This is a genomic window from Spirillospora sp. NPDC048819 (assembly GCF_040650055.1).
GTDB lineage: Bacteria > Actinomycetota > Actinomycetes > Streptosporangiales > Streptosporangiaceae > Spirillospora.
In genome coordinates, this window is record NZ_JBEZGN010000001.1 from 452,131 (window position 1) to 566,063 (window position 113,933).

At 72.1% G+C, this 113,933-nt stretch carries 99 protein-coding genes and 4 pseudogenes (2 of these 103 only partly in view); 40 read left to right on the forward strand and 63 right to left on the reverse strand.

Going from position 1 to position 113,933, the window contains the following annotated elements:
- The 5 genes in view from AB0C35_RS02195 to AB0C35_RS02215 are tightly spaced (at most 49 nt apart) and all read left to right on the forward strand, a layout consistent with a single transcriptional unit that may run on beyond the window.
- Positions 1-605, forward strand: the 3' portion of a protein-coding gene (locus tag AB0C35_RS02195) for an alpha/beta fold hydrolase (RefSeq protein WP_358449503.1). Its footprint begins 268 nt before the window's first position; only the last 605 of its 873 coding nucleotides appear in the window; its start codon lies beyond the left edge, outside the window; the stop codon is at positions 603-605.
- Positions 602-1,378 carry an SDR family oxidoreductase gene (locus AB0C35_RS02200; protein WP_358449505.1) on the forward strand — a complete coding sequence of 259 codons (777 nt, stop codon included), beginning with the start codon at positions 602-604 and terminating at the stop codon, positions 1,376-1,378. Before AB0C35_RS02195 ends, AB0C35_RS02200 begins: the two co-directional genes overlap by 4 nt.
- The gene (locus AB0C35_RS02205) at positions 1,371-3,038 is read left to right on the forward strand and encodes a thiamine pyrophosphate-binding protein (protein ID WP_358449507.1); all 1,668 of its coding nucleotides are present in this window, start codon (positions 1,371-1,373) and stop codon (positions 3,036-3,038) included. The genes AB0C35_RS02200 and AB0C35_RS02205 overlap by 8 nt, the downstream gene beginning before the upstream one ends.
- Before the next feature lie 49 nt (positions 3,039-3,087).
- Entirely contained in the window at positions 3,088-4,584 is a 1,497-nt protein-coding gene (locus tag AB0C35_RS02210) for a 4-hydroxyphenylacetate 3-hydroxylase N-terminal domain-containing protein (RefSeq protein ID WP_358449509.1), read from the forward strand.
- Positions 4,572-5,714: a flavin reductase gene (locus tag AB0C35_RS02215; protein WP_358449511.1), complete on the forward strand. Its 1,143-nt coding sequence runs from the start codon at positions 4,572-4,574 to the stop codon at positions 5,712-5,714. The genes AB0C35_RS02210 and AB0C35_RS02215 overlap by 13 nt, the downstream gene beginning before the upstream one ends.
- Positions 5,715-5,781: 67 nt before the next feature.
- Here AB0C35_RS02215 and AB0C35_RS02220 read toward each other — a convergent pair whose 3' ends face one another.
- From AB0C35_RS02220 to AB0C35_RS02265, 10 genes are all read right to left on the reverse strand, one after another.
- Positions 5,782-6,558 carry an enoyl-CoA hydratase-related protein gene (locus tag AB0C35_RS02220; RefSeq protein ID WP_358449513.1) on the reverse strand — a complete coding sequence of 259 codons (777 nt, stop codon included), beginning with the start codon at positions 6,556-6,558 and terminating at the stop codon, positions 5,782-5,784.
- A gap of 14 nt (positions 6,559-6,572) precedes the next feature.
- Positions 6,573-7,913, reverse strand: a complete 1,341-nt coding sequence (locus AB0C35_RS02225; protein WP_358449515.1) for an MFS transporter — start codon at positions 7,911-7,913, stop codon at positions 6,573-6,575.
- A gap of 10 nt (positions 7,914-7,923) precedes the next feature.
- Positions 7,924-8,556 carry an HAD family phosphatase gene (locus tag AB0C35_RS02230; RefSeq protein ID WP_358449517.1) on the reverse strand — a complete coding sequence of 211 codons (633 nt, stop codon included), beginning with the start codon at positions 8,554-8,556 and terminating at the stop codon, positions 7,924-7,926.
- Between the two features lie 2 nt (positions 8,557-8,558).
- A complete protein-coding gene (locus AB0C35_RS02235) occupies positions 8,559-9,758 on the reverse strand; it encodes an acetyl-CoA C-acyltransferase (RefSeq protein WP_358449519.1) in 1,200 nt (399 codons plus the stop codon).
- Between the two features lie 28 nt (positions 9,759-9,786).
- Positions 9,787-10,821 carry a phosphotransferase family protein gene (locus tag AB0C35_RS02240; protein ID WP_358449521.1) on the reverse strand — a complete coding sequence of 345 codons (1,035 nt, stop codon included), beginning with the start codon at positions 10,819-10,821 and terminating at the stop codon, positions 9,787-9,789.
- 61 nt (positions 10,822-10,882) lie between these two features.
- A complete protein-coding gene (locus tag AB0C35_RS02245; protein WP_358449523.1) occupies positions 10,883-12,160 on the reverse strand; it encodes an acyl-CoA dehydrogenase family protein in 1,278 nt (425 codons plus the stop codon).
- A gap of 169 nt (positions 12,161-12,329) precedes the next feature.
- On the reverse strand, positions 12,330-13,343 hold the full coding sequence (locus AB0C35_RS02250; protein ID WP_358449525.1) for a hypothetical protein: 1,014 nt from the start codon (positions 13,341-13,343) through the stop codon (positions 12,330-12,332).
- The gene (locus AB0C35_RS02255; RefSeq protein WP_358449526.1) at positions 13,340-14,590 is read right to left on the reverse strand and encodes an MFS transporter; all 1,251 of its coding nucleotides are present in this window, start codon (positions 14,588-14,590) and stop codon (positions 13,340-13,342) included. Before AB0C35_RS02255 ends, AB0C35_RS02250 begins: the two co-directional genes overlap by 4 nt.
- A 9-nt stretch (positions 14,591-14,599) precedes the next feature.
- On the reverse strand, positions 14,600-15,463 hold the full coding sequence (locus AB0C35_RS02260; RefSeq protein ID WP_358449528.1) for an alkaline phosphatase family protein: 864 nt from the start codon (positions 15,461-15,463) through the stop codon (positions 14,600-14,602).
- A gap of 15 nt (positions 15,464-15,478) precedes the next feature.
- Positions 15,479-16,660 (reverse strand): lipase family protein, encoded by a 1,182-nt coding sequence (locus AB0C35_RS02265; protein WP_358449530.1) that lies wholly within the window; start codon positions 16,658-16,660, stop codon positions 15,479-15,481.
- Positions 16,661-16,913: 253 nt separating this feature from the next.
- Between AB0C35_RS02265 and AB0C35_RS02270 the strand changes: the two genes are divergently transcribed.
- Positions 16,914-17,492 (forward strand): TetR/AcrR family transcriptional regulator, encoded by a 579-nt coding sequence (locus AB0C35_RS02270; protein WP_358449532.1) that lies wholly within the window; start codon positions 16,914-16,916, stop codon positions 17,490-17,492.
- Between the two features lie 18 nt (positions 17,493-17,510).
- On the opposite strand, the gene AB0C35_RS02275 is transcribed toward AB0C35_RS02270, so the two are convergent.
- Positions 17,511-18,083 carry a TetR/AcrR family transcriptional regulator gene (locus AB0C35_RS02275; RefSeq protein ID WP_358449534.1) on the reverse strand — a complete coding sequence of 191 codons (573 nt, stop codon included), beginning with the start codon at positions 18,081-18,083 and terminating at the stop codon, positions 17,511-17,513.
- 289 nt (positions 18,084-18,372) lie between these two features.
- Between AB0C35_RS02275 and AB0C35_RS02280 the strand changes: the two genes are divergently transcribed.
- Positions 18,373-21,003 (forward strand): LuxR C-terminal-related transcriptional regulator, encoded by a 2,631-nt coding sequence (locus tag AB0C35_RS02280; RefSeq protein WP_358449536.1) that lies wholly within the window; start codon positions 18,373-18,375, stop codon positions 21,001-21,003.
- Here the strand turns inward: AB0C35_RS02280 and AB0C35_RS02285 are convergent.
- The 20 genes from AB0C35_RS02285 to AB0C35_RS02380 all read right to left on the reverse strand — a co-directional run bounded on the left by AB0C35_RS02285 (position 20,990) and on the right by AB0C35_RS02380 (position 43,455).
- The gene (locus AB0C35_RS02285) at positions 20,990-23,173 is read right to left on the reverse strand and encodes a peptidase domain-containing ABC transporter (protein WP_358449538.1); all 2,184 of its coding nucleotides are present in this window, start codon (positions 23,171-23,173) and stop codon (positions 20,990-20,992) included. The two genes, AB0C35_RS02280 and AB0C35_RS02285, sit on opposite strands and share 14 nt — an antisense overlap.
- Positions 23,158-24,231 carry a TIGR04500 family putative peptide maturation system protein gene (locus AB0C35_RS02290; protein WP_358449540.1) on the reverse strand — a complete coding sequence of 358 codons (1,074 nt, stop codon included), beginning with the start codon at positions 24,229-24,231 and terminating at the stop codon, positions 23,158-23,160. The genes AB0C35_RS02285 and AB0C35_RS02290 overlap by 16 nt, the downstream gene beginning before the upstream one ends.
- A complete protein-coding gene (locus tag AB0C35_RS02295) occupies positions 24,228-25,232 on the reverse strand; it encodes an MvdC/MvdD family ATP grasp protein (RefSeq protein ID WP_358449541.1) in 1,005 nt (334 codons plus the stop codon). Before AB0C35_RS02295 ends, AB0C35_RS02290 begins: the two co-directional genes overlap by 4 nt.
- An 87-nt stretch (positions 25,233-25,319) precedes the next feature.
- Positions 25,320-25,499 carry a hypothetical protein gene (locus AB0C35_RS02300; protein WP_358449543.1) on the reverse strand — a complete coding sequence of 60 codons (180 nt, stop codon included), beginning with the start codon at positions 25,497-25,499 and terminating at the stop codon, positions 25,320-25,322.
- Positions 25,500-25,693: 194 nt separating this feature from the next.
- Entirely contained in the window at positions 25,694-26,128 is a 435-nt protein-coding gene (locus AB0C35_RS02305; RefSeq protein ID WP_358449545.1) for a carboxymuconolactone decarboxylase family protein, read from the reverse strand.
- Positions 26,125-26,937, reverse strand: a complete 813-nt coding sequence (locus tag AB0C35_RS02310; protein WP_358449547.1) for a methyltransferase domain-containing protein — start codon at positions 26,935-26,937, stop codon at positions 26,125-26,127. The genes AB0C35_RS02305 and AB0C35_RS02310 overlap by 4 nt, the downstream gene beginning before the upstream one ends.
- The gene (locus AB0C35_RS02315) at positions 26,934-28,595 is read right to left on the reverse strand and encodes a class I adenylate-forming enzyme family protein (RefSeq protein WP_358449549.1); all 1,662 of its coding nucleotides are present in this window, start codon (positions 28,593-28,595) and stop codon (positions 26,934-26,936) included. The genes AB0C35_RS02310 and AB0C35_RS02315 overlap by 4 nt, the downstream gene beginning before the upstream one ends.
- Positions 28,596-28,604: 9 nt before the next feature.
- Entirely contained in the window at positions 28,605-30,389 is a 1,785-nt protein-coding gene (locus AB0C35_RS02320; protein WP_358449551.1) for a CoA transferase, read from the reverse strand.
- The gene (locus AB0C35_RS02325; protein ID WP_358449553.1) at positions 30,380-31,984 is read right to left on the reverse strand and encodes a class I adenylate-forming enzyme family protein; all 1,605 of its coding nucleotides are present in this window, start codon (positions 31,982-31,984) and stop codon (positions 30,380-30,382) included. Before AB0C35_RS02325 ends, AB0C35_RS02320 begins: the two co-directional genes overlap by 10 nt.
- A gap of 14 nt (positions 31,985-31,998) precedes the next feature.
- A complete protein-coding gene (locus AB0C35_RS02330) occupies positions 31,999-33,429 on the reverse strand; it encodes an NAD(P)/FAD-dependent oxidoreductase (protein WP_358449555.1) in 1,431 nt (476 codons plus the stop codon).
- Entirely contained in the window at positions 33,426-34,382 is a 957-nt protein-coding gene (locus AB0C35_RS02335) for a UbiA family prenyltransferase (RefSeq protein WP_358449557.1), read from the reverse strand. The genes AB0C35_RS02330 and AB0C35_RS02335 overlap by 4 nt, the downstream gene beginning before the upstream one ends.
- Positions 34,379-35,533, reverse strand: coding sequence for a DegT/DnrJ/EryC1/StrS family aminotransferase (locus AB0C35_RS02340; RefSeq protein WP_358449558.1), 1,155 nt, complete (start codon positions 35,531-35,533; stop codon positions 34,379-34,381). Before AB0C35_RS02340 ends, AB0C35_RS02335 begins: the two co-directional genes overlap by 4 nt.
- Entirely contained in the window at positions 35,530-36,723 is a 1,194-nt protein-coding gene (locus AB0C35_RS02345) for a DegT/DnrJ/EryC1/StrS family aminotransferase (RefSeq protein ID WP_358449559.1), read from the reverse strand. The genes AB0C35_RS02340 and AB0C35_RS02345 overlap by 4 nt, the downstream gene beginning before the upstream one ends.
- A gap of 112 nt (positions 36,724-36,835) precedes the next feature.
- Entirely contained in the window at positions 36,836-37,363 is a 528-nt protein-coding gene (locus tag AB0C35_RS02350) for an EF-hand domain-containing protein (RefSeq protein WP_358449560.1), read from the reverse strand.
- A gap of 245 nt (positions 37,364-37,608) precedes the next feature.
- Positions 37,609-38,025, reverse strand: coding sequence for a hypothetical protein (locus AB0C35_RS02355; RefSeq protein WP_358449561.1), 417 nt, complete (start codon positions 38,023-38,025; stop codon positions 37,609-37,611).
- Positions 38,022-38,972: a Gfo/Idh/MocA family oxidoreductase gene (locus AB0C35_RS02360; RefSeq protein WP_358449562.1), complete on the reverse strand. Its 951-nt coding sequence runs from the start codon at positions 38,970-38,972 to the stop codon at positions 38,022-38,024. Before AB0C35_RS02360 ends, AB0C35_RS02355 begins: the two co-directional genes overlap by 4 nt.
- Positions 38,969-40,126 (reverse strand): Ldh family oxidoreductase, encoded by a 1,158-nt coding sequence (locus AB0C35_RS02365; protein ID WP_358449563.1) that lies wholly within the window; start codon positions 40,124-40,126, stop codon positions 38,969-38,971. The genes AB0C35_RS02360 and AB0C35_RS02365 overlap by 4 nt, the downstream gene beginning before the upstream one ends.
- Positions 40,123-41,589, reverse strand: a complete 1,467-nt coding sequence (locus AB0C35_RS02370) for a M20/M25/M40 family metallo-hydrolase (protein WP_358449564.1) — start codon at positions 41,587-41,589, stop codon at positions 40,123-40,125. Before AB0C35_RS02370 ends, AB0C35_RS02365 begins: the two co-directional genes overlap by 4 nt.
- On the reverse strand, positions 41,586-42,461 hold the full coding sequence (locus AB0C35_RS02375) for a TIM barrel protein (protein WP_358449566.1): 876 nt from the start codon (positions 42,459-42,461) through the stop codon (positions 41,586-41,588). Before AB0C35_RS02375 ends, AB0C35_RS02370 begins: the two co-directional genes overlap by 4 nt.
- The gene (locus AB0C35_RS02380; RefSeq protein ID WP_358449568.1) at positions 42,448-43,455 is read right to left on the reverse strand and encodes an oxidoreductase; all 1,008 of its coding nucleotides are present in this window, start codon (positions 43,453-43,455) and stop codon (positions 42,448-42,450) included. Before AB0C35_RS02380 ends, AB0C35_RS02375 begins: the two co-directional genes overlap by 14 nt.
- 304 nt (positions 43,456-43,759) lie before the next feature.
- Here AB0C35_RS02380 and AB0C35_RS02385 point away from each other — a divergent pair, with 304 nt between their 5' ends.
- The 9 genes and pseudogenes from AB0C35_RS02385 to AB0C35_RS02425 all read left to right on the forward strand — a co-directional run bounded on the left by AB0C35_RS02385 (position 43,760) and on the right by AB0C35_RS02425 (position 50,731).
- Complete coding sequence (locus AB0C35_RS02385; RefSeq protein WP_358449570.1) at positions 43,760-44,128, forward strand: hypothetical protein; 369 nt, start codon at positions 43,760-43,762, stop codon at positions 44,126-44,128.
- Positions 44,129-44,793: 665 nt separating this feature from the next.
- Positions 44,794-46,008, forward strand: coding sequence for a prolyl oligopeptidase family serine peptidase (locus AB0C35_RS02390; protein WP_358449572.1), 1,215 nt, complete (start codon positions 44,794-44,796; stop codon positions 46,006-46,008).
- A 201-nt stretch (positions 46,009-46,209) separates the two neighbouring features.
- A complete protein-coding gene (locus AB0C35_RS02395) occupies positions 46,210-46,695 on the forward strand; it encodes a PH domain-containing protein (protein WP_358449574.1) in 486 nt (161 codons plus the stop codon).
- 114 nt (positions 46,696-46,809) lie between these two features.
- Complete coding sequence (locus tag AB0C35_RS02400; protein ID WP_358449576.1) at positions 46,810-47,373, forward strand: TetR/AcrR family transcriptional regulator; 564 nt, start codon at positions 46,810-46,812, stop codon at positions 47,371-47,373.
- 384 nt (positions 47,374-47,757) lie between these two features.
- Positions 47,758-47,866, forward strand: a pseudogene (locus tag AB0C35_RS02405) (FAD-dependent monooxygenase); the annotation flags it as partial.
- 57 nt (positions 47,867-47,923) lie between these two features.
- A pseudogene (locus AB0C35_RS02410) lies at positions 47,924-48,571 on the forward strand (FAD-dependent monooxygenase); the annotation flags it as partial.
- Positions 48,572-48,741: 170 nt separating this feature from the next.
- Positions 48,742-48,921: pseudogene (locus AB0C35_RS02415) on the forward strand (monooxygenase); the annotation flags it as partial.
- A 54-nt stretch (positions 48,922-48,975) separates the two neighbouring features.
- Positions 48,976-49,608 carry an LmbU family transcriptional regulator gene (locus tag AB0C35_RS02420; protein ID WP_358449578.1) on the forward strand — a complete coding sequence of 211 codons (633 nt, stop codon included), beginning with the start codon at positions 48,976-48,978 and terminating at the stop codon, positions 49,606-49,608.
- Entirely contained in the window at positions 49,601-50,731 is a 1,131-nt protein-coding gene (locus AB0C35_RS02425) for an FAD-dependent monooxygenase (protein WP_358449580.1), read from the forward strand. The genes AB0C35_RS02420 and AB0C35_RS02425 overlap by 8 nt, the downstream gene beginning before the upstream one ends.
- 138 nt (positions 50,732-50,869) lie before the next feature.
- Here the strand turns inward: AB0C35_RS02425 and AB0C35_RS02430 are convergent, their stop codons facing one another.
- The 7 genes from AB0C35_RS02430 to AB0C35_RS02460 form a co-directional block, all read right to left on the reverse strand.
- Positions 50,870-51,361: a hypothetical protein gene (locus tag AB0C35_RS02430; protein ID WP_358449582.1), complete on the reverse strand. Its 492-nt coding sequence runs from the start codon at positions 51,359-51,361 to the stop codon at positions 50,870-50,872.
- 214 nt (positions 51,362-51,575) lie between these two features.
- Positions 51,576-52,370, reverse strand: a complete 795-nt coding sequence (locus AB0C35_RS02435; RefSeq protein ID WP_358449584.1) for an enoyl-CoA hydratase/isomerase family protein — start codon at positions 52,368-52,370, stop codon at positions 51,576-51,578.
- 61 nt (positions 52,371-52,431) lie between these two features.
- Positions 52,432-54,099, reverse strand: coding sequence for a CocE/NonD family hydrolase (locus AB0C35_RS02440; protein ID WP_358449586.1), 1,668 nt, complete (start codon positions 54,097-54,099; stop codon positions 52,432-52,434).
- Positions 54,099-54,881: an SDR family oxidoreductase gene (locus AB0C35_RS02445; RefSeq protein ID WP_358449588.1), complete on the reverse strand. Its 783-nt coding sequence runs from the start codon at positions 54,879-54,881 to the stop codon at positions 54,099-54,101. The genes AB0C35_RS02440 and AB0C35_RS02445 overlap by 1 nt, the downstream gene beginning before the upstream one ends.
- Positions 54,882-54,891: 10 nt before the next feature.
- Positions 54,892-55,719 carry an enoyl-CoA hydratase-related protein gene (locus AB0C35_RS02450; protein WP_358449590.1) on the reverse strand — a complete coding sequence of 276 codons (828 nt, stop codon included), beginning with the start codon at positions 55,717-55,719 and terminating at the stop codon, positions 54,892-54,894.
- Positions 55,716-56,459: an SDR family NAD(P)-dependent oxidoreductase gene (locus tag AB0C35_RS02455; RefSeq protein ID WP_358449592.1), complete on the reverse strand. Its 744-nt coding sequence runs from the start codon at positions 56,457-56,459 to the stop codon at positions 55,716-55,718. The genes AB0C35_RS02450 and AB0C35_RS02455 overlap by 4 nt, the downstream gene beginning before the upstream one ends.
- Positions 56,456-57,424 carry an amidohydrolase family protein gene (locus AB0C35_RS02460; protein ID WP_358449594.1) on the reverse strand — a complete coding sequence of 323 codons (969 nt, stop codon included), beginning with the start codon at positions 57,422-57,424 and terminating at the stop codon, positions 56,456-56,458. The genes AB0C35_RS02455 and AB0C35_RS02460 overlap by 4 nt, the downstream gene beginning before the upstream one ends.
- An 87-nt stretch (positions 57,425-57,511) precedes the next feature.
- Here AB0C35_RS02460 and AB0C35_RS02465 point away from each other — a divergent pair, with 87 nt between their 5' ends.
- Positions 57,512-58,165, forward strand: a complete 654-nt coding sequence (locus AB0C35_RS02465; RefSeq protein ID WP_358449595.1) for a TetR/AcrR family transcriptional regulator — start codon at positions 57,512-57,514, stop codon at positions 58,163-58,165.
- Between the two features lie 166 nt (positions 58,166-58,331).
- On the opposite strand, the gene AB0C35_RS02470 is transcribed toward AB0C35_RS02465, so the two are convergent.
- Genes AB0C35_RS02470 through AB0C35_RS02490 form a run of 5 tightly spaced genes read right to left on the reverse strand, consistent with a single transcriptional unit; the run spans position 58,332 to position 64,675 of the window.
- A complete protein-coding gene (locus tag AB0C35_RS02470) occupies positions 58,332-60,008 on the reverse strand; it encodes an AMP-binding protein (RefSeq protein WP_358449597.1) in 1,677 nt (558 codons plus the stop codon).
- 1 nt (position 60,009) lies between these two features.
- Positions 60,010-60,768, reverse strand: a complete 759-nt coding sequence (locus AB0C35_RS02475; protein ID WP_358449599.1) for an ABC transporter ATP-binding protein — start codon at positions 60,766-60,768, stop codon at positions 60,010-60,012.
- Complete coding sequence (locus AB0C35_RS02480) at positions 60,765-62,561, reverse strand: branched-chain amino acid ABC transporter ATP-binding protein/permease (protein ID WP_358449601.1); 1,797 nt, start codon at positions 62,559-62,561, stop codon at positions 60,765-60,767. The genes AB0C35_RS02475 and AB0C35_RS02480 overlap by 4 nt, the downstream gene beginning before the upstream one ends.
- A complete protein-coding gene (locus AB0C35_RS02485) occupies positions 62,554-63,429 on the reverse strand; it encodes a branched-chain amino acid ABC transporter permease (protein ID WP_358449603.1) in 876 nt (291 codons plus the stop codon). Before AB0C35_RS02485 ends, AB0C35_RS02480 begins: the two co-directional genes overlap by 8 nt.
- Positions 63,430-63,436: 7 nt before the next feature.
- Positions 63,437-64,675: an ABC transporter substrate-binding protein gene (locus AB0C35_RS02490; protein ID WP_358449605.1), complete on the reverse strand. Its 1,239-nt coding sequence runs from the start codon at positions 64,673-64,675 to the stop codon at positions 63,437-63,439.
- Positions 64,676-64,975: 300 nt separating this feature from the next.
- Here AB0C35_RS02490 and AB0C35_RS02495 point away from each other — a divergent pair, with 300 nt between their 5' ends.
- From AB0C35_RS02495 to rph, 5 genes and pseudogenes are all read left to right on the forward strand, one after another.
- Entirely contained in the window at positions 64,976-65,821 is an 846-nt protein-coding gene (locus AB0C35_RS02495; protein WP_358449855.1) for an aldehyde dehydrogenase family protein, read from the forward strand.
- A pseudogene (locus tag AB0C35_RS02500) lies at positions 65,704-66,000 on the forward strand (aldehyde dehydrogenase family protein); the annotation flags it as partial. The gene AB0C35_RS02495 and the pseudogene AB0C35_RS02500, both read left to right, overlap by 118 nt.
- 55 nt (positions 66,001-66,055) lie before the next feature.
- Positions 66,056-67,003, forward strand: a complete 948-nt coding sequence (locus AB0C35_RS02505) for an aldehyde dehydrogenase family protein (protein WP_358449857.1) — start codon at positions 66,056-66,058, stop codon at positions 67,001-67,003.
- A 310-nt stretch (positions 67,004-67,313) separates the two neighbouring features.
- Positions 67,314-67,817, forward strand: coding sequence for a DUF1269 domain-containing protein (locus tag AB0C35_RS02510; RefSeq protein ID WP_358449607.1), 504 nt, complete (start codon positions 67,314-67,316; stop codon positions 67,815-67,817).
- 225 nt (positions 67,818-68,042) lie between these two features.
- A complete protein-coding gene (gene rph, locus AB0C35_RS02515) occupies positions 68,043-70,640 on the forward strand; it encodes a rifamycin-inactivating phosphotransferase (RefSeq protein ID WP_358449859.1) in 2,598 nt (865 codons plus the stop codon).
- 38 nt (positions 70,641-70,678) lie between these two features.
- Here rph and AB0C35_RS02520 read toward each other — a convergent pair whose 3' ends face one another.
- The 7 genes from AB0C35_RS02520 to AB0C35_RS02550 all read right to left on the reverse strand — a co-directional run bounded on the left by AB0C35_RS02520 (position 70,679) and on the right by AB0C35_RS02550 (position 79,150).
- Positions 70,679-71,416 carry a VOC family protein gene (locus AB0C35_RS02520; RefSeq protein WP_358449609.1) on the reverse strand — a complete coding sequence of 246 codons (738 nt, stop codon included), beginning with the start codon at positions 71,414-71,416 and terminating at the stop codon, positions 70,679-70,681.
- Between the two features lie 39 nt (positions 71,417-71,455).
- The gene (locus AB0C35_RS02525; protein ID WP_358449611.1) at positions 71,456-73,156 is read right to left on the reverse strand and encodes an ABC transporter ATP-binding protein; all 1,701 of its coding nucleotides are present in this window, start codon (positions 73,154-73,156) and stop codon (positions 71,456-71,458) included.
- Positions 73,143-74,975 (reverse strand): ABC transporter ATP-binding protein, encoded by a 1,833-nt coding sequence (locus AB0C35_RS02530; RefSeq protein WP_358449613.1) that lies wholly within the window; start codon positions 74,973-74,975, stop codon positions 73,143-73,145. Before AB0C35_RS02530 ends, AB0C35_RS02525 begins: the two co-directional genes overlap by 14 nt.
- Before the next feature lie 5 nt (positions 74,976-74,980).
- Complete coding sequence (locus AB0C35_RS02535) at positions 74,981-76,030, reverse strand: iron-siderophore ABC transporter substrate-binding protein (protein WP_358449615.1); 1,050 nt, start codon at positions 76,028-76,030, stop codon at positions 74,981-74,983.
- A gap of 119 nt (positions 76,031-76,149) precedes the next feature.
- Positions 76,150-76,968 (reverse strand): ABC transporter ATP-binding protein, encoded by an 819-nt coding sequence (locus tag AB0C35_RS02540; RefSeq protein ID WP_358449861.1) that lies wholly within the window; start codon positions 76,966-76,968, stop codon positions 76,150-76,152.
- A 47-nt stretch (positions 76,969-77,015) separates the two neighbouring features.
- Positions 77,016-78,086, reverse strand: a complete 1,071-nt coding sequence (locus AB0C35_RS02545; protein ID WP_358449616.1) for an iron ABC transporter permease — start codon at positions 78,084-78,086, stop codon at positions 77,016-77,018.
- On the reverse strand, positions 78,083-79,150 hold the full coding sequence (locus AB0C35_RS02550) for an iron ABC transporter permease (protein WP_358449618.1): 1,068 nt from the start codon (positions 79,148-79,150) through the stop codon (positions 78,083-78,085). The genes AB0C35_RS02545 and AB0C35_RS02550 overlap by 4 nt, the downstream gene beginning before the upstream one ends.
- Before the next feature lie 271 nt (positions 79,151-79,421).
- Between AB0C35_RS02550 and AB0C35_RS02555 the strand changes: the two genes are divergently transcribed.
- Entirely contained in the window at positions 79,422-80,318 is an 897-nt protein-coding gene (locus AB0C35_RS02555; protein ID WP_358449619.1) for an alpha/beta fold hydrolase, read from the forward strand.
- A gap of 66 nt (positions 80,319-80,384) precedes the next feature.
- Here the strand turns inward: AB0C35_RS02555 and AB0C35_RS02560 are convergent, their stop codons facing one another.
- From AB0C35_RS02560 to AB0C35_RS02590, 7 genes are all read right to left on the reverse strand, one after another.
- Positions 80,385-80,729, reverse strand: a complete 345-nt coding sequence (locus tag AB0C35_RS02560) for a phosphomannose isomerase type II C-terminal cupin domain (protein WP_358449621.1) — start codon at positions 80,727-80,729, stop codon at positions 80,385-80,387.
- Positions 80,730-80,749: 20 nt separating this feature from the next.
- Positions 80,750-81,835, reverse strand: a complete 1,086-nt coding sequence (locus AB0C35_RS02565; protein ID WP_358449623.1) for a glycosyl hydrolase — start codon at positions 81,833-81,835, stop codon at positions 80,750-80,752.
- A gap of 13 nt (positions 81,836-81,848) precedes the next feature.
- Positions 81,849-82,781 carry an ROK family protein gene (locus AB0C35_RS02570; RefSeq protein ID WP_358449625.1) on the reverse strand — a complete coding sequence of 311 codons (933 nt, stop codon included), beginning with the start codon at positions 82,779-82,781 and terminating at the stop codon, positions 81,849-81,851.
- The gene (locus AB0C35_RS02575; RefSeq protein WP_358449863.1) at positions 82,778-85,273 is read right to left on the reverse strand and encodes a glycoside hydrolase family 2 protein; all 2,496 of its coding nucleotides are present in this window, start codon (positions 85,271-85,273) and stop codon (positions 82,778-82,780) included. The genes AB0C35_RS02570 and AB0C35_RS02575 overlap by 4 nt, the downstream gene beginning before the upstream one ends.
- 89 nt (positions 85,274-85,362) lie before the next feature.
- On the reverse strand, positions 85,363-86,223 hold the full coding sequence (locus AB0C35_RS02580; RefSeq protein ID WP_358449627.1) for a carbohydrate ABC transporter permease: 861 nt from the start codon (positions 86,221-86,223) through the stop codon (positions 85,363-85,365).
- Positions 86,220-87,167, reverse strand: coding sequence for a sugar ABC transporter permease (locus tag AB0C35_RS02585; RefSeq protein WP_358449629.1), 948 nt, complete (start codon positions 87,165-87,167; stop codon positions 86,220-86,222). Before AB0C35_RS02585 ends, AB0C35_RS02580 begins: the two co-directional genes overlap by 4 nt.
- A gap of 109 nt (positions 87,168-87,276) precedes the next feature.
- Positions 87,277-88,590 (reverse strand): ABC transporter substrate-binding protein, encoded by a 1,314-nt coding sequence (locus AB0C35_RS02590; protein WP_358449631.1) that lies wholly within the window; start codon positions 88,588-88,590, stop codon positions 87,277-87,279.
- Between the two features lie 602 nt (positions 88,591-89,192).
- On the opposite strand from AB0C35_RS02590, the gene AB0C35_RS02595 reads away from it, so the two are divergent.
- A complete protein-coding gene (locus AB0C35_RS02595) occupies positions 89,193-90,236 on the forward strand; it encodes a LacI family DNA-binding transcriptional regulator (RefSeq protein WP_358449865.1) in 1,044 nt (347 codons plus the stop codon).
- Between the two features lie 80 nt (positions 90,237-90,316).
- Here the strand turns inward: AB0C35_RS02595 and AB0C35_RS02600 are convergent, their stop codons facing one another.
- Positions 90,317-91,711 (reverse strand): glycoside hydrolase family 16 protein, encoded by a 1,395-nt coding sequence (locus tag AB0C35_RS02600; protein ID WP_358449633.1) that lies wholly within the window; start codon positions 91,709-91,711, stop codon positions 90,317-90,319.
- Between the two features lie 248 nt (positions 91,712-91,959).
- On the opposite strand from AB0C35_RS02600, the gene AB0C35_RS02605 reads away from it, so the two are divergent.
- Positions 91,960-92,952, forward strand: a complete 993-nt coding sequence (locus tag AB0C35_RS02605) for a LacI family DNA-binding transcriptional regulator (RefSeq protein WP_358449635.1) — start codon at positions 91,960-91,962, stop codon at positions 92,950-92,952.
- 57 nt (positions 92,953-93,009) lie between these two features.
- On the opposite strand, the gene AB0C35_RS02610 is transcribed toward AB0C35_RS02605, so the two are convergent.
- From AB0C35_RS02610 to AB0C35_RS02620, 3 genes are all read right to left on the reverse strand, one after another.
- The gene (locus tag AB0C35_RS02610) at positions 93,010-93,783 is read right to left on the reverse strand and encodes an SDR family oxidoreductase (protein WP_358449637.1); all 774 of its coding nucleotides are present in this window, start codon (positions 93,781-93,783) and stop codon (positions 93,010-93,012) included.
- A 149-nt stretch (positions 93,784-93,932) separates the two neighbouring features.
- A complete protein-coding gene (locus AB0C35_RS02615; protein WP_358449639.1) occupies positions 93,933-95,102 on the reverse strand; it encodes a hypothetical protein in 1,170 nt (389 codons plus the stop codon).
- A gap of 147 nt (positions 95,103-95,249) precedes the next feature.
- Positions 95,250-96,740 carry an aldehyde dehydrogenase family protein gene (locus AB0C35_RS02620; RefSeq protein WP_358449641.1) on the reverse strand — a complete coding sequence of 497 codons (1,491 nt, stop codon included), beginning with the start codon at positions 96,738-96,740 and terminating at the stop codon, positions 95,250-95,252.
- A 114-nt stretch (positions 96,741-96,854) separates the two neighbouring features.
- On the opposite strand from AB0C35_RS02620, the gene AB0C35_RS02625 reads away from it, so the two are divergent.
- The 12 genes from AB0C35_RS02625 (at position 96,855) to AB0C35_RS02680 (ending at position 108,624) form a co-directional block, all read left to right on the forward strand.
- Positions 96,855-97,688, forward strand: coding sequence for an IclR family transcriptional regulator (locus AB0C35_RS02625; RefSeq protein ID WP_358449643.1), 834 nt, complete (start codon positions 96,855-96,857; stop codon positions 97,686-97,688).
- A gap of 120 nt (positions 97,689-97,808) precedes the next feature.
- Positions 97,809-99,104, forward strand: coding sequence for an ABC transporter substrate-binding protein (locus AB0C35_RS02630; RefSeq protein ID WP_358449645.1), 1,296 nt, complete (start codon positions 97,809-97,811; stop codon positions 99,102-99,104).
- Between the two features lie 29 nt (positions 99,105-99,133).
- Positions 99,134-99,925 carry an ABC transporter ATP-binding protein gene (locus AB0C35_RS02635; protein ID WP_358449647.1) on the forward strand — a complete coding sequence of 264 codons (792 nt, stop codon included), beginning with the start codon at positions 99,134-99,136 and terminating at the stop codon, positions 99,923-99,925.
- Entirely contained in the window at positions 99,922-100,728 is an 807-nt protein-coding gene (locus AB0C35_RS02640; protein WP_358449649.1) for an ABC transporter ATP-binding protein, read from the forward strand. The genes AB0C35_RS02635 and AB0C35_RS02640 overlap by 4 nt, the downstream gene beginning before the upstream one ends.
- A 1-nt stretch (position 100,729) precedes the next feature.
- Positions 100,730-101,596: a branched-chain amino acid ABC transporter permease gene (locus AB0C35_RS02645; protein ID WP_358449651.1), complete on the forward strand. Its 867-nt coding sequence runs from the start codon at positions 100,730-100,732 to the stop codon at positions 101,594-101,596.
- Positions 101,593-102,624 carry a branched-chain amino acid ABC transporter permease gene (locus AB0C35_RS02650; protein ID WP_358449653.1) on the forward strand — a complete coding sequence of 344 codons (1,032 nt, stop codon included), beginning with the start codon at positions 101,593-101,595 and terminating at the stop codon, positions 102,622-102,624. The genes AB0C35_RS02645 and AB0C35_RS02650 overlap by 4 nt, the downstream gene beginning before the upstream one ends.
- The gene (locus AB0C35_RS02655) at positions 102,611-103,963 is read left to right on the forward strand and encodes an amidase (protein ID WP_358449655.1); all 1,353 of its coding nucleotides are present in this window, start codon (positions 102,611-102,613) and stop codon (positions 103,961-103,963) included. Before AB0C35_RS02650 ends, AB0C35_RS02655 begins: the two co-directional genes overlap by 14 nt.
- Entirely contained in the window at positions 103,960-105,075 is a 1,116-nt protein-coding gene (locus AB0C35_RS02660; protein ID WP_358449657.1) for an NAD(P)-dependent alcohol dehydrogenase, read from the forward strand. Before AB0C35_RS02655 ends, AB0C35_RS02660 begins: the two co-directional genes overlap by 4 nt.
- A gap of 62 nt (positions 105,076-105,137) precedes the next feature.
- Positions 105,138-106,565: a benzaldehyde dehydrogenase gene (locus AB0C35_RS02665; protein WP_358449867.1), complete on the forward strand. Its 1,428-nt coding sequence runs from the start codon at positions 105,138-105,140 to the stop codon at positions 106,563-106,565.
- Positions 106,566-106,684: 119 nt separating this feature from the next.
- Positions 106,685-106,948 carry a hypothetical protein gene (locus AB0C35_RS02670; protein ID WP_358449659.1) on the forward strand — a complete coding sequence of 88 codons (264 nt, stop codon included), beginning with the start codon at positions 106,685-106,687 and terminating at the stop codon, positions 106,946-106,948.
- Positions 106,949-106,953: 5 nt separating this feature from the next.
- Positions 106,954-107,190 carry a hypothetical protein gene (locus AB0C35_RS02675; RefSeq protein ID WP_358449661.1) on the forward strand — a complete coding sequence of 79 codons (237 nt, stop codon included), beginning with the start codon at positions 106,954-106,956 and terminating at the stop codon, positions 107,188-107,190.
- A gap of 192 nt (positions 107,191-107,382) precedes the next feature.
- Entirely contained in the window at positions 107,383-108,624 is a 1,242-nt protein-coding gene (locus tag AB0C35_RS02680; protein WP_358449663.1) for a hypothetical protein, read from the forward strand.
- Between the two features lie 170 nt (positions 108,625-108,794).
- Here the strand turns inward: AB0C35_RS02680 and AB0C35_RS02685 are convergent, their stop codons facing one another.
- The gene (locus tag AB0C35_RS02685; protein ID WP_358449665.1) at positions 108,795-110,129 is read right to left on the reverse strand and encodes a cytochrome P450; all 1,335 of its coding nucleotides are present in this window, start codon (positions 110,127-110,129) and stop codon (positions 108,795-108,797) included.
- Positions 110,130-110,249: 120 nt separating this feature from the next.
- Here AB0C35_RS02685 and AB0C35_RS02690 point away from each other — a divergent pair, with 120 nt between their 5' ends.
- The gene (locus AB0C35_RS02690; protein WP_358449667.1) at positions 110,250-110,903 is read left to right on the forward strand and encodes a TetR/AcrR family transcriptional regulator; all 654 of its coding nucleotides are present in this window, start codon (positions 110,250-110,252) and stop codon (positions 110,901-110,903) included.
- Between the two features lie 36 nt (positions 110,904-110,939).
- Here AB0C35_RS02690 and AB0C35_RS02695 read toward each other — a convergent pair whose 3' ends face one another.
- Positions 110,940-111,437, reverse strand: a complete 498-nt coding sequence (locus AB0C35_RS02695; RefSeq protein WP_358449669.1) for a sigma-70 family RNA polymerase sigma factor — start codon at positions 111,435-111,437, stop codon at positions 110,940-110,942.
- Between the two features lie 121 nt (positions 111,438-111,558).
- Here AB0C35_RS02695 and AB0C35_RS02700 point away from each other — a divergent pair, with 121 nt between their 5' ends.
- Together AB0C35_RS02700 and AB0C35_RS02705 are read left to right on the forward strand one after the other, a co-directional pair.
- Positions 111,559-112,851: a deoxyribodipyrimidine photo-lyase gene (locus AB0C35_RS02700; RefSeq protein ID WP_358449671.1), complete on the forward strand. Its 1,293-nt coding sequence runs from the start codon at positions 111,559-111,561 to the stop codon at positions 112,849-112,851.
- Between the two features lie 291 nt (positions 112,852-113,142).
- Positions 113,143-113,933: the 5' portion of an SDR family oxidoreductase gene (locus AB0C35_RS02705; protein WP_358449673.1), read on the forward strand. 718 nt of this gene lie beyond the right edge of the window; 791 of the gene's 1,509 nt are visible here — the first part of the coding sequence; it begins with the start codon at positions 113,143-113,145; its stop codon lies beyond the right edge, outside the window.

The following is a 113,933-nucleotide window of genomic DNA, read 5'->3' on the forward strand; positions in this document are numbered from 1 at the left end:
CGCACGTCGTGGGCGTGTCGTGGGGCGGCGTGATCGCCACCCGGCTGGCGCTGCGCCGCCCGGACGCGGTGCGTTCCCTCGTCCTGGCCGGGTCCACCCGCGGCTCCGGCCGTACCCCCGAAGGCGCCGCCGCGATGCGCGCCCGCGCCGGCGAACTCGCGCGGCTGGGCCCGGGACGGTTCGCGCGGCTGCGGGCACCCCGGCTGCTGTCGGACGGCGCGCCCGCCGCCGCCGCCGAAACCGTCCGGGACGTCATGGCCGGGGCGATCCGGCTGCCCGGTTACGCCGAGGCGGCGACCGCCATGGCCGAGACCGACCACACGGCGGACCTGCCGGGGCTGCGCGTCCCCACCCTCGTGCTGGTCGGCGAGCACGACAGGGTCACCGGGGTGGAGGAGTCGGAACGGATGCACCGGCTCATCCCGGGCAGCCGGTTCGCCGTCCTTCCCGGCGCCGGCCATCTGTGCAACCAGGAACGGCCGGAACTCTTCACGTCCCTGGTGGGCGGCTTCCTCGCCGAGCTGGACGGGCGGAGGCCGGACGGTCCGGGCGCAGCCGACGAACCCGGCGGGGGCGCCGGAACCGTGGAAAAGGAGAAGTCATGAACCTTGGCCTGAGCGGCCGGGTCTACCTGGTCACCGGAGCCGGCTCGGGCATCGGGCTGGCCACGGCGCGGCTGCTGCTGGACGAGGGCTGCGCGGTGGCCGCCTGCGCCCGGGACGGCGCCCGGCTCGCCCGCGCGCTCGGCCCGGACGGCGACCGGCTGCTGACCACGGCCGCCGACGTGCGCGACGCCGCGGCCGTCGGGCGGCTGGTGGACGCGGCGGAGCGGCGCTTCGGCCGGCTGGACGGCGTCGTCAACAACGCCGGCGGGTCGCTGATGGCGGCCTGGGACCGCACGACCCGGACGCAGTGGAGCGGCGAGTTCGAACTCAAGGTCTTCTCGGTGCTCAACACGGTCGAGGCGGCGCTGCCGCTGCTGCGCGCCTCGGACGCCGCCGCGATCGTCAACGTCAACGCGATCCTCGCCCGGCAGCCGGAGCCGCCGCTGGCCGCCACCTCGGCCGCGCGGGCGGCCCTGCTCAACCTCACCCGCACGCTGGCGTCCGAGTTGGGCCCGGACGGCGTGCGGGTCAACTCGGTGTGCCTGGGCCTCATCGACACCGGTCAGTGGCGGCGCAGATACGAGGAGTCCGGCGGCGGGATCGGGTACGAGCGGTGGAGCGCCGAGCTGGCCGCCGACCGCGGGGTCCCGCTGGGCCGCCTCGGCACGGCCGACGAGGTCGCCTTCCCGATCGTGACGCTCCTGTCTCCACGGGCCGGCTACACGACCGGCGCCACCCTCGACATCGGAGGCGGGGTGGGCCGCTATGCCTGAGCCCTCCCCGTCCGGCGGGGCCCACCCCGCCAACGGCGGCGACCTGCTGGTCGCCGTGCTGCGTGAGCACGGCGTCGAGGTGGTCTTCGGCGTGCTGAGCGTGCACAACATGCCGCTGGTGGAGGCCGTCGACCGGGAGTTGCGGTTCGTGCCGGTCCGGCACGAGGCCGCGGCGGTGAACGCGGCCGACGCCCACGCCAGGGCGGGCGGCGGCCTCGGCGTCGCGCTGACCAGCACCGGGACCGGGGCGGGCAACGCCGCCGGATCGCTCATCGAGGCGCAGTCGGGCGGCGCGGCCGTCCTCCATGTGACCGGGCAGATCGACTCGCGGCACCTCGGTCTCGGCCGCGGCGTGATCCACGAGACCAGGGATCAGGCCGGAATGCTCCGCGCGGTGTCGAAGCACGCGGCCACCGTGCTGCCCGGCGCCGACGCCGGGGCGATTCTCAGGCACGCCGCGGCCCGTGCCCTGTCCGTGCCCTGCGGCCCGGCCAGCGTCGAATGGCCGATCGACCTGCAGTACGCCGCCCACCCCCTCGACGGGCCGGTCTGCCCGCCCGTGCCGCCGCCACCCGCCGACCCCGGGCAGGTGGCCGCCGCGGCGCACCTGCTCGCGGCGGCGCGCCGCCCGGTGATCTGGGCGGGCGGAGGAGCCCGCGGAGCGCGCACCGAACTGCGGGCGCTCGCCGAGCGGCTCGGCGCCCCGGTGCTGACCAGCAACGCGGGCCGCGGAACGATCCCCGAGGACCATCCGCAGGTGGTGGGCAACTTCGCGGCGGGACCGGCCGGCCGGGAGTTGCTCGGCCGAGCCGACCTGCTGCTCAGCGTCGGCACCCACTTCCGCTCCAACGAGACGGCCGACCACACGATCCCGGTGCCGTCCCGGCACGTGCAGATCGACGTGGACGGGCGAGCGATCGGCCGGGTGTTCCCGGCCACGGCCGGCGTGGCCGGCGACGCGGCCGAGGTCCTCGCCGCACTCCTGGACTCCCTGGACCGGACCGGCGAGGCCGCAGCGGACTCCGGATGGCGGGACGCGGGGATCGACGCCCGGCGGCGCGCCCGCGCCGGGCTGCGCGCCGCGATCGGCCCGTACGCCGTGATCTGCGACGCCATCCGGGCGCGGCTCGACCGCCGGTCCGTCGTCGCCCGCGACGTGACCATCCCGTCCAGCCAGTGGGGCAACCGGCTGCTGGAGATCTACGACCCCGCGACGAACGTCTTCCCGCTGGGCGGCGGGATCGGCCAGGGGCTCGCGATGGGCATCGGCGCCGCGCTCGCGACGCCGGACGTCCCCGCGCTGATCATCGCCGGGGACGGCGGACTGGCCGTCCACCTGGGAGAACTCGGGACGCTCGCCCAGGAGCGGCCATGGGCGGTGCTCGTGGTGTTCAACGACGGCGGCTACGGCGTGCTGCGCAACATGCAGGACGCCGGCGGCGCCCCCCGATCCGGCGTCGACCTGGTCGCCCCGGACTTCGCCGCGCTGGCCGCCGCCTACGACCTGCCGTTCCGGCGGGTCACCCGCGCCGCGGAGTTCCCGGCCGCGTTGGACGAGAGCCTCGCCGGAGGCGGACCCGCCGTCGTCGAGGTCGACGTGCGGGCGATCGGACCGGCCCCCGTCCCGTTCACCCCTCCGGTCACCGCGCCCGGCCGCTGACCGCCAACCCGAACCGTCGGCTGCCGCCGACCCGACCATGGAGGACCCCATGACAGAGACCGACGAACTCTTGGACGCGGAGAGCTACCTGGAGAGCCTGCGGGACGGCCGCTCCGTCTACATCGACGGAGAGAAGGTCAAGGACGTCACCGAGCATCCCGCGTTCCGCAACAGCGCACGCTCGGTGGCCCGGTTGTACGACGCGCTGCACGACCCCGCGCTGCGGGACGTCCTCACCTTCGTCGACGACCAGGGCATCAGGACGCACCGGTTCTTCGCGCCGTCCCGCACCGCAGGCGAGTTGCTGGCGGCACGCGACGCGATCGCCGCCTGGTCGCGTCTGACGTACGGCTTCATGGGCCGGACACCGGACTACAAGGCCGCGTTCATGGCGAGCCTGTCCAGCCACCCGGAACTGTACGACCCCTACGCGGAGAACGCCCGCGCCTGGTACCGCCGCTACGCGTCGCTCGGGCTGTTCCTCAACCACGTGCTGGTGAACCCCCCGGTGGACCGGAGCAGGCCCGTCCACGAGGTCGGCGACGTGTACGTGCACGTCGTCCGGGACAACGACCGGGGAATCGTGGTGAGCGGCGCCAAGATGCTGGCCACCGGCTCCGCCCTCACGCACGCCACGTTCGTCGCCCAGAACAGCGCGGTCAGCCTGGAGGCCGGCAAGGCCGAGGACTTCGCACTGGCGTTCATCGCCCCGATGGACACCCCCGGCTGCACGCTGCTCAGCCGCACGTCCTACGAGGCCCGCGCCACGAGCCCCTACGACCACCCGCTGTCCTCTCGGTTCGACGAGAACGACGCGGTTCTGGTCTTCGAGGACGCGCTGATCCCGTGGGAGAACGTGCTCATCTACCGGGACGTCGACAAGGCCAACGCCTTCTTCCCGCGCTCCGGCTTCGTCAACCGCTCCCACCTTCAGGCGGGAACCCGTTTCGCGGTCAAGCTCGACCTCATGGCGGGCCTCCTGGCGCGCGCGTCACGCGCGAACGGCACCGACGGCTTCCGCGGGGTGCAGGCGGCCGTCGGCGAGGTCATCACGCTGCGCAACACCGCCTGGGCGCTGACGACCGTCATGGCGATGGACCCCGTGAAGGGGCCCGGCGACACCGTCCTGCCGAACATCGAGCACGCCGGGGCGCTGCGGATGTTCACCTCGCAGGCGTGGGACCGGATCCACGAGCTGTTCGAGTCGAACCTCGGGGGCGCGCCGCTGGTCGTCCCCTCCAGCAGCGCCGACCTGCGCAACCCGGACCTCCGGCCGCTGATCGACAAGTTCTACCGGGGCTCGGACTCGTCGGCCGAACAGCGGATCAAGCTGTTCAAGCTGGTGTGGGACGCGATCGGCACCGAGTTCGGCGGCCGCCACGAACTGTACGAGCGGGTCTACTCCGGCAACGCCGACCAGGTCCGGATCGACGCGCTCAACGCGGCCCGGCGCGGCGGCCTCGCCGACGAGCTGGACGCCTTCGCCGGCGAGTGCCTCGCCGACTACGACCTCAACGGATGGAGCCGCGGGCCGTGGATCGCCTGACCGAGGCCGAGCCGCTCGACCAGGCCCTCTACCGCCACGTCATCGGCCATTTCATGAGCGGCGTCGCAGTGATCACCACCAGGGACGGCGGCGTCGACCACGGCATGACGGCCAGCGCCGTCTCGTCCCTGTCGCTCGACCCGCCGATGCTGCTGATCTGCGCGCACACCAAGGCGCCCACGCACACGGCCGTCCACCGCTCCGGCGCGTTCGCCGTCAACGTGCTCGACGAGGACCAGGGCCACCTGGCCGCCCAGTTCGCGGGGCCGCGCGCCGACAAGTTCTCCGGCGTGGCCTGCCGGCGGGGCGTCCGCGACGTCCCGGTACTGGCCGACGCGCTGGCCGCCCTGGAGTGCGAGGTGATCGAGGACGTGGTCGGCGGCACGCACCGCGTCTTCCTGGCCCGGGTCGTCGGAGCCCGGGCCCGCGAGGGCGTCCCGCTGGCCTACTTCCGCGGCCGGTTCGGCCGCTTCGAACTCGCCCAGGACATCACCGCGTACGAGCGGCTGCGAGAGCTGGTGGTCAACCGCGCCCTGCCACTCGACGGCGCCCTCGACGTCGACGACCTCGCCCGCCGCCTGCACACCCCGCCGTCGGCCGTCTACTACGCGATGACCCGGCTGATCGGCGAGGGCCTCGTCGGCCGGGATCCCGAACGCGGCTACGTACTCGTCCCGCTGGACGCCCGCGCCTCCGACGAGGCCTTCGACGGGCGCCTGGCGATCGAGCTCGGCGTCGCGGCCGCCCTGCCCGGCCGCCTCGACGCGGCCATCGTCCGGCGGTGGCGGGAGATCGCGCGTTCCGCCGAGTCGTACGTCGAGGGCGGCCGGATCGCCGACGTCAACGGCTACCTCGCCGCGATCGAGGAGTTCCACGAGTACCTCATCGGCCTGGCCGGCAACCCGACGCTCACTGACATCTACCGCAAACTCAACACATCCGGCTTCATGGCCGCCGCGCTCCGTGGCCGCAACGCCCCCGGTGTCCACGCCCTGGCGGACCACTACCAGATCATCGACGCCTTCGCGGCGGGCGACGCCGCCGAGGTGGCCCGTCTGCTGACCGTCCACAACGCACACACCAAGCAGTCCCAGCGCGAAGGCATCCACCACGCCGGCGGCCGCCTCTGAAGCGATGACAGGCGGCCGCGGCCAGGGGTGTGCACCCAGACGGCCTCGGCGATGGTCGGCATCCTTCCTACCTGGGGTCGAGTGGTGGGAAGGCAGGCGGCCGGCCCTCCAGGTGGCTCTTCACGCCTTCGGCCGCGTCGGGGCGGCGGAAGGAGTCGAGCATCAGCCGGTCGGCGACGGCGACGGCGGCTTCGAAGGTGCGGTCCAGGTCCTGGTGGACCTGCTCCTTGATGACCCGCATCGAGGCCGGTGAGCAGTGGGCGGCCAGTTCGGTCGCATATTCCACGGCGGCGTCCAGGACCGGTTCGGCGACGAAGTCGACCAAGCCGAGGTCGCGGGCCTCGTGCCCCTCGACGACACGGCCCGACAGCAGCAGATCCAGTGCGCGGCTGGGGCCGATCAGACGGGGCAGCAGCCAGGAGATCCCGTACTCGGCGATCAGCCCGCGTCGCGCGAACGCGGTGATCAGCTTGGCGGCCGGGGCGGCGAACCGGATGTCGCAGTAGAGCGCCTCGACCAGGCCGAGTCCCGCGGCGGCGCCGTTGATCGCGGCGATCAGCGGTTTGCGGACGGTCAGCGGGAACGTCCTGGGCCGGGACGGGGTGCGGGGCCGCAGGTCGCCGGTGGTGCTCGCCTCCTCCAGGTCGCTCATGTCGGCGCCGGCGCAGAATCCCCGGCCTGCGCCGGTGACGACGATGGCGCGGACGCCGGGGTCGTCCTCGGCCTCGTCGAGGAGGGCGAAGTACGCGTTCTCGAGGTCGTCGTTCCAGGCGTTGAGGCGGTCGGGGCGGTTCAGGGTGAGCACGAGCACGGGGCCGCGGTGCTCGGCCAGGACGAGGGTCATGGTGGTGCCTTTCGTCAGGAGGTCCGTGCGCCGAGGCTCCGGCTCAGGCCGGTGTCGGTGTCGGCGCGGACGGCCGCGGGGTTCGTCTCCGGCAGCACCCACGCGCAGGCGAGGGTGATCAGTCCGGTGCAGGCGAGGAACGTCGAGACCAGGAACGTGGATCCGGTCTCCTTGAGGATGGCGGCCATGAGGAACGGGGTGCCGCCGCTCACGGTGATCGACGCGAACTGGTAGGCCAGGGACGCGCCGGAGAGGCGGACGTTCGGTTCGAACAGCTCCCCGATGTAGGCGGCGAGGGGGCCGTAGGTCAGCGACTGGCCGATCCCGCCGACGGCGATGGCGGCGGCGATGAGCGCGATGGAGCCGGTGTCGACGAGCCAGAAGTACGGGAACGCCCAGATCGCGATCAGTGCGGCGCCAGCGAGGATCATCGGCCGGCGCCCGATGCGGTCGGAGATCCAGCCGGACCACAGCACCAGGACGGCGCCCAGGAGCGTGATCGGCATCGAGACGGACAGGACGGCGTCGCGGCTCACGTCCAGTTCGGTGGTCGCATAGCCGACCACGCCGGCGAGACTGACGTAGAAGAGGGCGTTGGTGCCCGCCAGCAGGCCGGAGGCGAGCAGGATCGTGCGCCAGTGTCCCCTGATCGCCTCCTTCACCGGGGCCTTGACGACCCGCCGGTGCCGGCCGACGGACTCGGCGGCCAGCGCGCGGAACTCCGGCGTGTCCTCGATCTTGCTCTGGATGTAGAGCGCGACGGGGAACATCAGGGCACTGACGAGGAACGGGACGCGCCACCCCCAGTCGATGAACGCCTGCTCGGACGTGACTCGCGACGCGACCAGGAAGGCGGTGCTGCCGAGGAAGACGCCGAAGGAGACGCCCATCTGGCCGAAGGTTCCGGCGAGCCCCTTGCGTTCGGGGGACGCGGACTCGGTGAGCAGCAGGACGACGCCGCCCCACTGCGCACCGCAGGCGAGCCCTTGGACGAAGCGGAGGACGACCAGCAGGATCGGGGCGAGAACGCCGATCGTTCCGGCGCCGGGCAGGCAGCCGATCAGAAAGGTGCCGAGTCCCATCATCACCAGGGACGCGACCACGATCATCTTGCGGCCGTGCCGGTCGCCGAAGTGGCCGGCGATCACGCCGCCGACCGGCCGGGCGACGAACCCGGCCCAGAACGTGCTGAACGACAGCAGGATGCCCGTGGCCGCGGACGAGTCGGGGAAGAACACCTCGGGGAAGACCAGGGCGGCGGCCGTCCCGTAGAGGAAGAAGTCGTACCACTCGATCGAGCTGCCGATCAGCCCCGCGGACAGCAGTCTGCCCTGCCCGCGTCGGTGGGGTCTCATGCGCTGCTCCCTACTGCAGTTTCAGCCCGAGGAGGGTCTCGAGGCGGTGGACGGTCGCGGCGGGATCGCGGTGCAGGATTCCGCCTATCCGCAGGCGCGCGGCGCCGCGGAGGTTCTGTTCGAGGTCGTCGACCATCACGCAGTCGCGGGGGGCGACGCCGAGCCGCTCGCACGCGATCGCGTAGATGCGGCGGCCGGGTTTGCGGGTGCCGACCTCGCTCGAGATGACGGCGGCGTCGGCGAGGTCGGCGAGGTCGACGTCGCGGTAGCAGTCGTCGCCGAGGGCGTTGGAGACGATCGCGACCGGGACTCCGTGCTCGCGCACGCGGCGCAGGGCTTGGAGCATCGTCTCGTCGAGGTGGAGGCCGGTCTGGATCTGGGCGACGAGCCCGCGCGGGACGTCCGGAACGCCGTGCGCGCGCAGCCGCGCCGCGAAGCCCTTCTCGAACTCGGCCTCCGAAAGCCGCCCGCACTCGTGCTCGACGAGGAGTTCCCCTGACGCGTCGTCCGTGCGCAGCAGCCGCTCGACGAGCAGCGGGTCGCCGCACAGCAGGGTGGACGCGGAGCGGAACGCCATGAAGACGTCGCTGGTCAGGACGCCGCCGAAGTCGGTGAGCACCGCACGCGGAGGGTCTGCGGGCACGGTCACACCACCTCGAACAGGCCGGCCGCGCCCATGCCGCCGCCGACGCACATGGTGATCACGACGTGCCGGACGCCGCGGCGCCGGCCTTCGATCAGCGCGTGGGAGACCAGCCGCGCGCCGGTCATCCCGTACGGGTGGCCGACGGAGATGCCGCCGCCGTCGACGTTGCAGATTTCGGGGTCGATGCCCAGTTCGTCCCGGCAGTGGACGGCCTGGGAGGCGAACGCCTCGTTCAGTTCCCAGAGGCCGATGTCGTCGACGGTCAGCCCGTGCTCCTTGAGGAGCCGGGGGACGGCGAGGACGGGTCCGATGCCCATCTCGTCCGGTTCGCATCCCGCGACGGCGATGCCCCGGTAGACGCCGAGCGGTTCGAGTCCGCGGCGTTCGGCCGCGCCCGCCTCCATGAGCACCGAGGCGGACGCGCCGTCGGACAGCTGGGAGGAGTTGCCCGCCGTGACGGTCGCGTGCGCGGTGACCCGGCCGTCCTGCAGTACCGTCCGCAACCCCGCCAGCCCTTCCCGGGTGGTGGACGGGCGGTTCCCCTCGTCCCGGGAGAGGATCACCTCCTCTTCGTGCTCCTCGCCCGTCTCCTTGTCGACGACCTTGCGGACGGTGGCGAGCGGGACGATCTCGTCGTCGAACCGTCCGGCGTTCTGCGCCTCGGCCGTGCGGTGCTGCGAGAGGAGGGCGAACTCGTCCTGGCGGTCGCGGTCGACGCCGTAGCGTTCGGCGACGATCTCGGCGGTCTCCAGCATCGGCATGTAGATCGACGGTTTGTGCGCCATCAGCCAGGGGTCGGCGGCGCGGTGCATGTTGAGGTGGTCGTTCTGCACCAGGGAGATCGACTCGACGCCGCCCGCCACCGCCACCCGCATTCCGTCCTGCGTGATCTGCTTGGCCGCGGTCGCGATCGCCATCAGGCCGGACGAGCACTGCCGGTCGATCGTCATGCCGGGCACCGTCTCCGGCAGCCCGGCGCGGATGGCTGCCTGGCGTGCGATGTTGCCGCCGGAGCTGCCCTGCTGCAGCGCGCAGCCGAGGACGAGGTCCTCGATCTCGCCGCCGTCGACACCCGCCCGGTCGACCGCGTGCGAGATCGCGTGGGCGGCGAGGTGCTGCGCCTGGGTGTCGTTGAACGCGCCCCGGTAGGCCCGGCCGATCGGGGTGCGGGCGGTCGACACGATCACCGCTTGCTTCATGGGGGTTTCCTTCTCGTTCGGGGGTCGGTCAGCTGGTCGGGACGCCGGCCGCGTCGGCGATGGCGGTGGCCTCGGCCACCAGCGCGTCGATCTGCCGGACGGTCGGGACGCCGGCGGCGGCCCGGTTGCGCGGGTCGTCCAGGGCCCGGCGCAGGACGCCCTCGGCGATGACCGCGAGCTTCCAGAGCGCCAGCGCGTGCCAGAAGGGCAGCGGGCCGGGGTCCCGGCCGGTCGCCTCGAGGTAGGCGGCGGCCATCTCCGCCTGGGTGGGAAAGCCGGGCAGGGCGGTCGCGGAACGCTCGACGCCCAGGGCGCCCGCCGACTCCGGCCAGTACGCCAGCAGGCTCCCGAGGTCGGCCAGGGGGTCGCCGAGCGTGCACAGTTCCCAGTCGAGGACCGCGAAGATCCGGCCGTCGTCGGGGGAGGCGATCACGTTGCCCAGGTGGAAGTCGCCGTGGACGAGCGTCGTCTCCCGCTGGACGGGCACGGCCGCGAGGAGTCGTTCGGTCAGGTCCACCAGCGCGGGGAGGTCCCGGGTCCTGGACTTCTCCCATTGGACGAACCAGCGGTTGAGCTGGCGTTCCGCGTAGGAGCCGTGGCGGGCGAGGTCCGTCAGGCCCGTCTCGTCCAGGTCGACGGCGTGGATCTTCGCGAGGGTCCCGGCCATGGCCAGCCCGACGGCACGGCGCCGGTCCGGCGGGAGGCTCTCGGCGACGATCGGACGGTCGATGACCAGCCCGTCGACGAACTCCATCAGCACCAGCGGCGCGTCCCCGCCGGTCCGCACCCCGTGCACGCGGGGAGCGGGCACCGGGGTGCGCTCCAGCGCCGACAGGATCCGCGCCTCGCGCGCCACGTCGTGAGCCGAGGCGAGCAGCCGGCCGAGCGGCGGACGGCGCAGCACCCAGGACCGTCCGTCCCGGTCGCCGACGTGGAAGGTCAGGTTCGACTGGCCGATCCCGAGCCGCCGCAGCCGCAGCGGCCCGGAGAACTCGATGCCGAGCGAGGCCATCCACGCCGCCAGTTCGACGGGGTCGGCTCCGAGGAAGGTCACGTCACCCATCGGCCGCCGCCCCGGGATCCGCCCGTCATGAGGGCAGTGCGTCCGTCCCTTTCGAACCCGTTCACGAACCGCTCCGCGCGGTGGCCTGACCGTTCGCGGGCACGGGTACGGACGCGGGTGCGGGTACGGACGTCCGGTGCTTGCGCAGTTCCCATTGCGCGATGGCGCGTTTGTGGACCTCGTCGGGGCCGTCGGCCAGCCGCAGCGTGCGGAGCTGCGCCCAGGCGTTGGCCAGCGGGAAGTCGTCGGTGACACCGCCCCCGCCGTGGATCTGGATCGCGCGGTCGACGACCTGCAGCGCCATCGCCGGCGCCGCGACCTTGATCGCGGCGATCTCGGTCCGCGCCTCCTTGTTGCCGGCGGTGTCCATCATCCAGGCGGCCTTCAGGGTCAGCAGCCGGGTCTTCTCGATCTCGATCCGCGCCTCGGCGATCCAGTCCTGGACGTTGGCGCGCTCGCTGACCGGCCGCCCGAACGTGACGCGGGAGTCGGCGCGGCGGCAGAGCAGTTCGAGGGCGCGCTCGGCCACCCCGATCGCGCGCATGCAGTGGTGGATGCGGCCGGGGCCGAGCCGGGCCTGGCTGATCGCGAAACCCTCGCCCTCGCCCTTGAGGACGTCGCGGGCCGGGACGCGCACGTCCTCGAACAGGATCTCGGCGTGGCCCTCCCGGTCGGAGTAGCCGAACACCGGGAGGTTCCGGACGATGGTGACGCCGGGCGCGTCGATCGGGACGACCATCATCGACTGCTGCCGGTGCGGTGGGGCGTCCGGGGCGGTCTTGCCCATCACGATGAGCACCTTGCAGTTCCTGTGCATCGCGTTGGAGGCGAACCACTTGCGCCCGTTGAGGACGTACTCGTCGCCGTCCCGCTCCATGCGCAGCCCGATGTTCGTGGCGTCCGAGCTGGCGGCCCCGGGCTCGGTCATGGCGAACGCCGAGCGGATCTTCCCGTCCAGCAGGGGCTTGAGGTACTTCTCCTTGTGCTCATCGGTGCCGAAGAGGGTGAGCACCTCCATGTTCCCCGTGTCGGGGGCCGAGCAGTTGCAGGCCTCCGGGGCGAGGTGGCCGCTGCGCCCCAGGATCTCCGCCAGGGGCGCGTACTCCAGGTTCGTCAGCCCGGGAGCCCACTCGGGGTGCGGGTGGAAGAGATTCCACAGCCCTCTGCGACGCGCCTCCGCCTTCAGGTCCTCGATGACCTGCGGATGGTGGTGGGGGTCGCCGGACTCGCGCATCTGGCGCTCGTACACCGCCTCCGCCGGGTAGACGTGCTCGTCCATGAACTCCAGCAGGTCGGCCTGGTATCGCTTGGCGCGGTCGGAGACGAGAAGCAGATCCACGTGCGGGTCCTTCCGGGGGTTCAACATTATTGAACTTGAATCCGGGTTCAAGAAATACTCGAATCCGCCGTCGAGTTCAAGTTCTGGAGGTCAGCGCGTCAACGCCTTCGGCGACGCGACGGGCGACCGCCACCGCGCCCGGCCGGACCGATGTCCTGCCGGGGCCGGTTCAGCGGAGCACCGCGGGGTTCGTGGCGGCCCGCATGACCAGCGCGGGAGAGCCCGAGCCGTCCGCCGGGACCTCCCACAGGTCGGCCTCGTACTCGGCGGGCACCTCGTAGAGGAGCGTGTCGCCGTCCAGCCAGGCGACCTGGGTGTCCAGGGGGCGGGTCTCGGCGGTCGCGGTCTCCTTCATGGTGCGCAGGTCCAGCACGTGCAGCCGCCACGGCAGCGACGACGCGTCGCCCTGGACGCGATGCTTGAACGCCACCCGGGTGCCGTCCGGTGAGACCGACGGGCACTCCGCGTTGTCGGTCAGCGTCCACACGGTTCTGGAGGAGACGCTCCCCCGCACGAGGTAGGTCTTCCCTCTGGTCGCCATCGTGGCGTAGAAGAGGTCGTCGTCCGCGAAGGTCACACCCCAGAAGTTGACGTCCACCGACCGGTATCTGCGGCCGTCCTTGATGACGGTGTAGTCCTCGAGACTTTCGTGCAGCGTCCAGGTGCGGCTGTCGAGGATCGAGGTCCGGGTGGAGAAGTTCGTCCCGGCGTAGGAGTCGCCGCTGACGAAGACCGTCCAGGCGGCCATCCGCCCGCTGGGCGAGACCCTCGTGCGGCTGGGGCCGCCGCCCGCGGGATACCGGCGCAGTTCCCGCAGCCGGGAGTCGACGATGACCACCGAGAACCTGTTGACCAGGCCGCGGTCCGCCTGCACGCACACCCCCGTCCCGCCGGCGGCGTGGAACGTGTAGCAGGTCGGCCCGCCCGCCGTCCGGACGCCGCGCGACGCTCCCAGCGGGACGGAGGCGAGCCGGTCCCGCAGGGGCCCCCAGGCCATGTTGCGGAACAGGAGCCGCCCCGGCGCGTCGAGGGTGAGGCCTCCCTCCCGGACGACGGGCCCGCCGGGCCGGGGCTCGTCGCGCACGTCGGTGCGGGACGCCGCGTACACCGTGTAGGCGACGGCGAGCACCGCCAGCGCGACGAGCGCGACGATCAGGACGCGTATCCGGGCAGCCGTGCTCATTCGGGTGCCTCCTCGGTCACGGGATGCAGGACGAGTGCGACGGCGACCGAGACCACCAGCGCGATCGTGGCCGCCCAGACGGCGGGGCCCGCGCCCCAGACCGTCCAGGCCGCGCCGAACAGGACCGAGGACACGAGCCGCGCTGCGGCCTGGGCGGTCTGCACCAGCGCGAGTCCCCCGGCGCGCAGCTCGGCGGGCAGCAGCGGCCCGGCGGCGGCCATCAGGACACCGTCGGTCGCGGCGTAGAACGCGCCGTGCAGGACGAGGACCCCGCAGATGGCGGCCGGGCCGCCGCCGTCCCACAGCAGCAGCGCCGGGTAGGCGGCCAGCAGAGCGCCGTGCCCGGCGACGAAGACGGGCCAGCGCCCGACCCGGTCGGCGAGCAGGCCCAGCGGCATCGCCAGCACCAGGAACCCGGCCGCCGTGCCCAGTGGCAGCAGCGGGAACCACTGCGGAGTCACGCCGAACCGGTCCTGGACGAGCAGGAACACGAACGCGTCCCCGATGGTGACCGCGCCGAGCAGTGCGGCGCACCCGCAGATCCGCCGCATCGCCCGCATCCGCAGCAGTCCCAGCGCACGGCGCAGCGAGGGCGGCGGCGCGCCCGTCTCGCCGGCCGGTGCAGGCCGCCGCACGAAGAGCACGAGCACCAGCACCCCCGCCGCCGCGACACAGCCGCTCACGACGAACACCGCGTCGTAGGCGTCCGCGGCCGTCCACAGCAGCCCGAACGCCACGAGCGGGCCGAGCAGCGCACCGACGGTGTCCATGGCGCGGTGCACTCCGAATGCCCGGCCCTGCTCGTCCGGCCCGCTGGACAGCGAGATCAGCGCGTCGCGCGGTGCTGTGCGCAGCCCCTTGCCGATCCGGTCGGCGGCCAGCACGGCGGCGAGGCCGGGCACGGTCGCGGCCGGCAGCAGCGCGGGTTTGCACGCGGCCGACAGTCCGTATCCGAGCCCGGCGACCAGCTTGTGCCGTCCCCGGCGGTCGGCGAGGTGGCCGCCGGCCAGCCGCACCAGCACGGTCACGCCCCCGTACAGCCCGTCCAGCAGGCCGAAGGCCAGCGGGCTGAGACCGAGCTGGACCACCACGTAGATCGGCAGCACGGCGGTCACCATTTCCGCGGAGACATCGGTGAGCAGGCTGACCGATCCGAGCGCGATGACGGTGGCGGGCACCGACCCGCGGCCGGAGCCCTTGCGGACCCCGGCCGCGGCATCGGCCGCCCGAGCGGTCGACAGATACACCGTGTCCCGCTAGCTCGCGAACGGCTCGGTGATCGGCGCCGCGAAGTACGTCCCGCCGTCGTGCGGGAGTCCGTACATGTCCTCCAGGGTCCGCAGCATGTTGTAGTGGTTGAGCCTCTGGAACAGGTTTCCGTACCTGCCCGGCTTCACGTGGGCCCCGTAGAGGATGGTCTCGATGTTGTTGACGGGGTTGAAGACCTGCGATTCGTCCCAGGTGACGATCAGCAGGCTGTTGTTGGACTTGGCCCACTCGGCATAGCCGCTCAGCTTGTTACGCAGGTAGGCGTCGCCTTGGGCCACCGACGCGCTGTGCATGTTGTGCCGGTTGTCCGGAATCAGGTACGACACCGTGGGCAGCTCGCTGAAATCACTGGGGAACTGCGTGTCCGTCATGAACGCGCTGGTCGGGATATTGCTGAAGTTCAGCCACGGCGCGTGCCGCTGCACGTAGTCGCCGCTGGAACACGTGGACGGACGACCGGGGTAGCCCTGCATGTAGGCCCCGAACGACTTCCCCTTCGCGATGAGCTTGGACGCCAGGTTGGGGCGGTTGAACGGCGCACCCATGACCGGGCATTCGTCGAACAGCCCTGCCACCCAGCCGTGGAACATGGCGAAGTAGTTGCCCTGGCTCGGATGCACGATCCCGTACATCTCGGTCAGCGATGCCCCGTCCCGCCTGAGCCGGTCGATGAACGGCGCGGCGCTCGAGGTGATCTCGCTGTCGTCGCGGTTCTCCTCCACCACGATGACGACATGGTCATAGGCGGGGACGGCGGCCCGCGCCACGCCGGTGTCCAGACCGACCAGCGCCGCGGCGGCGAGGAGCTCGCCGATGAAGGGGATCCGTCGTGCGGTGAACGTCATCTGCATGGTCCCTCACTCCGCTCAGCCGCAGTTGCCCTGTGACGCCTGACCATCGATGCGCCTGCCGAGCCAGTCGATGGCGGGGCGGGCGCCGAGCAGCGCGGTGGTGATGTGGTCGCCCAGCAGGACGGGCTCCCACTGGACGGTCGCTCCGCGGGCGCACCAGTCGGCACGGAGCTGCGCCGCGACGTCATAGCTGACGATGTTGTCCGCGGTGCCCTGGTACAGGAACACCGGGCGGCCCGGGGCGCGGTCGCCGAGCTTGTCGGCCTCGAGACGCGCACGCCAGGCCGGCACCTCCAGCAGGTTCTGCTCGGTCAGGTCGTCGAGCGATTTGCCCTGGCTCGCCAGGACGATGTCCAGGACGCACCCGTCACGCACCTTCTCGGCCAGGGCGCGCCCCTCCTCGTTGAGGTATTTCTCCAGGTCGAGCTCCGGGTAGGCCGCGTCATGGCCGATGGCCGCCATCAGCGCCAGGGCGCCGTCGCCGGAGCCGGACGGCCCGTCCGCGACCAGGTCGGCGGGAACGCCGCCGCTCGCGGTGCCCATGACGTCCAGCTCGGGCGCGTAGCTCCCGGCCAGTTCCGCGGCCCACGCGCTCGCCTGGCCGCCCTGCGAGTAGCCCATGATCGCGACGGGCGATGCGGCCGTCACGCCCGCCGCCTGGGCATCCGGGAGGCGCTGCGCGGCGCGCGCGGCGTCCAGGACGGCCGTTCCCTCCGAGCGTCCGACGAGGTAGGTGTGGTCGCCGGGAGTGCCGAGGCCGGGGTAGTCGGTGACGGCGACGGCCCAGCCGTGCTGCAGTGCCTGCGCGATGGTCCCGGCCTCCGCCGAGCCGCCCTCGGGCAGGGTGGCCGAGGGCGCGCACTGGTCGCCCATGCCGACGGTGCCGATCGCGTAGGTGAGCAGCGGCCGGGCGCCGGTGCGGCCGTCCTCCGGCACGATGACGGTGCCGGAGACGACGTCGGCCGCCCCGTTGGCGTCGGTCGAGCGGTAGTGGATCTTCCAGGCCCGGGTGGCGGTGTCCATCCCGGGCAGGACGCGGAACGCGGACGGCTCCGCGCTCACGATGTCGCCCGGCCGTGCGGCGGCGGCGACGGCGGTGCCCGTACCGGCCGCCTGGAACGTCGCGGCCGCCATGACGGCGGCCGCCGTCCAGGCCAGGCGGCGCAGGCCGGTGTGGATGGTGCCGGTTCGTCTCATGGCTCTCCTCGGGGGTGGGCCGCAGGCGGACGGCCGCGAAGGGCCGCGGGAGACGAGCGCCTCCCCGTCCGTGCGGGTGCGGGGCACCATGAAACCTCCGGAGGCGGATCGGAACAATACTTGAATTTGGATTCAAGTTCGTGTAATTCACCCCCTCGCGCCTCATCGCGCACAGCCCGTCGACCAGGGATTTTTTACGTTATGTAACTTTGGAAATACATAACGTCAATCCGCTCCTCCGTACGGTGGTGGCATGGAGGAGCCGTCGGTTCTGCAGGTCGCGATCCGCTTGTTCGCCGAACTCGGCTACGACGGAACGACACGGCAACTCGTGGCCGATGCCGCGGGAGTCGGCGTCCAGGAGGTCGCGGACGTCTGGGGGGACAAACGCGGGCTCTACCTGGCCGCCATGCGGGGCGCCTTCGAAGCGGAACAGGCGATGTTGAAGGAGGCCGTGGAGAACTGCCCGCCCGGCCTCCAGTGCCTCCACGAGGTCGCCGACACCTACCTCGACTTCCACGCCGATCACCCGTACATCCGCGCCCTGTGGATGCAGCGGTGGATGAGGGACGCGGCCGACATCGGCGGCCTGGAGGACTCGTTCACCCGTCCCTTGCTGCGCCTGGTCACACGTAACGTCGCCGACCGGTTGCCGCCCGGCTCGCAGGTCGACGTCCCCTACCTGCTCAGCATGGTGATCTGGTGCGTGCACGGCTTCCTGGCGTCGGGCGTGCTCGCACACGGGCACGGACTGCGTTACGCCGACGATCCGCGAACCCGGCAGGAGTTCCGCGCGCAACTGCACCTGCTGATCGACCGGATGGCCGGCTGACCGTCCGCGCCGGCGGATTCAGGACGAGGGCGTGAGCCGAAGACCGTTGAACCAGAGCCTGTTCAACGTGTCGACCAGATCGTCGTAGCCGATCGGCACCCCGGAGACGAAGACCATGTACGCCATCCGGCTGACCATCGCGGACAGCGCGTGCGCGGTGACCAGCGGATCGAGATCCGGGTCGGCCTCGCCGGCCTCCTGGAGTTCTCGGATCATCTTCGCGTTGCGCCGGGCGAAGGCGTCGCCGCGTTCGAGGCGAAGCTTGTGGAACTTCTCATCGACCTGGGCGACCTGCTCGAACAGCGCCATGAGGCGGGCGTTCCGCCGGTACGACTGCAGGTACTCGCGATTCGCCGCATCGATGACCGCGCGGGGGCCGCCGGTGCGCTCGCTCATGTGGGGATGCAGCATCTCCTCCTGCAGCATCTCGACGAGCGCGGCGAAGATCTCTTCCTTGTCGTTGAAGTAGGTGTAGAAGGACCCCGTCGCCACCTTGGCGGTGCTGCAGATGTCGACGATGCGGGCGTCGAGGTACCCGTCGCGTTCGAACACCTCTCGCGCCGCGACGACGAGCGCCTTCCTCGTCCGCATACCGCGCCGGCTCCGCGGGGTGATCCTGGCCTGCCGGTCACCCTCGGTAACGTCTTGAGGATCCACTGCGATCCGTTCAACTTTGCTCGGTCGCGACTTCACTGGCCTGAAGGGTAGCAGCGCCACGGCGGCCCGCATCACCATCCGTGTCGGTGGTCGAGGCGCAGTTCAGGGGCTCGGATACACTGCCTGCGCCTGGTCCTGGCGGCGGGAAAGTCAGGTATGTGAGAAACGGTGGGCGGCGGGCCTTCGGGTCCTCGCCGATGCGTGACGGACGGCCGATGCCCTGATGCCCGACCTGACAACGACGATCTGGGCCCATCACGTCCGGCGGCGATGGCCGTTGACCGGGCGGGGCCCGGACGTGGAGGCGATTCTCCGGCCGCTCCTCGCCGATGGCCAGCACGGGGTCCTGCTCGCCGGCGACACCGGGGTGGGCAAGAGCCGCGTCGTCGAGGCCGTTCTGCACCGTTGCGCCGTCAGCTCATGTCACACCGCCCGGATCACCTGTACACCGGCGGACCGTGACCTCCCATTCGGAGCGGTCCGCCAGCTCCTTCCAGCGCCGGGCAGCTCGCCGGGCGACGCGGCGGAGCTTCCCGGCGCGGTTGCCGCGGCCCTGCTCAAGGCCGCGGAGGGACGTACGATCGTCATCGCCATCGATGACGCGAGCTGGCTGGACGAGGGGTCGGCGGCGGTGGTCCAGAAGTTGGTGGTTCACGCCGGCGCGCGAGTGCTGATGGCCACCCGGACGGAGGCCGCCGCGACGCCACCGGTCGAGGCACTGCGGCGCTGGGGCCGATGGTCCCGGATCGACCTCGCCCCGCTCGACCGGCCGCAGACGAGGGACCTGGTCGAGGCGGTCCTCGGGGCTCCGGCGGACGGGCTCACTCTGGACGGGCTGTGGCGGGTCACCGGCGGTAACCCGCTCTTCCTGCGCGAGATGCTCTGCGGCGCCGTGGACGACGGCGCCCTGGTGACGCGGGAAGGCGTCGTGACCTGGCGTGATGGAGTGATCAGCGAGGTCTATCCCAGTGACACCGCGGCAGCGGCGCTGGAAGCGCTGTCGCCCGAGGAGCTGGACGCGCTGCGCTACGTGGCCGTCGCCCACTCGGCCCCGCTGGAAGTGATCGAGCAACTCGTCGCGGCGCCGGTGCTCGAACGGCTGGAGGATCACCGGCTCATCCAGCTCGACCAGTCCGCACGTGTCCCCCTGCTCCGGGTGACCCACCCGCTGCACGCCCACACGGTCATCGCCCGCACCGGAGCGTTGCGGATCCGGCGGATCCGCAACGACCTCGCCACCGCGATGATGGCGTGCCGGCCGGACGATCGGATCCGTGCGGTGCAGTGGCGGCTGGCCGCCCAGTTGGACGTGCCCGACGATGAGGTGCTGGCGGCGGCCGACGAGGCTCTGCGCCACCGGGATGCGGCCATGGCGGAACATCTGTCCCGCCAGGTCTCCACGCCGGCGGGGGCCTTGCGGCTGGGCCGGGTGCTGGTCGCCCGGGGCGAGTACGTCGAGGCGGAGAAGTGGCTGGCCGACGCGGCCCGGGGGCTGACCGATCCGGCCGGGCGGGCGAACGTGGCGGCCCTCCGGGCGGTCAACCTCTTCTGGGGTTTCCGTGAGCCGCGACGGGCGTTCGAGGTCATCACCGAGGCCAAGGCCGCGCTGCCTGCGGACGGCTCCAGTGACCTGCTGGCCGCCGAAGCGCTCGTCGTGGTCTTCGACGGCCGGGCCGACGCGGCGAACGAGATGGTGGACCGCCTGCTGCGCCGTCCCCCCGAGGATCCGGTCCTGGTCGGCGCGATCGCACCATTGCGGCCGCAGCTGCTGCTCTTCACCGGCCGGCCGGCGCAGGCGATCGCGGAGCTGTCCGCGGTTGAGACCGCGTTCTCCGGCGCGTGGCCGATGATGCGGGCGATGACCCAGGCCTGCCACGTCCACGCGTTGATCATGACCGGTGCGGTGGAGCGGGCGGCGGAGACGGTGCAGCGTTACTATCACGACGCGGTCGAGCAGGGTTCGCCCGCCGGGGTGGGCATCGTGGCACTGGCCGGTGGGATCTGCGCCTACTACCAGGGGCGGCCCGAGCAGGCCGCGACGTGGTTGCGGGAAGCTCGCGCGTTGACCGGCGACCATCCGAGATTCCGGTTCCGGGAGACCGTACTGGCGATCAGCGCCGGCGTCGCCGCGGAGCTGGGCCTCGTCGATGAGGCCCTTGAGCTGCTGGACCGCCTCGGTGAGGACGGTGCCGGCCCGTCGGCGGCCGACTACGGCGCCTTCGGTGAGGTGTGGGCGCTGGTGATATCCGGGGACCGCAGTGGCGCCGGCGTGGTCCTGCGCCGCCGCGCGGCGGAGGCCCTGGCCGTGGGCAACGTGTTGATGGCCGCCGAGTTCCTCCATGTCGACATGCGGCTCAACCCGTCCGCGGCGGGGGCCGCTCGGCTTCGGCGGCTCGCGGAGAGCACCGATGGGGAGCTGTACGGCCTCCTGGCCGATCACGCCACCGCGTTGGCCCACCGGGATCTGCGCGAGATGAACCGCGTCAGCGCCGCCTTCGAGCAGCGCGGATATCGCGGCTTCGCGTTGGAGGCCGCCGCCACCGGGGCGACGTTCAACGGCGGCCGGGAGGTGAACGCGCTGGCCCGCCGCACCCAGCGGCTGCTCGGCGAGCATCGGGGCACCTGGCCGGAGTGGCTGCCCGCGCCGAAGGCCGCGCCGGTGCTGACCCGCCGGGAACAGCAGGTCGGTGAACTGGCGGCGGGCGGGATGGACACGCAGACGATCGCGCGAACGTTGTCGGTGTCCCCCCGTACGGTCGAGAACCATCTCCAGCGGGCGTATGACAAGCTCGGCATCCGCCGCCGCACGGAGCTGGCGGCGGCGCTCGCCGAGGACGGCCTCATGATCCGCTGATCGCCGGGTTCCGCTGAACCTGCTGTTCGCGTACGAGCCGGGCGTAGCGGCCGCCCCGGGAGACGAGAGCGTCGTGGGTGCCCTGCTCCACGATCGTCCCCCGGTCGATGACGACGATGAGGTCGGCGTTCCGGATCGTGGAGAGCCGATGTGCGATCACCACCTGCGTGCAGCCGAGCGCCGTGAGTTCCGCCTGGATCATCGCCTCGGTACGGGCGTCCAGGCTCGATGTCGGCTCATCGAGCAGGAGAACGGTGGGCTCGTGCACCACGGCACGGGCCAGCGCGATCCGTTGCCGCTGGCCACCGGACACCTGTGAGCCGGCCTCACCGACGGCGGTGTACAGCCCCATCGGCATGGCCATGATGTCCTCGGTGAGCGCGGCCACCCGTACCGCCGCATGGATCTGTTCGGTGGTGCAGTGGTCCTTCCCGGCGGTGATGTTGTCGGCGATCGTGCCCTCGAAGAGGAACGGCTGCTGGGTGACGATCCCCATCTGCCGGCGCAGCCGCCGGCGGTCGAGCAGCTCCAGCGGCACCCCGTCATAACTGATCTGCCCATCGGTCGGCTCGAGCAGGCCGAGCAGGAGCCGGCCGAGGGTGGTCTTGCCGGAACCGGACGGCCCGACGATCGCGACGCGCTGCCCCGGTTCGATCCGCAGGGTGATGTCGCGCAGGACCGGGCGGGAGGGGTGGTAGCCGAAGTACGCGCCGCGCACCTCGACGCGGCCGTGCAGGCCGCCGGGCAGCCGCACCTGGCCGTTCGGCGCCGAGGGCGTGTCCATGATGTCGCCCAGGCGTTCCAGGTGGGCGATCGCGGCATGGAGTTGCTGGACGGTGGTGAGCAGCGACCCCAGCGGGGCCAGCGCGGCGCCGGCCAGCGCGGCGAGGGCGAGCAGCTCACCGAGCTGCGCCGGGCTGGGCAGCTGGTAGGCGACGATGAGCAGCAGCCCGACGGCCAGGGCGGTCTGCACCGCGGTGGTGAGCGCCTGGACTCCGGAGAGGAACAGGTCGCGACGCCGGGCGGTGGCGAGCTCGCGGTCGTGGCGGGCCCGCCAGCGGGTGACGGTGGCTTCCTCCGCCCCGCAGGCGATCACCGTTTCCACCCCGCCGAGGCTTTCCACCAGGGTGTTCTGCGTCAGCGCCTGGGCGTTCAGCGATTCGCGCACGCGCTGGATGCTCGGCCGCCCGGCCAGCAGCGCGATGAGCGCCTGTAGGGCCGCGACGGCGGCGGCGGCGATCGCGATCGGCGGGGAGGCGAACGCGAGCAGAGCCAGGTATCCCAGTCCGGTGAGGCAGTCGATGCCGAACGCGAGGGACCGCTCCGTCACCAGGTCACGCAGCGTCGAGGCGGTGGAGAGGCGGGTGAGCAGGTCACCGGAGCCGCGCTGGTCGAAGAAGCGGAAGGGCAGGGTGAAGGTGTGCCCGACGAGGCGGCGCATCAGCCGGGCCGCCACGCCGGTCTGCAACTGGATCAGCAACACCGATCGCAGCCAGCTCACGACCGTGAAGACCAGCCAGGCGACGCCTGCCGCCGCGGTGAGCGGGAGCAGCATCTCCTCAAGGCTCCCGCTGGTCGTCCCGTCGACCACCGCCCGGGTGACTCCCGCCACCAGCAGCGGGAACAGCTGCACCATCAGGGACGCGGCGACCAGGGCGGCGATCAGCCGCCAGTCGCCGAGCACCCCGGTGAGCAGCCGGGCAGCGGTCCGCCAGGTCGAGTCGGAGCCGCGGGGCAGCTTCCCGGCGGGTTTCCCGGAGAGTACGACGCCGCTGTAGCCGGCCCTGAACTCGTCATGGCTCAGCCGGCGCCGGCCCTGGGCCGGGTCGGCGATGCTCACCCCCGTGTCGCGGATGTCCTCGACGACGACGAAATGGTTCTGCCCCCAATGGGCGATGAGCGGGCCCGGCAGCCGGGTGAGTCCGGCCGCCGGCGCGGCGAACGCGCGCAGATTCAGCCCGAAATGCTTTCCGGCGCCGATCAGCTCGCGGGCGCTCGCGCCGTCCCGGTCCGACGGGAGATGCCGGCGTGCCTCGATGACGGAGGTGCGCCGGCCGTGGGCGCTCAGCACCATGGCCAGGCAGGCGGCGGCGCAGTCCGCCGCGGAGAGCTGCATCCGCAGCGGTACGCGGCGGCGCGGCCGCAAACGGCGGGTCACAACCAGTGCCATCGAATCGTCGCCTTGGCCCGCTGCTCGGTGAGCCACTCGGTCAGCGCCGCGTCGCCGGCGCGGGCCAGCGCCGCCGGATCCGCCGCGGTAGCGGGTTCCCGTTCCCGCACGCCGCCGAGGATGACCTGCCCTGCCTCCGGCACCGGCCCGGCGAGCTCTCCCGCCGCGAGGGAGCGCAGCGGTGCGGGCAGGTCGAGCGCTCGGCGCCGGCCCATGGTGAGCTGGACCTCTCCGGCCTGCCGGGTGTCCCCGGTGCGCTGACCGAGACAGGTGAGAAGGTCGGCCGGGGTGCGTGCCGCGGCGAAGTCGTCCAGTGTCCTCGCGTCGGTCGCCTGCACCCAGACCGCGTCGACCTCGAAGTCGGCCAGGTGGGTTCGCAAGTGGTCGGCCGCGTGCTCGTCCTTGAAGTTTCGCCGGAACCGCTCGATGCGGGCGACGAACTCGATGTGGGTGCCGAAGGCTTCTTCGGTGAGACCGACGTCGGCCAGCCATTCGAGGGTGGCCGCCCGGCTGTGCAGGCCACGGCCGCGGCGGAACGTGTCGGCGGCCGCCGCCAGCTCTTCGGCGGTCGCCGCCTCGTCCTCGTCGAACACCTGGTCCCACAGGAGGCAGTAGTCGACGAGTTGCCGGTGCAGGGTGGGATCCCGCCGGTTGAGGGCACGGATCGTGAACAGCGCGGAGGGCACCGAAAGCGATCGCTCGTTAACGCTGAGCAGCCGGTTGGCCGCGAAGTGGGTGGAGTACTCGATCGACCACGGGACCCCGTCTTCGGCCTGCCCGGTGAGGGCGACGCTCCCGCCGTCCGGGTGGGCGAGCACCAGGTCGTAGCCGGCCCGCAGGTCTCCCGGCGGGGCGTCGACGACGAGTTCGGGCCGGCGCCGCGGGTGGGCGGCGGCCCAGTCGGCGACCAGCCGCCGGGCCTCGCCGACCTGGTCCCGGTGCCGGGGCAGTCGGCGCAGCAGCGCCACCGCGCTGACCAGATCAGCGCCGAATGCGGCGTCCACGTCGGACGCGTCGCCGGCTTCGGCGACTGCTGTCGATGCCGATCGGGTGGTCACGGCGCTGTCTCCTTGGTCGCGTCCCGGGTCACGGGTTCGTCGGCGGTCAGCCAATCGGCGATCGCGTCGCTGATCGGCAATCCGGTGAGCGTTTCGATCCAGCCCCACTGCCCGTTCACGTTCACTTCGAGGAAGACGTACTCTCCGTCCTCGCGGCGGATGAGATCGATGGCCCCGAAGTTCAGCCCGAGTGCGGAAATGAAGTCCAGGCAGCGCTCGGCCACCTCGCCGGGAAGCTCGACGGCGCGGTAGGCGACGGTGTTGTCGTCGTAGCGCCGCCAGTCCTGCGCGGTCAACCGGGAGGACTGCGAATCGATCTCGGCGGCGAAGAGCCGGTCGCCCACCACCGTCACCCGCAGCTCGGCGGCCTTGGCGATGTTGGGTTGGAGGATCACCGGCGCGTGCTGGATCCGGTGCCGGCCGGCGAGGTGACGCCGCTTCACCTGGGTGGTGTAGACGAGGTGCTGCTCGCCGTAGACCCAGAAGTCCGTGTACGTCAGCGCCTTGCTGATGAGTTGCCCGTCGGCGCGGTTCCAGGCGGGGATCAGCTCGTCCGGATCGTTGGTGAAGAGGGTCCGCGGCACGGTGAAGCCGAGTTCGGCGGCCTTGGCGAGGTGGACCAGCTTGTTGTCGGACCGCAGCGCCTGAGTGGGCTTGGCCGGCATCCAGCGCGCCGGCAGCAGCTCCCAGAAGCCGTCGCGGAAGCGGCGGGCGACCAGATCGGCATTCGCCCGGTAGGCCTCATCGGTCACCAGGTCACCGACCTGGATCGGGCTGGGGCGACGATCCCAGACGGCGGTGACCTCGGCCAGGTCGTACGTCCGGCCGCGGTGTTTCAGGATCTGCCGGCAGCCGCCGTCGTCCATCTCGACGGTCAGCCGGCTGTGCGCCGGGTACTGGTCCTCGTCCCACCAGAGCACCGGGATTCCGCGCGCTTCCACCTTGGGGCGTACGAAATCAATGGTGGCGGCGTCGTCGGGACTACTGATGATCAAAAGCATGTGAGCGCTCCAGGACCACATCGCAAAGGACGTGGCGCGCCCGGTCGATCCCCCCACCGGTGCGCGCCACGCGGTTCGTGTCGGACGCTAGACCCGGAAGCACTCTTCCTGAGGACTTCCGTCCCGCCTCTCTGCGCCGGTCACGGAGCAGACGAAGCCCGAGCCGGGGGCCATCGCGCCGACGATGAGGTCGAGGTCGTCGTCCTCGACGAGTTCGACGACGTCGGTGTCGTCCGGTGCAAGATCACCGATCCGAAACTTGATCAACTTTCCTTCCTTCCCGGCGTGCGGCACGAGACCCGCACCGCCTAGATCTCGCTTCGAATGCTCCACTCGCACCCCGGGCACCCGCCTGAGTAGTGACTACTCAAAACGATGTGGCGTACGTCACATCATGCGCGCCGTGCTCGACCACGGCGTTATTCGCCCGCGCATGTGAACCACCGCGACCACCCACGCCGTCACGGCGACGGGGACGCGGCGATGGCCACGCGGTTCCAGGTGTTGATGGCGGCGATCGTCCACAGGAGGTGGGCCAGCGGGGTCTCGTCGAAGTGCTCGCGGGCGGCGCCGAAGACGTCGCCCGGGACGCCCGCCGGGCTGAGCGAGGTCATGGCCTCGGCGAGGGCGAGGGCCGCGCGTTCGGCGTCGGTGAACAGCGGGCTCTCGCGCCAGGACGTGAGGGCGTCCAGGCGGTTCTCGCTTTCTCCGGCTTCCAGCGCCGCCCGCGTGTGCGTCGACAGGCAGAACGCGCAGCCGTTGATCTGGGAGACGCGGATGCGGACGAGTTCGGCCAGGAGCGGATCGAGGGCCGCGCTCGCGGCCCTGTCGAGGCCGGCCATCGCGGTGTGGACGTCCGGGGCGGCGGCGTGAAGGTCGATGCGGTAGGCGCTCATCGTCTCTCCCGGGGTCGTCGGCCCTGCACCGAGTAGATCGCATAGGAGCGGGCGCGGAAGCCGGGGTGGGCGAGCAGCTCGCGTACCTCGGCCAGTTGCCGGTCGGTCATTCCGGCGCGGACGAATATCTCGCGCAGGTGCCGGGTGTGGTGGCTGAGGAGTTGGAGTCCGGGCGAGTCGGCGCTCCACAGTTCGGAACGGCGGAGGGAGGAGATGCCGGTCAGTCCCGATCGGCGCATCGCGGCTGCGGCCTTGCGGCCCCAGGCCGTATCGACGTCCTCGCCGTTCATGATCCGTGCCTTTGTGTCCATGAACGTTCTGTAGAGGCGGTGCGCGGCGGGGTCGGGCACTCGGAGGGCGGGCGCGTCGGTGGCGTCGAACTCGTCCACCTGGAGGACGCCGCCCGGTTTGAGGGCCCGTACCAGGCGGTCGAGGACGGCGAGGCGGTCGGGCAGCAGCCGCAGGACGAGGCGGGCGTGGACGAGGTCGAACTCGGCCTCCGGAAGCGGGTCGCGAACGATGTCGTGACGGAGGAATTCGAGACCCGCGACGGCGGGACGGCGGACGGGCCTGATGTCGGTGGCCAGCACACCGCCGGTCGGGGCGACGCGCCGCGCCAGCCATGCCGCAACGCCGCCGTCCCCTGCGCCGACCTCCAGGCACCGCCATCCCGGTCCGATGCCGGTCTGGGCGAGGCGTCCCTTGGTGAGGGGGTCGAAGGCCAGGCCCAGCAGGCGGTGCTGCTCGCCGTTGTGGTCGTCGTGTCCGCCGAAGACGGGCGGGGGCCGGAGCCCGGACGTCGCGTTCACGCCGGCCGCCGCGCGGGACCGGCGGTGTCCGCCGGGACGGCGGCCTCGGCGGCGATGCGGGTCAGGGCGGAGACGTTGACCTTGCCGGTCGGGCCGAGCGGAAGTTCGGGCAGCGTCAGGAAGCGTTCGGGGAGCCCGCGCTTGTCCAGGCCGCGTTCCAGCAGGTACGCGATCAGAACGGCCGGGGACGGCGTCGCGGCCCCGGGACGCGCCGCCAGGCAGGCGCACATCCGTTCGCCCAGGTCGCGGTCGCTCACCGGGACGCAGTGCACGTCCGCGATGTCGGGGTGGGCGACGAGTGCGCGCTCCACCTCCGCCGGAGAAATCCCGACGCCGCCGCGGATGACGATGCGCTTGAGCCGGTCGAGCACCCACAGTGCGCCGTCGCCGTCCAGGCGGCCGAGGTCGCCGGTGCGCACCCAGCCGCCGGGGGCCCGGTACCGGGCGTCCAGGTCGGGGGCCGCGACGTAGCACAGCGGGGTCATCGGGCCGAGCGCCCATATCTCCCCCGCCTGGCCGGGAGGCAAGGGCCTCCCCTCGGGGTCGCGGATGCTGATCCGCGCGACATCGGGGTCGGGGACGCCGGCCAGCCCGGGTTCCCAGCGGGCCGGGTCGTGGCCGGTGTGGCAGTTGACCCCGTCGCTGGAGCCGTAAATGTTGACGGGTGGCATGCCGAACCGGCGGACGCACGCGTCCCGGACATGCCCGTGCACCGGCCCCGCGCTGGAGACGACGGCTTTGAGCGACGACAGGTCCGCGCCGGTCTCGCGTTCGCCCATGCGCAACAGCATGGTGGGGACGCCGAACAGGTGAGTGGGACGGTGCCGCTCGACCGCTTCGAGCGCGGCGGCGGCGTCGAAACGCGGGAGCAGGACCAGCGTGCCGCCGTGGCGTGCGACGATCCCCGAGGTCGCCAGCGACCCGTACGACGACGCCAGCGAGACCAGCAGCAGGGCCCGCATCGGCTCGGGACCGCGTCGCAGGGCGCCCACATAGTTGCCGCGCCCGCCTCCCATGGCGTTGTGGGAGTACGCCACCATCTTCGGTTCCGACTCCGATCCCGAGGAGATCAAGATGCGGGCCGGGGCCTCCGGGTCGACGCCTTCGGGACGCCAGGCCCGCACGTCGCCGTCGCTGGCCTCGTCGAGGGAGTGGGTTCGTTCGTCCGGCGGTGTTCCCGGCGTCCACATCTGCAGGTCGTCCGAGCCGATGGCCGATGCGACGCCGTCCGGGGCGGTGATGAGCGCGGCGGCGCGGGAGCGGCCGAGGAGGCGAGCGATGTCGCGCGGTCCGTGCGTGTGGGGAATCGGCAGGGCCACGGCGCCGATCGCCGCGATCGCCAGTTCGGCGACGACGGCGTCGCGTCCGTTGGGCAGCAGGACGGCGATGATGTCGGCGGGCCCCCGGCCGGCGGCCCGCAGCGCGGCGGCCGCCCGGCGGACGCGGTCGTCGAGCGCGGCGTAGCCGAGGACGCCCGCGCCGTCGATGACGGCCTCGCGCTCGGGCGTCGCGAGGACGTGGTCGCGGAACAACGCGTAGAGATCCCGGCCGGGGCAGAGCCCGGCGGTGGTCCAGGCCGCGCGCGTCTCGGCGGGGACACGGTCGGCGATGGTGATGCCGTTGGCCGATCTCCATGGGGAAACGGCAGCGGATTTCATGTGGCCTCGCTAGGGATGGGAGGGCTGAGGGGTGAAGGTCCACGGGCTGCGGCTGTAGGCGGCTTGGCCGTGGGTCTCGAAGAGCGCCTCGTACGCGGGGTCGGCGGCCATCGCCGCGAGGTCCGACACCACGGGCGCGGTCGGCGCCGTCTCCGTGACCTGCTGATCGGCGTGCGCGTCGCGCAGGAGGCGGGCGGCGTCGGCCAGCCCGGTCTCGACGCGGACGCCGGTGCCGGTGCGGGCGCGGGCAAGCAGGCCCGCGACGGCGCCTTCGGCGCTGATGAGCGCGCCGAGGACGTCGATGACGGTCATCAGCGTCGGCGCCGGTGGCCGCCCGTGCTCCGCCAGCAGTGCCGCGACTCCCGTGTACGCCTGGACGAGATAGTCGGTGCCCATGGGCTGGGGTTCGGGGTGGACCTCGGCCCAGCCTCCGGCGTGCGCATAGACGAGGCCGGGCCGGACGGTGGCCAGGTCATCGGCGTCCAGTCCGAACTGGCTCGCGCGGCCGGGCGGCCAGTTCTGCAGGAAGACGTCCGACGAGGCGACGAGCCCGAGCGCCGTCTCGCGTCCCGCGCGGGTCTTCAGGTCGGCCTCGATGGCGTCCTTGCCCCGGTTCAGTGCGAGGAAGCGGGCGGAGCAGTCGCCCGCCAGGGGCGGGACGCCGCGCATCGGGTCGCCGCCGGGCGGCTCCAGCCGGACGATCTCGGCTCCGAGCCGGCCGAGCAGGTGCCCGGCGAGCGGCCCCTGGATCCGGTTGGTGGCCTCGGCGACGCGCACACCCCCGAGGGGGGCACAGTCGAGGGGGGCATGGCCGCCTGCGGGACGGCGCGTCCGGCCGTTCCCCGGCACTGTGGCGGCCGGGTCCGTACCGGCGGGGGCGATGGCGCGGGCCCGCCAGGGGGACGCGGGCGCTGGCAGCGGGCACGCCGCGTCCTCGTTCACCTCCACGATGCTGACGCCGGCGGCGAGGGCGGCGGCGCGGACGGCCGGGTAGTGGCGCGCCGCCGCAGCGGCCCGCAACGCAGGTGGGAGTGTGCAGGTCGCGGTGGCGAACCGCTGCTGGAAGGGCCGCCAGCCCGCGACGATCTCGGGCCGTCCGGCGCCGAGCGCCGTCCAGAAGGCCAGCCAGTTCTCGGCGGCGAACGTCTCGATCTCGAAGCGGACGCCGTCGGCCGACCGGAACGGCGGTGTCCGCTCAGCGATCCCGGGCGGTGTCCGCTCGGCGGCTTCGGGCGGTGTCCGCTCGGCGGGATCGGGCGGGCACTGCCCGGTGCCGGGGTCCGACGCGGCGACGGCGACGTACTGGGTGAGTGCCAGCGCCGTGGCCTGGGCGACGGACGTCGCCGCGCGGACGGGCGGCCCGCCCCGCAGCACGGCCAGCATCCCGGCGGCGATGGCCTGGACCGCGAGGACGCCGGCGCACACCGAGGCGAAATCGACCGGCAGCACGCGCGGCGCACCGGTGGCACGGCCGTGGACGTGCATGATGCCGCAGGCGGCCTGCACGTCGCGTTCGCCTTGCATGGGCACTCCGACCGGCCCGGACCAGCCGATGCGGCACTCGGGCAGCGCCCGGCCCCCTGCCGCGAAGGGTGCGTGGACGACGCCCAGCCACCCCGCCTGCGCGTCCGGCGGCGCCGCGCCGGCGGTCTCGACCACGCAGCCGAGCGCGCGCAGCCGGGCGGCGGCGACACGGATCACGAGGGAGTCGCCGAGCGCGCGCACGACCGTCCCGTCCAGGGGGCGGGCCGTGAGGTCTTCCAGGGCCCGGGGCATGGCGGCCGTCATGTCCATTTGCCCGTCCCGTGGGTCTCGGGTGTCAGGCCCAGGTGCTCGCGCAGGGGCGCTCGCCGCACCTTGCCGGTCGCCGTGCGCGGTATCCGCTCCCACGTCGTGAGGACGGGCTCGGCGAGGTCCGGCAGGTCGGCGACGGCGTTCCGCCACTGGTCCGGGTCCAGGCGGCCGTCCTCGACGACGAGCACGGGCTGCGCGGGACGGCCGGGAACGCTCAGGACGACGCATTCGCCGACGCCGGGCAGCCGGTCCTCGATGACGTCCTCGACTTCGACGCAGCTGGCCTCCGGGAGGGCGTCGGCCTCCCGGTCCAGCAGGAGCAGGCGCCCGGTCCGGGTGAGGACGCCGATGTCGCCGGTGATGAACCACTGCCCCGCGCGTTTGCGCAGGTAGCGTTCGCGCTCGGCGACGTAGCCGAGGCACAGCGCCTTGGTGCTGCAGACCAGCAGCCCGGCGGTGCCGCGCGGGACGGGACGCAGCGTTTCGCGGTCGACGACGCGCAGCCGGGTGCGGCCGGGGACGGGGTGGCCGAGGTCGCGGGTGGTGGGATGCCGGCCGTGCTCGGGGCGCATGGCGCGCCGGGTGAGGAAGCGGAAGGTCAGCGGCCCCGTCTCGCTCTGCCCCCAGCCCTGCAGCCAGATCGGACGCGGATGCCGGGTGGCGTCGAGGAACGTGCGGACGGTCGGCGGGTGCACGGCGTCGAACGTGCTGATGTAGAGGCGGACGCGGTCGAACGCCCGTGACCGCGCGCGGGGGCGCCAGCGCGCGAAGGTCGAGGGCTGCGCCTCCATGATGGTCGGCCGGTGCTCCTCCAGCAGCGGGCGGGCCTCGGCCCAGTTAGCGGACGTGATCACCAGCATCTTCGCGGGACCGAGGGCCGCGACGGCGGCCGTCCAGGCGAGCGCGCGTCCGTGGGCGAAGGAGAAGGCGGCCGCCACCACGTCGTCAGGGCGGCTCGCGAGCACGGGCCACCGGTGGGCCTCGAAGTCGGCGAGGCGCCGCAGCAGCGTGCGGGTGGAGTGCACGACGAGCTTCGGGACGCCGGTGGTGCCCGACGTGTGCACGATGGCGAGCGGGTCGTCGGCGGGCGGGCGCCGTGGGGCGGGGGCGGTGTGGCCGCGCACGTCGTCGAGCGACAGCGCGGACGGGTCGCCGGCCTCCCCGCCGGCGTCGGGGCCGAGCACGAGCGTCCGGGCGGCCGCGAAGCCGGCGCGGTCGCAGGCCGGCCGCGCCGAGTCCACGACCAGAAGTGCCGGGTCGAGTCGTTTGAGCAGGACGTCCAGGACGTCCGTCTCCAGGTGCGCCGACAGCGGCGCGGGCACCGCGCCCAGGCGGGCGGCCGCGCAGCACAGCAGCACCAGGTCCCAGTGGTCGCGCTTGCAGATGGCGACGCGGTCGCCGGGTCTCACGCCCGCGGCGGCGAACCATCCGGCGGCGTCCCGCACGAGCCCGGCCAGGGCGGGCGGATCCAGGACGGTGCCCTGGTCGGGGGCGATGTCCAGCGGCCGGCTGAGGTGCACCGTGGTGGGGTGACCGCGGGCGGCCACGTCCTCGAACAGCGTGCCCAGCTCGACGCGCTTGCCGAAGAGGGTCATCTGGTCTCCTCTCCTCACCTCTGCTCGCGGGAATGGACATCGGCCGCCGCGCGGGGCGCGGCCGGAACGGCGCCGGCGGGACGCCGCGCGGGCGACGACAGGTAGGCCCGCACGCGTTCGGCGGCCAGGGAGGCGGAGGCGACCGCGCCCTCGCTGCACGGGCGCAGCGGTACCCAGTCGCCCGCGTACTCGACCGCTGCGGCGGGCCGGACGGCGAAGGCGCCGCGCAGCCGCAGGGCGCGCGGCGTCGCCTCGGGCAGCCCGTGCCGGAACCGGTGCACCCGGACATGGGACGGGTCGGCGCGCAGGCCGGGGACGAAGTGCCCGGCACGGGCGATCAGCCGCTCCGCGACCGTCCGGTCGGGCTCGCCGAAGAGTTCGCGGCAGCCGCTCGGCGAGGGGATGAGCGAGATCAGCCCGTGCCCGCGCGGCGCCCGCCCGGGATGTTTGCGGTGGTCGAAGGTGATGACGTTGAGCAGCGTGTCCGCGGTGGCGGGGATGAGGGTGGCGAAGCTCGGCCGCGCCGGCTCCGGTGGCGCGTCCATGACGAGGCTGACGCGCAGCATGGGCGTGTACCCGCATTCGGCGAGGAACTCCCGCGCGGCGGCGCGCGGATCGTCGTACAGGCGGGCCGCGACCGGGGCCGGGACGGCGAGCACCACCGCCCGCGCGGTGACGGTGCCGCGCGGGGACTCCACCCGGACGATGTCGCCGTCGCCGGTCACGCGGGTGACGGGGTGGTCGGTGGTGACGTCCAGGCGGTCGGCGAGGGCGCGGGCCAGGGTGTCCATGCCGTCGCGGTAGGTGTGCCAGGTGTGGGAGCCGCCGCACGCGGCCAGGTGCGCCGCGAACGGGGCGGCGGCCGAGCGTTCGGGGTCCCAGCCGAAGAATCCGGCGGCCAGCGGGTGGACGAGGTAGTCGTAAAGGTCCGGGTGGTAGGGCCGGGCCAGGTCGGCCACGGTGTCCTCGGCGATGCGGGCCCGTTCGGGACGGCCGGGGTCGAGTTCGCCGCGCCGCGCCAGCCGTGCCAGCCGCGCCTGCAACCGCACCAGGTCGAACCGTGCGCGCGGGCTCAGGCCGGCGCCGGTCAGCAGCCCCAGCGGGCGGCCGGCGTTCGGGCGGGGCCGTCCGCCGCGCCACACGGCCAGGGCGTCGCGGACGTTCGGCACGGCGGCCGGGTCGCGGTCCAGCCCGAGGTCGGCGATGAGCCTCCACGTCGCCGGGTAGCCGGCGCGGCCGGGGAACATCTCCGCGCCCGTGTCGATCAGGCAGCCGTGCTCGCGGACGGTCCGCATCCGCCCGCCGACGGCCCCGGCGGCTTCGAGCACCCGCACCGTGCGCCCCTGCCCGGCCAGCGTGTACGCGGTGGCCAGCCCGGCGGGGCCGGCCCCCACTACGGCGACGTCCAGCAGAGGGGCAGCGCCGCCGGGGATCGGGCGCGTCACGCCGTCGCCCCCGCCATGAGGGCGGACGCGACCAGCAGGACCACCGTCACGCGGTGGGCGCGGATGGCGATCCGGCGGGCGCGCAGGATGTCGCCGCGGAAGCCGATCAGCAGGTGGGCGAGCCGCATGGCGACGAGCGGGAGCATGACCGCGGCGAACCACCACGGCGCGATCCCCGTGGCCGCCGCCGCGGCGATGAGCACGACCTGGGCGCCCGTCATGGCGGCGACGAACAGCCGGTGCGCCGGGGCGGAGACCACGGTGGCGACGGTGATGCGCCCGGCCGCCCGGTCGCCGTCGGCGTCGTTGGTGTTGGAGTACAGCCCGAACAGCATCGGTCCCGATCCGAACAGCACCGCCTGCACGACGACGAACCCGGTCGTCCCGCCCGTCAGCAGCGCGTACGGCGCCAGCGTCCAGCCGATGCCGAGGCCGATGAGGAAGAGCTCCTGGAACCCGCGGTAGCTGATCTTCAGCCCCCACGAGTACTGGACGGACGCGGCCACGCAGGCCGCCGCCAGCACGACCGCCCACACCGGGCGGTGCGGGGCCGCCGCGACCACGGCCGCCCACAGCGCCGACCCGGCCGCGGCGGCCGTCCAGGAGAAGCGCAGCGCCTGCGCCTCGGTGAGCGTCCCGGCGACGAGTGGTTTGCGCGCCAGCCTGCGCCGGGCCGCGTCCGAGCCGTAGTTGGCCGCGTCGCTGCCGTCGCGGTAGCCGGTGACGTCGTCGAAGCCGACCATGGCGGCCACGACGACGACCTGGGCGATCAGGGTCAGCGCGAGGACGCCGAACGTCCGCGGCTCCCAGCGCGCGGCGGGCGCCAGCAGCGCCCAGACGACCACGAGCCCGAGGTAGTAGTCGTAGATGTCCAGCTTGGCCAGGCGTGCGTAGGCGGCGAGGGTGCCGGGCCCGGACACACCGGGCTCCCGGACGGCGGTCTGGTGGCTCATGTTCGGTCCCGGTGGGTGTCGGGGAACGCGCAGACGGTGTCGGCGATGTGCTCGGCCTGCGCGTCGGTCAGGTTCGGGTAGAGCGGCAGCGAGATGTTGCGCCGGGCAGCGTCCTCCGCGTTCGGCCAGGACCCGCCGGGCCGCGCGTAAGGGGCGAACCCCGGCTGGGCGGGCAGCGGACGCGGGTAGTACACGTGGGCGGCGATGCCGTGTTCGGCCAGATGGGCGCGCAACGCGTCCCGCCGCTCGGTGAGGACGGTGTACACGTAGGGGAACCGGCCGTCCCCGCCCTCCGGGGGCGCCACGAGGCCCCGGCCCGCCAGCGGCGCGAGACGCCGGGAGTAGTAGGCGGAGATCTCCGCGCGGCGCGCGAGCCGGTCGTCCAGGCCGGGCAGCCGGTGCAGCTGGAAGGCGGCCATCACCTCGTCGAAGCGGCTGTTGTGGCCGATCCGGTGGTGGACGAACCGGTGGACGCCGTCCTGCCCGTGGTTGCGGAGCATCCGCACGTCCCCGGCGAGGTCGGTGTCGTCGGTGACGACCATGCCGCCCTCTCCGGGCATGCCGAAGGTCTTGACCTGGACGAACGAGTACAGCCCCGCGTCTCCCCAGCGGCCCGCGGGCCGGCCCCGCAGCGTCCCGCCCTGGGCGAGCGCGGAGTCCTCGATCAGGCGGAGGCCGTGCCGGTCGGCCAGCGCGCGGAAGGCGGGCATGTCCGCCATCACCGAGAACATGTGGGCGGCCAGCAGCGCCTTGGTGCGCGGGGTGATCAGCGACTCGGCGGCGGCCGGATCGACGGTCAGCCGCACCGGGTCGATGTCGGCGAACACCGGGCGGGCGCCGGCGTCGATGACGGTCGCGGCCGGGGGCGGGCAGCCGAACGCGGGCACGATGACCTCGTCGCCCGGCCCGACGCCCATGGCCGCCAGGATCAAGGTCAGGGCGGACGTCCCGCTCGAACAGGCGACGGCGGCGCGCGCGCCGACGCGTTCAGCCAGCTCACGCTCCAGGCGCGCGGTCCGCTCACCGAGGATGAACTTCTGCTCGGGCCCGGTGCCGATGGCGCGCACGGTCTCCAGCAGCGCCTCCCGGTCGTGCTCGAACAGCTCAGGCGAGAAGAACGGGATGGTCGTCGCGACGGACGGGGCGTTCATCGCGCCCTCCCGGCGTAGAAGCCCTCGATCTCGTCGCAGACGCGATCGGCGTGCGCCGCGGGCAGGTCGGGGTAGAGCGGGAGCGCGATGGCGGCGGCGCAGGCGGCCTCCGCTCGCGGGAAGTCGCCGGGCCGGTGGCCGAGGTGGGCGAAGCACGGCTGCAGATGCAGCGGGACCGGATAGTAGATCTCCGTGCCGATACCGCGGGCGGACAGGTGCACGGCCAGGGCGTCCCGGTCCTCGACCTGGAGAAGGTAGACGTAGACGACGCGGTTGCTCCCGGCGAGCGGCGGACGCGCCCCCGGGACGCTCCGGACGCCGGGAAGGCCGCGCAGCCGGGCGTCGTAGCGGCCGGCCAGTTCCGCGCGCCGGGCGATGCCGGCGTCGAGGGCCGTGAGCTTGGCCAGCAGGACGGCCGCCTGGACGTCGTCCATCTTGCTGTTGCGTCCCGGCAGCACCGTGGCGTTGGAGATGCCGGGGAAGTCGCCGAGCGTGCGGCCGCCGCGGCCGTGGTGGCGGAGCATCCGGGCCTTCGCGGCGATGGACGCGTCGCCGGTCAGCACCGCCCCGCCGTCCCCGATGCCGCCGAGCGTCTTGGCGGGGAAGAACGACAGCACCCCGCCCGCGCCGAGCAGCCCGGCGTGGACGCCGTCCATGCGCATGCCGATGGCCTCGGCGCTGTCCTCCACGATCGTCAGGCCGTGCCGCCGCGCCACGTCCCGGAGGCCGCGCATGTCGGCCATGCGGTCGAACAGATGGACCGGCATGACCATCTTGGTGCGCGGGGTGACCGCGGCGTCCACCGACGCCGGATCGACGCCGTGGCCGTCCTCCTCGATGTCGGCGAAGACCGGGACGCCCCCGGCGAGCACCACGGCGCTGGCCGTCGCGATGAACGAGTAGGCGGGGACGATCACCTCGTCGCCCGGCCGCAGCCCGGCGGCGCGCAGCAGCAGGATCAGCGCGTCGGTTCCGGAGTTGACCGCCACCACATGGCGGGCGCCGGTCCAGGCCGCGAGCCGCTCCTCCAGTTCCCCGACCTTCGCGCCGTGCGAGAACTTCCCGTTGTCCAGAACGTCGGTGACATGCCTGCTGATCTCATTCCAATTATCTTCGAAACTCTGTGCCTGACTGAAGAACGGAATGGCGGGCGCGGCGGACGGCGCTGCCGCGGGCGGCGTTTTCTGCACGATTCCCTTTGCGGTCGAGGGCGGCGGGGACCGTCCGGAGAAGACCGGGGCGGAGACCTGGAGCAGTGGCCCCGGAACTTCCCCGGACGGCGTTCCTTACCGGAGGGCCCGGTCAGCGACCGAGCAGCGGGATGTCGTTGCGGCCGAGGTGGTAGTCGCGGACCGCGTCGACCAGTTCGGCGACCGAGAGCTTGCCGCTGCCGTCGGTGTCGAGGTCGCGGAAGGCGCGGTCGGCGACCTCGCCCTCCAGGCCGATCGCGGCGAACCAGCCGTGCATCTCCGACGGGGAGATCTCGCCGTCGCCGCTGCGGTCCAGGACGTTGACGATCGCCTCGATCGTCGGCTGCACGACCGAGGCGAACCCGGCGTCGCCCTTACCGATGATCTCCTGCTCGGCGGCCGCCAGGAACTGGTTGCGGGTCAGCCGGTCGGCGCCGGCGGCCGCGGACAGCTTGTCGAACATGCCGAGGTAGGCCTGCTTGAGCTGGTCCGCCTTCGGGGTGCCCTGCGCGCCGAGGCGGGCGATGATCTCGTCCGCCTCGCGCTCGAAGTCGTCCCGCTCGATGGCGCCGTTGCCGTTGCGGTCCCACAGCCGGAACCGCTCCTCCAGGCGCGTGGACTGGGTGGTGGCCATGACCATTTGCATTTCCTCCTGTGCCGTTGGAACTGAATGGACGACCGGTCGGATCGGCGCCGATTCGGGAGAGCCGAACCGGGCGCCGGCACTATCTATTCTGCCGCCCTATACCCGCATCGAACATGCGATGAGAGTAAGGTTTGGATATCTCGCGAACGAAGGCCGTATCACTGAAATAGGCCGGTATTCGGGCAGCCGTCATCGCCTTTTCTCGCAATTCAGTCAGCGGCCGGTATTTCAGCCGGAATTCATCGCGGAGCGGGCCCCTGGCGGAACACCAGACGCTCCCCCGGCACCAGGCCGAGCTCGGTTCCGGTGCGCGCCGGCTCGGCCCGGACGAGCACGTTGTAGTGGTTGGGCAGATGGCAGCCGTCGAAGCCGAGCAGGACGCCGACGCGCCGCCCGGCGATCCACAGTTCGTCGCCGCGGTCGAGCACGCCCGCCGCCCCGATCTCCGCGAAGCCGAGGAACGCGACCCGGTCGATCCGCGCGCCGGGAGCGGTCTCGGCGTGGTCCGTCGCCACCAGCTCGTGCACCTCGCCCGCGCGGACGCACCGGCTGGCGAACGGTTCCAGCCGCATCCCCCGGTCCGTCCGGCGATGGGCGAGGACCTTCACGACCGTCGCGGGGACCGCGCGCTTGGGCCCGTCCTCAGCCGGATTCATTCCGCGCCCCTTCCCCGATGCTCCGCCGTGACGGGCCGGGCCGGGCCCCGTCCGGGCTCCTCCAGGCGGTAGGCGTCCCGCACGAAACGCAAGGCCGCCAGACCGCCGTCGCACTCCCGGATCCCCCGGACGTACCGCTCGAAGGCATGCAGCACCTGCACGTACTCGTGCCAGAGGGAGCCTTTGAAGCCGGCGTGGCCCGCGAGCATGTCTGCACGCGCCGTCCGCCCGTCGGCCAGCCGCACCTCGATGTCCTTGCGCTCACCGGGGTAGGACCAGTCGAGCAGGATCCGCGCGCGTCCGCCCTCCGCGCGCAGCCGGACGTCGGCCTGCCGGTCGACGCCCCCGGCGTCCCGCGTGATCCGCGCGGACGTCACCTCGGCCGCCCCCAGCAGCAGCCGGACGAGATCGAAGGCGTTGGGCCCGTTGTCGGCGACACAGCCGCCGCCGCAGCGCCGCATGTCGAGATACCACCCGTCGGCGCCCGCGTGTTCCTCGATGCGTTCCAGGTAGCGGACGGTGACCTCGCTGACGGGCGATCCGGCGCAATCGGCCCGCAGCCGCGCGACCGCTTCGTTGTAGCGGCGGTGGAAGGCCGTGAACAGCGGGACGTCCCTCTGCTCGGCCAGCTTCCGGAGCGCGATCCCCTGCGCCGTATCGAGGGCGAGCGGCTTCTCCACGCAGACGGCCACGCCCCGTTCCAGCGCGTCCGCGCAGACTCGCGCGTGCACGTCGTTCGGCACCGTGACCACCACCGCGTCCAGCCACGTCTCGCGGAGCATCCGGCGATGGTCGGTATGGCCGGGCACCGGGTGGGCGGCCAGCCTTTCCGGATCGCTGTCGCAGACGGCGACCAGCCGCATCGTGCGCGAGTCGCGCAGCGCCGCGAGATAGAAGCGGGAGATCACCCCGAGGCCCACGACACCGACCCGCAGCGGCGCCGTCACGAGCGTCCCACCAGGGCGGGGGCGGGGACGCCATGGCTCGCGGCGACGTCGCGCAGTTCCCGGTACAGCTCCGCGCTGAGGGGGACGCCGTGACGCCGTCGCTCCCGGGCGCGCTGATGCTCATGCCAGCCCGGGTAGCGGACCGGTTCGGCCGGGTCGGCCGGCGGGCAGCCGAGCAGGGCGCCGAACAGCACGTTCGCGTCGGCGTCCGCGCCGGCGCGCAGCGCGCCGGGCGCGATCGCGACGGTGCAGAAGCCGATGTCGTCGTCACGGCCGCCGGGCCCGCCGTCGCCGCGCAACGCGTCAGGATGCGCGCCCAGGCCCGCGCCGGACACCACCGCCGACAGGACCTCCACCGCGATGCCGAGCCCGAACCCCTTGTGCTGCCCGGCCCCGCCGCCCAGCCACATCAGGTGCGCCCGCCCCTCGTCGAACGCGGCCGGATCGGTGACCGCCGCGCCGTCGTCGCCGCAGAGCACCCCCTCGGGGAGGGCCCGCCCCTCGCGGGCCGCCTGCCGGACGCGCCCGGTGGGCGCGGCGGTCGTGCTCATGTCCAGGACGAACGGCGGGTACTGCCCCGCCGGCGCGGCGACGCTCAGCGGGTTGGTGCCCAGCATCGCCACCGCGCCGCCGGGCGGGCGGGCGATGCGCTGCCCGCCGCAGTTCGCGGTGACCAGCCCGATCATGGCGTGCTCCACGGCGCGCAGAGCGTGGTGCCCGGCGCAGCCGAAGTGGGTCGCGCCGCCTACGCCCACCATCCCGATGCCGAAGGACGCGGCGCGTTCGCAGGCGAGGTCCATGGCGGCCTCTCCCGTCCACAGCCCGAGGGCGCCGCCGGCGTCCAGGAGCACCGCCGCCCCCCGGTCGGCGACCCGGCGCGGTTCCGCCTTCGGGTCGACGCGTCCGTCCTCGAACAGCGGCAGGTAGAGGCGGGTGAGATTGGTCAGCCCGTGCGAGGTCATACCGGTGAGGTCGCCGTAGCACAGCGCCCGCGCCGCCGCCCGCGCCCGATCGGGCGGCATACCGAGCGAGCCGAACACGGCCGAGGCGAAGCGGAGCAGATCGGTGTAGGCCACCCGGACCGGGGAGGCGGCGGACGGGAGCGGTGGGGCCGGATCCTGAACCGGTGTTCTGGACGACGGGGTCACGGTCACGGCAATCCGTTCCTTTCGTCGATACTGCCGGGGTCATCAGTGCTGCCGGAGCCGCCGGTACTGGCGGGCGGGTCGGCGGGGCCGTCGGAGGCGCCGGGGCCGGCCGCGCGGGCATCGGTCGCGCCGAGGCCGGTCGCGCCGGAGCCGGTCGCGCCGAGGTCATTGATGGCGCCGAGGTCGTCGGTGAAGGCGATGAGGAGGCGGGAGACGGCGGTGGCGAAGTCCGCCAGTTCGGCGGCGTCGGCGAACTCTCCGGCGGCGTGGGCGTTGTTGGCGGCGAGGTCCCCGGGCCCGAGCACGACGGTGCAGGCGCCGGGCACCTGCGACATCCAGATGGCGTCGCAGGTGAAGGCGGGCTCGGAGCCGGGCCACGGCGGGATTCCCGCGCGGTCGCCCAGCAGCGCGTGGCCCCAGGCGTCGCGGTCGTCCAGCACGGGCAGCCCGCGCTTGCGCCACTCCAGGCGGGTGATGGCGCGGGCGTCGGCGGCGGTACGGCCGAACAGCGCCGTACCGGCGAAGACCGAGGCGAATTCCTTGAGGCCCTCGTCCAGCGCGTCTCGCAGCCGCCGCTCCAGGCGGTGGGCGGTCGCCGCCGAGCCATAGCCGATGTTCAGCAGGAGGGAGCCGCCCCCGTACACCTTGTTGTGCCGCGTGCCCGTGTGCAGGCCCGCAACGCAGACCGCCGCCTCGGACGCCGCCGGGCCGAGGGCGCGGCCCAGGTGCTGGGCGAGGAAACCCAGCAGGACACTGGCGTTGTGTCCACCGCCCGGACGGTCGTCGACGGCGTCCGAGCCGTCGACGACGATGCGCGCGGTCATCGCCGCCGTGCTGCGCGGCAGGAAACGCCCCCCGGTCGGTTCGCAGAAGACGTTTAGGCGGCCGGTGAAGCCGCGCCGCACCAAGGGGCGCGTGCCGAAGACGCCCATGGCGCCGCCCTCCTCCCCGGCGACGGCCTGCACCAGCACGCCGATGTCGCGTCCCAGGGCGGGACGGTGCGAGCATGCCGCGCGGATGCCCGCGAGCAGCGCCACGGCGGGCCCCTTGGCGTCGATCGCCCCGCGCCCGTGGAACCGTTCGCCGTCGAAGCGCACCGGTTGCATCCCGGCGACGGTGTCCAGATGCACGTTGAACATCACCGTGCGGGCGGCGGGCAGGTCGTCCGGCCCGAGCCGCAGCACGAGGCTCGGCTGGTCGGCGAGGAATCGCGGACACGCCAGGGCTTCGCGAACCGGCGCGGGGACGGGCCCGGAGGCCAGATCGGCCGGTTCCGCCGGAGCGTGCCGCACTACGCGCAGGCCCATCGCGGCGGCGTGGCGCCCGTAGGCGTCCTGGGCCTCGGCCAGGCGGGACGGCGGCGCGTCCGGGCCGGTCTCCAGCGGGCCCGCGGTCGGCAGGTCGAGGAGCCGGAGCAGCAGATCGCGGTCGCCGGGAGTCAGCGGTGCGGGAACGCGGCCCCCGGTCATCGTCCTCGGCCGGTCGTGGGCGCCGTCCGCGCGACGAGGCGTTCCAGGGCCCGCCCGCACGCGACGAACGCGTCCCGGTCGCCGGTGCCGGATCCGCGGTGGGGCCGCAGCTTCACGTGGGGTTCGATGGACAGCACGCCGCCGTACCCGTTCCGGAACAGCACCTCCAGGCACTCGGCGACCCGGGCCTCGCCTTCGCCGGGCGGGACGAAGGCGACCTCGCCCCCGGCGCCGGCACGCGCGTCCTTCACGTGGACGTGCACCACGTGGGACACGATCTCGCGGAGCATCGGCAGCGGCGGATACCCGTGCGCCACGCCGTTGCCGATATCGAACAGCAGCCGCAGCGCCGGACTGCCGATGCCCGTGACCAGGTCCAGCATCCGGTCGGCGCGGTCGCCCGCCCAGCCGGCGCAGTTCTCGTGCGCCAGCACCAGCCCGTGGTCCTCGGCCCGGCGCGCCAGCTCGCGCAGCCGCTCGCGGGCGCGGCGGCCCCACTCGGACGCGTCCAGGCCACCGCGCGGATACGACATGACCCGCACCAGCGGGGTGCCCAGCACGGCGCAGCGGCGGGCGAGGACCTCCAGCTCGCGCACGTCCGCGGCGAAGTCGCCGGTGACCGGGCGGGACCAGTCGCCGATCTTGGAGGCGACCCCGGCCACGGACGTGCCGGCGGACTCCAGGCGTGCGACCGTGCGCCGAAACGCGTCCTCGTCCAGGGCCGCGATGGGCGTGCCGCCGACGGTCCGCAGTTCGAGCCGGTTCCAGCCCAGCTCCGCGACCGCGGCGATCTGGCCCGCGAGATCCGGTGCCGCCTCGTCGCCGATCCCGGCGAGGCGGACCCCTTCCGGCACCGCCTCAGCGGACGGCATCGCGGACCTCCTCTCGCCGGAGGGCCCCGGGCCCTTGCTGGGCGCAGAGGCGTTTGGCCTCGGCGAGCAGCCGGACGGTGTCGACCTGCACCGGCAACGTCCTGTGCATGCGGGACACCGGCCCCGCGTACCGGGCGTAGGCGCCGCGCAGGAACGCCGCGAAGGCGTCGTCGGTGAACACGCTCCGGGCCGCCTCGCCGCCGGGACGGACGACGCGCAGCTGCGCGGTGTGGTCGGCCTCGCTGCAGGGGTAGTGCCCGACAAGGACGGCCCGGTCGAATTCCAGCGTGATGCGCCGCTCGCGCACCGGTGAGGTCAGATCCGAGTCGATCTCGGTGCGGGCGCCCGTGAAGTGGTCCAGCCGCAGCCGGGCACGGCCGAGGCGCGGGACCCGTAACGGCTCGAAGACCATGTCGTCCCACGACGCTCCGGCGATCCGCGCGCCTCCCGCGAGGCTGAGCACCACGGCGAGCGCGTGCGGCAACTCGACGTCGAAGGCGGTCGGATGGTCGTGGGCGGCGGCGCTGCGCGTGAACCGGGGCTTGTTCTGGATCACCTCGATGCGGCGCAGCTCCCCGTGGTGCCCGCCGCGCACCGCCGCGCGCAGCCGCCGGGTGAGGCCGCTGTCGAGCCAGTGCGTGACGACGGTGACGTCCAGGTCCCAGTGACGCCGGATCCGGGCCACGGCCGCCAGCCCCGCCAGGTCGACGGCCAAGGGCTTCTCCACAATGATCTTGCGGTAGCCGAGCCGGGCGAGGCGGTCCAGGACGCTCGCACGGGCGCCGGGGGGCGTGCACAGGTGCACGACGGTCCGCGCCGGCGGGCGCAGCCGCGCCGCCTCCTCCAGCGACCCGGCCTCCACCACCCCCGCGATCCCCTCCGGCGGGCGGAACGGATCGACGGCGACGACGGGCGTCCGGGCCAGCAGGCCGGGGGCCGCGGCCCGCACCCTGCCCAGCGCCGGCAGGTGCAATCCCTGCCCCGACCTGCCCATTCCGACGATGAGAGTATGCAACATTGCAGGTCAAGGCCCTTTCCGGTGCACACGGAGAAATCCCGCCGGACGGCACGGGAGCCGGAGTTCCGACAGCGAGCCAAGCTAATTGACCGAACGTCACCGGTCAATGACACTCTGTCGCAGCGATCATCTTGGCAACACGAAAGCGCACGTCAGAGACCGACGTCGAGCTGAAAGTAACTACGAATAGTTACAACACGCTTGCTCAACGTTATGGGAAGGCGGGGCGGGGGCATCAACAGCGCGTTCCCACCGCGACCGCAACCGCACAAGGAGCGGCATGTCCCATCCCGCACGCGCCACCACCGCCGTCATCGCCACCACAGCCCTCTCAGCGGCCCTGCTCAGCTCCGCCGCCGCACCGGCGAACGCCCGGGAACGGGCCGCCGCACCGGAGGGCAAGATCATTGTCTTCTTGACCGAGGGCGTCCAGGTCTCCTGGGCCGGAACCAGGCTCAAGGAATATCCGGCCTCGGCAAGCTGCCAATCCCTGCCTCCGGGCGCGCACGTGGCCGCCAACTACAGCAACGGGCGGCTGTTCTTCTTCACGGACCCGTTCTGCGTGTTCCCCGTCCCGCCGCCGTTCAATTTCATCTCTCCCGGATACGGCGCGCACGTCGCGCCGACCGGCAGCTTCAGGGTCGGCTGACCACCCGCCGCTCCCGCGCCGGACCATGCCATGGCCATGGACTTCGTGACGAAGGACGACGTGATCTAGCCGCGACCTTCCCTGGTGTGCTCGGACGTGGTGCCTTTCCGGGGCCACCGCGTCCGGGCTCGAAACCGCCGCGCCGACGTGCGTCGGCATCGCCGGACCGTCCCGATCCGGTCGAGTGGGCGGCGACAGGTCATGCTGTCCCGCCGACGGGACACTCCGGCAGGCGGCCGACCCACCTACGCAGGTAGCCCTTCCAAAACCTTCCGGGACCACGGACCTCGCCTTTTCTTCACGCAATCCGTCAGCACCCGCCAATCGGTCGGCATCGCCGACCATCTGCTGCGCCGTGTCAATTTGACTTCAGGCGGACTCAGGGTGACATCGTGTCCCGTATGGAACCAACGAACATCGACGAGCAGACACGTGGGGCTGAAATCGAGGCGATCAAAGCACGTGGTCGCCACGGTCCAGCACACCCAGCAGAATGAGGGCAGTCCGCTTTACGTCATGGCCAAGCACGACGGGCGATGGCTCCTGACCGCATGCCAGAACACCGAGGTGCTCGGTTCGTGACCCTCAGCCTCGACCTCGGCGGATCACAAGCCCGACCACACTGAGCGCGGTGGGCGCCTGTCTCAACAGAAAGTGGAAGAACAATGGCCGACCCGGTTTCCTCGTTCACCAGGCCCGGATTCAGTGATGACGCAGCCTTGGATTTGCAGTACCTGCGTGCGCTGGCCGGCACACCCTATGGCGGGGCCGCCCCTGGAGAGGTCCTCGCGGTCGCCGACCGGGTGCGACGGCGCGGCGGCGACCGGGACACCTACATCCAGGCCTGGGCCGAGCAGGGACGGCGGGTCGCCGCACACGCGGCGGAGGCCTTTGCGGCCGGTCGGCGCGCCACCGCGCTGAGCGCGTACCTGCGCGGCTACAACTACCTTCGGGCCGCTGAGTTCTTCATCCCCGCCGGTCGGCTGGAAGAACGCCGGAAACTCTATGAAGAGAGCGTCGCCCAGTTCGATGCCGCCGTTCCGCTCATGCCCCACCCTGCCGAGAAGATCTCTATCCCCTATGCGAACGGCGTGACGCTGCCCGGCTATGTCTTCACGGTCGCCGACGACGGACGGCCACGGCCGACGGTGGTCGCCTGCGGCGGCGTCGACGGTTACGGCGAGGAGATGTACCTGCTGGGCGGCGTCCCCGACGCGCTCGCACGCGGCCTGAACGTCGTCGCCTTCCACGGCCCCGGCCAGCGCGGCCTGCAGTTGTACCACCCGGAACTGGCCTTCCGGCCGGACGCCGAAGTGCCGCTCGGCGCGGTCGTGGACTGCGTCGCTGACCGGCCTGACGTGGACGAAGACCGGATCGCCCTGTACGGGATGAGCTTCGGCGGCTACCTGGCCCCACGCGCAGCCGCGCACGACGAACGCATCAAGGCGCTGGTGGCCAACGCCCCACAGCGTGACCTTCTCGGTATCGTCCTCGGCTCGGGCGAGCGGAACGACAGCAGTCTGATGAAGGAGGTCAAGGAAACCCGCTGGGGTGGGCCCGCCTTCGTCGAGAACTACCTCCTTTGGAGTAATGGCGCGGCCACGCTTGAGGCGTTCGCAGCCCAGGCGAGGCACTTCACGCTGGAGGGCCTGGAGCAGGAGATCACCTGCCCGACTCTGAGCATCGCCGCCGAAGGCGAGATCGGAGTGGCGACAGAACAGGCACGCCAGTTCCACGACGCGCTGCGCGCCCCCAAGCACTTCGCCACTCTCGCCACCGCCGACGGAGCCGACGCCCACTGCGGCATCGGCAATCTCCCCCACACTTCGGCACTGATCTACGACTGGATCGCCCAGCAGCTCGGCGAGAACTCAGGATGATCTTTTCTGGCCTCTACTCGACCACCACCGGTCACGAGTTCTCGAGCCGGGCATTCCCCACCGGGGATGGTGCAGTCTTCTGATAAATGATGGCGGCGAATAGCGCATCGCCGCCGCCCGGACACCAAGGCGAGGGCCGGGTCGACGCGGCAGCAGGTTCTCGATCTGGACACCGGAGGAACTCCATATACAATGCCGCCCATGTCGAAGCCCAGAACGCTGCGCTGTTACCGCTATATAGGCTCGTATGCGATTATCAGTGCAGTATGCATATCCATGGGTGTCAATACGGTGCACGGCGTCTTGGTCGGTGCAGTGCGAGAAGAGGCCGTAGCGGTGGGGGCGGTGTTGATTCTTCTCGGGGTGCTGGCCATTCCCGTTCTTCGCGTACGAACGATCATCGATGAATCGGGCGTCACCGTTGTCTCGCCTTACCGGCGGCGCCACTTCCACTGGGACGAAATCACTGAAATCAGCGCTTACGTCAACTTCCAGGTCTGGTTTCTCCAGGTGTGTTCGTCCGAACATGAGGGCACGGTAGCCTTCTTCCCCGTCCCCCCATGGGCGATCAGGGCCGACGATGGGGACCGCTTCCACGAACCCTCAGGGCAACTCCCCCTCGGCCTCTACAAGCTGCACGCCAATCTGTGGGAGGAATGGCAACGCCGTATCGGGCTCGCCGACTGACCGGTCAGTTCCGCCGCCTTGGGCTTCCCGGCCATCATCCGGTCATCGGGACGAGTACTCTGATGCCCACACTGGTTCTGAGACTGATAGTTCCTGATATCTGGAGCACCATAAATGAAGCCTCGCGGACGCAAGCCCGACCCCGAGGTCGACGCCCGCATCAAACAGGCCGCCGTGACGTTGCTGGCGACCAAGGGGCCCTCGTTCACCATGGACGAAGTGGCATCGGCCGCCGGCGTGGGCAGGGCCAGTGTCTTCCGCCGCTACGCCACCAAACGCGACATACTCCTCGACGCACTCGCCCGCGCCATGGACGTCCAGGTCCGGACCGCGCCCGACACCGGCTCGCTGGAAGGCGACCTCCTCGTCATCGTCACCGAGACACTCGCCGTCTGGAATTCACCCGAACTCGCCGAACAAACCCGGCAGATCTTCGGTGAGGCCGGCCGGGACCTCGCCGTCGCCGAGATCATCCGCACCGCGATGCGCGACCGGATAGCACGCGGCGGCGCAATCTACGACCGCGCCATCGCCCGAGGCGAACTGTCCCCCGACACCGATCTGACGCTGCTCTCCGACATGCTCGTCGGCGTGACGGTCTACCGCGGCCTCATCGACATCCCACAGCCCGAACCGGCACAACTCCTCCAGGCACTCCTGCACGGCTTCACGCGCTGAACACTCGGCCACCGGGCAACACCGACCTGTGACCGGTGATCCCGGCACGAGAGCGAACGGCCCCGGCGGGCGGCGGTCCCGCCTATGTCGCGCGAACCGGTGCGGTGGGCGCGGCACGGTGAGTGCACCACGCATCGCCGGCCCATGAGGGTTGTGCTCTGTTTTTCGAAGCGCCATACTGCTTCCAATATCGAAGCACTCGAGGTCCTTGCCCGTAGCGCGTCGCTCGATCGCACGGGAAGTTCGGGCGCCCCTCCAGTCAGGCTCGGCCACCCGGAACCTTGCCGCGGAACGGGGTTGCGTCCGCCGTAAATCGAAGTGATACTTCGAGTATCAGAGACTGTCGGTATCAGAATATGCTCGGTCACTTCCGAAAGGTGGATCATGCCTGTTCCCTCTGGTGTCGGTGCCAGTAGTGATGTGGTCGTCGTAGGTGCGGGGCCGACGGGTTTGCTGCTGGCGGGTGATCTGGCGTCGGCGGGTTGGTCGGTGCGGTTGATCGAGCGGCGCCGGGCGGAGATCAGCAATCTTTCGCGGGCGCTGGTGGTGCATGCTCGTGGAGCGGCGGGCCCGGGAGGTCGGAGTGGTGTTCGTGCACGACACCCGGGTCGTGGCGGTGGAGCAGGACGAGTCGGGTGTGTGCGCTCATGTGGTCCCGGGGGAGGACGCCGATCCGGGGACGCCGTCCCGGTTCCGCGGGTCGTTCCTGGTCGGCACCGACGGGGTGCACAGCGCCGTGCGACAGGCTCTCGATCTGCCGTTTCCCGGTTCGACGCTGCTGAGCTCGCTGATCTTGGCGGACGTGCGGCTCGGGGACAGGCCGGAGCGGGCGTTCACGGTGAACGCGGTGTCGGACGGGTTCTGCCTGCTCACCGAGATGGGCCAGGGCCGGCACCGGATCACCGGATGGAGCCGCCGTCATCAGCTTCCCGATGACGCCCCGCTGGAACTGGCGGAGGTCAGGGAACTGCTGCAGAGCAACTTCGGTACCGATTACGGCCTGTCGGAGTGCCGGTGGATGTCGCGTTTCCACAGCGATGAGCGCCAGTCTCCCTCTTACCGTGTGGGGCGGGTGTTCTTGGCCGGCGACGCCGCGCACGTGCATTCTCCGGCCGGCGCGATGGGGATGAACACCGGGCTGCAGGATGCCGCGAATCTGAGTTGGAAGCTGGTGGCGGTGCTGCGTGACGGGGGCGATGACCGTCTGCTGGACACCTACCAGGCGGAGCGCCACGCGGTCGGCAAGATCGTGCTGCGAATGAGCGGCATGCTGGTGCGAGTGGGCATCCTGCGCGCCGGACCGGCCAGGCTCGCCCGCTCAGTGCTGGGCGCCGTGCTGACCAGCCTGCGTCCCGCCACCGACAAGGCCGCCTCCATGGGCGGGCACGCGTCACCCGCGCGCGCTGGAGCGAGGATCGGCAGGCCGCCATCGACCAGCGCACCACCGTCCTGGTACGTCCCGACGGATACATCGCATGGGCCAACAGGAAACCCGACGCCGACGCCCTGCACGCTGCCCTGACCACCTGGACCGGAAACCGGGCCTAGACCCGGCCCGCGCATGCGCCGGGAATTCCGCACGGACGGCGCAGGGAGGAAATGATGAGCGAGGAGACGATGGTCACCGCGAGTCCGAACAAGCGGCTCTCACTGGACAAGCGGGCGCTGACCCGGCGTACCGGCCTGGCGCTTCCGGCGGCGTTGCCGCTCGGATCGTGGGTGGACATCGGACGGCAGATCGCCGTGATCGCGGACGCGTCCGCGTGGTGGCTGGGGGACTGGCTGCTCTACGGCCGGCAGTGCTACCCGGACCGCTATCAGCGCGCCATCGACCAGACCGGGCTCTCCTACCAGACGCTGCGGAACTACGCCTGGATCGCCCGGCGGTTCCCGGCGTCCCGCCGGCGGGACGCGCTGAGCATGCAGCACCACGCCGTGGTCGCCGCGATGAGCGATGAGGAACAGGAGACATGGCTGGAGCACGCCGAACGTGAGGGATGGTCGGTCAGCCGGCTGAAGAACGCGCTTCGCGCCGAACGTTCCCGGCCGGCCCCAGCGAACGACTCCACCGTCGTCCTGAAAATGGAAGTCGACCCGCACCGGCAGAAGCGCTGGGAGCAAGCCGCCGAACACACCGGGACCGACCTGGCCTACTGGGCCTCACAGATCCTCGACCAAGCCGCTCTCCACACCCTCCGAACCCGGCTTGGGACGAGCGGAGAAACGAATGCCTGACGTTTTGGTGGTCGGCGGCGGCATCGGGGGCCTGGCGGCTGCCGTGGGGCTCGCCCGGATCGGCGGCCGCGTGCGCGTTCTGGAGCAGGCCACCGCACTCGGCGGGGTCGGCGCGGGGCTGTCGCTGTGGCCGAACGCGCTACGCGCGCTGGATGAACTCGGCGTGGGTGACGCGGTCCGCGCGGCCGGAGTCTCCGCGGTCTCACGCGGCGGGCTGCGCCGCCCGTCCGGGCGGTGGCTGCGGCACCGGCATCCGGACGACATCGCCGTGCTGATGGTCCACCGTGCCGACCTGCACCGGACGCTGCTCGATGCGCTGCCGGCCGGCCGAGTGCGAACCGACGCCACAGTGACCGGCGTCCAGGAGACCGCGGACGGCGTCACGGTGACGTACCGAACCCGCGACGGCGTCCGGCGAACGGAAGCCGAGCTGGTCGTGGCCGCCGATGGTGTGCACTCCGCCGTCCGGCGGCAACTGTGGCCCGGGAAGACGACGCCGCGCTTTGACGGCCGCTCCGCCTGGCGCGCGGTCACCGACGGCGTCCTCGACCCGGCGGAGGAGGCCATCACCATGGAGCGTGAGCAGCAGTTCGGGCTGCTGCCGCTGCCCGACGGCCGGGTGTACTGGTTTCTCACCGCCGACGCCGAACAGCCGGGCGTCCGGCACGACGACGCGTTGGCCGAGGTACGGCGCCGCGTCGGCCACTGGCACGACCCGATCCCCCGCGTTCTGGCAGCCACCGCTCCCGGCGCGGTCCTGCACCACGACATCACCACGCTGGATCCGCTGGAGACCTATGTCCGCGGTCGGGTGGTGCTGCTCGGGGACGCCGCCCACGCCCAGTCCCCCGACCTTGGGCAGGGCGCCTGCCAGGCGATCGAGGACGCCGTCGTGCTCGCTTCGGCGTTGGCGGCCGAACGCGATATCGCCGCGGCGCTGGAACGGTACGAACGGGAGCGGCTTCCGCGCACGCAGGCCATGGCCCTCGCGGCGCAACGTCAGGCCGAGCTGAGCCACCGGCACTTCCGGGCGATGACCACCGCAGCCTGCCTGCTGCCGCCCGCACTGTGGCGCCGCCAGATCATGCGATGGGTGGACTGGACGCCGCCCGCCCTGCGCTGACCCCCATGAAGGCGGGCCGGCCGGGACGTGAGGCGCCACCACCACCCGGCTGATCACCCGCCCCGGCGCACCCGCCGCGCGGCTCTGCCGGCGTCCGGCGCGGATACCCCGCCCTCGGCCCGACTGCTCGCCGGCTGGTCACCCTGCGCTCACCGCGGCCAGGATGATCAGGGCCGTCGCCAGCGGTATGAGCAGAACCGCCAGGCCGATGACCACGTACGACACCACGGCGCCGGGCCACTTCTGCGGCGCGGCGCCGAGCGCGCCCTGCATGAAGGCGACGAGGGGTGCACGGTATTCGAGATGCACCTGCCGGCCCGGCTCCACCGGTACGGTCGCGCCGGCGCGCCCGATCTCGGGCGGCAGCAGGTAGGGGATGTGAATCCCCAGCTGATGGTGGCCCGGGGGAAGCGCCAGCGCGTTGGGGCCCCACCTGCCGGGGAAGCGCTGCCCGTTCAGCGTGATCACAGGTGTGAAGAAGCGGTAGATGAACGCCAGCGGATGGGCCTTGATGTCGACCACCAGCTGGCCCTGACCCGCAGCGGTGTGGCCCGCCCACTGGTGGTGGCCCGGCTGCCCGTACCCGCCCGGCGGAGGTTGCTGCGAAGGTGGCTCCCAGGGGTGATTCATGGCCCCATTCTTACGGCGTCGAAAGTGCCGGACGCCGATGGGGCTCCGGAGTTGCCTTCGTCGGTGACGAGTGAGCGGCCGGTGATCCGGGCGGCCTGGTCGCCGCACACGAGATGACGCCGGCGAGGTCTTCGGGCAGGCCGGCGCGGCCCCGGCGGTGTGGCGCCGCCGCCCGGCCCGATGCAGCGGCCGGCGCCGGTGATGACGGCGGTCTTCATCGGCGGTCCCCGAAGGTGACGCGGTCGTCGTCGGCCGCCTCGGCGTAGCGGCGCCGTGCCTCCTGCTGGAGAGCCCGGGATTCCGGGCTGGCCAGTCGCTCCGCGAAGAGCCCCGCCTCTAGGCGGAGGCCGTCGGTGAGCGGCAACCGGGAGCCCTCGACCAGTGCGCGTTTCGCCGCGGCCAGGGCGGCGCCGGGGCGGGACGCCATGTTGCGGGCCAGCCGGAGCACCTCCGCCTGGAAGCCCGCGGCGGGGAGCACCCGCTCGACGATTCCGGACGTCCCGGCCTGCTCGGCGGTCAGGACGTCGCCGGACAGGACGATGTCGGCGGCGCGCCCCGGGCCGATGAGCCGGGCCAGGCGCTGGGTGCCGCCTGCCCCGGGAATGATGCCGAGTGCGGTCTCCAGGAGGCTGAAGTGGGCGTCGGCCGAGGCCCAGCGGAGCGTGCACGCCAGGGACAGTTCGAAGCCGCCGCCCCACGCCTGGCCGTCGATCGCGGCGATCACCGGCTGGGGGATCCGCTCGGCGCGCCGCATCGCCGTGTACCAGATCCTGGCCCGCGGCACCGGTCCCCGGGAGAGCTCGGCGAGCTCGTCCAGGTCCGCGTGTGCGGCGAAGTAGCCGGGGACGCCGCTGGTGAGCGTCACGACCCTGATGTCCGGGTCGGTCTCCAAGCGGGCGAGTTCCGCGTCGAGTTCTTCGAGCGCGGCGAACGTGAGGAAGTTGCGCGGCGGGTTGCGGTAGGTGAGGACGGCGACGCCGTCGGCGTCCTCCCGGCTCCACATCGTCATGTCAGTCCTTCGGTGAGTCGGGTCCGTGCTCTGTCAGGGTCGCCGGTCCGGTGCCGCGGCGTCACGGCTCCGCCTCGTCGCCGAGCAGGAGGACCGACGCTCCGTAGTGGACACTCTGGGTGGACGGTGCGCCGGGTCCGGCCGTGGCGGGCGGCTTCCCCTCACCCTGGTTGCGGTCGAAGTGCGGGAAATTGCTGCTGGACAGCATCAGGCCGATGCGGTGGCCCGCTCTGAACCGCTGGGCCGTGTGTCCGAGGTCGATCTCCAGCGTGACCGGTTCTCCTCGTGGCACGGGGGTGTCCGGGCCGTCGCGGTGGCTCAGCCGGACCACTCCCTCGCAGACCGGCAGCAGCCGGCCGTCCGGCAGCCGGTCCACCAGCCGCGCCATCACGTCGGCGTCCGCGGCGTCGGTGGCGAAGGTGAGCCGCAGCCGCACCCGGCCGATGACGTCGGTGTCCTCGGTGAGGGCGTCGCCCAGGTAGTGGAGGACGTCGCGTCTCGCGGCGGTCCGGGAGAGGTCCAGCGGCCCGGGGACGAGGCGGCCGAGGTGCAGGACGCGCCCGCCGCGGCTCGGCACCGGGTCGGCCGGGTCGTGGACGTAGCCGTCGGGGGCAGCGGGGCTCGCCGTGCCGGGCGCGGCGGTCAGCCGGCCCGGTGTCCCGCCCGGGACGGCGGGGCCGGTCAGGTACAGGACGTGCCCGGCGTTGCCGGCGGGCCACCGCTCGGCGGTGCGCCACTCGTCCGCGCCCATCAGGAAGTACCGGACGGGTGCGGAGTCGTCCGGTCCGTCCAGGCAGCGGCGGAAGAAGTCCAGGTGCCGGGCGGGGAGCCGGGCGGCGGCCGCCGAGGCCGCGACGCCGAAGTTCACCTCGCCCTGCAGGTGGGTCAGCGCGCCGGTGTGCGCCCAGGGCCCGACGATCAGCTCGTGCCGCAGGTCCGGACGCAGCCGCCGCATCTCCAGATGGCCGCGGACGGTCGCGGTGGCGTAGACGTCGTACCAGCCGGTCACCGACAGGACCGGGACGTCCACCGCCGCGTGGTCCCAGTCGGGCAGGGCCTTGACCCGCCCGTCCAGCAGGTCGCCGACTCTGATGGGGAACCCGGGCAGGTCCAGTTCCGGCATGCCGGCGAGCGGGAGCCGCCGCATCGCCCGTTCCGGGTCGTGGATCAGCGCGGCGACCTTCGCGACGAGCGCGGGGTCGGCGTCCGCGCCCTGCCGGCCCAGCCAGTCGGCGGCCATGTAGGCCAGCCACCCGACCAGGTGGTCGAGCCGTAGGGCGCCGCCGGTGTCGCGGACGTCCGCCGCCGCGCCGGTCGTCATCGCGGGAGCGATGCCCCGCAGGTGCGGCGGACGCTCCGCCGCGCCGAGCCACGCGACGATCCCGAGGTAGGACGTGCCCGCGAGGAACACGTTGCCGTCGCACCAGGGCTGCGCGGCCGCCCACTCCACGGTGTCGTGGGCGTCCTCGGCCTCCTGCTCCCACATCACGGCCCGCCACTCGCCGCCGGAGTCGAAGCGGCCCCGCGTGTCCTGCACCAGTGCGGCGAACCCGCCGGCGAGGCAGTGCTGGGGGTGCAGCGTGTCGGAGCTGATCTGCCGCCGCCCGTACGGCGTCCTGAACACCACGGCCGGGGACGGGGACGGGGGCCGCCACAGGTCGCCGCGCAGCACCACGCCGTCCCGCATGGGGGTTTCGACGCCGCCTTCGATGCGTCCCAGTTCCGCCATCACACCGCCTTCAGGGTGAGCATCGTCCGGGCCATCTCGTTCCATCCGGCGGTCGCGCCGCCGTCGACGGTGAGGGCGCAGCCCGTGAGGAAGGAACTGCCGGGCAGCGCGGCGAACACCGCGGCGCGGGCCTGCTCCTCGGGGGTGGCCAGCCGTCCGGCGGAGGTGGTCGCGGCGAGCGAGTCGCGGAGCGGGCCGGGCGGCCACAGCTCGTCCACCATCGCGGTGTGCGTGGGCCCGGTGACCAGGGCCACCGCGCGGATTCCCTGCGCGCCGTAGTCGACGGCGACCGACTGCGCGAGGCCGATGAGGGCGTGCTTGGCCATGTTGTAGACCGGGGAGCGGGGTGTGGCCGCCACCCCGCACATCGAGGACGTGAACACGAACACCCCGCCGTCCGCGCGCATGTGCCCGACCGCCGAGCGCACCAGGTAGAAGTTGGCGTCGCAGCACACGCCCATCACCCTGCGGTAGTCGGCGTCGGTGAGGCTGTGCGGGCGGCCGGGGACGTTGACGCCCGCGTTGCCGTGGACGACGTCGAGCCGGCCGTGCCGGGCGGCCACCGCGTCGACGACCTCGGCGACCTGGGCCGGGTCGGAGACGTCCGCCTGGACGATGCCCTCCCCGGGAGTCAGGTCCACCCCGACGACCTCGGCGCCCACGGCGCGGAACAGTCTCATCGAGGCCGCTCCGATGCCGCTCGCCGCACCGGTGACCAGGACGACCCTGCCGTCGAGGCGCCCGAAGACGTCGCCGTCCGTCCCGCCTTCTGTCGTGGTCATGCGTTCCTCCTCAACGGCCGGTGAACTCGGGGCTGCGCTTCTCAATGAAGGCGCGTGCTCCTTCGACCGCATCATGGACTTCCCGGTTGTTCCGGATATGGAAGGTGTTCTGGATCCGCAGCGCCTGCTCCAGCGGCTGTCCGTACACCCTCTCGCGCAGTTGCTTGTAGAGGCCGATCGCGCGGGTCGGGCCGGCGGCGAGGCGCCGGGCCTCGGCGAGCGCCGCGTCCCGCAGGTCGTCCGGCGGGACGACCCGGGTGTAGATGCCCAGGCGCCCGGCGTCGGCGGCGTCGAGCAGCCCTCCGGACAGGTAGATCTCGGTCGCCTTCGCGGTCCCGACGATGCGGGCCAGCATGACGGCGGTGCCGGTCTGCGCGACGTTCACCAGGCAGCTCCCGATCCGGGCGGTGTCGGACGCGATCCGCAGGTCGGCGGCGCAGGCCAGTTCGGTGCCCGCCCCGGCGGCGGGGCCGTTGACCGCCGCGATGACCGGCTGCGGCGCCGTGACGATCGCCTCGACGATCCGCAGGTACACCGGGTCGGCCGTGTGCCCGAGGACCGGTGAGTGCTCGCGGTCACCGGCGAGGTGCTCGTCCACCGCGCCGAGGTCGTCCCCGCCGCAGAAGGCGCTGCCCGCTCCGGTCAGCACCACGACCCGGGCCTCCGGATCGGTCTCGGCGCCCTCCAGGACGCGCAGCAGTTCCTCACCGAGCGCGCGGTCGATCGCGTTGCGCCGGTCCGGACGGTTCATGGTCAGCCACAGCACACCCGGCGCCGGCCGGGAGACCAGCAGCGTCCCGTCCTCTCCGGACGCGGTGCTCCCCTGTCGGTGCGTCATGCTCTGACCATCCCTCCGTCGACGAACAGTGCTTGGCCGGTGACGTAACCGGCGCTCGTTCCCAGCAGCCACACGACCGCGGCGGCGACTTCCTCCGGGTACCCGCAGCGGCCGATCGGCAGCCGTGCGGCGACCTTCTCCGCCAGCCCGCGAAGCCCGCTCTCGTCGAGCATCGGGGTGTCGATGAAGCCGGGGCAGACGGCGTTCGCGCGGACGCCGAGCGGCCCGAGTTCGACGGCGAGCGACCGGGTCAGGCTGAGCAGCCCGCCCTTGCTCGCGTCGTAGGCGGCCTGCCCGGCGAACCCGGTCACCGCGATCGAGCAGACGTTGACGATGGCGGCGCCCGGCCGGCCGGCGAGGGCCGGGGCCGCCGCGCGGGCCAGCCGGAACGGCGCCGACAGGTTGACGTCCATCACGCGCGTCCAGTCGGCGGTGCGATGCTCGCCCAGCGCCGCGCGGTGCTCCACACCGGCGTTGTTGACCAGCCCGTCGAGGCCGCCGAGCCGGTCGACCGCGTGGGCGACGAGCCGCCGCGGCGCGCCGCTCCCGGTCAGGTCGAGCGGCATCGTGTGAAGCCGGCCGCCGTCCGCCTGGTCGCCGAACCGCCGTTCCAGGCGGCGGCATCCGGCTTCGTCGACGTCGGTCGCCAGCACCCGCGCGCCGTGGCCGAGCAGCTCGGCGACGAGCGGCGTGCCGATGCCCCCGGCGGCGCCGGTGACCAGGACCCTGCGGCCGTTCACGCCGCCACCCCCGGCCGGGCCCGGCCGAGCAGCCGCTCGGCGTTGCCGTGCAGCCAGGCCCGGACCGCGTCGTCCGGCAGTCCGAGCCGGGTGACCTCGGCGGCGAGCGCGGCGGGCGTGCGGGCCTGCGTCCAGCTGGTCGAGCCGAAGAGGACCCGGTCCCGGACGGACGTCGCGCCGAGCGTCAGCAGCGGCTCCCAACCCGATCCGCGCGCCGCCATCCTGGACGGGCGGTGCGAGGAGAACTCCAGGTGGACGTTGGCGTGCCGCTGCGCCACCGCCAGCATCTCGGCGACCCAGGGCCACCCTCCGTGCCCCGCCACGAGGACCAGCCCGGGGTGGGCGCCGGCGATCCGGTCCAGCACACGCGGTGCGGAGACGTCGATCGGCACGTCCGGGCGGAAGTGCTGCCCGCAGTGCAGCCACACCGGGACGCCTCGGCCTGCGGCGAGCCGCCAGAGCCCCGCGTGCTCGGGCCCGGACGGGTCGACGCCGTCGAGGAACGGGATCACCGACAGGCCGGTCGCGCCGAGCTCGTCGAGCGCGCGGCGCGCCTCGCCGACCGCCGCCCGCGGATCGGTGAGGCTGACGCCGGCCCAGGCGCTGAGCCGGTCCGGGTGCCGGGCGGCGTACGCGGCGACCCGGTCGTTGACGGTGCCGTCCCCGACGGGCCACGGCCCTCCGTGCAGGACCTGATGGGTCACACCGGTGTCGGCCAGCGCGGCGACATGGCGATCGATGTCGAAGCCGCGTCCGAGGACGGCGGCCAGCCGCTCCGCCGTTCCGGCCGGGTCGCGCGCCGCCTCCGCCGCGACCTCGCCGGGCGCCCGTCCGGTGAGGTCGGCGAAACGCCCGGCGAACAGGACCAGATAGCGCGGCGCCGCGGTGGCCAGCGAACGCAGATAGGCCGTCCAGCACTCGGTGTCATAGGCGACCTCGCAGACGTCGATCACCGGTTCACTCATCACGGCCTCCCCTTATGTATAAACGTTTGTTTACCAGATTTGGCGATGACAGGTCAATGAACGTTCATGTGGTGATAGCGTCAAGGCGTGGCTACGACACACTCCCGGACGACCGCCGGCGGCACACCGGCCACGGCCTCGATGAGCCGGCGGATCCTCGACGAGGCGGCGCGCCTGTTCTACGAGGACGGGTTCCCCGCCACCAGCGTCCGCAAGATCACCGCCGCGTGCGGCGTCACCGCGGGCTCCCTCTACAACCACTACGGGTCCAAAGAGGAAGTGCTCTACGCGATCCTCAAGCGTGCGCACGAGGACTCCGAGCGCATGCTGGAAGAGGGCCTCCTGCGCGGCGGCGACCGGGCCGACCGGCAGCTGGCCGAGCTGGTGCGGGAACTCACGCTCTTCCACACCGAACGGCGCGTCGAGGGCCTCGTCGCCCGGACCGAGTGGCGCCACCTCCCGCCCGAGCAGGCCAGGGAGGTCCTGGACGCCCAGCGGCGCGTCCGCCGGATCTTCGAGCGCACCCTCGAACGGGGCCTGAGCGCCGGCCGGTTCCGCCTCAGCGACCCGCGGTCGACGCGTCCCGTCCAGGTGGACGTGGTCGCCAAGGCCATCCTCGACATGTGCATCAACGCCGGGCAGTGGTTCCGGCCGGAAGGGGCGGTGTCGGCCCGGGAACTCGCCGACCAGTACTCCTTCCTCGCCCTGCAGCTCGTCGGCGCCGGGTCCCCGGACGCCTGACGCCCCCGGACCCACCGGCGGCCCCGGCATCGCGAAGGCGACCGGAGACTCGCCGGACATGCCGATTCCCCGGCCGCGTACGGCTTCGCTGCGGCCGTGCACGCGGCGGGCCTGGCGGGTCCCCGGGTCGGGTGGCTCAGCGGCGGCGAGCCTCCGGTCGGGCGGCTCAGCGGGTGGTGGACGTCCCGCCGATGCCGTCGCGCCTGACCGTCACGCCCAGCCGTTCGCGATCGGCCGTGTCCGGCGTGACGCCCTCCGAGCGCAGCCGATGCTTCTCGATCTTGTTCGTCGGGGTGTGCGGCAGCGCGCCGACCACGCGCACGAAGCGGGGCACCATGAAGTGCGCCATGCGCGGGATCAGGAAACGCAGCAGCTCGGCGGGGTCGATCACCGCGCCGTCCACGGGCGCGACCACCGCGAGCACGTCGTCCTCGCCGTAGGGGCTCGGCACGGCGACCACCGCGGCCTCCCGGACCGACGGATGCGCCAGCAGTTCGACCTCCACCTCGGCCGAGGAGATGTTCTCTCCGCGGCGCCGGATCGTGTCGCCCATCCGGTCCGCGAAGAAGTACTCGCCGTCCACCGTGCGGAAGGCGTCCCCGGTGTGGAACCAGCCGTTGCGCCAGGCCCGCGCCGTCGCGTCCGGCATCCCGAGGTAACCGGAGTTCATCGCCCAGGGCTGGGCGGTGCGCAGCACCAGCTCACCGACCTCCCCGTCGGGCAGGACCCGGTCGTGCTCGTCGACGACCCGGGCCTCGACGCCGGGCCGCAGCCGCCCGGACGTACCCGGGACGTCCGGGTCGGGCCCGGAGATGATCGGGATCGAGACCTCCGTCATGTTGAACATGGCCACCACGCCGACGCCGAAGCGCTCCGCGAACGCCGCGCTGTCCTCGATCAGCGGGATCATGAAGACGTGCCGCAGCGGGTGCTCGCGGTCCTGCGGGGACGCGGGGCGCTTGCCGAGGAACGTCGCCATCACGCCGAGCAGCGTGACGTGCGTGGTCCCCGTCGTGCGGACGGCCGGCCAGAACGACTCCGTGTCGAACGCGCTCACGAGGCTGATCCCGCCGCCGAGCAGCAGCGCCGCGTACGTGCCGATGGTGCCGCCCGCGTGGAACAGCGGCAGGTTCACCATGTAGCGGTCGGCCGCTCCGAAGCGGCCGCCGAACGCGGCGCGCGCGCACGCCGCGAGCTGGACGTACGAGCACAGCACGCCCTTGGACGGCCCGGTCGTGCCGGACGTGAGGATCACCGCGTACGGGTCCCACGGCCGGGGCGGCGACTCCGGCCGGAATCCCGGCGCCGCCGCGGCCAGCACCTCCGGCCCCACCACCTCCGGCCCCACCGCCTTCGGGCCCACCGCCTTCGGGCCCGGCGATGCGGCCTGGTGTTCCGGCCGGGTTCCGCCCTTTCCGAGCACCACCACGCGTTCCAGCGCGCCGGTGTCGATCTCGTCCAGGCGAACCGCCAGATCGGCGTGCACGACCGCCACCCGCGCCCCGGACAGCCGGATCGCGTGTTCGAGCAGCCCGCCGCGATAGGCGGTGTTCAGCGGGACGAGCGTGCCGCCGAGCAGGTTGACGCCGAACCACACGCGCAGCGCGTCCGGTCCGTTCGGCAGCCACGAGACGACCATGTCGCCCGGCCGCGCACCCAGGCCGTGCAGTCCGGCGGCGACCCGCTCGGCCTCGGCCAGGGTCTCGGCGTACGTCCACCGCGTCCCGTCCTCGAAGATCGCGTACACCCGGTCCGGATGCTCGGCGGCGCGGCGGACGAGCAACTCCGCGATCACGCACTCCTCGGCTCCCGGCACCGCCGGGCCCCACCACTCTTCGCTCATGTCACTCCTCGATCCTCTGCCCGCCGGCCGCGGCCGCGCCCAGGTAGGCGGCCCGCAGGGCCGGGTCCTCCGCCAGTTCGGCGGCGGTCCCGGCCGCCTCGACCCGGCCGTGCCGCATGACGAGCCCCCGGTCGGCGAGCGCCAGCGCCTGCCCGACCCGCTGCTCCACCAGGATCACCGTCAGGTTCTGCGCCCGCAGCCGGTCCACCACCGCGAACACCCGCTGGATGATCACGGGCGCCAGGCCGATGGACGGCTCGTCCAGCAGCAGGAGCCGGGGTTCGCGCATCAGAGCCTGGCCGATGGCGAGCATCTGCTGCTCCCCGCCGCTGAGCACCTCCGCGTAGGCGCCCATCCGCTCGCCCAGCACCGGGAACAGGTCGACGACCCGTTCCGTCCGCTCCCGCTCGACCCTGCGCCGGTTCGGGACGTTCCAGAGCCCGAGCCGCAGATGCTCGGCCACCGTGAGCCCGGTGAACAGGCGCCTGCCCTCGGGAATGTGGACGAGGCCGTGCGCCACGATCCGCTCGGGACTCCAGCCGGTGATGTCGGCGCCGGCGAACCGCACCGACCCGGACGTGGGGCGCAGCAGCCCGGAGATCGTGCTGAGCAGCGTGGTCTTCCCGGCGCCGTTGCCGCCGACCACCGCGAAGATCTCGCCCGTCCGGACCGTGAGGTCGACCGAGCGGACCACCGGCACCGCCCCGTAGCCCGAGCTCAGCCCGGACACGGTGATCAGTTCCTCGCCCTGCGCCGTCATGCGGGTGCCCCCAAGTACAGTTCGACGACCCGCGCGTCCCCGAGGGCCTCCTCCGGCGCCCCCGACGTCACCAGCTCGCCCCGGTCCAGGACGGTCACCACGTCGGCGACGTTCGCGACGAGTTCGATGTGGTGCTCCACCAGGACGACGGTGGTGCCGGCGTCGCGGATCGCGCGGATGAGGCGCCCCAGCGCCTCCAGCTCACGCGGGGTGAGCCCGGCCGCCGGCTCGTCCATCAGCAGCAGGCGCGGCCGCGCCATCAGCGCCCGCGCCACCTCCAGCAGCCGCTGCTCGCCGTGGGGCAGCGCGGCGGCGTCCTCGTCCGCCCGCCGGGCCAGGCCGTGCCCGGCAAGGAGGCGGTCGGCCTCCACCACCAGATCGGCCCGCTCGCGGCGGGCCCACGGCAGCCGCAGGACGGTCGCGGGCCCGCCCGCCCGTTCGCGCGCGTAGGCGCCGAGCAGGACGTTGTCCCGCAGGCTCGACGCGCCGAGCAGCCGCGGCGTCTGGAAGACGCGCGCGACACCGCGCCGGGCGAGCCGCTCGGCGGTGGCCCGGCTGACGTCCTCGGCACCGAGCAGGACGCGTCCCTCGTCCTGCCGCAGCAGGCGGCTGATCACGTTGAGCAGGGTCGTCTTCCCCGACCCGTTCGGCCCGACGATCGCGTGCACCTTGCCCGGCTCGATGGCGAGGTCGATGCCGCGCAGGGCGTGCACGCCGCCGAAGGACTTGCGGACGCCGGACAGTTCGACGCCGAGCGGTTCCCCGCGCGGCGGCCCCACCTCGGCGGTGTCATCCGCCGGGTCGGGGGCGGCGGCGGGGGCGGGGACGCGGCCCCTCCAGAAACGTGCCCGCAGCTTGTCCCAGGCCCCGGCGATGCCCTGCGGCGCGTACACCATCAGGACGAGCAGCGCCGCGCCGTAGATGAGGCCGCGCCACTCCGCCAGGCCGGTCAGCAGTTCCGGGAGCGCGAAGAACAGCAGCGTCCCGATGATCGGGCCCGCCAGGCGGGCCGCGCCGCCGATGATGACCACCAGCAGGAAGAGGATCGAGAAGTCGAGGGTGAAGTCGTCGGGGGTGACCAGACCGTGGTGGACGGCCAGCAGCGCCCCGCCCATCCCGGCGGTGGCGCCGCCGCAGGCGAACGCGAACAGCTTCATGCGCGCGGGGCCCACACCGACGCTCCGCGCCATCTCCGGCGCGTCCCGGACGGCCATCATGGCCCGCCCCAAACGGGAGTCGACGATGTTCCGGACCATGACGAACAGTACGACGTTCACGACGAGGACCAACCAGAGGAGGTCGCGCTCCCCCAGCTCCCGCGATCCGATCGCCGGGCGCGGGATGCCGATCAGCCCGGACCAGCCGCCGGTCAGCCCCTCGAACTCGACCAGCAGGCTGCGCGCCGCCATCGCCGCGCCGAGCGTCACCAGGGCGATGTACCAGGACGAGAGCCGGAACGCGGGAAGGGCCATCAGCGTCCCGGCGCCCGCGGTGACGACCACCGCCACGGGGGCCGCCGCCCAGAACGTCCAGCCATGGTCGGCCATGAGGATGCCGGTCGCGTAGGCGCCGACGGCGACCAGCGCGCCCTGGCCGAGAGAGACCTGGCCGGTGTAGCCGAACATGATGTTCAGGCCCGTCCCCACCACCACGTAGATCGCGGCCGTGGTGGCGAGATAGGTGATCGTGGGGTCGCCGCTCACCAGCGGCAACACGGCCGCGGCCGCCAGGACGACGAGCCAGGGAACCGCGCGCCGAACGCCGTCGGAGCGCGTCCGGAGAACTTCAGACATGACGTTGCACCGCCAGACCGCGCAGGCCGTTGGGCCGGATCAGCAGGATGAGCAGCATCGCCGCGAACAGGACGACCGACTGCGACCCCGGTGAGGCGTAGGCGGCGCCCGCCGCCTCGACGGTGCCGAGCACCCACCCCGCCACCAGCACGCCGCGGTTGTCGCCGATCCCGCCGACCGCCAGGGCCGCGAAGCCCTTGATCAGCAGGCCCAGGCCCATCGTCACCGAGGCCAGCAGCAACGGCGCCGCCAGCACCCCGGTGAGCCCCGCCAGGGCACCGCCGAGCAGGAAGGAACGCCGGGTCAGCGCCGTCGGGTCGATGCCGCGCAGCCGGGCGCCGTCGCGGTCGGCGGCCACCGCGCGCAACGCGGTGCCGAGCCGGGAGCGGTCCAGCAGGCCGAGCAGCAGCACCACCGCGACGGCGACGGCCACCACCGCGACTTGGTAGCTGGAGAACCGGACCCCCGCCACCTCGTTGACGTCGATGGACAGCGGCCACGGAGGCGCGACGGTGCTCGGCTGGTCCGTCCAGAGCCGCCCGGCGGCCTCCGCGATCAGCAGCGAGAAGGCCAGCGTGGTGATCACCCAGCCGGCGGCGTGGGACGACCTGCGCAGCACCGGGGTGACCGCCACCCGCTCCTCGGCCAGCGTGACGACCGCGACGACGGCCATGACGCAGACCACGGCGATCCCCCAGGGGAGTCCGCCGATCGGGGTGGCGGCCATCAGCATCGCGCCGATCATGATGAGCTCGCCCTGCGCGAAGTTCACCACGTTCGTCGGCCGGTGCAGCACGTTGAAGCCCATCGCGACGAGGCCGTACAGGCTGCCGAAGACCAGCCCGGCGACCAGGATGTCGGCGATCATCGGACGGTCACATCCCGTCCGCGCGGCGCCGCAGGACCCCGCCCAGGCTCTCCGGCTCCTTCGCCGACATGAGGGTGCCGATGGTGATGTCCTCGTCGGCGATGCCGGAGTGCCTCTTCTCGGTGAACGACACCTTCGCCCGGATGCCCGGGTGGCCGCTGACCTTGTCGAGGGCGGCCTTGAGCTTGGCCGGGTCGAGGGTCTTCGCGTCCTCGATCACCTTGGCCATCAGCATCATGTAGTCGTAGTAGGGGCTGGTCACCGCCGAGTATCCGAGGCCGGCGGTGTCCGGGTGCGCGTTGATGCGCTCGACCAGCTTTGCGACCTCGGCGGAGGGCTTCTCCCCGCCGGTGTAGGTGAGGCCCCGGTAGGTCGTGCCGAAGAACCCGTCGAGCAGCGCGCGGGGGAACTCGCCGAGCGCGTCGATGTAGTTGAGGTCGTGCGAAACGATCACGGGGTGGAAGTCGCTCGCCGCCATCGCCCGCAGGATCAGGATGGTCGCCTGCGGCTGGCCGGTGAACAGCCCCAGCCCGTCCACGCCGGCGCGCTCCAGGTTGCGGACGAACGGCGTCATGTCGGAGGCGTCCACCTCGAACACCTCGACCGCGACCGGCTCGGTGGAGTAGGCGTCCTTCAGCGTGCGGACGACGGCGTCCCTGATCGAGGTGCCGAACTCCGAGTTCTCCACGATGATGCCGATCTTGCGCAGCCCGCGGACCTCGTGGAGGAAGCGCGCCGCGACCGCGGCCTGCTGCGTGGTGTTGTAGACGAGCTGGTAGTGGTACGGGAAGCGGTCGCCGTCGCCGAGCAGTTCCGCGCCGCCCCACGCCGACTGGATCAGCTTCGCGCGGGCGAGCGCCGTCACCGACGCCAGCACCTGTGAGCTCCCGGTCGGCCCGACCACGAAGGTGGGGTCGTCCCGGATGAGCCGCTGCGCGACGGCGGGCTGACTGGCCGGGCTCCCCTTGTCGTCGTGCTCGCTGACCTCCACGGCCTCGCCGAGCAGCCCGCCGGCCGCCTTGATGTCCTCCAGCGCGAGCCTCGCACCGACGTAGATCGGCTTGTAGGCGGCGGCGAGCCGGCCGGTCTTCGGCTCCACCCACCCGATCCGGGCGGCCTTCGCCCCGCCGCTCCCCGAACTCCCGCACGCCGCCGTGCCCAGGCCGAGCACGCCGAGCGCGGTGGCGGACGCGGCGCCCGCCAGAAACCCTCGCCGGGACATTCCGGCCGTCCGGTCAGTAGCCAAGGCCGCCTCCTCGATTTGATGTATGAACGTTTGTATACTTCCCCTCGATGCACGTCAAGAGGACCCCTGGCACCGCCGCCGGGTCGCCGAACCGCCCCGCGGTCGCCCGACCGCTGACGTTCAGCCGCGCGGCCGGACGAGTCCCGCGTCGCAGGCGAAGAAGACGACGGCCGCGGCCCGATCACGCGTTCCGCGCGCCATGAGGCGCAGGGCAGCCCTGCCGACCGATTTACTGACCGATCGGTCTGTAATAGGGTGACCTGGATTCATCAGCGGAAGGAGACCGGCCGGATGAGCGCGATGCTGGAGAGCTATGCGAACGGACAGTGGTTCCGGGCGTCCGACGACGGGCACCCGCTCCTGGACGCCGCGACCGGCGAGGAGGTCGCCAGGCTCTCGTCGACCGGTCTCGATCTCGCCGCGATGGCCGGCCACGCCCGCGAGGTGGGCGGGCCCGCGGTCCGCCGCCTGACGTTCCACGAGCGGGCCGCCGTCTTGAAGGCCGTCGCCAAGCACCTCTCGGGTGTCAAGGACGAGCTCTACTCCCTGTCGGCCCACACCGGAGCGACCCCGCGCGATTCGGAGGTCGACATCGACGGCGGCATCGGCACGCTGTTCAGCTACGCCGGCCGGGGCACGCGCGAACTGCCCAACGAAACGATCGTCCTGGACGGCGACACCGAACGGCTGGGGCGCTCCGGCGTCTTCAGCGCCCAGCACGTGTACACGTCGCGAACGGGCGTCGCCGTGCAGATCAACGCCTTCAACTTCCCCGTTTGGGGAATGCTCGAGAAGCTCGCGACGGCGTTTCTCGCCGGGCTGCCCTCCATCGTCAAACCGGCGAGCCAGGGCACCTATCTGACCGAGCGGGCCGTGCGGCACATCATCGGGTCCGGGCTCATGCCGGAGGGTCGCTGCAACTGCTGTGCGGCAGTCCCGACGGCCTGCTCGACGAGCTGGGGCCACAGGACTCGGTCGCGTTCACCGGCTCGGCCGCCACCGCCGCCGCGCTGCGTCAGCACCCGGCGGTCCTCCACCACGGCGTGCGGCTCGGTGTCGAGGCCGATTCGCTCAACTGCTCGATCCTCGGACCCGACGTCGGCGAGGACGACCCGGAATTCGACCTCTTCGTCGAGGGCGTTGTGACGGAGATGACGGTCAAGGCCGGGCAGAAGTGCACCGCGATCCGGCGCGTCATCGTCCCCGGCACGATGGCCGACGCCGTCATCGACGCGATCGGCGCCCGGCTGGCCGAGATCACGGTCGGCGATCCCCGCGCCGAGGGCGTCGACATGGGCGCGCTCGCCGGCCTCGGCCAGCGCGACGAGGTGCGCAAGGCCGTGCAGACGCTGCGCGCGTCGGCGGACGTCGTCTTCGGCGATCCCGGACGCCGTCGAGGTCGTCGGCGCCGACAGCGAGTCGGGCGCGTTCATGGGGCCGGTCCTGCTGCGCGCCCGGCCCGGCGCGTCCGAGCCCCACGACGTCGAGCCGTTCGGGCCGGTCAGCACGGTGCTCACCTACGGCTCGCTCGACGAGGCGGTCGAGCTCGCCGCGCGAGGCCGGGGCAGCCTCGCCGGCTCCCTCGTCACCCGCGATCCCGAGGTCGCCCGCCGGGTGACGCTCGGTCTCGCGCCGTGGCACGGCCGGCTGCTCGTGCTCGACCGGGTCGCCGCGCCCGAGTCCACGGGCCACGGCTCCCCCCTTCCCGTGCTCGTGCACGGGGGGCCGGGCCGTGCGGGCGGCGGCGAGGAACTGGGCGGCATCCGCGGCGTCCTGCACCACATGCAGCGCACGGCGATCCAGGGCTCGCCCGACATGCTGACCGCGATCACCAACCGCTGGACCACCGGGGCCGCACGGTCGGACGGCGACGTGCACCCGTTCCGCAAGAGCATCGCCGAACTGCGCATCGGCGACACGATCCGCTCGGCGACGCACACGGTGACGCTCAACGACATCGAGCGGTTCACCGACCTCACCGGCGACACGTTCTACGCCCACACCGATCCGGAGGCCGCGGCCGCCAACCCGTTGTTCGGCGGCATCGTCGCCCACGGCTACCTCGTGGTCTCGCTCGCCGCCGGGCTGTTCGTCGACCCGGCCCCCGGGCCCGTCCTGGCGAACTTCGGCGTCGACCGGCTGCGCTTCCTCACCCCGGTCAAGGCCGGCGACACGATCGACGTCACCCTGACCGTCAAGCAGATCACACCGCGCAGGAGCGCCGACTACGGCGAGGTCCGCTGGGACGCGGTCGTCGCGAACGCCGACGGCGAGCCCGTCGCCACCTACGACGTGCTGACCCTCGTCGCCAAGACCACCGGGCCCTGAGAAACCGGGTCCGTGGTCCGCGCGAGCCCGACCGGCCCACGCGGCGGCGTGCTGCGCTCGCCGGTATCCGCCAAGGTGCGGAGCCCCACCCGGTCACGGGTGATCAGGTGTACCGCCGATGCGGCGCTCGGAGAGGCGCGAACCCTTCGATAGTCGGATATCGCGCTCATCCAAGGTTGTTTGCCAACTCATCGCCCAACACGGCAGAACCTTGACGAACGTGCCCGAGAACCTCACGAGAACAGAGGTAGGAAAGACGTACGCATATTCCTGCGCCATCAGCCGGGAACAGACCAACCGGGGGAAAAGCATGAGCGATCTGATCGCCGTCGCCTACGACGACCTCGCCACCGCCGAACAGGCCCGCGACAAACTCGTCCAGCTGCAGAAGGAGCACGTCATCGAGCTGGCGGACGTGGTCGTCGTCGAACGCAGGGAGAACGGCAAGATCAAGCTTCACCAGGCCCGGAACCTGACCGCCGGCGGCGCGCTCGGCGGCGCGGCCTGGGGCGGCCTCATCGGACTCATCTTCTTCATGCCGCTGCTCGGCATGGCGGTCGGCGGCGCCACCGGCGCCGCCATGGGCGCCGCGGCCGACGCCGGCATCGACGACGACTTCATGCGCGACCTCGGTGAGCACCTCACGCCGGGCAGCGCGGCGGTGTTCGTCCTGGTCGACAAGCGCAACCCCGACAAGGTGATCCCGGAAATGGCGCCGCTGGGCGGCCGGCTCATCCGGACGTCGCTGTCCACCGAGGAGGAGCAGCACCTGCGCGACGCGGTGAAGACCGCCCGAACGCCGCAGCCCGCCTGACCCCGTCCCCTCGCCGCGGCTCCGGCCGCCACCGGGACCGCCATGGCCCATGCGGAACGACTGGGTGAAGGTGCCGGCGGCGGACGGGCCGAGCATGCGCGCACCGCTCCCCGTCACTTTCATTTTATAGCAGAAATGCGCGCCTCATGAGGTGCCGGAAAATGCTTCATACTGCCGTCGTCGCGAACCGGCTCGACGGACGATGGAGCAACGCAATTGGGCTATGTGCTGGCTTTCGAGCAGATCGACTCGACGAATGTCGCGGACGTCGGCGGCAAAGGGGTGCACCTGGGCGAGCTCCGGCGAATCGAGGGCGTCCGCGTGCCGGACGGCTTCTGTGTCACGACGGACGCCTTCCAGCGGATCGTGGCCGAGGCGCCGTCGATCGACGCTCGGCTCGACCTGCTGTCGCGCGTAAATCCGGACGACCAGGAGGCGATCCGCACCCTGAGCGCCGAGGTGCGCGGCGCCGTCGAAGACCTCGCGATGCCCGACGATCTCGTGGCGGCGGTCAGTGATTCGCTTGCCCGGCTCGGGGAGCGGGACTCCTACGCGGTGCGTTCCAGCGCGACGGCCGAGGACCTGCCGGCCGCGTCCTTCGCCGGCCAGCACGACTCGTACCTGAACGTCGTGGGCACGGCGGCGGTCCTTCGGCACGTCCGGCGGTGCTGGGCCTCGCTGTTCACCGAGCGGGCGGTGACCTACCGGCGCCGCAACGGCTTCGGCCACCGGCAGGTGCGGATGGCCGTGGTCGTCCAGCGGATGGTGTTCCCGGACGCGGCCGGGATCCTGTTCACCGCGGACCCCGTGACCTCGAACCGGAAGATCGCCACCGTGGAGGCGGGCCGGGGGCTCGGCGAGGCGCTCGTTTCCGGGCTGGTCGTCGGGGACGTCTACACGGTGCGCGACGACCAGGTCGTCACCGCGGCGGTCGCCGCCAAGCCGCGGTTCGTCCAGGCGTCGCCGCAGGGCGGTACCCAGGACGCACCGATCGAGCCGCAGCGGCAGGCGCGGCCGGCTCTGACGGATGCGCAAGTCGTGCGCCTGGTGCGGCTGGGCCGGCGCATCGAGGCGCACTACGACCGGCCCCAGGACATCGAATGGTGCCTGGCCGGCGACGATTTCCACATCGTCCAGAGCCGGCCGATCACCACCCTGTTCCCCATCCCCGCGACCGGTGACCGGGAGAACCACGTCTACCTCTCCGTCGGTCACCAGCAGATGATGACCGATGCGATGAAGCCGCTGGGACTCTCGGTGTGGCAGCTGACGACCCCGCGGCCGATGCACGAGGCGGGCGGGCGGTTGTTCGTCGACGTGGCCTCCGCCCTGGCGACGCCCGCGGGCCGCGCGAGTCTCCTGGAGGGCGCGGGGAGGTCCGACCCGCTGATGCGGGACGCGCTGCAGACCGTCCTCGACCGCCGCGGCTTCCTCCGCTCGCTTCCGGACGAGGGTTCCGGCGCCGCCCCCGCCGGCGACCCGCCCGACCCGATCGAGACCGATCCGGCCGTCGTCACCCGGCTGATCCAGCAGAGTCAGGCGTCCATCGCCACGCTGCGGCGCGAGATCCGGGAGCTGTCCGGGACGGCGCTGCTCGACTTCATCCTGGCCGACATCGCAGAGCTGAAGCGCATCCTGTTCGCCCCGCGGAGCCACCAGGCGATCATGGCGGGGATGGAGGCCGCCTGGTGGCTCAACGACCAGATGGAGGCGTGGCTGGGCGAGAGGAACGCGGCCGACGCGCTCACGCAGTCCGTTCCCCACAACGTCACGTCGGAGATGGGACTGGCGCTCCTCGACGTCGCGGACGCTATCCGGCCGCACGCGGACGTTGTGGCGTTCCTGCACCGTGTCGTGGACGAAGGCCAGGAGGGCGACGGCTTCTTGAACGAACTGGCCGATCTGCCCGGCGGGCCGGAAGCACGCGACGCCGTCCAGGGCTACCTCGACGAGTACGGCATGCGCTGCCCAGGCGAAATCGACATCACCAGAACGCGCTGGAGCGAGCATCCCGCCATGCTCCTGCCCACCATCCTCGGCAACATCAAGAACTTCGAGCCGGGCGCCGGCAAGCGGCGCTTCGCAGAAGGCCGCCAGGAGTCACGGCGGAAAGAGCGGGAACTGCTGGCGCGCTTGCGCGCCCTGCCCCACGGGGAGCGGAAGGCCGAGGAGACCAAGCGGATGATCGACCGCGTCCGCACCTTCGCCGGATACCGGGAGTACCCCAAGTACGGAATGGTCAGCCGCTACTTCGCCTACAAGCAGGCATTGCTGCGGGAGGCCGATCGGCTCGTCCGGTCCGGCATTCTGCGTGACAAGGAGGACGTCTTCTTCCTCCGCTTCCAGGAATTGCAGGAGGTCGTGCGCACCGGCACCGTGGACGCCGAACTCATCATGCAGAGGCGGCGGGCGTTCCGGTCGTACGAGGCCCTCACACCGCCCCGGGTCCTCACCTCGGACGGCGAGGTCGTCACCGGCCGGTATCGGCGTGACGACGCCCCGCCCGGCGGGCTGGCCGGCCTCCCGGTCTCGGCCGGGACCGTCGAGGGCCGTGCCCGTGTCGTCCTGGACATGGCGCAGGCCGACCTTGAGGCGGGCGACATCCTGGTCACCGCTTACACCGACCCCAGCTGGACCCCTCTGTTCGTCACCGTCGCCGGACTGGTGACGGAGGTGGGCGGCCTCATGACGCACGGGGCGGTGATCGCGCGGGAGTACGGCCTGCCGGCCGTCGTGGGCGTGGAGCAGGCCACCCGGCTCATCCAGGACGGGCAGCGGATCCGCGTTCACGGAACCGGCGGGTACGTCGAGATCCTCGACTGAACCGCCGGGTCGGCGGGCTCCGTTCTGCGTCGCCCCCGTCAGTGCCGGCCGAGGACGCAGAACTCGGTGCCCTCCGGGTCGGCCAGGACCGTCCACGGCACGTCGCCCTGGCCGAGGTCGACGTCGACGGCGCCGAGTGCCCGCAGCCGGGCCACCTCCGCCTCCTTGTCGTCGATCGGGTCCGGCAGAAGGTCGAAATGGAAACGGTTCCACCATGTCCTCACGCCGGGTTTGCGGAGGAACTCCAGATACGGCCCGACGCCCTCGGCGGAACGCAGCACCGCATGATCGTCGGTCACCTCGTGCAGGGTCCAGTCCAGCGTCTCGTCCCAGAACCGGGCCATGGCCCGCGGGTCGGCGCAGTCGACCACCACCGCCGCGATCGGGCCGGTGTCCCGGTAGTTCTCCCGGGGTTCCAGCACGCAGAACACGTTGCCCTCCGGGTCGGCGAGAACCGTCCACGGGACGTCGCCCTGGCCCACATCGGCGGGCGTCGCACCGAGATCCTTCATTCGCGCGACCAACTCCGCCTGATGGGCCGCAGAGGTGGTGGCCAGATCGATGTGCACGCGGTACTTCACCGTTTCGGGGTCCGGGACGGACACGAAATCGATGTAGAAGCCGGCGGGGTCCGGCCAGGTGAGGCCCTTGGGCTCGAGGTTGGTCACGCCGGGTCCCTCGCTGGAGAGATCCCAGCCGAGCGCCTCCGCCCAGAACCGGCCGAGGGCCGAGTCATCGCCGGCTTTGACATTCACCTGAACGAGCCGCAGTGCCATGCCGCCGATCATAGGGGCGTCGTCCGCCGGTCGGCCGGGTCAGCGGGCCACGGCCAGGCGGTAGTCCTCGTCGGCGCCGAGGAGGTTGCGGTGGGTGTCCTCGGTGGTGATGACGCCGTCGTCCAGGACGAGGACGCGGTCGGCGGCGTCCAGGAGGGCCGGGCTGCCGCTGATCACGATGGTGGTGCGGCCTCGGCGCAGCCGGGCGATGTTGCGCGCGATGAGCTGCTCGGTGACCGCGTCCACGGCGGTCGTCGGGTCGTGCAGGACGAGGACGGGGGCGTCGGCGGCGAGGGCGCGGGCCAGGGACAGGCGTTGGCGCTGCCCGCCGGAGAGGTTCGCGCCGCGGTCGCGGACGCTGTGGTCGAGCCCCGCGCGGTGGAGGGCGACGACGTCGGTCAGCATGGACGCCTCGACCGCCTCCGGCACCATCCGGCCGGTGCCCGACGGGTCGATGTTCGAGCGGAGGGTGCCCGCGAAGATCTCCCCGTTGGACGGGTTCACCAGCATGTGCTCGCGGATCGCCTCGATCGACAGGTCCGCCGTCTCCCGCCCGCCGATCCGCACCACGCCCTCGTAAGCGCCGGGCGGCACGTCGCCGGAGAGCAGCGAGACGAGGTCGGCGGCCTCGCGGGCCCGGTAGGCGGCGATCGCGACGAACTCGCCGGCCGGCACCTCGAACCTCAGCTTCCGCAGGGTCCCGTACCGGACGCGGTCGACCTCCAGGCCGCCGGTCGCGGCGGGACGTTCCGTGCCCGGGGTCATCACCGGGGGCGCGGCCAGTACCAGCGCCATCCGCTCGGCGGACGCCCGCGCGACCATGACGTACTTCGGCATCTCCGAGAACAGCTTGAGCGGTTCCATGACGAACTGCGCCAGGCCCACGGCCATGACGAGCTCTCCGGTGGTGATCCGGCCGTCGAAGGCGAGCTTGCCCGCCATCAGGGTCACGGCGGTGGCGAGCGCCGCGTTCAGGGCCAGCGCGGCGCCCGCGTACGCGCCGTCCGCCTTGGCGACGGTGACCGCCTGGTTCCTCGCCTCCGCGCTGACCCGGCGGTAGGACCGGAACGCGGCGTGGTTGCCGCCGAAGCCGTGCAGGGGGCGCAGGCCCGCGATCAGGTCGGCGACCTTCGCGCCCGCCCGCGCCACCCGCGCCTGCTGCTCGCGCGTGCCGGAGCCGATCCGCCTCGACATCACGCTCAGGGTCGACAGGACCGCGACGGTTCCCGCGATCACCAGCAGGCCGAGCCAGATGTCGGCCATGCCCAGCGCGACCGCCGCGATCAGCACCGCGACCAGCGAGCTGACCAGCAGCGGCACCACCTCGATGATGTCGGCGGTCTGGTCGGCGTCCTCGGTCGCGATGGTCAGCACCTCCCCGGACTTGAGGTCGACGTCCCGCGCCACCGGTTGGAGCCCGCAGGCCGCGACCCGCACACGCCAGCGGTGCGCCTCGGTCACGTTGGCCTTCTGCAGGATGCGCATCCCGAAGCGCCATGAGAACGACACGGTCGTGATGATCACGGCGAGCGCGGCGATCGACAGCCCGAGCGAGCCGAGGCTCCGGTCCCGCAGCGCGTGCTCGACGATCAGGCCCAGCGCGATGGGGAAGGCGGTCTCACCCGCCTGGTACATGCCCATGAGGACGGTGCCCCGGGTCATGGCTCCGGCGTTGCGGCGCAGCGCCGTCCGGAGGATCTCCGACCCCGTGCGGGGCGGCCGGCTCTCAGAAGTCGTCATCGCTCGCTCGTCCGCCCGCCCGCCAGGCCCGCCACAGCCGCGCGTACCCGCCGCCCAAGGCCACCAACTCCTCGTGTGTTCCCTGCTCCACGACGCGTCCGCCGTCCAGAACGGCGATCCGGTCGGCCGCCATCGCCTGGGTCAGCCGGTGCGCCACGAACAGACTGGTGCGGCCCCGGCACGCGGCCCGGACGGCCCGCTCCAGCTCGGCGGCGCCCTGGCTGCCGGCCTCCGCGGTCGACTCGTCCAGCACCACCACCGGCGAAGGGCTCAGCACCAGCCGGGCCAGGGCGATCTGGGTGACCTTCGTGACGTCCAGGCGTTCGCCGCCCTCACCGACCAGGGTGTTCAGCCCGTCGGGCAGCGCGTCGACCCATCCGCCGGCGCCGACCGTGTGCAGCGCGTCCATCAGTTCGGCGTCGGTCGCCTCCGCCGCCGCCAGCCGCAGGTCGTCGGCGAGCGGACCGGAGAACACGTGCGTCTCCTGCGTCAGGATGCTCACCAGGTCCCGTGCCCCGGCCTCGTCCAGTCCGGCGAGATCGGTCGGCCCGATGCGCACGGACCCGGCCTGCGGAGTCCCGATGCCCGCGATCAGCGCGGCCAGCGTCGACTTGCCCGCGCCGGTCGCCCCCACCAGCGCGAGGGAGCCGCCGGCGGGGATCGTCAGGTCGACGTCCCGGAGGACGGGCTCCTCGGCGCCGGGATAGCGGAACGTCAGCCCCTCGACCGTCACCGGGTACGCCGCAGCGCCCGCCGGCCGGACGCCGGTGCCGCCCACCAGCCGTTCCTCCGCGGGCTCCCCCAGCACCCCGACCAGCCGGGTCAGGCTCGCACCCGACTTCTGGGCCTCGTCGAAGGTGAACAGGATGGAGCCCAGCGGGTTGAACAGGCGGTGGAACAGCAGCGGGGCCGCCGACACATCGCCCAGGCTCGCGGCGCCGGCCTCCAGCAGCGCGTACCCCACCACGACGATCAGGACGAGCCCGATGAACTCGGCGCGGTTCTCCCTGCCGACGAACCGGCCGAACAGACGGAACACCTCGATGCCCAGATCGCGCACCCGCCACGACTCACGGCCGACCCTCGCGCGGAAGGCGTCCTCGAGGCGGTACGCCCGGACGGTGCCGATCCCGTCCAGGCCGCTGATCAGCTCCTGCGCCCGGTCGGCCTGTGCCACCCGCTGCTTCTGGTAGAGCGGGGCGGACCTGGGGAGATACCAGCGCAGGGCGAGCGCGTACGCGGGCAGGGCACCGGCGCCCGCCAGGCCGAGCCGCCAGTCGAGGCCGAACATGCCGGCGGTGGCGATGGCGACCAGGACGCCCGCGGAGAACACGGTGGGGACGGCGGTCCGGATGCCCTTCGACAGCACGGCGACGTCGTCGCCGACCCTGGAGAGCACGTCTCCCCGGCCGACCTGCTCGATCCGCGCGCTCGGCATGCCCAGCACTGCCCGGACGGCGCCCTCCCGCAGCCGCGCGAGCAGGTCCGCGCCCATTCGTCCGATCAGGTACGTCGACGCCGCGGTGGCCGCCGCGCCGAGCGGCGCGGCGGCCGCCATGAGGATCCCGATCGTGATCAGGACCGACGGCGATCCGCCTTCGGCCACGCCGTCGACCACCCGGCCGAGCAGGAGTACCGGCAGCACCGCGAGCGCCGCCCCGGCCACCGTGGCGAGCACGGCGGCGACCGGCGGCCATGGCGTTTCGCGGAGGTGCGCCGCGACCCATCGCGCGGCCTCGCGTCCGGTCGCGGTGCGCAGGGCGGCCGGGGCGGCCGGGGCGGCGCGCGTGCCGGCGGTGCTCACACCGGTGGTGCTCACACCGCCTAGCCGACCGACTTGACGATCTCGTCGATCGCGTAGGGCAGGGACAGCAGGGTGCTCTGGGACATGGCCGCGCCGATCGCCGGGCCCTCACTGTCCAGCAGGTACGACACCTTCCCGTCCTTGACCGCGGGCAGGTTGGCGAACAGCTCGAACTTCTTGAGCGCCTCCTGGTCCGCCTTGTCGTTGATGACGAAGATGCGGTCGACGTCGACGAGGTCCATGCGCTCCGGGGACAGGACGGTGTAGAACTTGCCGCCCGCGATCTCGTCGATCTTCGTGGCGCCCTTGAAGCCGATGCCCGTCACCAGGCGTCCGCGCACGTCGGTGGTGGTGAACGGCGCGACCGAGTCCTCGTACCAGGACAGCGCCACGGCGGTCTGGCTCGCGAACTCCGGGTGCGCCTTGCGGGCGGCGTCGAGCTTGCCCTGGATGTCCTGCACCAGCTTGCGGCCCTCGGCCTCCTTGCCGAGCGCCTTGGCGATGTGGACCGCGTTGTCCTGCCACGGAGCGCTGAACGGCTCCTTCTCGGCCTTGGTCCGGCCCACCGTCGGGGCGATCTTGGAGAGCTTGTCGTAGGCGGCCTGGTCGATCTCGGAGTAGACCGCGATGATCAGGTCCGGCCGCAGCGCGGCGATCTTCTCGAAGTTCGGACCGGAGTCGCCGTTGCTCATGACGACCTCGGGACGGGTGTCGCCCCACTTGTCCTTCACCCAGGGCCACTGGGTGTTGATGTCGGGGGACGTGCCCGGCGGGTTCGGGTACTGGTCGACCATGCCGACGGGCTTGGTGCCGAGCGCCAGGATGGCCTGGTCGTCGGTGTAGCCGACGGAGACGACCCGCTCGGGGGCCTTGGTGATCTCCGTTGAGCCGAAGGCGTGCTCCACGGTGACGGGGAACACGCCGCCCGCGGCCGCCGGGGCGTCGTCGCCCGGCGTGTCCGCCGAGTCGGAGCCGCAGCCTGCGAGGAGGCCGGCGCCGAGGACCGCGGCGGACAGTATCGCCGCCAGCCGCCGCCAGGACCTCGTGATCGCCGTTCGTTGGGGGGTCATTCGAAATCCTCGCTTTTGTGCTGTCCGCAACACCCGGTTTCCGGGCGGGAAGAACCTTAACACGACCAACTAAGGGCAGGCTAACCTAACTTTTCGTTCCCTCTTCGGCCGGGTGGCGCCTACCCGCTCCGGACGTGGGCGCGGCCGATCGGCACGATCAGCGGCCGGTCGCCCACCGGGTCGTCGATCACTTCGGCGCGCAGCCCGAACGCCTCGTGCAGCAGCTCCGCGGTGATCACGTCCCGCGGATGCCCTTCCGCCAGGATCGACCCCGCCCGCATCACGACGAGGTTGTCGCTGTAGCGCGCCGCCAGATTGAGATCGTGAAGCACCATGACCACCGTGCGCCCCGACTCGTGAAGGTCGTCCACCAGGTCCAGCACATCGATCGCGTACGCCAGGTCCAGATAGGTGGTCGGCTCGTCCAGCAGCAGCAGATCGGTGCCCTGGGCCAGGATCATCGAGATCCAGACGCGCTGACGCTGGCCGCCGGACAGCGTGTCGACCGGGCGGCCGGCGAGGTCGGACACCCCCGTCATCTCCAGCGCGCGCTCCACGACGGCGGCGTCGTCCGACGACCACTGCCGCAGCCAGCCCTGGTGCGGATGGCGGCCCCTCGCGACCAGGTCGGCCACCGTCAGCCCCTCCGGCGCGACCGGCGCCTGCGGGAGCAGGCCGAGCTTTTTCGCCACGTCCCTGGTCTTCAGCTTGCCGATGTCGTCGCCGTCCAGCACGACCGTGCCGCCGGCCGGTTTGAGCAGCCGGGACAGCGTCCGCAGCAGGGTCGACTTCCCGCAGCCGTTGGGGCCGATGATCGTGGTGATCACGCCTGACGGGATCGTCACGTCGAGGCCGTCGATGACCGTCCGGCCGCCGTACCCGACCGCGACGCCCCTGGCGGCGAGCCGTGCGGGATCCCCCGGCTCGGTCCCGGTCATGTGCTCGGCGCCCACGAGATCCACGCTGCTCCGCCTTCCGCTCACCATCACGCCGCCCGTCTCAGGTTCGTCCGCACCAGCAGGTAGACGAGGAAGGGGCCGCCGATCGCGGCGGTGACCACGCCGACCGGGACAGTGACCGGCAGCACCGTGCGCGCCACCAGGTCCGCGCCGACCAACAGCAGGGCGCCCACCAGACCGGAGGCCACCAGCGGCGGCGTCGGGCATCGCGCCAACCGCATCGCCACCTGCGGCGCCACCAGCGCGACGAACGGGACCGGGCCCGCCGCGCTCACCGCCACCCCCGCCAGAAGCACCGCGCACAGCAGCATGACCGCCCGCACCAGCGAGTACCGGACGCCCAGGCCCCCGGCGACGTCGTCACCGAAGTGCATCGGCCTGAACTGGAAGGCGGCGCCCGCGACGACGGCCGTGAGGACGAGCGTGCACCCGATCGCCACCCAGACCGCGTCCCACGATCGGCCGTCCAGCGAGCCGACCAGCCACACCTGTGCCCGGGCCACATCCCTGATGTCGGCCGTGATCAGCAGCCAGGTCGTGATCGCCTGCATCATGGCGCTCACCGAAATGCCGATGAGGATGAGCCGGAACCCGTCGATCCCCCGCCGCCATGCCAGCAGGTACACCAGCAGGCCCGTGCCGAGACCGCCCGCGAGCGCCGCCGCGGACAGGCCGACGGAGCCCGCGATCGCCGCCGTGGTCCCGCCCGACACCGTGAGCAGGACCACCGCGACCGCCCCGGCGCCCTGGGTGATCCCCAGGACGTCCGGGCTGGCCAGCGGATTGCGCGCGATCGACTGCGTGATCGCCCCCGACGTCCCCAGCGCGATTCCCACGACGAGCCCGGCCAGGGCGCGCGGCATCCGCAAATCCATGATCACGAACTTGTCGACCCGCTCGCCGCCGCCGAAGATCGTGGCGATCACCCGGGGCAGCGCGATGGGGAAGTCCCCGGCGCCGATGGACAGGCAGAACACCAGGAACGTCGCCGCCGCGAGCAGCAGCGCGACGAGGACGGGCCAGGGCCGCCACACGAACGACAGGCTCCCGAGCCGCACGCCCGGCGGCACCTGCCGCTTGATGTCCGCTTCGTTCATGCGTGCTTGAGCTTTCCGCGCCACACCAGAGCCGCGAAGAACGGGGCGCCGACGAGGGCGACGACGATGCCCGCGTCCAGTTCACCCGGCCGCACGACCACGCGTCCCACGATGTCGCAGACCATGAGGACGACGGCTCCGAGCAGACCCGCGTACGGCACCAGCCACCGATAGTCCGGCCCGGTCAGATGCCGGGCCACATGGGCCACCATGAGCCCCAGGAACGCGATGGGACCGCACGCGGCCGTCGCCGCGCCCGCCAGGAGGGTGATGGCGGCGATGGCGGCCGTCCGGCTCAGCGCGACGTTCACCCCGAGCGCTCGCGCGACGTCGTCCCCGAGGGTCAGGAGGTTGACGGCGGGCAGCGTGACCGCCGCCAGGACCAGCCCGGCCGCGATGAACGCGGCCACCGGCCAGATGACGTCGAACCCGACACCGGTCACCGAGCCCGCGTTCCAGAACCGCAACGCGTTCAGCGACTGCCGGTCCGACAGCGCGACCGCCGTGGTCACCGCCGCGAGGAACACCGTGATCCCCTGCCCGGCCAGCGCGAGCGTCAACGGGTTGCCGGCCCCCCGCCCGATGCTCGCCACCCCGAACACCACGACACCGGCGACCGCCGCACCCAGGAACGCGAACCAGACGTACTGGAACGGGTTGGTGAGCCCGAAGAGGGAGACCGCCGACACCACGGCGAACGAGGCGCCGGAGTTCACCCCCAGCAGGCCCGTGTCGGCGATCGGGTTGCGCGTGCACCCCTGGATCAGCGCCCCGGCGATCCCCAGGGCGGCGCCCGCCACGACCGCGAGCACCGTCCGGGGCACCCGCACGGTCTGCACGATGAGCCTGATCTCGGTGAGCCGCTGATCGGACCCCGGCGCCGCGGACAGTCCGGCCCAGACCTCGCCCGGACTCAACGCCCGCGCGCCGACGACCAGCGACGCCGCCGCCGCGGCCACGAGAATCGCCACCAGGGCGCCCAGCCCCGCGACCCGCCGCCTGCGCGCCGCCGCGACCCCGGACGCGACGCCGGGCACGGGCCGCTCCTCCGTGACAGCGCTCATCCGTGTGCGCCGAGTCCGGCCAGCACCACTTTTCCTCCGAAATCGGCCACCGAATAAGGGCAGCCTAACCTAAGCCGACTCCGGTGGACCGGCCGCGGTTCCGTCCCCCGTGCGAGCTACCGGCGATTGTCCACTGCGCGGTGATGATCTCGGGGCCGCCTGATCCATAGCGTCATCGGCATCGCCGCGGCGCGGGAGAGCAGGCACCGGCCCTTTCCACGACGCCGGCTTCTGGATCGATTTCTGAGCATTCACTTCCCTGGAGGACATCGTGATCCGCAAGGCCACCGCCGTCGCCGTCTGCTGCGCCGTCGCCACCGTGGGGCTCACCGGCTGCGACGACATCTCCGGGACGGGCTCGTCGCCGTCCGGCTCCCCGTCCCCGCAGAAGCCCGTCGACGCCTTCACCGGCACCAAGAAGATCGAGGTCGAGGGCCGGTCGGTGAACGTGTCGTGTGCCGGCGGCCCGGCCGCCGGCAAGCCGGTCATCGTCCTTCTGCCCGGGTTGGGCGACGGGCTCGGCAAGATGGCCGCCCTGCAGAAGACCCTGAGCCAGAAGAACCGGGTCTGCGTCTACGACCGGCTCGGCGAAGGCGCCAGCGACCGGCCCGAGGGACCGCAGACCTTCGCCGACACCGGGAAGATCCTGACCGGGGTGCTCGACCGGGTCGCCGGGGACGGCCGGGTCGTGCTGGCCGGGCACTCGCTGGGTGGGATGATCGCCGCCCGGTACGCCCCCGACCACAAGGACAGGGTCAAGGGGCTGGTCCTGATGGACGCCACCTCCCCCAGCACGGTCGCCGACGTCGAGAACGCCATCCCCGCCTCGGCCACCGGCCCGGCGGCCGAGCTGCGCAAGCAGACCCTCGCCGTCAACCAGGGCGACAATCCCGAGCGGCTCACCATCACCGACGCCAAGGTCCGCTCCGCCGGGAACATCCCCGCCCAGATCATCCAGCACGGCAAGCAGTACCTGGCCGCATTCCCCCAGTACGGGCCGCGCCTGGAGCAGTCCTGGTCCGAAGGACAGCGCAAGTGGCTCGGCGTGTCCAGCCGCAGTGACCTCAGCACCGCCAAGACCAGCGAGCACTACATCTACCTCGACCAGCCCGATGTCGCCGTCAAGGCCATCCAGCGCGTCACCGCCCAGGCCGCGAACACCGAATGACCCTCGACCACCGGCCGAACACGCCCGCGCCCGCACCTGCCGACCAGGTGCGGGCGCGAACGGCCATCAGGCGCGTTCGTAGTCGTCGGTGATGCGCGTGATGTCGTCCTCTCCGAAGTAGTCACCGGTCTGCACCTCGATGAAGATCACCGGGTGCGTTCCGGGGTTGGCGGCGCGGTGCGCGGCGCCGGCGGGGATGTCGATCGACTCGCCCGCCCGCAGGATCCGCTCCTCATCGCCGACGGTGACGTGGATCGGGCCGGTCACGACGAACCAGTGCTCGCTGCGGCGCCGGTGACGCTGGTAGGACAGCCGCCGGCCGGGCTCGACGCGGATGTGCTTGGCCTTGTGCACGGCGGATTCGTCGAGCACCGTGAAGCGGCCCCACGGACGGATTTCGGTGGTGCTCACCGGTGCTCCCGCCTGCTCCGTCATGTCCGCGGACCGGGCAGGTCCAGCTCGCCCTGGTTGAGGACGCGGGGGTGGAAGTAGGCGTTCTGGATCTCGGCGTTGGTGTTGTTGCCCCGCAGGTGCTCCGACCAGACCATGAAGTAGCTCCAGCGGGTCTGGCCTTCGAGGAGCGCGGCGTCCGGAACCTTCCCCATCTCGGAGATGGCGATCGGCTTGCCGCCGGCGATCCGCTGGATCTGCCCATAGTCCGCGGCGCTCGGGTAGCTCTTGTACCAGGCGTCCAGGGAGACGACGTCGACGTAGGACAGGCCCGGGTAGTAGTCGGCCCAGCCGCCGGCGGGGTTGTCCTGGACGTTCCAGACCCAGATGAGATTGTCGAGGCCCTTGCCGGCCAGGTGGTCGCGGGTGATCTGGTACAGCTTCCGGCTGCCGTCCGGGCCGGGCCTGCCGCCCCACCAGTTCCACGACTCGTTCATCTCGTGCAGCGGACGGAACAGCACCGGCACCCCGGCGTCCTTGAGCTGCCGGAGGTAGGGGACGACCGCGTCCAGCCGCCGCTTCCACTCGGCGTTGAGCGCGGTGCCGCCGGTGACGAGCTGCGTGAACTGCGCATCGGAGATGTTCGTCTTCACGCCGCCCTCGAACTCGCACGTGCTGGGCCCGGTCGGCGTGCAGGCGTGCCAGGTCAGCGTGACGAGCGACCCGTGCGACCACTCGATCTTCGCCTGGTCGACGACGCGCTGCCGGTCGGCGATGTCCTCGGCCCGGAACATCAGGTCCCCGCCCCACAGGCCGGGGTACTGGCCGGTGACCTCGTAAACCTGCCGGGTGTACTGGCTCGGCAGGCTCGCGGGCTCCTTGTTGTGCTGCCCGGACACGACGTACCGGCCGGTGATCGAGTGCAGGTAGGAGATGACGTCCCGCTTGGACGACGGCGGGAACGCCTCGGCCCGCGGGGCCGGGACGAACGTCACGGCGAGGACCGCCGCGGCGGCGACGATGACGGCCAGGACGACGCGGGCCGCGCGGCGGCCTCCGCCGTCCGGCCCGGGGGCGGCGGCGCGGACGAGCGCGCCGAGGGTGGGCCGGGGGTGGGTGTGATGCATGTGCCTTTCTCCTCTACAGATGGATTCTCCGTGTTCTGGGGTGAAGCCGGACTCCGGTGGCCCGCAGGGCGAGGGCGGTCGCCCCGTACAGGCCCGCGTCCCGTTCGAGTGAGGTGAGCGAGATCCGGGGTTCGCGCAGGAACGACAGGCCGGCGCTCCGGGCGACGCGGTCGCGCAACGCGGGAAGGAGCAGGTCGCCGGCGGCGCTGACACCACCGCCGATCACCACGTCCGGGACGTCCAGCAGCGCCGTTGCCGTCCGGACGGCGAGGGCCAGGGCGTCCGCGGCACGGTCGAAGGCCGCGAGCGGGACGGACGCGCCGCCGCGTGCGGCATCGGCGAGTGCCTGGGCGGACGCCTCGCCGTCCCCGCGTTCGGGCGTCCAGCCTTGGGCGAGCGCCCACCGCACCATGCCCGGTCCGCTCGCGACGGTCTCCAGGCAGCCCCGCGCCCCGCACGCGCAAGGCCCGCCGGCGGGGTCGACGACGATGTGGCCGAGGTGCCCGGCGTTCCCGGCGGCGCCGAGCTCCGGCGTCCCGCGCAGCACCAGTCCCGCCCCGACCCCGGTCGAGACCACGATGCCGAGCAGCGACGCGGCGCCGTGCCCCCCGACCCACCATTCGCCGACCGCCATGCACTGCGCGTCGCCCGCGAGGGCCACCGGAAGGTCCCCGAGCCGGTCGTGCACGTCCTGGACGATGGGGAAGTCCCGCCAAGCCCGGATATTGACGGGGCTGACGGTCCCCGCACCGGCGTCGAGCGGGCCGGCCGCGCCGATGCCGGCGGCGGTGAGGCCGGGGGCGGCGAAGTCTCCGACGAGCCGGCGCAGCGTCGCGGCCGGGTCCGGCCCGGGGGGACGCTCGGCCCGCGCGAGCAGCGTCCCGTCCGCGGCGACATGGGCGGCGGCGAACTTCGTGCCGCCGATGTCGAGGGCGAGCACCGTCATGATCGCGGCGCGCCTTCGAGCATCGCCTGGGCGGCGTTGACGCTGAACAGGGCCGCCCGCAGCGCGAGGGGACCGACGTCGGCCAGGTCGCCGCCCCGCACGGTGACCGTGCGGCTCTCGCCGGGCAGCAGCGTCATCAGGCCCACGTCGGCCTCGGCCGACGGGTCCAGCCGGTCGGCCTGAAGCAGGAGGTCGCGGACGAAGGTGCGGGCCGTCAGCGTCACTTCGAGCGCGGTCACTTCGAGCCCGCCGGGCGCCGGGCGCGCCTCCAGCTCCACGTCCGCGACCGGGTAGGCGAACTCGGCGTCCTCGCACCCGAGGACGACGTCCCGCAGGCCATCGGCGTCGGCGACGAGGAGTTCGGTCCGCCGGTCCGCGAACTCACCGATGCCGTCCGGCAGCGGCAGCAGCTCCACCGCGCGCGGCGCCACCGTGAACGGCACGACCTCCTCGGCAAGGACCGTCCCGTCCGCCAGCATCCGCCGGACGTCCGCGACTCCCTCCCACCGCTCGTCCGACTGGTTGTCGACCGCCAGCACGCGCGCGCCGGAGCGTGTCTGGAACGTCAGCAGCCGGTCGGCGTACAGGCGGCGCAGCTCGTGGTACAGCGGTTTGGGGCGGGCCGCGCCGTCGATCGCCGCCCACGAGGTGACCGGCCAGCAGTCGTTGAGCTGCCAGACGATCGTGCCCGCGCAGACGGGCCAGTGCGAACGCCAGTGCGCGACGCCGGTGGCGATGGCCCGGGCCTGGTTGACCTGGGTGAGGTAGTGCCAGTCGTCGAAGCCCGCCGGGGCGCGGAAGTGGTGGGCCAGGCCGCGCTCCAGCTTGCCGTTGCCGTCCTCGGCCTTCTGGTGGTGCAGCATGCCGGGTGAATCCGGGGCGGGTTCCTCGCCGGGCAGCGCCGCCCGCACGGTCGCGTAGGCCGGCGGCGCCTGCCAGCCGAACTCGGCGGCGAAGCGAGGCACGTCCGCCAGGTAGTCGGTGTAGTCACGGCGGTTCCACACCTCCCAGAAGTGGGACGGACCGTGCGCGGGGTCGTTCGGGTGGCGGTCCCACGACCCCGACCAGGGACTTCCCGGGCTGTAGGGCCGGGACGGGTCCAGCTCGGCGACGATCCGGGGCAGCAGCCCGAGGTAGTAGCCCTCGCCCCAGCTGTCGCCCGCGAGGTCGTCCTCCCAGCCCCAGTCGCGGAAACCCCACAGGTTCTCGTTGTTGCCGTTCCACAGGACCAGGCTCGCGTGAGGCATGAGCCGCACCACGTTCTCGCGCGACTCGGCCTCGACCTCGCCCCGCAGCGGCTGCTCCTCGGGGTAGGCGGCGCAGGCGAAGGGGAAGTCCTGCCAGACCAGCAGGCCCAGCTCGTCGCAGGCGTCGTAGAAGGCGTGGTCCTCATAGATGCCGCCGCCCCAGACCCGGACGAGGTTCACGCCCGCGGCGGCGGCCTGCGCCAGGCGGTGCCGGTAGCGGTCGGGGGTCACGCGGGACGGCAGCGCGTCGTCGGGGATCCAGTTCACACCTCGCGCGAAGACGGGCACGTCGTTGATCCGCAGCGTGAACGCCGTCCCGTGCGCGTCCGCGGACTGGTCGAGTTCGACCGTCCGGAACCCGATCCGCCGCTCCCAGACGTCCAGTTCGGCGCCGCTCCCGGCATCGGAGAGGACGACCCGGCATCCGTACAGGGGCTGGTCGCCGTAGCCGCGGGGCCACCACAAGGCCGGATCCGGAACGTCCAGGACGGCGGTGGCCGAAGACGCGCCGGCGGGGATGTCGGCCGTCGCGGTCCGGCCGTCGATCTCGACGGTCGCCCGCAGCGCGCGGTCCCGTCCCGCCGCGGTGCGTTCCACGTCGAGGACGGCCGCCACCCGGCCGCGGCCGCCGGCGACGGTCACCAGCGGCCGGACGCGGGCCAGCCGCGCGCCGCTCCAGCCCTCGAGCCGCACCGGCCGCCAGATCCCGGCGGTCACCAGGGTCGGGCCCCAGTCCCAGCCGAAGCTGCATGCCATCTTCCGGATGTAGTTGAACGGTTCGGGGTAGGCGTTGGGCCGGGCGCCGAGACGGCTCTTGTGCGCTTCGGCCTCGGTGTAGGCGGAGGTGAACAGCACCGACAGCGCGGCGCCCGCGCGGGCCTTGCCGGTGACGTCGAACCGGTAGGAGCGATGCATGTTCCGGGTCGTCCCGACGGGTTCGCCGTCGAGCGTCACCGTCGCGACCGTGTCCAGCCCGTCGAAGACCAGGTCGACGCGCTCGCACCCGTCCGGAACGGCCGGAAGCGCCGTGTCGTACCGCCAGTCCGCCCGTCCGACCCAGGCGACCTCAAGCTCGTTGCGGTCCAGGTACGGGTCGGGGATGAGCCCGTCGGCCAGCAGGTCGGCGTGGGTGCAACCGGGTACCCGGGCGGGCACGGGCGCGTCCCGCAGGGCCTCCGCACTCGCCGGGACGTCGCCTCCCACGAGGCGAAGCGTCCACCCAGAGCCGAGGGTCATCTTCTGCATCACGAGCACAACCTCCTTGGTAGAACGTTTTAGTAGACGGGCGGACCGGGACGGCGGCGGCCGGGGACGGGCCGGCCGACGCGGGTTCCCTACTTGGTGGCGCCGGAGGCGAAGCCGTTGTAGATGAAGCGCTGCAGCACCAGGAAGATGACCAGGCTCGGCAGGATGACCAGGGCGGCGCCCGCCGAGATCACCTCCCAGTGCGCACCGAACGGCCCCTTGAACCGGAACAGCGATGTCGAGATCGTCCCGAGGTTCTCCGAGGGCATGTACAGGAAGGGGATGTAGAAGTCGTTGTAGATCATGACCCCCTTCACGATGACGACGGTCGCGATCGCCGGCCGCAGCAGCGGCAGGATGACGCGCCGGTAGATGGTGAACGAGCCCGCGCCGTCGATGCGGGCGGCCTCGTCCAGGGAGACGGGAATGGAGCGCATGAACTGCAGGAAGATGTAGATGGACACGATGTCGGTGCCCATGTAGAGCAGGATCGGCGCCAGCCGGGTGTTCATGACGCCCAACTCGTTGACGACCTGGTAGGTGGCGACCTGCGTGGTCACCGACGGCACGAGCGCCGCGACCAGGAAGAGCCCCATGATGAGCCGCCTGCCCCGGAACTCGAAACGGTCGACGGCGTAGGCCGTCATCGAGCCGATGAGGACTGTCCCGGCCAGCGAGAACACCAGAATGAACACGGTGTTCCAGAGCGCCCGCAGCATGTGGCCCTGAGTGAACGCCACCTGGAAGTTGTGCAGGTTGAACCAGTCGCCCGGCGCCGACAGCGGGTTGGGGTCCCCCGACATCTCGCCGCCGGTCCGCAGGGAGGTGAGGACGACCGCGAGCAGCGGCACGATGACGACGGCGCTCGCGATGATCAGGGTGGCGTACTTGAGGAGGCCGGCGAACCCCCGGCGCAGCGGGGTGCCGCCGCGTCCCGCGATCGCGGTCATGACAGTTCCACCCTCTCGTCGGGGATCAGCAGCCGCTGGACCCAGGTGATCAGCAGGACGATGAGCAGCAGCACGACGGCGGAGGCGGACGCGAGGCCGACCTTGTTGAAGTCGAACGCCAGCTCGATCGTCTGTATGACGAAGGTCTCGCTGTTGTTCGACCCGCCCGTCATGATGTACGGGATCTCGAAGACCGACAGGGCACCGGAGACCGCCAGGATCACGCTCAGGCTGATGATCGGCTTGATGCCGGGCGCGATGATGTGCCGGAACTGCTGCCACCGGGACGCCCCGTCCAGCGCGGCCGCCTCGTACAGCTCGGGCGGGATCGACTGGATCGCCCCGATGAACAGCACCAGGTTCAGCCCCATGAACCGCCAGACCGACACTCCGGCCAGCGACGTGTTCACCAGATCGGGATCACCGAGCCACAGCCGCGGCTCCATACCGACCAGCCCCAGCACCGTGTCGAGCGTCCCGCCCGGCTGGAAGAAGTAGAGGAACACGAAACCGATGGCGACGCCGTTGACCATGTAAGGGAAGAAGAGGATTCCCTTGAACAGGTTCTGGAACCGGGTGCTGAAGCTCAGGATCGTCGCGAAGTAAAGGGCCACGGCGATCTGCACGGCGGAGCCGACCAGGTAGAACAGGCTGACGGTGAAGACCCCGAAGTACTGCGACCGGGTGAACAGATCGACGTAATTGCCGGCCCCCACGAAATCGCGGTCCGGGCTCAGTCCGTCCCAGTCGGTGAAGCTGTAGAAGAACATGTTCACGACGGGGACATAGGTGAACGCCCCCAGCAGCGCCAACGGCACCAGCAGGTAGAGCCAGGGCGTGCACCATCGCCTGCGGCGGGCGGCGCGGGACCGTCCGGACTCCGGTCGCGCGTCCGTGGCGGACGGGAGCTCGCGGCGAGCTCCGGTCACACGAGAAACCGACATGCGCTCCTTCTTTCCGCGTGCCTGCTGTCGGGTGCCTGCTGTCGGGTGCCTGCTTCGTGCGCCGCGGTCCGGGCGCCTGTGCCCGGACGCCCGGACCGCGCGGCCCGCCTCAGCCGATCGTGCTCTGCGCCTGCGACCACTTCCCGTTGAGGTCGCCGAAGATGCCGGGCAGATCACCGTCCGCCGCCCCTCGCGCGACGTCCACCAGATGCTGGCGGTAGTCCGGCGCCTGCAGGCCGACCTCGGACGCCTTGTCGATGTCCAGGACCGTGGCGTACTTCGCATAGCTCATCTCGACGAACTTCACCCCGGCCTCCTCGTACGGCTTGAGGCTGCTGGGCAGCGGCGTGCCCCGCACCGAGGAGATCGACAGGGACTTCTCCGCATCGCCGGATTTGGTGATGAACCACTCGATCCAGGCACGGGCCGCCGGCTTGCTGTCGCTGTGCCTGTTGATGCCGAACAGGTAGTCCGGCCTGACGGCGGTGCAGAACTTCCCTCCCACCTGCGTGGGGAAAGGCATGAAGCCGATGTCGTCCGGATTCTCCCCGGCCTTCTTCGCGGCCTCCTTCATCTGCACGATGGCCCACGAGCCGAGCCACATCGCCCCGATCTGGCCGGTCGCGATGAGGTTCTTCGAATTCTCCCAGTTCGTGGTGTTCGGATCCTTCTCCGAGAGCCCCTGGTCCACGACGTCGTACAGGAGCTTGTCGACGACGTGCAGCCCCGTGCCGGAGGCCCACGGCTCCTTCGTCCCGGCGAGCTCGTCGAACGCCTTGGCGTCGCAGCTCGGCGAACCAATGGCGTTCGACCAGTTCGTCAGCGGCCAGGCGTCCTTGTAGTTGGTGTAGTACGGCGTCGCGTCCGTCTTGCTCTTGATCGCCTTGAGCGCCGCGAGGAACTCGGCGGGAGTCTTCGGCCACTCGGTGACGCCGGCCTGCTCCCAGACCTTCTTGTTGTAGACGAACCCGTTGGCGACGCCGATGTTGGGGATGCCGTAGACCTTGCCGTCCACGGTGCCCGACTGGGTGAACTCGTACTTCTTCGACAGCTCCTCCGCCGTGCCGAGCGGCGCGAAGAAGTTCGGGTACCGGCTCGCGGGCACAGACACGGGGATCGCGAGGACATCGCCGTAGTCCTCGCTGTTCATGCGGATCTTGACGTTGCCTTCGTAGTCGGTGATCCCCTGGAACTCGACTTCGACGTTGGGATAGATCTTCTTGAACTCCGCCGCGTACTTCTCGGTGGTCCCGTCCTGAACCTGGTCGGTCCGGTTCGTCAGGACCGTGATCGAACCCGACACCTTGGACGGATCGGTCGGGACCCGGACGATCTCATTGCTTCCGCCGTCCGTGCCACCGCCGCAGGCGGTGAGGCCGACCGTCAGCACGGTCGCGACCGCCGTCACGCGTATTCGTCGCACGTCGTCTCCTCACGTCTGGACTGCTGCGCCGCACCGCATCCGGCACAACGGCGGACGTCTCGCCCTGAGCCCAAGCGGCTGGTTGGCTGCTTAACCTAAACGCAAGCGTCGGCAGTGTCCATAGAACGATCTAGTCTTTCTCGAACGCTGAACAGGAGCACGTCGGCACACGTCCGCTAGGAGAATGCATAACCCCAGTTCAAAGCCACTAAATCGCCGTCCGTGCCTTCAGTTGTCACTTCACGGCGGCGACTAAATCGATACCGTAATCTCCCGCCGTGATGCCGTACCGGAGCCCGGCGTTCGGGACCCGGCACCGAGAAGCGACGGCGTCACGCCCAGGTTCGCTCCCCCGCTTGAAGCTGGCCCTCCCCTCGAAGTCGGATACCGACCTCGTTGCATCGATCGTTACAGTCCCCGATCTCCCCAAGTGGATGGGCCGCCATCCGATGGATGCCCTGGGCAACGGGCCCATAGGGGATGTCGGTGTTACCAGCGAGAGACCCAGAGCACTGGCGCGTTCAAGCGGACCACCGGGTAGATTGACTGCGGTCGAGGAGTCCGCACGCAAACGAGAAGGGGCGGTTGTCGCTGTGACGGGGATGGGCGCGGCCCGCAAGGAGCGCAGGACGACGATCAAGGATGTCGCGGCGCGGGCCGGGGTGTCACCCTCGGCGGTGACGATTGCGCTGCACGACCGTCCGGGCGTCTCGGCGGCGACCAAGGAACGGATCCTCAAGGCGGCCCGCGACCTCGGCTGGCGTCCGAACCAGGCCGCCGCCGCACTGTCGGGCCACGCCGTCCACACGGTCGGGTTGTCCATCGCCCGCCCGGCCCGGCTGCTCGGCCTGGAACCGTTCTACATGGAGTTCATCTCCGGTATCGAGAGCGTCCTCGGGCACCACGACTGCTCGCTCCTGCTGCGGGTGACCGAGTCGGACAAGGAGATCGAGGTCCACAAGGAGTGGTGGCAGGGCGGCCGCATCAACGGCAGCATCCTCGTCGACCTCAAGGCGGACGACCCGCGCATCCCCGCGCTCGCCGGCATCGGCCTCCCCGCCGTCGTGGTCGGCCACCCCTCGCTGGCCGGCCCGTTCACCTCGGTGTGGACCGACGACGCGGCGGCCATCGGCGAGGCCGTCCGCTACCTGGTGGCGCTCGGCCACCGCCGCATCGGCCGGGTCAGCGGCCCGCCCGATCTCGGCCACTCCGTCATCCGCACGACGGCCTTCGAGGAACTGACCGCGGAACTCGGCGTCGAAGGACGCACCGCCGTGGCGGACTTCTCCGCCGACCAGGGCGGCCGCGCCTGCCGGAGCCTGCTGCTGGCACCGGACCGGCCCACCGCGATCATCTTCGACAACGACCTCATGGCCGTGGCCGCGCTCAGCGTCGCCGATGAGTTCGGCCTCTCGGTCCCCGAGGACCTGTCCCTCCTCGCCTGGGACGACTCCCAGCTCTGCCAGCTCACCCGCCCCACCCTGTCGGCCATGAGCCACGACATCCACGCCTTCGGCGCCGAGGTGACCCATGCCCTGTTCGACATCATGAACGGCGTGGAACATCCCTCCCACCCCGCACCGTCCCCGAGCCTGGTGCCCCGCGCATCGACTGCCCGCCCCCCGCATTCGACGGCGGCGATGTAGACCGGATCGGCGAGCCGACGACGCTCGTCCGGCCCACCGCCGACCCCGGGGCGGGTCGGCGGTGGGCGCTGGAGGGGCGGTCAGTCGGCGAAGGTGAACCAGTTGAGGTTGACGAAGTCGGCCGGTTGGCCGCTGCTGAAGGTGATGTAGACGGTGTGGGTGCCGGTCACCCCGGAGATGTTGGCGGGCACCGTCCGCCAGCTCTGCCAGCCGCCGGTGTTGGCGACGGCGAATTCGCCGATCACCGAGCCGGTCCGGCTGTCCAGCCGCACCTGCACCAGGCCGCTGACCCCGCCTGCCGCGCCCGAGGCGACCCTGGCGCGGAACTGCGTGGCCGGGGCGCCGCCGAATTCGACGCCGTCGTAGCGCAGCCAGTCGCCGTTAGTGATGAAGGCGACGTTCTGGCCGCCTCCGGTGTCGGTGGTGGTCTCGAGCTGCGTGCCCGACTGCGCCTGCCGGCTCTCCGCCTGGATGGTCGAGCGGGCGTCGACCTCGCCGCCCGTCGGGGGCGGGGTGTCGGAGTCGCCGCTCTGCCAGACCGCGACGTAGTCGACGATCATGGGGCGTCCCGAGACGGTGCTCGCGGTGGGCGTGGCCTGCCCGGCGACGCCGTTGGGGAACGCGCCGCCCATCGCCACGTTGAGCAGCAGGAAGTAGCCGCCGTGCCCGGTCATGTTCGCCCAGGTGGTGGCGTCGAGCTGGTTCTGGCTGACGCTGTGGAACTGCTGGCCGTCCACGTACCAGCGCAGCTGGTTGGGGCTGACGCTGCGGTCCCACTCGAAGCGGTAGGTGTGCATGCCCGCCTGACAGGACGTGCCGGGGCAGGCGCGGCTGGCGCCGAGCCCGGTCGTCTCGTTGCACGGGCCGCCGGGGCTTACGCCGCAGTGCAGGACGGCCCAGACCGAGTTGATCCCGTTGACGTTCTCCATGATGTCGAACTCGCCGATCGACGGCCAGTTCCAGTAGTTGCCCCGGTACGGGGAGCCCAGGGCCCAGAACGCGGGCCAGTAGCCCAGGGCCTGGGCGCCGGTGACGTTGGGCATCTGGATCCGTCCCTCGATGCGCAGGACGCGGCCGTCGGCGGGCTTGAAGTCGGCCCGCCGGGTCTCGATGCGGGCCGACGTCCACCCGCCCGAAGCCGTCTTGATCGGAGTGATGCGCAGGTTGCCGCTGCCGTCCAGGCTGACGTTGGCGGGGTCGGCGGTGTAGTTCTGGATCTCACCGGTGCCCCAGTTGCCCGGGCCTCCCGGGTACCCGTGTCCGGTATCGATGATCCAGTTCGCGGACGAGGGGAGCGAGCCGGCCGAGCCGTCGAAGTCGTCGCTCCAGACCTGGCTCCAGCCCGCCGGGGGCGGCGGGACGGACGCGCCGGCGGCCGGTGGCGTCACGGCGGCGGCGACCGCCACCGGAAGCGCGGCGGCGAGCACGGCGAGCACGGACCTGCGCCAGAGCCGGGGATGTCTCAGTGAGGTCATGGCGGGGGGCCTCCAGAGTGGGGGTGGGAGCAAGCGCGGGGTGCCTGCCCTCTGGTGGGGTCAATGTCACCCGGCCGGGGCGGTCCGTCAAGAGGCAAGAGAGCGCTCTCTCACCGCGCCCTTGTGCATAATGGTGCGTCTAGCAGCGGCTGCCAGCGGTTGTGGGTTCCTGAAGAAATCGCTCTCTTGCGAGAGACTGCTCGTAGGGTCGTCCCGAACGGGCCGAGGGTGACGGTGAGAGGGTCGGCATGAAACGTCCCACGCTGGAAGCCGTGGCGGCCAGGGCCGGGGTCTCCCGGGCCACGGTGTCGCGCGTGGTCAACGGGTCGGCCACCGTGAACCCGCAGATCCGCACGGTCGTCCTGCGCGCCGTCGAGGAACTCGGCTACATCCCCAACTCGGCGGCCCGCAGCCTGGTGACCCAGCGCACTGGATCGATCGGGCTGGTCGTCTCCGAACCGCTCGCCCGCGTTTTCTCCGACGACCCCTTCTTCTCTCTGGTCGTACGGACCGTGAGCCAGGAGCTGGAGGCCGCCGACAAACAGGTCGTGCTCATGATCCCCTCCTCACCGGCGGGCCAGGCGAGAGTCGAGCGGTACGTCGCGGGCCGCCATGTGGACGGGGTCATCCTGCTCTCCCAGCACGGCTCCGATCCCCTGCCCGCGGCCCTCCTGCGGACGGGCGTACCCGTGGTGTCGCACGGCCGGCCGGTGTCCGCGGCCAAGCCGCCGTACTGCGACGTCGACAACGTCGGGGGCGCGCGGGCCGCCGTGGAGCACCTTCTGGCCAGGGGCCGGCGGCGCATCGCCACCATCACCGGTCCGCTCGACATGTCAGCGGGGCTGGACCGGCTGGCCGGCTACCGCGAGATCCTCTCCGGAACCGGCCGCCGGTCCCTGGCCGCCATAGGGGACTTCACCCGCGAGTCGGGCGCGGCGGCGATGGACCAGCTCCTGGAGGACGACCCCGGTCTCGACGCGGTGTTCGCGGCGAGCGACCTGATGGCGACCGGCGCCTTGCACTCCCTGCGGAAGGCGGGTCGCCGGGTCCCCGACGACGTCGCCGTCGTCGGCTTCGACGACATCGATGCCGCTCGATACACCGATCCGCCGCTGACCACCGTCCGCCAGCCCATCGCGGAGGTCGCCCGGGCCGTCGTCCGGATCCTGCTCGCCGGGGTCGACGACCAGGCCGAGCCGGTGATCTTCCCCACCGAGCTCGTCGTCCGCGACTCCACCTGAGCCGGCCGCTCGTGGTCGTGCGCGCCGGGCCCGGGGCCACGGGGCCCGGAGTGCGGGTCAGCGCGGGAGCTGGCCGTCGTCCACCTTGACGACGGTGCCGGTGACGAACTCCGAGGCAGGTGAGACGAGGTAGAGCAGCGTGCTGTCCAGCTGCGCCGGGTCCCCCATCCGCTTGCGCGGGAACGCGCCGGTGAAGTCGCCCACCCGCTCGATCATGCCGTCCATCATCTCCGAGCTGAAGGTGCCCGGAGCGATCGCGTTCACGTTGATGTGGTTGCGCGCCCACTCCACCGCGAGCGCCTCGGTCATCCGGTTCAGCGCGGCCTTGGTGACCGAGTACAGCGCGGTGCCGCTGCCCGCCACGTGGAAGGCGCCCATCGAGGAGATGTTCACGATCCGGCCGGGCCTGCCCTCCTCGATCAGCCGGCGGCCCACCGCGGTCGCCAGCAGCCACGGGCCGCGCAGGTTCGTGCCGAGCACCGAGTCGAGCACGTCCACGCTCATCTTGTGGGCGAGCTTCGCGTCGGGGACGCCGGCGTTGTTGACCAGGATCGTGATCAGCCCGCACGCCTCCTCCGCGGCGGCCACCGCGGCCTTGATCGCCTCGGCGTCCCGCACGTCGAGGGGGACGGACACCGCCCGCCCGCCGTCCTCCTCGATCTCCTTGACCAGGGTCTCCAGCCGGTCGGCGCGCCGCCCCGCGACCGCCACGACGGCTCCCGCGGCCGCCAGCGTCTTGGCGAACCGGCGTCCCAGCCCCGACGTCGCCCCGGTCACCAGGGCGACCTCGCCGGACAGGTCGTGGGAGTTGTTGGGCAGCGGAAAGGACATCGGGTTCCCCCTTGGGCGTGTTCGCGGCGTGTCCGTTCGCCGTACCCAACACGCCCCGCCCCGGCCGCGCCAGTGGGCATCCCGATGAGCAGCACGGCCCGGCGCGGCACGGCCGTCGGCGTTCGACGCCTTCCGCCGGCCCTTTCAGCTCAGCACCAATAGAGGTTCGAGTTGGTGCGGGTCACGTTGCGGATGACGATGTTGCTGCCAGAGCAGGGACTCCACCTGATGTCGGTGTTCGCCACGTTCAGGTTCTGCAGGGTGATGTCGCGGGACGGCGGGAACTCGGAGCGCGCGGCGATCCGGACGTCGCCGCCGCCGTCGATCGTGCCCGACGTGCGGGCGATCGTCATGTTGTAGCAGTTCTCCAGCAGGACGGCGTTGTTGCCGGTGTAGGCGATGTCCACGTAGTCGATCACGGCGCCGCCGCTCTCGGAGACGCAGAAGATGCCGCGCCCGCCGCCGCGGGCCTTGACGCTTCCCACGTGGATGTTGGTGGGATACCCGTCTCCCACCCGGCCGTTGCGGTTCGCGAACCGCAGCGCGGCGTAACCGGTGCCGGTGCCGGCGCCGTCCGCGTCGACCCGGGTCACGGTGGCGTTGACGGTGTCGTTGAGCAGCAGGCCGGAGCCGCCGGTGTCGCGCGCGGTCACCCGGTTGATGGTGAGACCGTCCACACCGTAGGTCTCCACACCGTGGGTGCTGGTCCCGGAGACGTACACCTGGTCTATGCGGATGTTGCGGGAAGGCACGCTGCGGTCGCCGTGGTTGTCGACGCGGACGCCCAGGCCGCTGGAGAGGCGCATCTGAATGTCGCCGAGGACGACGTTCTCGACGTTCCGCATGAAGATCCCGTACAGGGGGCTTCCGGTGAGGTACAGGTAACCCACCTCGATGTCGCGCACACCGCGGGCGTAGATCGGCGCCTTGTCGCCGGAGCCCGAGCCGGTCACGTTGATGGTGCCGCAGATATCGATCCCCGTGTGGCTCCGCATCGAGATCCGTGAGTCCGCGCTCATCGAACCGTCGCCGCGCACCACCACCCACTCCTTGGAGGTGCGTCCCGAGGTGAGGCTGTCGATCGCGGCCTGGACGGCCGCCCGCATGTCGCCGCCGCTGTACACGGTCCGGCCGCCGTTGCGCGCGGTCCACGTGCCGCCGCTCCGCACCGCCTCCGCGTTGTAGGACGAGCGGTCACCGCAGGCGGCGGACGCGGGCGGCGCCGTCAGCCCCACCGCCGCGCCCGAAGCGATCAACACGGCGGCGAACACGACGGCTCGGGCGCTCCGGCGACGTGCCGCCGGGGTGGGGGTCTTCATGGCACTCACCTTGCCTCTAGATCGGAAAGCGCTTTCCAGGCAACCAAGGCGATGCGCCGCCGACAAGGGCCCTTTCACGGGTTTCGCGGTGTCGATCAGGCGCCGGTCAGCGCGGCACGCCACCGGCCGGCCGGCTTGAGAAGCAGGTCAGAAGGGGAATTCGCGGTCCTGGTCGCGGACGGTCGTCCACTGGAGGTCGCAGAACTCCTCGGCCGCGAACCCCAACCCGAATCGCCCCCACCCCGAGTCCTTGACGCCGCCGAACGGCATCTGGGGCTCGTCGTTGACGGGCTGGTCGTTGACGTGGACGATGCCGACGTCGAGCGCCGAGGCCAGGCGGAGGCCGCGCCGGACGTCGCCGGTGATCACGGACGCGACGAGGCCGAAGTCCGAGGCGTTGGCGCGGACGACGGCCTCCTCGGCCGAGTCGACCGTCTCCAGAATGACGACGGGGCCGAACGTCTCGCCCTGCGCGATCTCGGCCTCGTCGGGCACGTCGGCGAGCACCGTCGCCGGGTAGCACGGCGGCTCGGGGACGCCGCCGGCCAGGACGCGGACGCCGAGACCGACCGCCTCCTTGACGCGGCGGTCGAGGAGGGCCAGGGCCCACTCGTTGATCACCGGGCCCACGACGGTGGCCGGGTCGGACGGGTCGCCCGTCGGAAGCGCCGCCGCCCTGGCCGCGAACCGCTCGGCGAACTTTTCGGCCAGCGGGCGTTCGACGTAGATGCGCCTGGCGCACATGCACACCTGCCCCTGGTGCACGAACGCACCGTAGGTGGCGGCGTTCACGGCGTAGTCGAGGTCGGCGTCGCCCGCGACGATGAGCGGGTTCTGGCCGCTGAGCTGCAGCACCACCCGCTTCAGGTGCCGTCCGGCCTTCTCGGCGAGGCGGCGGCCGGTCGGCGTGGAGCCGGTGAAGTTGATCCGTTTGACCAGCGGACTGGCGAGCAGCGCGTCGCCGATGCCGCCCGCCTCGCCGGGAGCGTGGGTGACGACGTTGAGCACCCCGGCGGGCAGGCCTGCCTCGTGGAGGATCTCCGCCCAGAGCGCGCCCCCCGTGTACGGGGAGTCCTCGGACGGTTTCAGCACCACGGTGTTGCCGAGCGCGAGCGGCCCGACGATCGCCCGTCCCGCGAGGGTCAGCGAGGCGTTCCACGGCGCGATCGCCGCGACCACGCCCACGGGACGCCGTACGGCCATCGCCCTGGTGCCCTCGACGTCCGACGGCAGCAGCTCACCCGCCGGCATGTAGGCCAGGTGGGCGGCCTGGCGGAGCAGCTTGATCGCGAAGCCGAGCTGCACGCCGCCGAAGACGCGGCCGCAGCCGGTCTCCGCGGCGAGGGCGCCGAGCACCTCGTCGCCGCGACGCTCCAGGATGTCGGCCGCGCGCAGGAAGACCGACTGGCGCCGGTGCGGCAGCGACCGCGACCAGCCTTCGAACGCCGCGTGGGCCGCGGCGACGGCCCGGTCGGCGTCCTCGATGTCGCCGGCGGCGACCTCGCTGAGCGTCTCGCCGGACCACGGGGAGCGGTTCAGGTACGAGCGCCCGGAGGCGGACTCCACCCATTCGCCGCCGATGAAGTGCCCGACGCGCGGCTTGCGCCAGCCGTTCCCGGTGGGCTCAGCTTCAGCCATGGGGGTTGGTTCTCCTCGCTCGCGTCGTCTGCTGCCGCCTAGAAGACTGCCATCAGGACGCTGTGGTCAAAAACGTTCGAATGCCTAGAACCACGAGGCCGTATTCTGACCGTCGTGGCTGACAACGACTCCCCCCGCCGTCGTACCCGCACGGCGGTCGACTCCTCCTTCTCCGCTTCGCTGGAGCGCGGGCTGCGCATCCTGTCCGCCTTCACCGGCGACCGCTCGGTGCTGGGGATCGCCGACCTGTCGCGCGCCGCCGGGCTCACCAAGAGCACGACGCACCGCTACGTCGCCACGCTGACCAAGCTCGAGTACCTCCAGCAGGACCCGGAGACCAAGAAGTACTTCCTCGGCCCCCGCGCGGTGGGCCTCGGGTTCGCGGCGATCGACTCCATGGAGGTGACGAACGTGGCCGGTCCCCTGCTCCAGGCGCTGGCCGACGAGACCGGCTACACGGCCAGCATGGGGCTGAGCGACGGTCCCGACGTCGTCTACGTGGACCGCAGGCGCAGCGGGCGGCGCAGCGCGCTGACCATGGACCTCAACCTGAACGTGGGGTCGCGGCTGCCGGCCTACTGCACGTCGATGGGGAAGGTGCTGCTGGCGCACAAGGACGCGGCGTCGCTGCGGCAGATCCTCGACCGCACCGACATGGCCCGCCGGGGCCCGAAGACGATCACCAACCGCGAGCAGCTCACCGCGGCGCTCGCCAGGGTCCGCCAGAGCGGCGTGGCGGTCAACGACGAGGAGCTCGCGCCGGGGCTGCGGTCGTTCGCGGCGCCGGTGCGCGACCGCTCCGGCGGGGTCGTCGCGGCGGTCAACGTCGCCGTCCACCTGACGGTCGCGCCCGCCTCGGTCGAGGCGCTGGCGGGACGCGTCGAGCCACCGCTGCGGCGCACCGCCGCCGAGATCTCCAAGCGGCTGGGCTACCGGCCCCAGCTCTAGCAGTGTTCCAACTGCGAAAGTCGTGTTCGAACCACCAGAACGACCTGTTGCTCCGCTGGTGACCGGCTCGTACGGTCACGTCAACTTTCCGCCATCCGGGCGCGGCGACAAGGAGCTGGCGTGAGCGAGATCTCGACGGGCGGACTGAACCGCCGTTCCTTCCTCAGGACGGCCGCCATCCTCGGCGGCACGTCCGTGGCCAGCGCGTGCGGCGGGCTGAAGGGCACCGGCGGCTCCTCATCGGACGTCCTCAAGATCGGCTACGTCAGCCCGCAGACGGGCCCGCTGGCCGGGTTCGCCACCGGCGACAACTTCGTGGTCAAGCAGATCCAGGAAGCGCTCCGCAACGGCTTCACCTCCGGGGGCAAGAAGCGCCAGATCGAGATCGTCGTCAAGGACACGCAGTCCGACCCGAACCGCGCCACCGAGGTCACCCGGCAGCTCATCAACAGCGACAAGGTCGACCTCATCGTCGGCTCCTCCACGCCGGACACCACCAACCCGGTCGCCGACCAGTGCGAGGCCAACGGCATCCCGAACGTCACCACGATCGCCCCCTGGGAGGCGTGGTTCCACGGCCGGGGCGGCAAGGACGGCGAGGGCTTCAAGTACACGACGCTGTTCTTCTTCGGCATGAAGGAGTTCGCCGAGTGCTTCTTCCCCATGTGGGAGCGCATGGACGTCGCCAACAAGAACGTCGCGGCGCTGTGGCCCAACGACACCGACGCCAACGCCTTCCGCAAGGGCCTCGGCCCCATGATGAAGCAGGCCGGCTACACCCCGGTCGACGGCGGCGCGTACCAGAACGGCGCGACCGACTTCACCGCGCAGATCGCGAAGTTCAAGGAGTCGGAGGCCGAGCTGTTCACCTGCACGCCGATCCCGCCGGACTTCCAGACCTTCTGGAAGCAGGCTCAGCAGCAGGGGTTCAAGCCGAAGCTGGCCACGGTCGCCAAGGTGATGCTCTTCCCGTCCGAGGCCGAGGCGCTCGGCGGGCTGACGAACAACATCGCGACCGACTTCTGGTGGAGCCCGGCGCACCCGTACAAGTCCGTCCTGGACGGCCGGAGCGCCAAGCAGCTCGCCGACGACTTCGCCGCCGACACCGGCAACCAGTGGACCCAGGCGCTCGGCTCGGTGTACTCGCTGTTCGAGATCGCGGTCCAGGCGTTCAAGGACGCGAGCGACCCGAAGGACCGCGACGAGGTGGCCTCGAAGCTGCGCACCATGAAGATCGACTGCATGAGCGGGAAGCTGGACTTCACCGCCGGCCCGCAGCCCGGCATCGCGATCCAGCGCCCGGTCGGCGGTCAGTGGCGCAAGGGCGACAAGTTCCCCTGGGACGTCGTCATCGTGGACAACTCGGCGAACAAGGACGTCCCCGTCGGCGGCGACCTGAAGCCCACCAACGCCTGATGGCGCAGCGCCCGATGACCCAACGCACGATGACGGAGCCGCTGCTGCATCTCGACGGCATCACCAAGAGCTTCGGCAGGGTGACCGTCGCCAGGGATCTGACGCTCCGCGTCCGGCCGGGTGAGGCGCTCGGGATCGTGGGGCCGAACGGCGCCGGCAAGTCCAGCCTGTTCGCGATGATCTCGGGTGACCTCCGCCCCGACGGCGGCGCGGTGTGGCTCGACGGGCGGGAGATCACCGACGTCCCGCCGCACGCCCGCACCCGGGCCGGCGTCGGGCGCACCTACCAGGTGCCCAGGCCGTTCGAGCACCTGACCGCGTTCGAGAACGTCCTGGTCTGCGCCCACCAGGGCGCGGCGCTCAAGGGCCGGCAGGCGCAGGCCCACGCCATGGAGGTGCTGGAGCGCATCGGTCTCGCCGACCTCGCGAACACCCCCGGCGGGCGGCTCACCCTGCTCCAGCGCAAGCGCCTGGAGGTCGCCCGCGCCGTGGCCACGTCCCCGCGGCTGCTGCTGCTGGACGAGGTCGCCGGCGGGCTGACCGAGCCGGAGGTCCTGGAGCTCGTCGCGGTCATCAAGGACCTGCACGCCGGCGGCCTCGGCGTCGTCTGGATCGAGCACGTCGTCCACGCCCTGGTCAAGACCGTGGGCCGGATGGTCTGCCTGGCCGGTGGCGACCTGGTCGCCGACGGCGAGCCGATGGCGGTGCTGGCCGACCCGCGGGTGCGCGAGCTCTACCTGGGCGGCGGCCCGGAGGCCGGCCTGCCCGAAGCGGAGCCGTCCGGGGAAGAGCCGTCCGGGGAAGGGGGCGAGGAGACGTGACGCTGCTGTCGATCCGCGACGTCACCGTGCACCACGGCCAACTGCGCGCGGTGGACGGGCTCAGCCTGGACGTCGAGAAGGGCGAGGTGGTGGCGATCATCGGGGCCAACGGCGCGGGCAAGTCCACGCTGCTGCGCGCCCTCGCCGGCCAGAACCTCCCGACCTCGGGCTCCATCCACCTCAACGGCCGCGACATCACGCGCCTGCCCGCCTACAAGCGGGTGTCGGAGGGCATCGCCCTGGTGCCGGAGGGCCGGCGGCTGTTCCGCTCCCTCACCGTCGAGGAGAACCTGCTGGCGGGCGCGTACCGCAAACGCCCCGGGCCGTGGACGGTCGCCGCCGTCCACGAGCTGTTCCCGTGGACGGCCGACCGCCGCGGGCAGAACGCCTCCCAGCTGTCGGGCGGCGAGCAGCAGGCCGTGGCCATCGGCCGGGCACTGCTGTCCAACCCCGACCTGCTGCTCATCGACGAGCTCTCGCTGGGTCTCGCGCCGGTCATCGTCCGCCGGATCTACGAGGTCCTGCCGGTGATCGTGGGCGCGGGCACCACGGCGTTGATCGTCGAGCAGGACGTCTCGCAGGCGATGCGGGTCGCCGACCAGGTGCACTGCCTGCTCGAAGGCCGGTCGGTGCTCCAGGGCCGGCCCGGAGACCTGACGGCGGAGCAGGTCGAGCACGCCTACTTCGGCATCGGCGCCGAACCCGGCGCCGGCCCGGTCTCCGGCGGGGGGACGACCCCCGGCGCCTCGCGGAACGGCTCCGACTCCGATGCGGCGCTCACGCGCCGGGAAGGAAACGACTGACGTGGGCTGGCTCAACGCCGTCATCCAAGGGGTGCTGCTCGGCGGCCTCTACGCGCTGTTCGCGGCGGGGCTGTCGGTGATGTTCGGCGTCATGCGGATCATCAACCTGGCGCACGGCGACCTCTCCGTGGTCGCGGCGTTCCTGGCGCTGGCCATGGTCAGCGGGACCGGGCTGCCGCTGTGGATCGTGCTCGTGGTGACCGTCCCGCTGTTCGCGCTGCTCGGCTACCTGACGCAGCGGGTGCTGCTGCAGCGCAGCCTCGGCGCGGGGCCGCTGGCCACGCTGCTCGTCACCTTCGGGCTGTCGATCGTGCTGCAGAACGTGCTGCTGGAGATCTTCTCCGCCGACACCCGCACCCTCGACGGCGGCGCCTTCGCCACCGGCTCCTTCCAGGTCACCGGGTCGATCTCGCTCGGCTACCTGTCGGTCGTCACGTTCCTGCTGGCCTGCGCCGCGCTGATCGGCATCCAGTTCTTCCTGTCCCGCACCGGCCTCGGGCGGATGCTGCGCGCCTCGTCCGACGACCGCGAGACCGCGAGCCTGATGGGCGCCGACAGCAGGCACGTGTACGGCATCGCGACCGCCATCGCGTTCGCGACCGTCGCGCTCGCCGGCCTGATGTTCGCCGTCCGCTCCTCGTTCGACCCCTCCATCGGCCCCTCGCGGCTGATCTTCGCCTTCGAGGCGGTCGTCATCGGCGGGCTCGGATCCCTGTGGGGGACGCTGCTCGGCGGCATGGTCCTCGGCATCACGCAGTCGCTGGGCGCGCAGATCGATCCCGCGCTGACCATGCTCGCCGGCCACCTCGTCTTCCTCGCCGTGCTGGCCTTCCGGCCGCAGGGCCTGCTCACGGGACGGACCGCATGACGATCTCGGAGATGGTGACCGCCCGCGCGGCCGGCGCCCTGCGGGTGGACAGGGCGGCGCGGTCCTCGAAGCTGTCGGCCGCCGTCATGACCGCCGCCGCCGTGCTGCTCGTGGCCCTGCCCTTCCTCGTGTTCAGCTCGGTCACCGACACGATGGTCAACCTGTTCGTGCTGATCGCGCTGGCGAGCATGTGGAACCTGCTCGCGGGCTTCGGCGGCCTGGTCTCGGTGGGGCAGCAGGCCTACATCGGCATCGGCGCCTACAGCGTGATCGCCCTCGCCGACCTGGGGGTGCAGCCCTACCTCGCGGTCCCGCTGGCGGCGTTCACGTGCACGGTCTTCGCCGTGCCCACCTCGTGGCTGGCGTTCCGGCTGCGCGGCGACTACTTCGCCGTCGGGACGTGGGTGATCGCCGAGGTGTACCGGCTGCTGGTGGTGCGGATCGACAGCGTCGGCGGCGGCAGCGGGAAGGGGCTGACCGGGCTGTCGGGCATCGACCAGACGCTGCGCGGGGCGCTGACGTACTGGGTGGCGCTCGCGCTGGCGCTGTCCACCATCGCCGGCTGCTACCTGCTGCTGCGCGGCCGGCTCGGCCTGTCGCTCATGGCGGTGCGCGACGAGGAGACCGCGGCCGGCTCGGCGGGGATCGACGTGCGGCGCGCCAAGCTGCTGGTCTACCTCGTCTCGGCGGCCGGGTGCGGCGCGGCCGGGGGCGTGATCACGGTGAGCTCGCTCAGCGTGAACCCGGACTCGATCTTCAGCGTGCAGTGGTCGGCGTACATGATCTTCATTGTGGTGATCGGCGGCATCGGGTTCGTCGAGGGCCCGCTGCTCGGCGCGGTCGTCTTCTTCGGGCTGCAGCAGCTGCTCGCCGACTACGGCTCCTGGTATCTCGTCCTCCTGGGCGCCGTCGGCATCGCGGTGGCGCTCTGGCTGCCGGGCGGGCTGTGGGGCATGGTCCGCGGCAGGACGGGGCTCAGCCTGTTCCCCGTCGGCTACCACGTGCGGAGACCCGATGTCGCTGAGTGAATCGGCCGCGGCCATCGCCGCCGGCCGTTTGTCGCCGGTCGACCTGACCGAGCGGATGCTGGCCGGGATCGAGGCCACCGAGCCGCACCTGAACGCCTACGCCACGGTCATGGCCGGCGAGGCCCGCGCCCAGGCCGCCGAGCTGGCGCGGGGCGTACGGCGCGGCCCGCTGCACGGCGTCCCCGTCGGAGTCAAGGACCTGATCGACACGGCGGGCGTCCGCACCGCCTACGGGTCGCCCCGGTTCGCCGATCACGTACCGGAGCGGGACGCGGCCGCCGTGCGGCTCCTGAAGGACGCGGGCGCCGTGATCATCGGCAAGCACACCACCCATGAGCTGGCGTGGGGCGGGCGCACCGACAGCCCGTTCTTCGGCCCCACCCACAACCCGTACCGGCGGGGGCACGTCCCCGGCGGCTCGTCCGGCGGGTCGGCGGCCTCCGTCGTCGCCGGCACCTGCCTCGGAGCGGTCGGCTCGGACACCGCCGGCAGCGTGCGCATCCCCGCCGCGCTCAGCGGCTGCGTCGGGTACAAGCCGACCCGCGGCAGCATCCCGCTCGACGGGGTGCTGCCGCTGGCCCCGTCCCTGGACCATCTCGGCGTGCTGGCGGGCACGGTCGACGACGCCGCGCTGCTCATGTCCGCGTTCGCCGCGCCGGCGACGCCGCCCGGCGATGCGGCGGGCCCGCGCGGGACGCCCCGGGTGGGCTGGCTCGGCGGCTGGTTCGACGCGGTGCTGGCCCCCGAGGTGCGCTCGGCCCTCGCGGCCACGCGCGCCCGGCTCGAAGAGCACGGCGTACAGGTCGAGGACGTCGTCGTCCCCGGCGAACCGCGCATGCCGGAGGCGGTGCTGGGCAGGATCCTCGCCGAGGCGGGCGCGTTCCACCGGCGCGCGTTCGAGCGGGACCCCGGCATGTTCGGGCCCGACCTCGCCGAGCTGATGCGCATGGCGCCGCGCACCGCCGAGCAGGCCGGGCGGGACGAGGCGGCGATCAGCCGGATGGTGGCCTTCGTGGAGCACGCACTCGGCACCTACGACGTGCTGGCCGGTGCCACGGTGCCGATCGTGGCACCGCCGATCGGCGCGATGACCGTCGCGGTCGCGGGCCGGGAGTGGCCCGTCGAGTTCGTGCTGACCCGGCTGACCTCGCTGTTCAACGCCGCCGGGCTGCCCGCGGTCTCGGTGCCGGTGGCCCTGGCGGGCGGGCTGCCCGTCGGGCTGCAGCTCGCCGGGGCCGCCGGAGCCGACGACGTCGTCCTCGACGCGGCCCGCCTCGCCGAGCGCCTGAGCCCGCGGCTGCCACGCCCGGACTTCAACAAGGGGAGGGATCAGTCATGAGAGTCACCGCAGCCGTCGTCGACGAACTCGGCGGCCCGTTCCGCGTCGAGGAACTCGACCTCGACGAGCCCGGTCCCGGCGAGGCCCTGGTACGGGTCGTCGCCTCGGGCATCTGCCATACCGACGAGATCACCCGCCACGGCGACCTGCCGATGCCGTTCCCGAACGTGCTCGGCCACGAGGGCGCGGGCGTGGTCGAGTCCGTGGGCGAGGGGGTGACCGGTGTGCGGCCGGGCGACCACGTCGTCATCGGGTGGCCGTCCTGCGGGACGTGCCGCAACTGCCGCGACGGCGAGCCGCGTTACTGCGCCCGGCTCGGCGAGGCGGTGGCCGGGGGCGGGCGGCTGCTCGGCCCCCGCGCCGGGCAGAGCGCGCTGCGCCGCGTCGGCGGCTCGCCGGTGCACAGCCACTTTTTCGGCCAGTCCTCGTTCTCGACGTACGCGCTGACCTGGGCGGACGCTCTGGTCGTGGTGCCCCGGGAGGCGCCGCTGGAGCTGCTCGGCCCGCTGGCGTGCGGGATCTCCACCGGGGCCGGGGCCGTGTTCAACACCCTGAAGCCCCGCGCTGGGGCGAGCCTCGTCGTGTACGGCGTCGGCGCGGTCGGCCTGTCCGCCGTCATGGCGGCCCGCCTGTCGCCCGCCACCACGATCATCGCCGTGGACCGGCACGCGTCCCGGCTCGCCCTGGCCGCCGAGTTCGGCGCCACGCACACGATCAACTCCGATGAGACCGACCCGGTCGCCGAGGTGCGCCGCGTCTGCGACGGCCCCGCCGACCACGCGCTGGAGTGCACCGGCGTGATCAGCGTGCTGCGGCAGGCCGCCGAGAGCGTCGGCATGCTCGGCACCTGCGTGCTCATCGGCGGCGCGCCCGCCGGCGCCGAGTTCACCCTCGACCATCTCGACACGCTGTGGGGCAAGCACGTCGTCGGCACGCTCGGCGGCAGCGGACGCAGCCAGGTCCTGATCGGCGCGCTGGTCGAACTGCACCGCCAGGGCCGCTTCCCGTTCGACCGGCTGGTGCGCTTCTATGACCTGGCCGACATCGACCGGGCGCTCGACGACAGCAAGCGCGGCGAGGTGCTCAAACCCGTACTGCGCATGAGCCACTGAAACGACAGGGAGAAGGAGGAACCGCCGTGGGACTGCTCGACAGCGTCGACTGGCAGGGGAACATCTTCAAGAACGGCGAGTGGACGGCGGGGCACGGCGGCGACTACGCCGTGGTCGAGCCCGCCACCGGCGCCGAACTCGGCCGGATGGGGCGGCCGACCCCCGAGGACGTCGCCGAGGCCGCCGCGAGCGCCGCCGAGGCGCAGCGGGAGTGGGCCGCCCTGCCGCACACGGCCCGCGCCGCCGTCCTGCGCAGGGCCGGTGACCTGTGGCAGGCGCACGCCGAGGAGATCAGCGGCTGGAACGTCCGCGAGGTCGGCACGGTCCCCGGCATGGCCGGGTTCGCCCTGCACGTCGCGGCCGAGGAGTGCTACGGGGCGGCCGGGCTGCCCGCCCAGGCGATCGGCGAGATACTGCCGTCGGAGGAGCCGCGGCTGTCCCTGGCGCGCCGCATGCCGGCCGGCGTGGTCGCGGTGATCTCGCCGTTCAACGTGCCCATCATCCTCGGCATCCGCTCGGTCGCCCCGGCGCTCGCGCTCGGCAACGCCGTCCTCCTCAAGCCCGACCCGCGCACCGCGGTCACCGGCGGCACCCTGATGGCCCGGGTGTTCGAGGAGGCCGGGCTGCCGCCGGGCGTCCTGCAGATGCTGCCCGGCGGCTCGGACGTCGGCGAGGCGCTGATCAGCGACCCGCACGTGCGGGTCATCTCCTTCACCGGCTCCACCCCGGTCGGCCGCCGCATCGGTGAGCTGGCCGGCCGGCACCTCAAGCGCGCCCACCTGGAACTCGGCGGCAACTCCGCGCTGCTGATCCTGGACGACGCCGACGTGGACGCGGCGGTGAACCTCGCCACCTGGGGCTCGTTCTTCCACCAGGGCCAGATCTGCATGACCGCCGGCCGCCACCTGGTCGCCGACCGCCTCTACGACGACTTCGTCGAACGCCTCGCCGCCAAGGCCGGCGCGCTCGCCGTCGGCGACCCGGCCGCCGGCGAGGTCGCGCTCGGCCCCGTCATCGACGCCGGCCAGCGCGACAAGATCCACGGCATGGTCACCGCGAGCGTCGACCAGGGCGCGGCGCTGGCCTCCGGCGGGACCTACGAGAAGCTCTTCTACCGGCCCACGGTCCTGGCCGACATCCCGTTGACCGCGCCCGCGTTCGCCGAGGAGGTCTTCGGCCCGGTCGCCCCGGTCACACGCGTGTCGTCGGTCTCCCAGGCGGTGGAACTGGCAACCGAGGGCGAGTACGGCCTGGCGCTCGGCATCGTGACCAAGGACGCGATGCGCGGCCTCGCCGTCGCCGAGCAGATCCCGACGGGGATCGTCCACATCAACGACCAGACCGTCAACGACGAGGCCAACGCCCCGTTCGGCGGCGTGCGCGCCTCCGGCACCGGTTCCCGCTTCGGCGGCGCCAGGGCGAACATCGAGGCGTTCACCGAGACCCGCTGGATCACCATGCGCGGCGAGCCCCCGCAGTACCCGCTCTGACCACCGGCATCGCAGCGCGGGCGCGGCCTTCCGGCCGCGCCCGCGCTGACATCGGCACATGCCGGCGCGCCCGCTGCGACGTACCCTGTCCGGAGCACCGCCGAGGGAGAGACCGGGACATGAGCGAGGACCATGGCCTCACGCCCCTGCGCTACGACCAGAAGGGCCTGCGAGGGAAACTCGCCCGAATCCTCGTTCAGGAACCCACCGATGAAATCGATTGGCCCGCCGCCCTTCCGCCCGGAATCGAAACGGTCGTCATCACGGATGACGAACCGAACCCGCATCACACATTGCGTGTTCACCCGCCGGACGACCCCGCGCGCACGGCCTTGGTAGTGTTCGACCAGTTGGCGCTCTGCGAGGATCCCCCGGAGGCGTGAGAACGTTGGACCCGAGACGCATCGCGCTCAACCGGCGGCACAGCCTGGAGATGGGTTCGCTGTTCGCGAAGTTCCTCGATGCCCATCCAGACGTCGAATCCGAAGTCGACGACGCCGAGATGACCGAAGAGCAAGAGGCCGCTTGGACGGCCTACAGCGCCGAACTTCTCCGCCTGCATCAGGCCGAGCGCTCCGCACTCGCGGACATCCTCGAAGCCGAACAATCCTCCCGCCCAAACTGACCGGCAGCGAAACGCGTCGACCACGTCATGGCACAGTGAGCGCTCCTCCAGGCCCGCGCGCCCTTCTTCATCAAGATGTGACGTGACCGGGGGCACCCCCGACTTACGATCTTGGTTCGACTCACTCACGCATTTCCCGGAAGGGTGTGGATCATGTATCGCTTAAGTGGATGGAGGGTCGCCCTGGTCGCGTTGGCCGCCGCTCTGCTCGGGGCCTTCGGCCTCGCGGCACCGGCCGTCGCCGACGTGCCCCAAGCCCCTTGCGGCCCGTGGCTCCAGGCGCTCGATCTCCCGGACGGGAAAGTCCATTCGGGCGGCGAGGCGCAGGGCGTCGTGAAGGTGAGCTGTTCTTCCCCCATTCCGCTCACCGTGACGATGACGTCCGCGGACGCGTCCTGGGTGAGCGTGCCGGCCACGGTCGTGGTCCCGGCCGGGGCGACCGAAGCGGCCTTTCCCATTCAGACGCACCAGCCCGACTACATCTACGGGGACTTCAGCGTCTCCCTGACAGCGGAATTGCGGGGACGGACGCTGACCGAACCGCTCGCACTGCAACCGGGGCTGAGGTTCGTCGACTTCGGCGGCGTTTCGTCGATCGTCAGCGGTGACGACCCCTCGATCACCGTCGGCCTCAACGGCACGGCCCCCGCGGGCGGGATGGTCGTCTCGCTGGAAAGCGACCACCCGGCGCTGGAGGTTCCCGCGAGCATCACGATTCCAGGGGGTGCCCTCGGAATGGGGGTCCCGAGCTCAGAGGTGAAGAGCACGCGCATTCCCGTGGATGCGGACGTCACCGTGACGGCCAAGCTTCCAGGGCAGAGCCTCAGCAACGTCATCAGGCTTCTCGCGTGGAACTACGAACCCGGCGACTGGGGCTTCACCGGACCGGCCGAGACGTACGGCGGGTCGAATTACACCATGACCCTGAACCTGCCGAACCCCGTGCCGCACGGTGGCATCAGGGTCATTTTCAGCTCTGACAACCCGAAGCTCAGCTCTCTACCCCAGCCGAGGGAATTCATGGAAGGGACCACCGGAACGTTTCAGGTCCAGTTCTCGATGCCGCCCGATATCGACGGCGACGTCACCCTCACGGCGACCATCGAGGGTGTGGAAAGCCGGAGCCATACCGTCCGCGTGCACCCCGGCCTCACCGGACTCGACATCGAGCCATCGTTCATTACCGGCGGGCAGCCGTTCGTGGGCACGGTCCGTCTCGGCACGGCCACGAGCGTGCCTGTCACCATCCAGCTCGACAGCAGCAACCCGGTCGTCCAAGTCCCGGCCGAGGTGACCATTCCGGCAGGCCAGTCCTCGGTGTCCTTCCAGGGCACCACGTCTCCGGTGGACGGTTTCACCGACTCCACCATCACGGCCCGCCCCCCGAGCGGCGCGACCTGGGAAACCAACGTCTACGTGGTTCCCGGGACCTAGCAGCCGCCGTTTCCCCTTCCCGGCTTGGCCCCGGGCCCTCCTTCATTCGAGGGTTCCGGGGCCGGGCATGGGAGGTGTGGCCGCAGCGGGCGGAGCCGCTTGACCACCGGTCCGCGACGATCCGTTGATCGTCAGGTACTTGGGGCGGTTCTCGCTGGTCGTGGAGTGGGTCAGGCTGGGGTTCGGGGGCGGGTGGTGGGTGGGGTGAAGGTGCAGGGTAGGCGCTTGTAGCCGTTGATGAAGCCGGACATGAGCCGGTCGGGCTCACCGGCGGTGATGTCGGGCAGGCGGGTGAACAGCTCGCGGAACATCACGGTGATCTCTCGCCGGGCCAGGTTGGCGCCCAGGCAGAAGTGCGGGCCGGGACCGCCGAACCCGACGTGCGGGTTCGGTGAGCGCGTGATGTCGAAGCGCTCGGGTTCGGTGAAGACCGACTCGTCCCGGTTGGCGGACCAGTAGAACAGCGTCACCCTGTCGCCCTTGCGGTAGGCGTGGCCGTTCAGCTCGTAGTCGCGGGTGACGTTGCGGCGCATGAAGATGACGGGGCTGCTGAAGCGGACGATCTCCTCGACGGCCCCGGCGATGCGTCCGTCGAAGTCGGCCAGCAGCAGTTCGCGCTGGTCGGGATGTTCGGTGAACAGTTTCAGGCCGTGCGCGATCGCGTTGCGCGTGGTCTCGTTCCCGGCCACCACCAGCAGCAGGAAGAACGCGGCGAACTCGCGCGGGCTCAGGCGTTCGCCGTCGACGTTGGCGTTCACCAGCGCGGAGGTCAGGTCGTCCGTGGGCGCGCCCTTGCGTTCCCGTCCGAGCTGGAAGGCCAGCCGGTGCAGCCGCCATCCCGCCGACGCCACGGTGCCCAGCATGCGGAGCGTGGCGAGCCGGCCCAGTTTCGCGGCGCCGCCGCTGTACTCGACGGTGGCGCCCACGTATTCGGGGTCGCTGTAGCCGACGATGATGTTGGTCAGCTCCACCACCCGGCGGTGATGCCGAGTGGGAATGCCCAGCATGTCGCAGATGACCTCGACCGGCAGCCGCGCCGCGGCCTGGGACACGAAGTCGCCTCCGCCGGCCTCGATCAGCTCGTCCACGATCCGAGTGGCCCGGTGGGCGATGTCGTCCTCGGCCTTGGCGAGCATCTTCGGGCTGAACGCCCGGGACACGATCCGGCGGATCTTGGCGTGCCGCGGATCGTCCATGTCGATCATCGAGTTGAAGTACTTGTCCATCCAGCGCGGCATGTCGGCCGGGCTGGTGGCGCTGGGCTCGCTGCTGAACACCTCCGGGTGGCGGCTGGCCTCCGTCACCTCGGCATGGTGGGTCAGCGCCCAGGACCCCGGGCTCTGCGGGAGGAAGGGCAGCTTGGGCAGGGTGTTGAACGCCGGCCCCGGCTGCGCGCGCAGCACCGCGAACGCCTCCGCCCGCTCCTTCAGGGGACGGGCCCAGAACCGCAGATCGCTCAGGTCGATGTCCGCCGGCGTCAACTGCGAGGGATTCTCCGTGGTCACCGGACCTCACGCTCCCGTCTCGTCGCGACCCTTTCTGGTGAAGCGTCACACCAGAAATATGTGGTGTTCAGCGTCCCCAGATCTTCGGGCGAAGTCAAGGGATGCGGCACAATCGGGGCTGTGACGTCCGATCCCGCTCGCGCGCGCCCCTACCGCGGCGTGCCCGCCGACCAGCGCCGGGCCCGCCGCCGCGCCGCGCTGCTGGCGGCCGGGCTGGAGCTCCTCGGCACCCGGGGGTGGGCCGCCACGACCGTCCGGAAGGTCTGCGCCGAGGCCGGGCTCAACGACCGCTACTTCTACGAGAACTTCCCGGACCGGGACGCCCTGCTCCTTGCGATCATCGACGACCAGGTCGCCCGGGGCACCGACGTGATCCTGTCCGCCGCCCGCCGGGCCCCCCGCCACCCGCAGGACCGCACCCGCGCCGTGGTCACCGCCGTGCTCGACTTCCTGACCGGCGACCCGCGCCGCGCCCACATCCTCACCCACGCGTTCCCCGCCTCACCCCTGCTCCAGCGGCGCCGCGTCGAGATCATCCGGACCCTCGCCGCGATCTTCGCCGCCCAGACCCACGAGACCCTGGACCAGGTGCTCGTCCCCGACATCGACGTGGAACTGACCGGCCTGACCCTCACGGCCGGCCTCTGGGAGCTGTTCACCACCTGGTTCCGCGGAGACCTGGGCATCGAACGCGACCACCTGGTCGATTACACGGTCGCCTTGATCCTCAGCACCACCGAGCTGGCCATGCCCCTCCACCACCGCCTCCGCTAGGCGGCCGGGCCCGGCCCGGTCCGCCAGGTCGGCGGGTCACAGCAGGTCCCGCATCCGGCGCAGCCCGCGGGTGGTGCGCGCCTTGACGGTGCCGAGCGGGACGTTCAGCCGGTCGGCGATCTCCCGCTGGGTCAGCTGCCCGTAGTGCGCCAGGACGATCGCCTGGCGCTGCGCGGTGGGCAGAACCGCGAGGGCTTCGCGGACGTCGCACGCGGTGTCGACGGCGGGGGTCGCGTCGGGGACGCGGGCGGCCTCCTCCAGCGGCGCCGCCCGGCGGTGGTGGCGCGCCTCGGAGCGCAGCTGGTCGATGGCGCGCCGGCGGGCGATGGCCAGGACCCACGGCGTGAGACCGCGGGACGGGTCGAAGCGGCGGCGTGTCCGCCACAGCTCCAGAAACGCCACCTGGACGACGTCGTCGACCGCGTGGCCGGGCACCAGCCTCGCCACGTGGTGACGGACCAGGGGTCCGAGCGTCGCATAGCACTCGGTGAGCGCCGTCTCGTCGCCGCGCGCGAGCCTGTGTCCAAGGGTCACGTCCACACCGTCCCCAGAAGAGACCGCTTCAAGACGAAGACCGCGTTCGGCCCGGCGCGCCCGCCCTACCTTGCCTGACCTGGTGCAACCGGTCGCGGGCTTCGTGGCGAAGACATGGATGATGAGCGCTTCGATCATGCTGTTCACGCGGGACCTGCGGGTCCGCGACAACCCCGCGCTGGCGGCGGCGTGCCGGGCCGAGCACGTCGTTCCCCTCTTCGTCTTCGACGACGCGATCCTGAACGGGCCGTTCGCCGCGCCCGGCCGCGTCCGGTTCCTCCTGGAGAGCCTCGCCGATCTGCGCATGTCACTGCGTGAACTGGGCGGCGACCTGGTCGTGCGCCGTGGTGATCCGGTCGCCGAGGTCGCCCGGCTGGCCGGGGAGACCGGGGCGGGGTCGCTCTTTCTCGCCGACGAGCGCTCGGCGTACGGGGCACGGCGACTCGGCAGGCTCCGCGGCCTGGACGTCGAGGTGTCGGCGCAGCCCGGCATCACGGTCGTTCCGCCGGGTGAGCTCACCCCGGCCGGCGGAGATCACTACCGGGTTTTCACGCCGTACTGGCGGGCCTGGGACGCGGCGCGATGGCGTCCGATCGCGAAGGCGCCGCGGACGGTCGGCCTGCCGCCGGGGGTGGAGCCCGGCACGCTTCCGCGGCTCGCCGATCTGGCCTCCGGCTCGCCGCCGCCCGAGCCGGCGCCCGGCGGCGAACGGGAGGGGCGGCGGCGCATGGACAGGTGGCTGAGCGAGGCCGCCTCCGACTACGACGAGGTCCACGACGACCTCGCCGCCGACCGCACCTCCCGGCTCAGCCCGTACCTGAAGTTCGGCTGCGTCTCACCGCTGGAACTGGCGAAGGCGGGCCCGGACGGCTTCCGCCGCCAGCTCGCGTGGCGAGACTTCCACCACCAGGTCGCCGCCGCCTTCCCCGCGCTCGCCCGGGACGACTACCGGCCGCGCGGGCACCGGTGGAACGAGGACGAGGACGCCCTCGCCGCCTGGCGGGACGGCATGACGGGCGTCCCGATCGTCGACGCGGGCATGCGGCAACTGCGCCGCGAGGGTTTCATGCACAACCGCGCGCGACTCATCACCGCCTCGTTCCTGACCCGCGACCTCGGCGTCGACTGGCGGCACGGCCTGCGGCACTTCAACGACCTGCTCGTCGACGGCGACATCGCCGACAACGCGGGGAACTGGCAGTGGGTGGCCGGCACCGGCAACAACACCCGGCCCGGCCAGGTCATGAACCCGCTCCGGCAGGCGTCCCGCTTCGACCGCGGCGGCGACTACGTCCGCCGGTACGTGCCCGAACTCGCCGGCGTCGAGGGGGCGCGCGTCCACCGTCCCTGGACGCTCGCCGCGTCCGGCACGCGGGCACCGGCCTACCCGCCGCCCATCATCGACATCGGATGACGCGCCCGTCGAACCCGGGCCGGTCATGAGGACGAATCGCCTTTTCCAGGCCCGGCAAAATCCGGTCGCCCGCACGCTTGTGCACGTCGGCGCCGGGTAGGCAGCGTCCGACCAGGGGGGAGAAATGATCAGCACACTTCGGAAGCGGGGCGCGGGGTCCGCCCTCGTGTCCACGGCCGGCACCGCCCCGGCCGGACCGGCGATCGCCTCACGGGCCGCATCGAACCGGCTCGGGACCGCGGGTCCCGAGCCGGCGGCGATGCGATAGCGGCGCCGGAGCGCAGGCCGGTCGTGGACCACCGCTCGGACGCAGCGCGCGAAGACCTGTGCCTGGTGACGGGCGCCAGCGGCTACATCGGGGGGCGGCTCGTCCCCGAGTTGCTGGACGCCGGTCACCGGGTGCGGTGCATGGCCCGCTCGGCGCGGCGGCTGCGCGATCACCCCTGGGCCGGGCGGGTGGAGATCGCGGAGGCCGACGCCACCGATCCGGAGTCGACCCGGCGCGCACTGGACGGTGTCGACGTCGCCTACTACCTGATCCACGCGATCGGCGGCGCGGGCGGCTTCGCCGAGAACGACCGCCGGGCGGCCCGCACCTTCGCCGAGGCGGCGCGGGACGCCGGGGTGGGGCGGCTGGTCTACCTCGGCGGCATGGATCCGGAGGAGGACCCGTCGCCGCATCTGCGGTCCCGCGCCGAGGTCGGGAGGATCATGCTGGACAGCGGGGTGCCCACGGTGTGGCTGCGCGCCGCGGTGATCATCGGCTCGGGGTCGGCGTCCTTCGAGATGCTGCGCTACCTCACCGAGCGGCTGCCGGTCATGGTCACGCCGCGGTGGGTGCACACCCGGATCCAGCCGATCGCGATCCGGGACGTCCTGCACTACCTCACGGCGTCCGCGAGCCTGCCCGCCGACGTGAGCCGCGGGTTCGACATCGGCGGCCCCGACGTGCTCACCTACGCCGACATGATGCGCCGGTACGCCGCCATGGCGGGGCTGAACCGGCGCATCATCGTCCCCGTTCCGCTGCTGAGCCCGGGACTGTCGAGCCTGTGGGTCGGGGCCATCACCCCGGTTCCCGG

Excerpts from the sequence above, each read along its gene's own strand:
- AB0C35_RS02305 (WP_358449545.1), bottom strand. The coding sequence starts at position 26,128 with ATGAGCGCCTACCGCATCGACCTTCACGCCGCCGCCCCGGACGTCCAC.
- AB0C35_RS02250 (WP_358449525.1), bottom strand. The coding sequence starts at position 13,343 with ATGAGCACGGCTGCCCGGATACGCGTCCTGATCGTCGCGCTCGTCGCG.
- AB0C35_RS02610 (WP_358449637.1), bottom strand. The coding sequence starts at position 93,783 with ATGTCCTTTCCGCTGCCCAACAACTCCCACGACCTGTCCGGCGAGGTC.
- AB0C35_RS02375 (WP_358449566.1), bottom strand. The coding sequence starts at position 42,461 with ATGCCGTCCGCTGAGGCGGTGCCGGAAGGGGTCCGCCTCGCCGGGATC.
- AB0C35_RS02520 (WP_358449609.1), bottom strand. The coding sequence starts at position 71,416 with ATGGCACTGCGGCTCGTTCAGGTGAATGTCAAAGCCGGCGATGACTCG.
- AB0C35_RS02475 (WP_358449599.1), bottom strand. The coding sequence starts at position 60,768 with ATGACGGCGCAGGGCGAGGAACTGATCACCGTGTCCGGGCTGAGCTCG.
- AB0C35_RS02540 (WP_358449861.1), bottom strand. The coding sequence starts at position 76,968 with ATGACCGGGACCGAGCCGGGGGATCCCGCACGGCTCGCCGCCAGGGGC.
- AB0C35_RS02585 (WP_358449629.1), bottom strand. The coding sequence starts at position 87,167 with ATGTCGGTTTCTCGTGTGACCGGAGCTCGCCGCGAGCTCCCGTCCGCC.
- AB0C35_RS02580 (WP_358449627.1), bottom strand. The coding sequence starts at position 86,223 with ATGACCGCGATCGCGGGACGCGGCGGCACCCCGCTGCGCCGGGGGTTC.
- AB0C35_RS02420 (WP_358449578.1), top strand. The coding sequence starts at position 48,976 with ATGAGCGAGGAGACGATGGTCACCGCGAGTCCGAACAAGCGGCTCTCA.
- AB0C35_RS02620 (WP_358449641.1), bottom strand. The coding sequence starts at position 96,740 with ATGGCTGAAGCTGAGCCCACCGGGAACGGCTGGCGCAAGCCGCGCGTC.
- AB0C35_RS02700 (WP_358449671.1), top strand. The coding sequence starts at position 111,559 with ATGAGCGCTTCGATCATGCTGTTCACGCGGGACCTGCGGGTCCGCGAC.
- AB0C35_RS02350 (WP_358449560.1), bottom strand. The coding sequence starts at position 37,363 with ATGGTCATGGCCACCACCCAGTCCACGCGCCTGGAGGAGCGGTTCCGG.
- AB0C35_RS02335 (WP_358449557.1), bottom strand. The coding sequence starts at position 34,382 with ATGAGCCACCAGACCGCCGTCCGGGAGCCCGGTGTGTCCGGGCCCGGC.
- AB0C35_RS02280 (WP_358449536.1), top strand. The coding sequence starts at position 18,373 with ATGCCCGACCTGACAACGACGATCTGGGCCCATCACGTCCGGCGGCGA.
- AB0C35_RS02485 (WP_358449603.1), bottom strand. The coding sequence starts at position 63,429 with ATGATCGCCGACATCCTGGTCGCCGGGCTGGTCTTCGGCAGCCTGTAC.
- AB0C35_RS02550 (WP_358449618.1), bottom strand. The coding sequence starts at position 79,150 with ATGAGCGCTGTCACGGAGGAGCGGCCCGTGCCCGGCGTCGCGTCCGGG.
- AB0C35_RS02460 (WP_358449594.1), bottom strand. The coding sequence starts at position 57,424 with ATGAGTGAACCGGTGATCGACGTCTGCGAGGTCGCCTATGACACCGAG.
- AB0C35_RS02595 (WP_358449865.1), top strand. The coding sequence starts at position 89,193 with ATGGGCGCGGCCCGCAAGGAGCGCAGGACGACGATCAAGGATGTCGCG.
- AB0C35_RS02430 (WP_358449582.1), bottom strand. The coding sequence starts at position 51,361 with ATGAATCACCCCTGGGAGCCACCTTCGCAGCAACCTCCGCCGGGCGGG.
- AB0C35_RS02445 (WP_358449588.1), bottom strand. The coding sequence starts at position 54,881 with ATGACCACGACAGAAGGCGGGACGGACGGCGACGTCTTCGGGCGCCTC.
- AB0C35_RS02385 (WP_358449570.1), top strand. The coding sequence starts at position 43,760 with ATGTCCCATCCCGCACGCGCCACCACCGCCGTCATCGCCACCACAGCC.
- AB0C35_RS02200 (WP_358449505.1), top strand. The coding sequence starts at position 602 with ATGAACCTTGGCCTGAGCGGCCGGGTCTACCTGGTCACCGGAGCCGGC.
- AB0C35_RS02510 (WP_358449607.1), top strand. The coding sequence starts at position 67,314 with ATGAGCGATCTGATCGCCGTCGCCTACGACGACCTCGCCACCGCCGAA.
- AB0C35_RS02320 (WP_358449551.1), bottom strand. The coding sequence starts at position 30,389 with ATGGACATGACGGCCGCCATGCCCCGGGCCCTGGAAGACCTCACGGCC.
- AB0C35_RS02315 (WP_358449549.1), bottom strand. The coding sequence starts at position 28,595 with ATGAAATCCGCTGCCGTTTCCCCATGGAGATCGGCCAACGGCATCACC.
- AB0C35_RS02615 (WP_358449639.1), bottom strand. The coding sequence starts at position 95,102 with ATGAAGACCCCCACCCCGGCGGCACGTCGCCGGAGCGCCCGAGCCGTC.
- AB0C35_RS02605 (WP_358449635.1), top strand. The coding sequence starts at position 91,960 with ATGAAACGTCCCACGCTGGAAGCCGTGGCGGCCAGGGCCGGGGTCTCC.
- AB0C35_RS02370 (WP_358449564.1), bottom strand. The coding sequence starts at position 41,589 with ATGACCGGGGGCCGCGTTCCCGCACCGCTGACTCCCGGCGACCGCGAT.
- AB0C35_RS02395 (WP_358449574.1), top strand. The coding sequence starts at position 46,210 with ATGTCGAAGCCCAGAACGCTGCGCTGTTACCGCTATATAGGCTCGTAT.
- AB0C35_RS02425 (WP_358449580.1), top strand. The coding sequence starts at position 49,601 with ATGCCTGACGTTTTGGTGGTCGGCGGCGGCATCGGGGGCCTGGCGGCT.
- AB0C35_RS02480 (WP_358449601.1), bottom strand. The coding sequence starts at position 62,561 with ATGTCTGAAGTTCTCCGGACGCGCTCCGACGGCGTTCGGCGCGCGGTT.
- AB0C35_RS02265 (WP_358449530.1), bottom strand. The coding sequence starts at position 16,660 with ATGAGACGAACCGGCACCATCCACACCGGCCTGCGCCGCCTGGCCTGG.
- AB0C35_RS02660 (WP_358449657.1), top strand. The coding sequence starts at position 103,960 with ATGAGAGTCACCGCAGCCGTCGTCGACGAACTCGGCGGCCCGTTCCGC.
- AB0C35_RS02600 (WP_358449633.1), bottom strand. The coding sequence starts at position 91,711 with ATGACCTCACTGAGACATCCCCGGCTCTGGCGCAGGTCCGTGCTCGCC.
- AB0C35_RS02650 (WP_358449653.1), top strand. The coding sequence starts at position 101,593 with ATGACGATCTCGGAGATGGTGACCGCCCGCGCGGCCGGCGCCCTGCGG.
- AB0C35_RS02440 (WP_358449586.1), bottom strand. The coding sequence starts at position 54,099 with ATGGCGGAACTGGGACGCATCGAAGGCGGCGTCGAAACCCCCATGCGG.
- AB0C35_RS02545 (WP_358449616.1), bottom strand. The coding sequence starts at position 78,086 with ATGAACGAAGCGGACATCAAGCGGCAGGTGCCGCCGGGCGTGCGGCTC.
- AB0C35_RS02270 (WP_358449532.1), top strand. The coding sequence starts at position 16,914 with ATGGAGGAGCCGTCGGTTCTGCAGGTCGCGATCCGCTTGTTCGCCGAA.
- AB0C35_RS02400 (WP_358449576.1), top strand. The coding sequence starts at position 46,810 with ATGAAGCCTCGCGGACGCAAGCCCGACCCCGAGGTCGACGCCCGCATC.
- AB0C35_RS02450 (WP_358449590.1), bottom strand. The coding sequence starts at position 55,719 with ATGACGCACCGACAGGGGAGCACCGCGTCCGGAGAGGACGGGACGCTG.
- AB0C35_RS02205 (WP_358449507.1), top strand. The coding sequence starts at position 1,371 with ATGCCTGAGCCCTCCCCGTCCGGCGGGGCCCACCCCGCCAACGGCGGC.
- AB0C35_RS02495 (WP_358449855.1), top strand. The coding sequence starts at position 64,976 with ATGCTGGAGAGCTATGCGAACGGACAGTGGTTCCGGGCGTCCGACGAC.
- AB0C35_RS02380 (WP_358449568.1), bottom strand. The coding sequence starts at position 43,455 with ATGGGCAGGTCGGGGCAGGGATTGCACCTGCCGGCGCTGGGCAGGGTG.
- AB0C35_RS02325 (WP_358449553.1), bottom strand. The coding sequence starts at position 31,984 with ATGACCCTCTTCGGCAAGCGCGTCGAGCTGGGCACGCTGTTCGAGGAC.
- AB0C35_RS02220 (WP_358449513.1), bottom strand. The coding sequence starts at position 6,558 with ATGACCCTCGTCCTGGCCGAGCACCGCGGCCCCGTGCTCGTGCTCACC.
- AB0C35_RS02535 (WP_358449615.1), bottom strand. The coding sequence starts at position 76,030 with ATGACCCCCCAACGAACGGCGATCACGAGGTCCTGGCGGCGGCTGGCG.
- AB0C35_RS02635 (WP_358449647.1), top strand. The coding sequence starts at position 99,134 with ATGACGGAGCCGCTGCTGCATCTCGACGGCATCACCAAGAGCTTCGGC.
- AB0C35_RS02260 (WP_358449528.1), bottom strand. The coding sequence starts at position 15,463 with ATGCAGATGACGTTCACCGCACGACGGATCCCCTTCATCGGCGAGCTC.
- AB0C35_RS02655 (WP_358449655.1), top strand. The coding sequence starts at position 102,611 with ATGTCGCTGAGTGAATCGGCCGCGGCCATCGCCGCCGGCCGTTTGTCG.
- AB0C35_RS02295 (WP_358449541.1), bottom strand. The coding sequence starts at position 25,232 with ATGCTTTTGATCATCAGTAGTCCCGACGACGCCGCCACCATTGATTTC.
- AB0C35_RS02670 (WP_358449659.1), top strand. The coding sequence starts at position 106,685 with ATGAGCGAGGACCATGGCCTCACGCCCCTGCGCTACGACCAGAAGGGC.
- AB0C35_RS02575 (WP_358449863.1), bottom strand. The coding sequence starts at position 85,273 with ATGCAGAAGATGACCCTCGGCTCTGGGTGGACGCTTCGCCTCGTGGGA.
- AB0C35_RS02390 (WP_358449572.1), top strand. The coding sequence starts at position 44,794 with ATGGCCGACCCGGTTTCCTCGTTCACCAGGCCCGGATTCAGTGATGAC.
- AB0C35_RS02435 (WP_358449584.1), bottom strand. The coding sequence starts at position 52,370 with ATGACGATGTGGAGCCGGGAGGACGCCGACGGCGTCGCCGTCCTCACC.
- AB0C35_RS02285 (WP_358449538.1), bottom strand. The coding sequence starts at position 23,173 with ATGGCACTGGTTGTGACCCGCCGTTTGCGGCCGCGCCGCCGCGTACCG.
- AB0C35_RS02565 (WP_358449623.1), bottom strand. The coding sequence starts at position 81,835 with ATGCATCACACCCACCCCCGGCCCACCCTCGGCGCGCTCGTCCGCGCC.
- AB0C35_RS02225 (WP_358449515.1), bottom strand. The coding sequence starts at position 7,913 with ATGAGACCCCACCGACGCGGGCAGGGCAGACTGCTGTCCGCGGGGCTG.
- AB0C35_RS02570 (WP_358449625.1), bottom strand. The coding sequence starts at position 82,781 with ATGACGGTGCTCGCCCTCGACATCGGCGGCACGAAGTTCGCCGCCGCC.
- AB0C35_RS02210 (WP_358449509.1), top strand. The coding sequence starts at position 3,088 with ATGACAGAGACCGACGAACTCTTGGACGCGGAGAGCTACCTGGAGAGC.
- AB0C35_RS02355 (WP_358449561.1), bottom strand. The coding sequence starts at position 38,025 with ATGAATCCGGCTGAGGACGGGCCCAAGCGCGCGGTCCCCGCGACGGTC.
- AB0C35_RS02235 (WP_358449519.1), bottom strand. The coding sequence starts at position 9,758 with ATGAAGCAAGCGGTGATCGTGTCGACCGCCCGCACCCCGATCGGCCGG.
- AB0C35_RS02275 (WP_358449534.1), bottom strand. The coding sequence starts at position 18,083 with ATGCGGACGAGGAAGGCGCTCGTCGTCGCGGCGCGAGAGGTGTTCGAA.
- AB0C35_RS02470 (WP_358449597.1), bottom strand. The coding sequence starts at position 60,008 with ATGAGCGAAGAGTGGTGGGGCCCGGCGGTGCCGGGAGCCGAGGAGTGC.
- AB0C35_RS02525 (WP_358449611.1), bottom strand. The coding sequence starts at position 73,156 with ATGACGACTTCTGAGAGCCGGCCGCCCCGCACGGGGTCGGAGATCCTC.
- AB0C35_RS02340 (WP_358449558.1), bottom strand. The coding sequence starts at position 35,533 with ATGAACGCCCCGTCCGTCGCGACGACCATCCCGTTCTTCTCGCCTGAG.
- AB0C35_RS02240 (WP_358449521.1), bottom strand. The coding sequence starts at position 10,821 with ATGGGTGACGTGACCTTCCTCGGAGCCGACCCCGTCGAACTGGCGGCG.